The 86,955-nt window shown below is 63.6% G+C and carries 59 protein-coding genes and 2 riboswitches (1 of these 61 cut by a window edge); of the genes, 32 read left to right on the top strand and 27 right to left on the bottom strand.

What is annotated here, in order from left to right:
- The 4 genes from Q4S41_RS23115 to Q4S41_RS23100 form a co-directional block, all read right to left on the bottom strand.
- Positions 1 to 978 (bottom strand): RCC1 domain-containing protein (locus Q4S41_RS23115; protein ID WP_369811349.1); only part of this gene is annotated, 978 nt, incomplete at its 3' end.
- 210 nt (positions 979 to 1,188) lie between these two features.
- Complete coding sequence (locus Q4S41_RS23110; protein ID WP_305033510.1) at positions 1,189 to 1,605, bottom strand: hypothetical protein; 417 nt, start codon at positions 1,603 to 1,605, stop codon at positions 1,189 to 1,191.
- A 258-nt stretch (positions 1,606 to 1,863) separates the two neighbouring features.
- Positions 1,864 to 2,484, bottom strand: coding sequence for a hypothetical protein (locus Q4S41_RS23105; protein ID WP_305033509.1), 621 nt, complete (start codon positions 2,482 to 2,484; stop codon positions 1,864 to 1,866).
- Positions 2,485 to 2,787: 303 nt separating this feature from the next.
- A complete protein-coding gene (locus Q4S41_RS23100) occupies positions 2,788 to 2,943 on the bottom strand; it encodes a hypothetical protein (protein WP_305033508.1) in 156 nt (51 codons plus the stop codon).
- A 199-nt stretch (positions 2,944 to 3,142) separates the two neighbouring features.
- On the opposite strand from Q4S41_RS23100, the gene Q4S41_RS23095 reads away from it, so the two are divergent.
- A complete protein-coding gene (locus Q4S41_RS23095; protein WP_305033507.1) occupies positions 3,143 to 3,322 on the top strand; it encodes a hypothetical protein in 180 nt (59 codons plus the stop codon).
- 242 nt (positions 3,323 to 3,564) lie between these two features.
- Here Q4S41_RS23095 and Q4S41_RS23090 read toward each other — a convergent pair whose 3' ends face one another.
- Positions 3,565 to 4,473 carry a S66 peptidase family protein gene (locus Q4S41_RS23090; protein WP_305033506.1) on the bottom strand — a complete coding sequence of 303 codons (909 nt, stop codon included), beginning with the start codon at positions 4,471 to 4,473 and terminating at the stop codon, positions 3,565 to 3,567.
- A gap of 235 nt (positions 4,474 to 4,708) precedes the next feature.
- On the opposite strand from Q4S41_RS23090, the gene Q4S41_RS23085 reads away from it, so the two are divergent.
- On the top strand, positions 4,709 to 7,672 hold the full coding sequence (locus tag Q4S41_RS23085; RefSeq protein WP_305033505.1) for a carboxylesterase family protein: 2,964 nt from the start codon (positions 4,709 to 4,711) through the stop codon (positions 7,670 to 7,672).
- A gap of 144 nt (positions 7,673 to 7,816) precedes the next feature.
- Positions 7,817 to 9,049, top strand: coding sequence for an alpha/beta hydrolase (locus Q4S41_RS23080; protein ID WP_305033504.1), 1,233 nt, complete (start codon positions 7,817 to 7,819; stop codon positions 9,047 to 9,049).
- Between the two features lie 86 nt (positions 9,050 to 9,135).
- On the opposite strand, the gene Q4S41_RS23075 is transcribed toward Q4S41_RS23080, so the two are convergent.
- The 4 genes from Q4S41_RS23075 to Q4S41_RS23060 all read right to left on the bottom strand — a co-directional run bounded on the left by Q4S41_RS23075 (position 9,136) and on the right by Q4S41_RS23060 (position 14,296).
- The gene (locus Q4S41_RS23075; protein ID WP_305033503.1) at positions 9,136 to 10,392 is read right to left on the bottom strand and encodes a homoserine dehydrogenase; all 1,257 of its coding nucleotides are present in this window, start codon (positions 10,390 to 10,392) and stop codon (positions 9,136 to 9,138) included.
- Between the two features lie 210 nt (positions 10,393 to 10,602).
- Complete coding sequence (locus Q4S41_RS23070; RefSeq protein WP_305033502.1) at positions 10,603 to 11,631, bottom strand: homoserine O-acetyltransferase family protein; 1,029 nt, start codon at positions 11,629 to 11,631, stop codon at positions 10,603 to 10,605.
- Positions 11,632 to 11,825: 194 nt separating this feature from the next.
- Positions 11,826 to 13,205 carry an O-acetylhomoserine aminocarboxypropyltransferase/cysteine synthase family protein gene (locus Q4S41_RS23065; RefSeq protein ID WP_305033501.1) on the bottom strand — a complete coding sequence of 460 codons (1,380 nt, stop codon included), beginning with the start codon at positions 13,203 to 13,205 and terminating at the stop codon, positions 11,826 to 11,828.
- Positions 13,206 to 13,588: 383 nt separating this feature from the next.
- Positions 13,589 to 13,704: riboswitch (SAM riboswitch) on the bottom strand.
- Positions 13,705 to 14,005: 301 nt separating this feature from the next.
- Positions 14,006 to 14,296, bottom strand: coding sequence for a LysM peptidoglycan-binding domain-containing protein (locus Q4S41_RS23060; RefSeq protein ID WP_305033500.1), 291 nt, complete (start codon positions 14,294 to 14,296; stop codon positions 14,006 to 14,008).
- A 180-nt stretch (positions 14,297 to 14,476) separates the two neighbouring features.
- On the opposite strand from Q4S41_RS23060, the gene Q4S41_RS23055 reads away from it, so the two are divergent.
- Positions 14,477 to 14,899 carry a hypothetical protein gene (locus tag Q4S41_RS23055; protein ID WP_305033499.1) on the top strand — a complete coding sequence of 141 codons (423 nt, stop codon included), beginning with the start codon at positions 14,477 to 14,479 and terminating at the stop codon, positions 14,897 to 14,899.
- A gap of 232 nt (positions 14,900 to 15,131) precedes the next feature.
- Positions 15,132 to 17,633, top strand: coding sequence for an erythromycin esterase family protein (locus Q4S41_RS23050; RefSeq protein WP_305033498.1), 2,502 nt, complete (start codon positions 15,132 to 15,134; stop codon positions 17,631 to 17,633).
- On the opposite strand, the gene Q4S41_RS23045 is transcribed toward Q4S41_RS23050, so the two are convergent.
- Together Q4S41_RS23045 and Q4S41_RS23040 are read right to left on the bottom strand one after the other, a co-directional pair.
- Positions 17,623 to 18,714, bottom strand: coding sequence for a lysylphosphatidylglycerol synthase transmembrane domain-containing protein (locus tag Q4S41_RS23045; protein ID WP_305033497.1), 1,092 nt, complete (start codon positions 18,712 to 18,714; stop codon positions 17,623 to 17,625). The two genes, Q4S41_RS23050 and Q4S41_RS23045, sit on opposite strands and share 11 nt — an antisense overlap.
- 125 nt (positions 18,715 to 18,839) lie before the next feature.
- Complete coding sequence (locus Q4S41_RS23040) at positions 18,840 to 21,782, bottom strand: TonB-dependent receptor domain-containing protein (RefSeq protein ID WP_305033496.1); 2,943 nt, start codon at positions 21,780 to 21,782, stop codon at positions 18,840 to 18,842.
- 314 nt (positions 21,783 to 22,096) lie between these two features.
- Between Q4S41_RS23040 and dxs the strand changes: the two genes are divergently transcribed.
- The gene (gene dxs / locus Q4S41_RS23035; RefSeq protein ID WP_305033495.1) at positions 22,097 to 24,043 is read left to right on the top strand and encodes a 1-deoxy-D-xylulose-5-phosphate synthase; all 1,947 of its coding nucleotides are present in this window, start codon (positions 22,097 to 22,099) and stop codon (positions 24,041 to 24,043) included.
- A 67-nt stretch (positions 24,044 to 24,110) separates the two neighbouring features.
- Here dxs and Q4S41_RS23030 read toward each other — a convergent pair whose 3' ends face one another.
- Both Q4S41_RS23030 and Q4S41_RS23025 read right to left on the bottom strand, forming a co-directional pair.
- Complete coding sequence (locus Q4S41_RS23030; protein WP_305033494.1) at positions 24,111 to 24,545, bottom strand: hypothetical protein; 435 nt, start codon at positions 24,543 to 24,545, stop codon at positions 24,111 to 24,113.
- A 101-nt stretch (positions 24,546 to 24,646) separates the two neighbouring features.
- Positions 24,647 to 25,867 carry an AAA family ATPase gene (locus Q4S41_RS23025; RefSeq protein ID WP_305033493.1) on the bottom strand — a complete coding sequence of 407 codons (1,221 nt, stop codon included), beginning with the start codon at positions 25,865 to 25,867 and terminating at the stop codon, positions 24,647 to 24,649.
- 182 nt (positions 25,868 to 26,049) lie between these two features.
- Here Q4S41_RS23025 and Q4S41_RS23020 point away from each other — a divergent pair, with 182 nt between their 5' ends.
- From Q4S41_RS23020 to Q4S41_RS22980, 9 genes are all read left to right on the top strand, one after another.
- Positions 26,050 to 26,901 (top strand): aldo/keto reductase, encoded by an 852-nt coding sequence (locus Q4S41_RS23020; protein WP_305033492.1) that lies wholly within the window; start codon positions 26,050 to 26,052, stop codon positions 26,899 to 26,901.
- A 362-nt stretch (positions 26,902 to 27,263) separates the two neighbouring features.
- The gene (locus Q4S41_RS23015) at positions 27,264 to 29,486 is read left to right on the top strand and encodes an Ig-like domain-containing protein (protein WP_305033491.1); all 2,223 of its coding nucleotides are present in this window, start codon (positions 27,264 to 27,266) and stop codon (positions 29,484 to 29,486) included.
- 205 nt (positions 29,487 to 29,691) lie between these two features.
- Positions 29,692 to 30,894, top strand: coding sequence for an aldose epimerase family protein (locus Q4S41_RS23010; RefSeq protein ID WP_369811348.1), 1,203 nt, complete (start codon positions 29,692 to 29,694; stop codon positions 30,892 to 30,894).
- 150 nt (positions 30,895 to 31,044) lie between these two features.
- Positions 31,045 to 32,775, top strand: a complete 1,731-nt coding sequence (locus Q4S41_RS23005) for a ribulokinase (protein ID WP_305033490.1) — start codon at positions 31,045 to 31,047, stop codon at positions 32,773 to 32,775.
- The gene (locus Q4S41_RS23000; protein WP_305033489.1) at positions 32,772 to 33,473 is read left to right on the top strand and encodes an L-ribulose-5-phosphate 4-epimerase; all 702 of its coding nucleotides are present in this window, start codon (positions 32,772 to 32,774) and stop codon (positions 33,471 to 33,473) included. Before Q4S41_RS23005 ends, Q4S41_RS23000 begins: the two co-directional genes overlap by 4 nt.
- An 84-nt stretch (positions 33,474 to 33,557) precedes the next feature.
- Complete coding sequence (gene araA, locus Q4S41_RS22995) at positions 33,558 to 35,048, top strand: L-arabinose isomerase (protein ID WP_305033488.1); 1,491 nt, start codon at positions 33,558 to 33,560, stop codon at positions 35,046 to 35,048.
- A gap of 180 nt (positions 35,049 to 35,228) precedes the next feature.
- Complete coding sequence (locus Q4S41_RS22990; RefSeq protein WP_305033487.1) at positions 35,229 to 37,268, top strand: alpha-L-arabinofuranosidase C-terminal domain-containing protein; 2,040 nt, start codon at positions 35,229 to 35,231, stop codon at positions 37,266 to 37,268.
- A 129-nt stretch (positions 37,269 to 37,397) separates the two neighbouring features.
- Positions 37,398 to 39,227: an NPCBM/NEW2 domain-containing protein gene (locus Q4S41_RS22985; protein ID WP_305033486.1), complete on the top strand. Its 1,830-nt coding sequence runs from the start codon at positions 37,398 to 37,400 to the stop codon at positions 39,225 to 39,227.
- Between the two features lie 150 nt (positions 39,228 to 39,377).
- On the top strand, positions 39,378 to 41,426 hold the full coding sequence (locus Q4S41_RS22980; RefSeq protein WP_305033485.1) for a glycoside hydrolase family 127 protein: 2,049 nt from the start codon (positions 39,378 to 39,380) through the stop codon (positions 41,424 to 41,426).
- Positions 41,427 to 41,534: 108 nt separating this feature from the next.
- Here Q4S41_RS22980 and Q4S41_RS22975 read toward each other — a convergent pair whose 3' ends face one another.
- Complete coding sequence (locus Q4S41_RS22975; protein WP_305033484.1) at positions 41,535 to 42,512, bottom strand: glycoside hydrolase family 43 protein; 978 nt, start codon at positions 42,510 to 42,512, stop codon at positions 41,535 to 41,537.
- A 259-nt stretch (positions 42,513 to 42,771) separates the two neighbouring features.
- Positions 42,772 to 45,594, bottom strand: coding sequence for a bifunctional transaldolase/phosoglucose isomerase (locus tag Q4S41_RS22970; protein ID WP_305033483.1), 2,823 nt, complete (start codon positions 45,592 to 45,594; stop codon positions 42,772 to 42,774).
- A 325-nt stretch (positions 45,595 to 45,919) separates the two neighbouring features.
- Here Q4S41_RS22970 and Q4S41_RS22965 point away from each other — a divergent pair, with 325 nt between their 5' ends.
- Both Q4S41_RS22965 and Q4S41_RS22960 read left to right on the top strand, forming a co-directional pair.
- Positions 45,920 to 46,957 carry a LacI family DNA-binding transcriptional regulator gene (locus Q4S41_RS22965; RefSeq protein WP_305033482.1) on the top strand — a complete coding sequence of 346 codons (1,038 nt, stop codon included), beginning with the start codon at positions 45,920 to 45,922 and terminating at the stop codon, positions 46,955 to 46,957.
- Positions 46,958 to 46,974: 17 nt separating this feature from the next.
- Positions 46,975 to 47,742: an alpha/beta fold hydrolase gene (locus tag Q4S41_RS22960; RefSeq protein ID WP_305033481.1), complete on the top strand. Its 768-nt coding sequence runs from the start codon at positions 46,975 to 46,977 to the stop codon at positions 47,740 to 47,742.
- 2 nt (positions 47,743 to 47,744) lie between these two features.
- Here the strand turns inward: Q4S41_RS22960 and Q4S41_RS22955 are convergent, their stop codons facing one another.
- From Q4S41_RS22955 to Q4S41_RS22940, 4 genes are all read right to left on the bottom strand, one after another.
- On the bottom strand, positions 47,745 to 48,551 hold the full coding sequence (locus Q4S41_RS22955; protein ID WP_305033480.1) for an energy transducer TonB: 807 nt from the start codon (positions 48,549 to 48,551) through the stop codon (positions 47,745 to 47,747).
- A gap of 101 nt (positions 48,552 to 48,652) precedes the next feature.
- Positions 48,653 to 49,870 (bottom strand): DUF1501 domain-containing protein, encoded by a 1,218-nt coding sequence (locus tag Q4S41_RS22950; RefSeq protein ID WP_305033479.1) that lies wholly within the window; start codon positions 49,868 to 49,870, stop codon positions 48,653 to 48,655.
- 177 nt (positions 49,871 to 50,047) lie between these two features.
- On the bottom strand, positions 50,048 to 51,619 hold the full coding sequence (locus Q4S41_RS22945) for a DUF1800 domain-containing protein (RefSeq protein ID WP_305033478.1): 1,572 nt from the start codon (positions 51,617 to 51,619) through the stop codon (positions 50,048 to 50,050).
- Positions 51,620 to 51,921: 302 nt separating this feature from the next.
- Positions 51,922 to 54,531, bottom strand: coding sequence for a lamin tail domain-containing protein (locus tag Q4S41_RS22940; RefSeq protein WP_305033477.1), 2,610 nt, complete (start codon positions 54,529 to 54,531; stop codon positions 51,922 to 51,924).
- A gap of 231 nt (positions 54,532 to 54,762) precedes the next feature.
- Between Q4S41_RS22940 and Q4S41_RS22935 the strand changes: the two genes are divergently transcribed.
- On the top strand, positions 54,763 to 55,764 hold the full coding sequence (locus Q4S41_RS22935) for an aspartate-semialdehyde dehydrogenase (RefSeq protein WP_305033476.1): 1,002 nt from the start codon (positions 54,763 to 54,765) through the stop codon (positions 55,762 to 55,764).
- Positions 55,765 to 55,766: 2 nt separating this feature from the next.
- On the opposite strand, the gene Q4S41_RS22930 is transcribed toward Q4S41_RS22935, so the two are convergent.
- Positions 55,767 to 56,363 (bottom strand): hypothetical protein, encoded by a 597-nt coding sequence (locus tag Q4S41_RS22930; protein ID WP_305033475.1) that lies wholly within the window; start codon positions 56,361 to 56,363, stop codon positions 55,767 to 55,769.
- A 241-nt stretch (positions 56,364 to 56,604) separates the two neighbouring features.
- Here Q4S41_RS22930 and Q4S41_RS22925 point away from each other — a divergent pair, with 241 nt between their 5' ends.
- Together Q4S41_RS22925 and Q4S41_RS22920 are read left to right on the top strand one after the other, a co-directional pair.
- A complete protein-coding gene (locus tag Q4S41_RS22925; RefSeq protein WP_305033474.1) occupies positions 56,605 to 58,557 on the top strand; it encodes a carboxypeptidase-like regulatory domain-containing protein in 1,953 nt (650 codons plus the stop codon).
- Between the two features lie 5 nt (positions 58,558 to 58,562).
- Positions 58,563 to 59,174 carry a DNA-3-methyladenine glycosylase gene (locus Q4S41_RS22920; RefSeq protein WP_305033473.1) on the top strand — a complete coding sequence of 204 codons (612 nt, stop codon included), beginning with the start codon at positions 58,563 to 58,565 and terminating at the stop codon, positions 59,172 to 59,174.
- A gap of 35 nt (positions 59,175 to 59,209) precedes the next feature.
- Here Q4S41_RS22920 and Q4S41_RS22915 read toward each other — a convergent pair whose 3' ends face one another.
- Positions 59,210 to 60,805, bottom strand: a complete 1,596-nt coding sequence (locus tag Q4S41_RS22915; RefSeq protein WP_305033472.1) for a family 43 glycosylhydrolase — start codon at positions 60,803 to 60,805, stop codon at positions 59,210 to 59,212.
- Positions 60,806 to 60,892: 87 nt separating this feature from the next.
- Positions 60,893 to 61,345 (bottom strand): GNAT family N-acetyltransferase, encoded by a 453-nt coding sequence (locus Q4S41_RS22910; RefSeq protein WP_305033471.1) that lies wholly within the window; start codon positions 61,343 to 61,345, stop codon positions 60,893 to 60,895.
- A 127-nt stretch (positions 61,346 to 61,472) separates the two neighbouring features.
- On the opposite strand from Q4S41_RS22910, the gene Q4S41_RS22905 reads away from it, so the two are divergent.
- The gene (locus Q4S41_RS22905; RefSeq protein ID WP_305033470.1) at positions 61,473 to 62,876 is read left to right on the top strand and encodes a PQQ-dependent sugar dehydrogenase; all 1,404 of its coding nucleotides are present in this window, start codon (positions 61,473 to 61,475) and stop codon (positions 62,874 to 62,876) included.
- Between the two features lie 77 nt (positions 62,877 to 62,953).
- Here the strand turns inward: Q4S41_RS22905 and Q4S41_RS22900 are convergent, their stop codons facing one another.
- Positions 62,954 to 64,972: a CUB domain-containing protein gene (locus tag Q4S41_RS22900; RefSeq protein ID WP_305033469.1), complete on the bottom strand. Its 2,019-nt coding sequence runs from the start codon at positions 64,970 to 64,972 to the stop codon at positions 62,954 to 62,956.
- Between the two features lie 246 nt (positions 64,973 to 65,218).
- Positions 65,219 to 67,330, bottom strand: coding sequence for a T9SS type A sorting domain-containing protein (locus Q4S41_RS22895; protein ID WP_305033468.1), 2,112 nt, complete (start codon positions 67,328 to 67,330; stop codon positions 65,219 to 65,221).
- A 625-nt stretch (positions 67,331 to 67,955) separates the two neighbouring features.
- Between Q4S41_RS22895 and Q4S41_RS22890 the strand changes: the two genes are divergently transcribed.
- Positions 67,956 to 70,841: a gliding motility-associated C-terminal domain-containing protein gene (locus tag Q4S41_RS22890; protein WP_305033467.1), complete on the top strand. Its 2,886-nt coding sequence runs from the start codon at positions 67,956 to 67,958 to the stop codon at positions 70,839 to 70,841.
- A 187-nt stretch (positions 70,842 to 71,028) separates the two neighbouring features.
- On the opposite strand, the gene Q4S41_RS22885 is transcribed toward Q4S41_RS22890, so the two are convergent.
- Complete coding sequence (locus Q4S41_RS22885; protein ID WP_305033466.1) at positions 71,029 to 72,015, bottom strand: cation diffusion facilitator family transporter; 987 nt, start codon at positions 72,013 to 72,015, stop codon at positions 71,029 to 71,031.
- A gap of 249 nt (positions 72,016 to 72,264) precedes the next feature.
- Here Q4S41_RS22885 and Q4S41_RS22880 point away from each other — a divergent pair, with 249 nt between their 5' ends.
- From Q4S41_RS22880 to Q4S41_RS22860, 5 genes are all read left to right on the top strand, one after another.
- Positions 72,265 to 73,608 carry an Nramp family divalent metal transporter gene (locus Q4S41_RS22880; protein WP_305033512.1) on the top strand — a complete coding sequence of 448 codons (1,344 nt, stop codon included), beginning with the start codon at positions 72,265 to 72,267 and terminating at the stop codon, positions 73,606 to 73,608.
- A 106-nt stretch (positions 73,609 to 73,714) separates the two neighbouring features.
- On the top strand, positions 73,715 to 76,183 hold the full coding sequence (locus Q4S41_RS22875; protein ID WP_305033465.1) for a TonB-dependent receptor: 2,469 nt from the start codon (positions 73,715 to 73,717) through the stop codon (positions 76,181 to 76,183).
- A 123-nt stretch (positions 76,184 to 76,306) separates the two neighbouring features.
- Entirely contained in the window at positions 76,307 to 77,161 is an 855-nt protein-coding gene (locus Q4S41_RS22870; RefSeq protein ID WP_305033464.1) for a transporter, read from the top strand.
- Between the two features lie 102 nt (positions 77,162 to 77,263).
- A riboswitch (cobalamin riboswitch) is annotated at positions 77,264 to 77,477 on the top strand.
- Between the two features lie 177 nt (positions 77,478 to 77,654).
- Entirely contained in the window at positions 77,655 to 79,613 is a 1,959-nt protein-coding gene (locus tag Q4S41_RS22865) for a TonB-dependent receptor plug domain-containing protein (protein WP_305033463.1), read from the top strand.
- Positions 79,614 to 79,685: 72 nt separating this feature from the next.
- On the top strand, positions 79,686 to 80,759 hold the full coding sequence (locus Q4S41_RS22860; protein WP_305033462.1) for a DUF5074 domain-containing protein: 1,074 nt from the start codon (positions 79,686 to 79,688) through the stop codon (positions 80,757 to 80,759).
- A 223-nt stretch (positions 80,760 to 80,982) separates the two neighbouring features.
- On the opposite strand, the gene Q4S41_RS22855 is transcribed toward Q4S41_RS22860, so the two are convergent.
- Positions 80,983 to 81,255: a hypothetical protein gene (locus tag Q4S41_RS22855; protein ID WP_305033461.1), complete on the bottom strand. Its 273-nt coding sequence runs from the start codon at positions 81,253 to 81,255 to the stop codon at positions 80,983 to 80,985.
- Between the two features lie 168 nt (positions 81,256 to 81,423).
- On the opposite strand from Q4S41_RS22855, the gene Q4S41_RS22850 reads away from it, so the two are divergent.
- Genes Q4S41_RS22850 through Q4S41_RS22840 form a run of 3 tightly spaced genes read left to right on the top strand, consistent with a single transcriptional unit; the run spans position 81,424 to position 83,019 of the window.
- Positions 81,424 to 82,026: a thioredoxin family protein gene (locus Q4S41_RS22850; protein ID WP_305033460.1), complete on the top strand. Its 603-nt coding sequence runs from the start codon at positions 81,424 to 81,426 to the stop codon at positions 82,024 to 82,026.
- Between the two features lie 55 nt (positions 82,027 to 82,081).
- The gene (locus Q4S41_RS22845; RefSeq protein WP_305033459.1) at positions 82,082 to 82,441 is read left to right on the top strand and encodes a hypothetical protein; all 360 of its coding nucleotides are present in this window, start codon (positions 82,082 to 82,084) and stop codon (positions 82,439 to 82,441) included.
- 5 nt (positions 82,442 to 82,446) lie between these two features.
- Positions 82,447 to 83,019 carry a helix-turn-helix domain-containing protein gene (locus Q4S41_RS22840; protein WP_305033458.1) on the top strand — a complete coding sequence of 191 codons (573 nt, stop codon included), beginning with the start codon at positions 82,447 to 82,449 and terminating at the stop codon, positions 83,017 to 83,019.
- Between the two features lie 76 nt (positions 83,020 to 83,095).
- Here the strand turns inward: Q4S41_RS22840 and Q4S41_RS22835 are convergent, their stop codons facing one another.
- Positions 83,096 to 83,449 (bottom strand): four-helix bundle copper-binding protein, encoded by a 354-nt coding sequence (locus tag Q4S41_RS22835; RefSeq protein ID WP_305033457.1) that lies wholly within the window; start codon positions 83,447 to 83,449, stop codon positions 83,096 to 83,098.
- Positions 83,450 to 83,682: 233 nt separating this feature from the next.
- Here Q4S41_RS22835 and Q4S41_RS22830 point away from each other — a divergent pair, with 233 nt between their 5' ends.
- Positions 83,683 to 85,383, top strand: a complete 1,701-nt coding sequence (locus Q4S41_RS22830) for a hypothetical protein (RefSeq protein WP_305033456.1) — start codon at positions 83,683 to 83,685, stop codon at positions 85,381 to 85,383.
- Between the two features lie 67 nt (positions 85,384 to 85,450).
- Positions 85,451 to 86,955, top strand: the 5' portion of a protein-coding gene (locus Q4S41_RS22825) for a B12-binding domain-containing radical SAM protein (protein WP_305033455.1). It continues 823 nt past the right edge of the window; 1,505 of the gene's 2,328 nt are visible here — the first part of the coding sequence; the start codon lies at positions 85,451 to 85,453; the stop codon falls past the right edge of the window.

The following is an 86,955-nucleotide window of genomic DNA, read 5'->3' as shown; positions in this document are numbered from 1 at the left end:
GCCGCCCGTGCCGAGCTGGCCGCTGGCGTTGGTGCCCCAGGCCCAGAGCGTGCCGTCGGTGCGCACGGCCAGCGTGTGGGCGTTGCCCGCGCTCACGCTGGCCCAGTTGGTGGCCGTCCCTACCTGCCTCCGAATGCTGTAGGAGGCGCCGACGGTGCCGTTGCCGAGCTGGCCGTTGCTGTTGCTGCCCCAGGCCCAGAGCGCGCCGTCGGTGCCCACGGCCAGCGAGTGGTTGGAGCCCGCGCTCACGCTGGCCCAGTTGGTGTCCGCGCCCACCTGCACCGGCGTGGCGCTGCTGCCGCCAATGGCGTTGTTGCCGAGCTGGCCGCTGGCGTTGTTGCCCCAGGCCCAGAGCGTGCCGTCGGTGCGTACAGCCAGCGAGTGGTTGGCGCCCGCGCTCACGCTAGCCCAGCTCGTGGCCGCGCCCACCTGCGTTGGCGTGGGGTTGTTGCCGTTGCCGCCGCCCGTGCCGAGCTGGCCGCTGGCGTTGTTGCCCCAGGCCCAGAGCGTGCCGTCGGTGCGCACAGCCAGCGAGTGGACGCTGCCCGCGCTCACGCTGGCCCAGTTGGTGGCCGCGCCCACCTGCACCGGCGTGGCGCTGCTGCCGCCGCCCGTGCCGAGCTGGCCGTTGCTGTTGCTGCCCCAGGCCCAGAGCGTGCCGTCGGTGCGCACGGCCAGCGTGTGGACGCTGCCCGCGCTCACGCTGGCCCAGTTGGTGGCCGTGCCCACCTGCGTCGGCGTGGGGTTGATGCCGCCGATGGCGCCGTTGCCGAGCTGGCCGCTGGCGTTGTTGCCCCAGGCCCAGAGCGTGCCGTCGGGGTGGATGGAAAGCGAGTGGTTGCCGCCCGCGCTCACGCGGGTTTGGGCGCGTGCCGCCCAGGGCAGCAGCGCCAGCAACAGCATGAAGCGGAGGAATAAGGCGGGCGTGAGCCGGCCCACGCGGGCCGGCCGCCCGCAGGCGAGGTAGGGGTTTTCCATACGTTTAGAAGAGGACTAGTCGGTTGAATGCCTTGGGTTCGCTTCCTGACCAGGAAAGGCGACCGTATTAAATAATGTTGAAAAGGCAGAAAGTGCAAAGGCGGGCCCAAACGTCCGGCTTGGCTATGACACAAACGTGTTATATTTTACTTATTTAAACTTCGGGGAGGGCGCCTACTGCACGATGTGGCTCAGCACTTGCGTGAAGGGCTATTGGTCGGTGTCGCCGCCCACGGCGGCCCCCGGGTAGGGAGCCGTGCCGGTGGCGAAGCCGGTGGGCTGGCTGGCGTCGGCCGTGCGCGCCGTGGTCAGGTTCGCAACCGTGGGATACTGGTAGGTGGTGCCCAGGGGCACGGTCAGGCTCGTGGCGCTGGCGGCCATCACCGCGGCCTGCGTGGCCCCGAGCAACACCCCGTTCTGTCCGGCCACCGGGTCGAAGTCCGTGCCGCTGATGGTCTGGGCCTGGCTTAGCGCCGGCAGGGCCGCCAGCAGCAGCAGCGCCCGCAGCAGGGGGCTGCTCAGGTGCCAGAGCTGGTGGCGGGCGGCGCCGGTGGGGCGGGCCGGGGCGGTGGCCGCCGGGGCCGTGCGGGGTCCGCGGGTGGCAGCCAGGGAGTAGCGTGAACGCATACGGGTGGGAGAAACGGTAAAAGAGGAACATTCCACCACTTCACCCGAAGCGGCGGGCAGGGAATACAATCCGGTCAGATAATTCTACAAAGGTACCGCCCCCGATAAAGCCGCGATATAGCATAAACATGTCATGTGTCGAACCAAGACGACCTTGTACAATTCCTGTAAAGCGCTGGCCGGCCCCTACGCAAAGCGCCCGGCCGCCCGAGGGGCAGCCGGGCGCAGGCCGGAAGTATTAAGCTGTCGGTAAGGCGCTTACTGCGCGATGCGGCTTAGCACGTCGGCAAACGGCTGCTGGTCGGTGTCGCCGCCCACGGCGGCCACCTTGCAGTACACCTTGTCGCCGCTCTTGCACTGCGTCAGCAGGGCGTCGCCGTCGCGCACCACCACCACGTACCACTCAATGTCGGCCTCGGTGGGGTCGAGGGTGTAGAGGTACTTCAGGGCCACGGCGTGGGGCGGGCGCTTGGCCTTGGCGCAGAGCGTGCCGGGCGTGGGGCCGTCCACGAGCTGGAACCGGAGCGGGGCCTCCAGCGTGGTGTGGCGCTCGCGCTCCTTGGTGAGGGCCAGGCCGGTGGAGAGCAGGGCGGCCTCGTCGTCGGGATAGAGCAGGTTGGCCATCTGGGCCACGGCGCTGAGGGCCGCGTTCAGGGCGGTGCGCAGCTGGTTCAGCTCGGCGGTTTGGGTGGGGGTGGGGTGCAGGATGCTGGCCGCCGCCAGGTAGGGGGTGAGGGCGGCCGTCAGCGCATCGGTCTGGGGCTTGGCCTTGGGGTAACGCGTGTTGCCCACGGTGTTAGTGAGGCAGTTCTGGGCCAGCGGCCCGATTTCCATCTTGGGCACGTTGTCGAAATTAGTGAGTAATTTTCGGGAGCTCATGGGAAGAATGGTGTAGACGAAAAACCTGGAAACAGTTGGCCCACAGGCCGCGAGGCACCTGGTTTCTTCGCCACCACACGGCCCCCCGCCGCCCGGCCCCGGCCCGCCCGAGGCGGCCCACGCGGAACCCGCCGCGTGGGGGGCGCCTTCCCACGTTTAGGTAGCCGCTTCCTAAACGTCGGCATGCGTATCCTAAACGTAGGCCGCTGCTTCCTAAGCGTTGGCAGGCGTGTCCTAAACGTCGGACGGCCCTACCTAAACCTTGGAAGAACTCCCCTAAACGTCGGACGGGCCGGTCTGCCATTAGGAAGGCGCGGCCAACGCTTCGGCCGGGCCAGCCGAAACCTGGAAAACCCCGGACAAGGAGCGGGAGGGGCTGCCGCCCGCCGCGCCCGCGCCCGCCCGGGCCGGGCACGGGGCCAACCAGGGCGTCGACGGCAGCACAACGGAGCGGGGCAAACAACACGGCGCGGGTAGAGCAAGGCAGAACAGCCGGCCGGCTGCAGGCCTATGCCCCAGGGCGTTGGCCGGGCTCGCCGGAGCCGGAAACCAAATATAGACGAGCTTCGGTAATCCGCAAACGATTGGGGGCGTTTTTTGGGCGGGGCCGGACTGTAGCGCGGACTTTGTAGTCCGCGACCCCGCCCCGGCAGCGCCAGTGGCGGAAGGGCGAAGTCGCGGACTACAAAGTCCGCGCTACAGTCCGGCCGCCGCCGGCCGGGCTGCCGGGGCGGCGGCGGCCGGCTCCCAGTATCGTTACTACCTGGTGTTTGATAAGCTGGCCGTGCCCGGCGCGCAGCGCCTGGACACCTTCGGCGCGCTGCTGGCCGAGCTGTAGGCGGGGGCGGGAGCGTTCAACGAAGCGCCTTGCCCCCCGGTCCCCTCTCCCGCATCGTTCGGCGAGGCGCCTCACCCCCCGGCCCCCTCTCCTCAAGGAGAGGGGGAGCCAGCCGATTTTATAGGCGCAAAGCCGGTGCCCCCTCTCCCTGAGGAGAGGGGGGCAGGGGGTGAGGCGCCCGTCCGCGCCGCCGCGCCGGCCGCCCAAACGGCGCCGGCGGGCGCGGACTCGCAGAGTCCACGCTACAGGACCGTGAGCCGGCCCCCGGTGGCGTCCACCGTCAGCGTCGCCACCTGCCCCACCGTCAGCGCCAGGTTGTCGGCCTCGTGGCCCACCGGGAAGTTGTAGGCTACCGGAAAGTCGTACATACGTGCGTAGCGGTCGATGATTTCCCAGGCCGACGAGCCGAAGGGAATGGCGTTGTCGCGCATATCGGAGAAGTGGCCCACCACCAGGCCGGCCAGGCCCGCCAGCTGGCCGCTGCGGTGCAGGTGCAGCATCATGCGGTCGATGTGGTAGAGGTACTCGTCGAGGTCTTCCAGAAACAGGATGCGGCCCGCGAAGCCGGCCTGCGAGGCCGTGCCGGTCACCGTCTGGAGCAGGCTCAGGTTGCCGCCCACCAGCGCGCCGGTGGCGGTGCCGGGGCGGTTGAGGGCGTGGGGCGGGGCGGCAATGGGCTGAAAGGCTTCGCCGAACAAGGCCCGGCGCAGGGTTTCGAGGGCCAGCTCGCCGCCGGCCTGGTGAAAGAGCACCGGCATCACGCCGTGGATGCTGGCGTAGCCCAGGGCCAGCAGGTGGGCATTGAGCACGGTGATGTCCGAAAAGCCGGCCACCCACTTGGGCGCGGCCCGGAAGCCGGCAAAGTCCAGCCCGTCCACGATGCGGGCGGTGCCGTAGCCGCCCCGGGCGCAGAGGATGGCGCGGATGGTGGGGTCGTCGAGCTGGCGCTGGAAGTCGGCGCGGCGCAGCTCGTCGGGGCCGGCAAACTGGTGGTAGTCGCCGGCAATGCTGTCGCCGAGCACCACGTTTAGGCCCCAGCTTTCGAGGGTGGCAACGGCGGGGGCCAGCTCGGCGGCCGATATTTTGCGGGCCGGGCTCACGAGGGCCACGCGCTGGCCGGCTTGCAGGGCGGGAGGAAAGAGGATGGACATGGGGGGATGGGCTGACAGGGGGAGGGGCGGGGCCTGCCCCCGCCCGGACGGGGGCGCCGCCACCAGAGCGCGGTGCAACGACGGGCGGGGGCAACTGCGCCACGCGAGCGGCGCGACTGCAAATAACGCAGGTTGTACCTTCGAAACGCCGGTTTGCCTGGTCGCCCAACCCTACGGCCCGATTCTACGTCAGCCCATTGGCTCCATCCCTTTCACGTTTCCAACCCGCTTTTCTATGAAAGCTTCTCTACTGTTTGCGCTGCTGCTGGTGCTGGGCACCTGCCACAGTGCCCTGGCCCAGATGCCGATTGACACCACCAACGGGCGCTACTTCCAGCCCAAGTTCACCACCGTGACGACAACTTCGGGCGTGGTCTACGGCAACACGACCGACTTTCTCGGCCGCCCCCTGCCGCTGCTCATGGACGTGTACCAGCCCGCGGGCGACGCCACGGCGCAGCGGCCGGTTATCATCTTCGCCCACCAGGGCGGCTTCGTCACGGGCTCGCGCGGCGAGTCGTACATGGTGCAGGTGTGCACGCAGTTTGCCAAGCTGGGCTACGTCACGGCCAGCATCGACTACCGCCTCAACCCCTTCCTGGTATTCACCCCCACCGACACCACCGGCGTGAGCCTGGCCGCCATTCGGGGCATGCAGGACCTGCGCGCCGCCGTGCGCTTCTTCCGCGAAGACGCCGCCACCGCCAACGCCTACCGCGTCAGCCCCAGCCGCATTGTGGTGGGCGGGGCGTCGGCGGGCGCCTTCGCGGCGCTCGAAGTGGGCTACCTCGACAAGGTGAGCGAAACGACGGCCGACCTGAACCTCACCGCCGCCGACATTGAGGGCAGCAGCGGCCACCCGGGCTACAACAGCTTCCCGCTGGCGGTGCTCAACCTGAGCGGCGCCACCAATCCGGTCAGCATCATCGAAGCCGGCAACGCGCCCCTCTACAGCGCCCACGGCACTTCCGACGCCGTGGTGCCCTACCTCAAGGGCCGGGTGGGGGCGGGCCTGCCGCCCAAGTACGTGTTCGGCAGCGGCCTGCTGAACCCCTACGCCACCGGCGTGGGCGTGCCCAACGTGCTGCGCCGCTTCAGCAAGGCGCCCCACATTCCGCAGTACCCGGTGCAGAGCGCCAACACCGGCAGCGCCAGCTCGGCGGCCTACGCCGACACCACCTACCGCGACATCCGCGCCTTCCTGCGCCCGCTGCTGGCGCCCTTCGTGGTGGCCTATCCCAGCCTCGTTATTAATACGAACACCGCCGTGCCCGCCGGCTCCTACCAGGACATCACCATCAACAGCGGCACGGCCACCCTCGGCGGCAACGTGACGGTGTACGGCACGCTGGTTATTAAAGGGCTGAGCGGCCAGCCGGCCGGCGCCCTCAACACCAGCTGCTTCGTGGTGGACGGCCCGGGCAGCTTCGACCTGCAGGCCGGCGGGGCGCTGCGCATCTGCGATGCGGCGGGCATCAGCGCCAGCGGCGCCACCGGGGCCATCCGCAACACGGGCAGCCGTACGTTCAGCAACGACGCCAGCTATGCCTACACCGGCGCCGGCAGCCAGGCCACCGGCACGGGCCTGCCCGCCACCGTGCGCGAGCTGGAAATGGCCGTGCCCGACGTCAACAGCCTCACCCTGACCAGCGCGTTGAGCATCCGCCAGCGCCTGCTGCCCACCAGCGGCACCCTCGAAAACAGCAACGCCGCCCTGACGCTGCTTTCCAGCGCCAGCGGCACGGCCCTCGTGACGCCCGGTACCGGCACCACCCGCACCGCCTTCACCCTGCAACGCTACCTCGAACCCAGCGTGAACCCCGGCCTGGGCTACCGCCACCTCACCGTGCCGTTTGACTTTGCCAGCCTGGCCAACGTGAGCGCGCCCGCCTTCACGCCGGTGCTGAACGCGGCCTACAACTCCAGCACCCGGCCCGACCTGGTGACGCCCTTCCCGAACGTGTTTGCCTACAACCAGACCCGGGCCACTACCTCGCCGGCCACCAGCTACTCGGAGTTCGACAAGGGCTGGTTTGTGCCCTCACTGCCCGTCGTTGCGACGCCCATTTCTTCGTCGCGCGGGTTCGGCTACGCCATCAACATCACGGCGGGGCAGACCATCGCCCTCACCAGCCCCCTCAACGGCAACAACGCCGACTTTGCCGTGACCCTGCCCGCCGCCGCCACGGCCACCGCCGGCTGGCACCTGGTGGGCAACCCCTTCGCCTCGGCCCTGAACTGGGACCTGGTGCCGGTGCCCGCGGGCATGAGCGGCGCCATGTACATCTTCGTGAGCACGGCCCAATATGCCGGCAACTACCGCGCCTACGTGAACGGCGTGGGCGGCACGGGCGCCACCATCCCGCTGGGACAGGGCTTCTTCGTGCGCTCGCTCAGCAGCGCGCCCGTCACGCTCAACTTCCCGCTGGCCGCCCGTATCACCGACTTCGCCACCGCCAACACCGCCACCGTGCAGCGCACCACCGCCGATGCCCGGCCGCAGCTGCGCCTCACGCTGGCCGCCGCCGCCACGCCCGCGCTGGCCGACGAAGCCTACCTCTACCAGCAGGCCAGCGCCACCGCCGGGGTTGATGCCGCCTCCGACGCCGTGAAGCTGCCCAACCCCAGCGGCCTGAACCTGGCCACGGTGGCCGCCGGCGAGCCGCTGGCCATCAACGGCTTGCCCACGGTGGGGGCACCCACCACCGTGCTGCTGTCCGTGTCGGTGCCCGCGCCCGGCGCCTACGTCCTCACCGCCGCGCAGCTGGCCAACTACGCCCCCGGCGCCCTCACCCTGACCGATGCCCTGACGGGCACCCGCACCCCGCTGGCCGCCGGCACGCGCTACGCCTTCAGCGTGGCCGGCACCACCGCCCCCGGCCGCTTCGCCCTGGAGCTGAGCGCTGCCGGCGTGCTGGCCACCAGCCCGGCCCAGGCCCTGGCCGCCCAGCTGCAGGTGTATCCCAACCCGGCTTCGGAGAGCTTCCAGGTGGTGCTGCCGCTGCCCGGTGGCGCCGCTGCCGCCATGGCCGAGCTGACCAACGCCCTGGGCCAGACGGTGCGCCGCCTGGCGCTGTCGGCCCCCGCCGGCCAGCCCCTCACCGGCGAGGTGAGCGTGCGCGGCCTGGCGCCCGGCGTCTACCAGCTGCACCTGCGCGTGGCGGGCGTGCCGCTGGTGCGCCGCGTGGTGGTGCAGTAGCTCGGGCAAGAAACTGCGCCCGGACATTTCTCCTTGTAAAAGACCGCCTTCCGGGCAACCAACTGCTAAAATTCGTTGTATCATTGGGACGAAGCCGCGGCCCGTTTCGCGGCTTCTTCTTCTCCCGGCACACTTCTCGGCTATATGAAATCTTTACTCCTGCTTCTCGTCGCGCTGTTGGTGGCCGGCGCGCATTCGGCTTCGGCCCAGGCCCGCATCGATACCACCCGCGGGCGGTACTACCAGCCCCGGTTCGCGAACGTAACGGTGACGTCGGGCGTCAGCTTTGGCGCGGCCGTGAACTCGGCCGGCGCCAACCAGCAATTGCTGATGGACATCTACCAGCCCACGGGCGACACCGTGAGCCGCCGGCCGGTCATCATTTTCGCGCACCAGGGCGGCTTCATCACCGGCGCGCGCACCGATGCCTACATGGTTGACGTGTGCACGCGCTTTGCCCGGCTGGGCTACGTCACGGCCAGCATCGATTACCGGCTGCTTGATTTCGGCACCATCCTCGCGGGCGGCCTCGATTCGGTGAACATTGCCAAGTCGGCCATTCGGGGCATGCAGGACCTGCGGGCCGCCGTGCGCTTCTTCCGCAAAGACGCCGCCACCACCAAAACCTACAAGGTAAACCCCGCCTACATCACCGTGGGCGGCTCCTCGGCCGGGGCCTTCGCGGCGCTGGAGGTGGGCTACCTCGACAAAGCCACCGAAGTGCCGGCCTACGTGGGCCTGGCCGCCCTGGGCGGCATAGAAGGCGCCAGCGGCAACCCCGGCTACAGCAGCGCCCCGCTGGCCGTGCTCAACCTGAGCGGCGCCACCGAAAACCCCAGCCTCATCGAGGCCGGCAACGCCCCGCTGCTCAGCGTGCACGGCACCGCCGACGCCACCGTGCCCTACCTGCAGGGCCGGGTGGGCAGCCCGCTGCCGCCCAAGTACGTGTACGGCAGCGGCCGCCTGAACCCCCGCGCCACGCAGGTGGGCATTCGCAACACGCTGGTGCGCCTCTCCCGCGCCGGCCACATTCCCTTCGAAAGCAACGCGGCCTACGCCGACACCACCTTCCGCGCCATCCGCGACTTCCTGCGGCCCAGCCTCGGGCAGGCCGGCACGGCCCTCGCCACCAGCAAAGCCAGCGCCCTGCCCGCCGCCCAGGCCTACCCCATCCCCGCCGCCGAAGCCGTGCACCTGGTGCTGCCCAAGGAGCTGCTGCTACCGCTGCAGGCCCAGCTGCTCGACGCCGCCGGCCGCGTGGTGCGCACCGTCAGCCCCGACGCCCACGCCCTCGACGTGTTGCGCGGCACCCTCCAGCCCGGCGTGTATTGGCTGAAGCTGCCCGGCCAGCCGGCCGTGCGGCTGGAGTTCAAGTAAGCGCCACCGCCACGGCAAGGCAAATCCCCAAAAAAGGGGCCCGATTCAGCTGAATCGGGCCCCTTTCTCTTTCGCCCCCGGCTAGCTCAGACCAGCTCGGCCGTGGCCAGGGCCGCGCCGGCGGGCACCGCCACCGGCCGTACCTCGCCCTGCCGCGCCACAAACACGCCCAGGCTGCGCAGCTCCTGGCGCCAGGCCCAAAGCTGCTGCACGGGCACCGCGCCGGTGGCAAAGCTGCCGTGCGCATCGGTGTGCAGGGCCTCGGGGGGCAGCTCCAGCCAGGTCAGCACTTCGCGCAGCACGCCAGCGTCGGGGTGGCGCACGTAGGCTTCAAGTTCGAGGCCGTGGGTGAGTTGCGCGTCGGGCGCGGTGGGCCGCTTGGCGTAGGCGTAGCGCAGGCCGCGCCGCAGGGCCAGCACGTCGGCCAGCACGGCCGAGCCGGTGGGGTGGCCGCCGGCGCCGCGTCCCTGCAAGAACTGCGTGCCGGCAAACTCCGCCTCAATCACCACGCCGTTGAACTCCCGCTCCACGCCGTAGAGCGCCGACTCGGGTCCCAGCAGTTGCGGCGTCACCAGGGCCGTAAGGCCACCGCCGGGCAGGCGGTAGAGGCCAGCCACCACTTTTATTTTCTGCCCTTGCGCTGCTGCCCACGCAATGTCGGCCGCCGCAATGCCTTCAATGCCCAGATTCAGCACCTCGTCGACCGCCAGAAACACGCCGTAGGCGTGGGCCGCCAGAATCACCGCTTTCGAGCGCGGGTCGAAGGCGCCCATGTCCAGCGAAGGGTCGGTTTCGGCGAAGCCCAGCGCCTGGGCTTCCGCCAGCGCCACCGCGTAGTCAGAGCCTTCCTCGCTCATGCGCGTCAGCACGTAGTTGGAGGAGCCATTGAAGATGCCGCTCACCGCTCGCAGCGGCTCGTGGCTGAAGTATTGGTCCAGGGTGCGCACCACCGGAATGCTGCCGCACACCGCCGCCTCGTACAGCAGCGTGCCGCCGAACTCGGCCTGCAATTGCACCAGCTCGGGCAGGTGGCGGGCCAGCATGGCCTTGTTGGCCGTGGCCACGCGGCGGCCCTGGCGCAGGGCCGCGCTCACCAGCCGGAAGGCCTCGGTGGCATCGTCGATGACTTCCACCAGCAGGTCCAGGTCCGGGTCGGCCAGCAGCTCATCGGCGTGGTAGGTGAAGCATTCGGCGGGCAATGGGCGGGCCTTGCCAGGTGTCTTCACCGCAATGCGCGTGATGGCCAGATTCAGGCCCGGCTGCTGCTCCACGATGTTGTAAAATCCTTGTCCCACGCAGCCGAACCCTATCAGGCCGATGCGCAACGGGTTATTCTCTCTCATCACAATATCATTAAATTTGGCAGCCACAAATGCCGCCAGTTAAGCCGTTTGCTTGTACTTCTCCCAACATGTTTGTGCTGCCGCGCAGTCTTTTGTGCTTCCGAGCCAAGCGTTGTACCATGCGTCGCCGCCTTGTGCTTCAAAAGGCGGTTTCCGGCGTCTGAGGGCATCTCGATACTCAAGTCACTCAGCGCCCGGCAGGGCCAGTTGCTAGTGCACGAACGTGGGCGCGTAGAACCGCTCCAGAAAGTGCGTGATGGCCGCCGTTTCCAGCAGGAAGCCGTCGTGTCCGTAGCGCGAGTCCAGCTCGGCGTACATTGCTCCAGGAATGTGGGCGGCCAGCTCCCGCTGCTCGCTGAGCGGAAACAAGACATCGGACGTGATGCCCAGCACCAGGGTATGCGCGCCAATGCGCCGCAGCGCCGCCGGCACGCCGCCCCGGCCCCGGCCCAGGTTGTGCGAGTCCATGCTGTGGCTCAGGGCCACGTAGCTGTAGGCGTCGAAGCGGGCCACCAGCTTGTCGCCTTGGTAACGCTGGTAGCGGCTGGCGCGGTGTTCGCGCGGCAGTTCGTCGTCGTCAGGGTCGGTTTGGGTTTCGGCGTAGGCGGGATAGCTGCGGTAGCTGAGCAGGGCCATGGCCCGGGCGGCGCGCAGGCCGTCATCGCCCCCACCAGGCTGGCCGGCGGCGTAGGTCGGGTCTGCCTCGATGGCCAGCCGCTGGGCCTCATTAAAGGCGATGCCCCAGGCCGAATGCCGGGCGTTGGTGGCAATAACGACCAGGTGGTCGAACAAATCGGGCCGCTGCACGGCCCATTCCAGCGCCTGCTGCCCGCCCAAAGAGCCCCCAATCAATGTGTGAATATCCGTAATGCCCAGGTCCTGCCGCAGCAGTTCATGGGCCGTCACGAGGTCCCGAATGGTCAGCAGGGGGAAGTGCTGGTAGCGGGGCTGGCCGGTGGCGGGGTCCCGGTCGCGCGGGCTGGTGCTGCCGTAGCAAGAGCCCTGCACGTTGGCGCAGATGATGAACCAGTCGGCGGGGTCGTAGTAGCAGCCCGGCCCCACCAGGCCCGGCCACCAGGCCAGCACGTTGGCGTTGGCCGTGAGGGCGTGGCACACCCACACCACGTTGTCGCGGTCCTCGTTCAGCTGGCCCCAGGTGCGGTACGCCACGCGGGCGTCGGCCAGGGTTTCGCCGCTTTCGAGGGGCAGGCTGGGGATGTAAAAAAACTGGTCTGACATGATGTTCAAAAACTAAAAGCAGTGGTAGAACCGGCGCACGAAGCCCGCCCATGGTATCTCACCCCCATCCTTCCTCCAACTAAAATCAGGAAAGCAGGCGCGCCCGTGGGCCGATTCTACCGCTGCCAACTAACGATGCCACCAGCGAGGCTGGCGCCGGCCCACCAGAGGTGGCCCGCCGGCGGCAATGGGGTTTATACTTCCAGCGGCTGGGCGTGCTCCAGCTCCGGCTCGTTCACTTCTTCGCCCTCCGTGGGCTGGCTGGCCGTATTGCCAATCGCATCAAAAGCCGCCTGCAAATCGGCCTTAATGTCCTCGAAATGCTCGATGCCGACCGACAGGCGCAGCGAGGTGGGCGTGACGCCGGCGGCCAGCTGCTCGGCCTCACTCAGCTGCTGGTGCGTGGTGGCCGAGGGCTGAATGATGAGCGTTTTGGCGTCGCCCACGTTGGCCAGGTGGCTGATGAGCTTCAGGTTGTCAATGAATTGCGTAGCCGTTTCCTTGCTACCCTTGATGCGGAAACTCAGCACGCCGCCGAAGCCGCGCTTGAGGTATTTCTGCGCCAAGCCGTGGTAGGGGCTGCTGGCCAGGCCGGGGTAATTCACGCTTTCCACCTGCGGGTGCTGCTCCAGCCAGTTGGCAATTTTGAGGGCGTTTTCCACGGTGCGCTCTACGCGCAGGCTCAGGGTTTCGAGGCCGATGAGCAGTTGGAACGAGTTGAACGGGCTGATGGCGGGGCCGAAATCGCGCAGGCCTTCCACCCGGGCCCGGATGATGAAGGCAATGTTGCCAAACGGCCCGCCCTTGCCAAATATATCGTTGAAAATCAGCCCGTGGTAGCCGTCGCTGGGCTCGGTGAACTGCGGGAATTTGCCGTTGCCGAAGTCGTAAGTGCCGCCGTCCACAATCACGCCGCCCACGCTGGTGCCGTGCCCGCCAATCCACTTCGTGGCCGACTCGACCACGATGTGCGCGCCGTGCTCCAGCGGCCGGAACAGGTAGCCGCCCGCGCCAAACGTGTTGTCCACTACCAGCGGCAAGTCGTGCCGGTTAGCAATGGCCGCAATAGCCTCAAAATCCGGGATGCTGAAGCTAGGATTACCAATGGTTTCGAGGTAAATGGCCTTGGTTTTCTCGTCAATCAGCTCCTCAAACGAGGCCGGGTTGTCGCCATCGGCAAAGCGCACTTCAATGCCCAACCGCTTGAACGCCACCTTGAACTGGTTGTAGGTGCCGCCGTAGAGGAAAGCCGTGCTCACGAAGTTGTCGCCGGCCTGCAGGATGTTGTTCAGGGCAATGAACTGCGCAGCCTGGCCCGAGCCGGTGGCCAGCGCCGCCACGCCGCCTTCCAGCGCCGCCACGCGCTGCTCAAACACGTCGGTAGTCGGGTTCATCAACCGGGTGTAAATGTTGCCAAACTCCTTCAGGGCAAACAGATTGGCGCCGTGCTCGGCGCTTTTAAACACGTAGCTGGTGGTTTGGTGAATGGGCACAGCGCGCGAGCCGGTGGTGGGGTCGGGCTGCTGGCCGGCGTGGAGTTGCAGGGTTTCGAAGTGCAAGGATTGAGCAGACATGATGCGGTTGATTTGGGAGGTTGAAAAACCAGATTGTTTGATTGGATTTGCCAAAAGCCTTGCGGTGAAAGCGTTGTGGCCAAATAATCCCCCGATAAGCCCGTGTTGCAGCGGCGACCCGAACCCGCCCGCCTGGCCCCGAAAGGGCACGCGGCGGACGTGGCAAGCCACCAGAAAAATCCAGAAAGGAGGGGAGGGGGGCTAAGCCGAAATCAGCTTAGCAACAACACGGGCGGCAACAGCACATTCGCATTCGCAGCGAGCGGGGCGCCTGGTTCCGGCCGCATGGGGCCAAAACAGCAAAACCCGAAACCGCGGCACGCAAAGCAGCCGGAGCATTCGGGTCGAAAAAAGCGGATTCAGCAAGGTTTTCCATGGCACTCGAGTCATATGCCCCACAGTGGCCGAAGCCGCAGTGGGTAGGAATTGGCACCTTTCGCATGAAGGAAGGTTGCCAGCGGGTCAGGGAGCCTAGTCTCTCGCCGCTTCTGTATAAAACTTAAAAACTTCCCACCGTTAGCGGGGAGTACCTGTTTGGTATCGGCAAATGTACGGGAGAATTTTTGGGATGGGCAATGCAGAAAGTGAAAAATATTTTTTGCGAACCCCAATCGTCTGTCATCCTGAGCGCAGCGAAGGGCCTTTCCACGATTGGGGCAAATAGAATTGCTGAAAATTGTGCTAGCGTGAGAAAGTCCTTCGCTGCGCTCAGGATGACAGGCGATTAGGATTTGCTCAAACGCAAAAAAGCCACCCTGAAACAGAGTGGCTTTTCTCACCTTTTTTCTGCAAAAAAGTACCTAGAGACTAGGTATCGTCAACACCTGGCCCACTTCAATGTGGTCAGGGTCTGCGCCGATGGTGGCCTTGTTGGCCTCATATATCTGGTGCCACTTGGCGGCGTCGCCGTAGTGGTGTTTGGCAATTTTAGAGAGCGAGTCCCCGCTTACTACGGTGTACGAGTCGCCGGTAGCAGCGGGTTTGGCATCGGCGGCGTTTCCGAAAAAATCAGTGCCGCCAGCAGCCGGTTTTGCGGCGGGCTCTGCGGGTTTTTGCTCGCCTTTGTCGCTGAGAAAATCAAAGAGTCCCATGGATTAGTTCAGTAAGATGGAGAAAAAATGAGAAGTAGCTGGCCCGCGAGCCGGCTAACAGGGCCCATATACGGGCAAGCTCAAGCGGGGTTTCACGGTAAACTCTTTTGCGTGTGCACCGTAAGCCGACGAGTTTGCAACCGCAGACATCTTCATTCTTTCACCATTCTTTTTGTGCTCATGAAACCTCAGTCTCTGTTTTCGCTCCGTTATGTGGCTAGCCTGCTGCTGTTGCTGTCTTTGTTCGTAACCGCTTGCGGCAATGACAAAGGAAAAGTAGAAGGCGTGAATATGCTATATGGTACCGACAGTAAAGTCTGGAAAACGGCTAAGGAAACCAGCTCGACCGGCGACAAAGTTAAGCAAACCGATGCGCAGAAACAGCAGGAGCTGCACGTCTTCGCCAATGGCAACTACACCATGACCGATGGCGCCGCCGGAGCCGTATCGGGCAAGTACGCCTTCGACCAGGCCGCCAAAACCATCACCTTCACCCCCGAAGGCAGCGCCACTTCCAACACTTTCGCCGTGGAAACTCTCACCGACGATAAGCTCACGCTGAAGTCGGCCGACGGTGCCGCCCTGATGCTGGAGAAGGAATAAATTCCTTTTTTTCTGGCCATAAAAAAGCCCCGAACCAGTGCGGTTCGGGGCTTTTTTTATTGTCGTTTCCGTTGCCGAGACTATTCTGTAGGGCAAGGGCAAGCTGCAGAATGGCTCCGCGGACCGAAGTTTAGGCCTTTCATTTACGCTACCCGGTATGTTTTCTGGCGCAAAATTGCTTGCTGTTCTGTGTTTATGCGGCGGTGCCCTGTTGCCGGGCCGCGCTCAACCCGTGGCACCGCTGCCGGTGCACGCCGTGCGCAGCATCAGCCCGGCCGACACCGATTTTGGAGACTTGGCGTTTCTGACCCGGGAAATAGGCCCGGCGCGGGTGGTGATGCTGGGCGAGCCCAGCCACGGCGAAGGCAACGTGTTCGAGGCCAAAATCCGGCTTTTGCGCTTTTTGCAGCATGAAATGGGGTTTACCACGGTGGCGTTTGAAAGCGGGTTTTATGACTTGCACAAGGCGCAGCAGGCGCTGGAAGCTGGAGCATCGGCCGAGGAAGCGCTGGGCAACAGCGTGTTTCCGGTGTGGACCAGCACGCAGGAGTTTCAGGCGGTGCTGCCGCTGGTGGGCAAGAACGGGCTGCGCGTGGCCGGTTTCGACCCGCAACTGAGTGGCGCGTACGGCGAGGAGTTGGTAGAGGAATTGCAGGCGTTTCTGAGCATTGAAAAGGGCGGTACGGTACCCAACTACGACTACCTGGAAGAGGTAATTGGTTATATGGGTGAACATTATACTTTTCTGCCCACGGCCAAGCTGGCTGATGTTGAAAAGGAACTGGAAAAAGCCAGCCGCTTGGCCGACCGGGCCGCCAAGGGCCCGGCCACGCCCCGCCGGGCCGAGGCCGCGTTCTGGCAGCAGTGCCTGCGCAGCCTGCTGGCCCAGGCCCGCGACTACGCCCTCAACGACCCCGGCGCGAAAAATGAAGCCACCTTCAAGGCCAAAGACAGCAACCCGCGCGATGCTCAAATGGCCGACAACCTGCTGTGGTACCTGAAGCAGCACCCGCAGGAAAAGGTAATTTGCTGGGGCGCCCTGCCGCATCTGGCCAACAAAGTGGAGGCGCTGGCAGATGCCGAAATCAAGGAATACCGGCCCATGGGCCGCGCTGTGAAAGCCGCGCTGGGGCCCGACCAGGTGTATGTGCTGGGCACGGTGAGTGGGGGCGGCATCCACGGCTTCCCGGCCGCGGGCTACAAGCCGGTGCCCGTGCCAGCCGGGGGCTCGCTGGAAGCCGAACTGCTGGCCCAGCCCGCCGATTACGCCTTTGTGAGCCTGAAGCACGACGCGCCCGGCCGGGTGCTTGCGACCTATGCGTTCGATTATCAGCTGCTGAGCGGCCCGTGGAGCGAGGTGGTGGACGGCTTTCTGTTTTTGCGGAGCGTGAACCCACCCCACGGAGCCACTGCCACGGCCGGGACTGACACCGCCACGGGCGCAACGGCGGACGCAGTTCCAGCCGCGCCCAGTGCCCGGAATCCTGCCCCGCGGGCCGTGCGTGTGCAAGCCGTTGGACGCGGAGAGACGGCCGTGCGGGGCGTGGTGCTCGACCGGAAAACAGGCGAGCCGGTGCCGTATGCGTCGGTTTCGGTGCCGGGCCGGGGCGTGGGCACGGTAGCCAACGGCACCGGGAAATTTGTGCTGGTGGGCGTAGAGCCGGGCGCGGGCCGCTTGCAAATCAGCAGCGTGGGCTACGCCACCGCCACCGTAGCCGCGGCGGCGGAGGTGACGGTGCGGCTGGCACCGGCGACCTACGAGCTGCAAGGCGTGCAGGTGCGGGGCGAGAGCCTGGACCCGCGCAGGATTATGAAAAAGGTGCTGGCCGCGCTGCCCCGCAACTACGAGCAGGAAGACTATTCATCGGAGATTTATACCCACCGGCAAACCACCAATTTCGATACGCTGAGCTACGAAACCGAATACGTGAGCCAGTATTTCGAGCCGGCGGGCCACCGGCACTGGGGCGGCGGGTTTCTAATGCTGGGGCCCATTGGCCAGCACCAGGTGAAAGAAATCCACGTCACGAAGGCACTGGATAAGCGGCAGAAGTTTTTTTCGGAGCAGGCCGGGCCGGGCTTTATCACCGGTACCACCGACGCCGTTCGCATTTCGCCGCTGTTCAAAGCCAGCACCTTCCGCAAATTCAACGTGCACCTGGATAGTGTGCTGGAGCGGGCGGGGGGCACGGTTTACGTCATCGGCTTTGCGGCCAAGCACGCCAACCACCGCAGCACCGGCGTCTACCTGACGTCCGGCTATTCGGGCCGGCTTTATGTGCAGCAGCGCGACTATGCCGTGACGCGCTACGAATCGGTGTGGCTGGCCGATACCGCCTACATCAACCGGGCCGCCCGCCAGTACTTCGGGCAGCCCAACCTGCGCGCCCGGCTCTATCCCAACCTGCTCACGAACTCGCGCACCGACCACGCGGTGGATTATGTACAGGCGGCCAATGGCCGCTATTACCTGCGCCACAGCCTGGGCCAGAGCCTGGACGTAGGCCGCACCCTGGGCGGTGGCGCGTTCTACCGACAGTCGTCGTGCGAAGAATACCACGCGCTTCTGCCAGCCGGCACCCCGCCCATTCTGTCAAAAGCAGAAATGAGCTCGGTCGAAGTACACGAAGCCATGGCCAAGCTCCCGCCCGCCGAATTCCACCCCGCCTTCTGGCAAACTTACCGGCGCCCGTCGGCCCTGGTAGAAGCGGCGAGCCCGGCCACTAAGCCGTAGTGGCCGCGTTGGCCGGCCGCTTGCCGAACACCCGTGTCACCCAGCGTGGTAGGAAAATCAGGCCCAGCACGAGGTATAAATAGTACGTCACAATGCGATAGAGGAACACCAGAAAGCTCGTCATGGTGGCCGTGCCAATGAACTTGCCGAAAAATGTGGGAAACGCGCCCTCGGCAATGCCCGCGCCGCCCGGCGTGATGGCCACCAGCAGAATGACTTTGTAGGTGATGTTGCGGGCAAAAATGAACAGGAACGTACCCGTATCCATGGGCACGAAGGCGGCGATGAGGCAGCCAATAATAGCGTAGCGGGCCGTCCAGACGAAGGCCGTGCTGATGCCCGCCCGCAGCCAGTAGGCCGCGCCGGCGCCGCGCAGCTGCCCCGAGGCGCGCACCATTTCCTGGCCGTGGCGGTAGGCCGTGCGCCGCCAGCGCTGCAGCAGCCGCAGCGAAAACAGCCGCACCAACAGCCGCCGCACCGAGCGTGGGTTGACGAAAATAGCGTACAGCATCAGCCCCGCGTAGAGCGTCACGAACAGGTAGCTCACCCCAAACGCCACCCGCAGCGTGGCCACAAAGCCGGTTTGCAGGGCCTCGTGCGGGTAGAGCCCGGCGCCCGCAATGCCCACCACCAGCGGCACCATCACCACATAGTAGAGGTTGTCGAGCAGGGCCGTGACCATGATGTAGGCCAGCCCTTTGCCCAGCGGAATGCCTTCTTTTTCGAGAATGAACGGTGCCGCGCCGGTGCCGCCCTGGCCCGAGGGCAGCACGCAGGAAGCAAATTCCCAAATCATAATCACATCGAGCGCCTGCCGGTAGGTGAGCTCGGTTTCGGCAATGTGGCGGATGCGGTAGACGTAGCCCAAGTCGCGGGCGGCCAGCACCAGCACGGCCACGGCCAGCCAGCGCCAGTCGGCGTGGGCCAGCGGGGCCAGCTCGCCTGGCTTGTAGCTGCGCCAGAACAGGTAGCCCACTACCAGCAGCCCGAGCGCCACCGGCAGGATAAGCCGCGAGGGCCGCAGGCGCTGCAGGAAATGCGCGTCGTTGGCGTCGGGCGAAGTGACGGGGTGGTTAGTCATTGGCGGACGGCGTAGCTGGCAAAAGTAGGGCGCGCACAGGCAGCAGGCCGATTAAAGAAAGATTAATAAAAAACGTCATGCTGGGCACAGCATGACGTTCTCTTTGTCCGATTTTGGTAGCTGGGCTAGGGCCGGCCGCCGGGGCTGCCCGCCGGCACAGTGCCATTGGGTGTGGCAGTACCAGGCGAGGGCGCATTAATAGGGCTCGTGGGTTGGGCCGGCGTTGCCGGACGACGCGTCGAGTCGGCGGGCTGGGCCGTGGGGCGTTGCGTGTTGGGGAAGCCGCCAGGGCGCTGGCCATTGGCCGGCGCGCTGGTGCTGTCGGTAGCGGGCCGGCTGAGCGTGCTATCAGCCGGCGCCGCACTGGGCCGCTGGCCCGGGTAGCCACCCGGCCGAGCACCAGCCGGAGCACCTGCGCCGCCGGGAGCTGCACCCGGAGCGCCAGCGGGCCGCTGCCCGCCCGCGCCGCTTGGGCGACCACCGCCACCAGGCGCCCCGCCACCGCCACCCTGGCCGCCGGCGCCGCCGGCATCCATGCCGCCGCCACCGCCGCCTTCGCCTTCACTCTTCAGGTCGTCGTTGTTCACGCTCTTGCCACGGCGCGTGGGGCCAGCCGTGAGCTTGCCAACACGGTAGCTGAAGTTGACGCGGAAGCCCAACGTGGACAGCTGGTTGCGGCTGGCCTGGTCGATGAGCGGCGACACCACATTGTTGCGGATGGTGATTTTGGGCGTGAAAAAGTTATCGAACCCGAAGCCCAGGCTGCCGCGCTTCTCGGCAAAGTCGCGCTTGATGCCCAACGTATAGAAGTAGAAGCCGCTTTGGTCGCCCTGCAGTTGCACTTGGCGCCCGCGGTAAAAGGCAAAGGCCTGGATGCCCCACACCGGAGTAAGGTTGTAGGAGCCCCCGAGGCGGCCGCTGAACACAAAGCCCTCGTTGGAGGCGTTGAAGTTGCGGTCGGGCACGTTGTTGGTGAGCGTGGCATAGTAAAAATCGGTGCCCGCGTTCAGGTTGAGCTTGGCGCCGTTGAGGTTGGCGTTGAGGCTGCCGCCGTAGGCGTTTTGCTGGCCAATGTTGGCGTAGTTGGTCGACACCGTATCGGCGCCGCGCACCGTGCGCAGGGCCTCAATCGAGCCCGTGGTGTTGCGCACAAATGCGCTCATGCTCAGGTTCACCTTCTTCACCAGCGTGTTGTAGCCCAACTCGTAGTTGTTGGTGTATTCGGGCGAGAGGTAGGGGTTACCCTGGCTCACGTTCTTGGGGTTCTGCGCGTTCACGTTGGGGTTTAGGAACTGCAGCGAGGGGCGCTGGATGCGGCGGTTGTAAGCCAGCTTCACCAGGTTGCCATTGGCCAGCTTGCGCGACACGTTCACACTCGGCACCAGCACGTCGTAGTCCGGGATGTTGGCCGCTTCGGATTTGGCAAAGCTGGCGTCGATGGTGGTGTATTCGTAGCGCAGGCCCGGTTTTAGGGTGAAGCCCTTGGGGAGATTCAGGGTGTAGGCCGCGTAGCCGGCCGTCACGTTCTGGCGGTAGTTGAACACGTTGCTGGCCGAGAGCAGGCCCACGGCGGGCAGCACCTCGCCGTTGGCTCCGTACGAGGTAGTGGCGTAATCGGAGTTCACCAGGCGCAGTATATTCTTGGCGCCCAGCTCCAGCATCTGCGTTTTGCTGATGGGGTTCTGGTAGTCCAGCTGCACGGTGTATTCCTCGTTGTAGCTGGGGTTGTCGTTGACGATGCGCGACGGGCTGCGCGGGTCGCTCGACTGGAAGATGGTGTTGGTGAAGCTGTTGGTGCGGTCGTTGCGGCTGAACAAGGTCAGCAGGCTGATTTCGTGCTGCGGCTTCTCGAAGCTGTGCGTGTAGTTCAGGCTGGCGTCCACTGTGCCCGACAGGTCCTCAGAATAGGTATCGCGCAGGTCGGTGCCGATGGGCGCGCCCGTGGCGGTGGCCCCGCTGTAGGTGAGGCGCGAAAGGCCGTCTTGGTAGTTGTTGCCGCTGCGCTGGCCGTAGCTCACGGCCGCCTGCAGGGAGTTCGACTTGTTGATGTCGTAGTCCCAGCCCAGGGAGTAGCGTCCGAAAATGCCCTGCTGGCGCGAATTAGCGTTTTGCACCGTGGTGGTGGCCGCGCCGGTGCCCAGGCTACGGGTCACCTGCGTGTTGCTGAACTCGCCCGGCGTGTTGTACTGGCCCCGGCCGAAGCCGCTCAGCGAGAAGCCCATTTTACCGGTGCGCAGGCTGCCTTGCAGGCCCAGGTTGCTGTTGCGCAGGCCCGCGCTCACGTTCACGCCCAGCGTGGCGCCTTTCAGGTTGTTGGTTTTGGTGATGATGTTGATGATGCCGCCCGAGCCTTCGGCGTCGTACTTGGCCGAGGGCGAGGTAATAACCTCCACCGACTTAATCTGGTCGGCCGGAATCTGCTTCAGCGCGTCGGCGATGCTGTTGGCGGCAATGGTCGAGGGCTTGTTGTTGATGAGCACCCGGATGCTGGAGCTGCCGCGCAAGCTCACGTTGCCGTCGAGGTCCACGCTGAGCATGGGCACGCGCTTGAGCACGTCGGTGGCGTCGCCGCCGCGGGTGGTCTGGTCGTTTTCGGCGTTGTACACGGTGCGGTCTACCCGCTCCTCAATGATGGCTTTTTGGCCGGTCACCACAACTTCGCCCAGCTTCTGGGCCGAAACCGCCAGTTTCACTGTGCCCAAATCGGTGGCATTGCCGGCCGTCACCACCACGCCCGGGCGGTCCTCATTCTTGTAGCCCACAAAGCTCACCTGCACCGTGTAGGTGCCGGCCGGAATGCCGGGCAGCACAAACTTGCCGTCGTCGCCGCACACGCCGCCGTTCACGGGGCTGCCGTTGGCATCAAGCACCGCCACCGAGGCGTAGGACACGGGTTTGCCGGTGGCGGCATCGGTCACCGTGCCCGAGACACGGCCGGCGGCGGTGCGCGGCGCGGCTGCCGTGGCCGGCCGGCCGCCCGCGCCCGGGGTTTGTTGGCCCGAGGCCAGGTGGGAAGCGCCCAACAGGGCCGTAAGCAGGACGGCCGTAGCCGGTACATTTCGTTTCATACAATACATAACGGCCAAAGTGCCGTCGAGGTAGCCGGAGGTTGCATCCAGCGTCTTTATTTTTGGGTTATTGTGGTTATATCGAGGTAAACAAGCAAAGGCATGAATCGGCTTGCCGATACGCAAAGGTCCGGACGAACGCCGGGCGCCCAGCCAAAAACTAGATTATCAACGCTCAAATCCCGACCAGGGGCCCGATTCTGCCGCTCCCCAACAACCGCACTTCGTTCGGTGTCGTACCTTTGTGCCGGCCCCACAATCTTTTAGCGGGTCAGGCGGTTACACACCGTCACCATCCCACCACGCCTGCCCCGATGATAGTTGAACCCGGCCCGCTGCTCGCGGCGATTGACTCGCCCGACGACCTCAAAAAGCTCGCTCCCGAGCAATTAGTCCAGCTGAGCACTGAGCTGCGTGAGTTTATCATCGATTCGGTGAGCATCTACGGCGGGCACTTCGGCGCCTCGCTCGGCGTGGTCGAGCTGAGCGTGGCCCTGCACTACGTCTTCAACACGCCCTACGACCAGCTGGTGTGGGACGTGGGCCATCAGGCTTACGGCCACAAAATTCTGACCGGCCGGCGCGACCGTTTTCCCACCAACCGCCGCTACCACGGCATGTCGGGCTTCCCCAAGCGCAGCGAGAGCGAGTACGACGCCTTCGGCGTGGGCCACAGCAGCACCAGCATCGGGGCGGCGCTGGGCATGGCGGTGGCCTCGGACTACAAGGGCGAGAAGGACCGGCAGCACATCGCCGTCATCGGCGACGGCGCCATGACGGCCGGCATGGCTTTCGAAGCCCTGAACCACGCCGGCGTGGCCAATTCTAACCTGCTGGTCATTCTGAATGACAACTGCATGAGCATCGACCCCAACGTGGGCGCGCTCAAGGAATACCTCACCGACATCACTACCTCCCGCACCTACAACAAGGTGCGCGACGAGCTATGGAACGTGCTCGGCAAGCTCTCGAAATTTGGCCCCAACCCCCAGCAGATTGCCCGCAAAGTAGAGGCCGCCATGAAGGCCACCCTGCTCAAGCAAAGCAACCTGTTCGAGGCGCTGAAATTCCGTTATTTCGGCCCCGTGGATGGCCACGACGTGCAACACCTCGTCACCATCCTGAATGACCTGAAAACCATTCCCGGCCCCAAAATCCTGCACTGCGTGACGGTGAAGGGCAAGGGCTACGCACTGGCCGAAAAAGACCAGACGCTGTGGCACGCGCCGGGTTTGTTCGACAAAATCACGGGCGAGATTTACAAGAAAACGCCCGAGAAGCCCCAGCCGCCTAAGTACCAGGACGTGTTCGGCCACACGCTGGTGGAACTGGCCGAGGCCAACGCTAAAATCATGGGTGTGACGCCGGCCATGCCCTCGGGCTCGTCGCTGAACCTGATGATGGCCGCCATGCCCGACCGCGCTTTCGACGTGGGCATTGCCGAGCAGCACGCCGTCACGTTTTCGGCCGGCCTGGCCACGCAGGGGCTCATTCCGTTCTGCAACATCTACTCCTCGTTCATGCAGCGGGGCTACGACCAGGTGGTGCACGACGTGGCCCTGCAAAACCTGCACGTGGTGTTCTGCCTCGACCGCGCCGGCTTTGCGGGCGCCGACGGCCCCACCCACCACGGCTGCTACGACCTGGCCTACATGCGCTGCATCCCCAACATCGTGGTGTCGGCCCCGATGAACGAGCAGGAGCTGCGCAACCTGATGTACACCGCCACCCTGCCCGAAAACGCCGGCCCGTTCAGCATCCGCTACCCGCGCGGCGAGGGCGTGATGCCGCAGTGGCGCACACCGCTGCAGCGCGTGGCCATCGGCACGGGCCGCGTGGTGCGCGAAGGCGAAGAGGGCGGTGTAGCCATCCTCAGCATCGGCCACATCGGCAACTACGCCGTGAAGGCCACCGAAACGCTGGCCGCCGAAGGCCTCGACGCGGGCCACTACGACATGCGCTTCTGCAAGCCGCTGGACGAGGAAATGCTGCGCGACATCGCCCGCCGCTACCGCGCCATCGTGACCGTAGAAGACGGCTGCCTGCCCGGCGGCTTCGGCTCGGCCGTGCTCGAATTCCTCACCGACCACGGCTTCCACCTGCCGGTGCGCCGCCTCGGCATTCCCGACCGCGTGGTGGAGCACGGCACCCAGGACGAGCTCTACAAAGAGTGCGGCTTCGATGCCGCCGGCATTGCCGCCGCCGTGCGCGAGCTAAGCGCGAAGGTGGCCACGGACGCGCTGGTGACGGTGCTGCGGTAGGTTCCGCGCCGCCGCTTTAGAAACGAGAGAAGCCCCTGTAGCCAGTGCTGCGGGGGCTTCTTTGCGTTTAGATAGTTCTAGACTTGGTGACTTTGAATTTTACTTTTAAAGTCGGAAAGGCCGTTTTCAATTTATCCTTCGCGGCCTGTACGGAAATGGTGTTGAGTGGGCGGGCTAGGCGACGACTGACAAAAGCAATGGCTTCTACTTTGGTTTCATCGAGAAAAACGCCATGCTGTTCAAACCGCTTGATAGTTGGGATAAGCTGATTTAACGCTTGTTGGATGCGGTCAGGAACTTTAGTCGTTCTGCCTACTGGCTGGCCCAGCTTGAATTCGATAAAGGCAATGCTCTCGTTCCAGAACACGGCATAATCGCAGCGTTTGGGCGACTTTGAGGTTGGGTACAGGCAGCCATCAACCGCAATGGTATAGAAGTCGCGGCCGCTAGGATTCGCAATTTCAAAGTCCAGGTCCTTATCGCGCTTGCCGGTTCGGTACAAGGCTATTTTTTGGATAGGGCAATCGAAGATGCGGCGAACCGTTCGGGTATGATGCACAATGCACCGCGAGCCATGCGGATAGGCCCGTGCTATCCGGCTTTTCATTTCTTCGCCGTTTTAGCTTTGGTTGGAGCCTTTTTCTCCGGCGCCCGCAAATCCGTCAGGCGGTCAAATACGTCGGCAAACTCGCCGGATACTTCATCCAGCTGGCTTTCGCTTAGCAGGCCGGTCTTGGTATCGAAAATGCTTTTGGCATCGCCTTTCGCCACAAAATAGGCGCTGAACTCCTCAGCTTTCAGCCAGTACTTTTCGGGAATCAGCTTCGCTACTTTCTTGCGCTGATGCGGAAACAGCGTGGCTACTTTATTCGCATAAAGCGCCAGATTCAGCGCCGACAGCACATAAGGGCTGTGCGTGGTAATGGTAAGGTCGTTCTCGCCCTGCGTGCATTTTTCCAGCAGCCAGTACACCAAATCCCGTTGCGCGGTGGGGTAGAGGTTCAGCTCCGGCTCCTCGATGATGAAGCTTTGTGCCTGCTCCGTGTTGCGACTCAGATGCTCCAGCAGCACCAGCAGCGGCGTGACGGATTGAATGCCGCTGGCGGTTTCTAGCAGCATTAGTAATGACTCCCTATTAGGAATTTTGATAAAGTCTCTTCCTCCAACGTGAAAATATTTCACGTTCAAAAATGGAATATCAAGCTCTAGCACTTCGCTTCTTGATAATGAGAAATCATTCGCAAAATCCAGCAGCAGCTTAGGTAAGCCAATGTCATCACGCATTAATCCTGCCCATGAATACTCAATTGCAGGGATGAAAACGCGTTCTGTTGGTATGTAGTTAACGCTGTATAAATCAGATTTGCCGTTTGGCCTACCGTTCAGATGTGCTTCGACAAGCTGATTGATAAATGCTTTCTTGATTTCTTCGTTTGCAAGGCCCGTTATACCTGTTTCTCGTGCAAATTGGTTAGTTAGCTTATTTACTAGGTCTTCTACTACTCCTTTGCTGGTGAGTGCATTTTCGAATTCGAATTCTACTTCGATAGGCTTATCCACCATAAAGTGGTTTCCATTGCTTTTCCTCCACACAATAGAGGAATTTAATTCTTTGTAATTAGATATATTATAGTAGCGTAACGGTTGGTCAATGTTCACCTTATTATCAACGACCTTGACTTGACCACCAAGGAAAATCGCCGCCAGCTTCGCCAGCGTGCTCTTCCCGCCGCCCGTCGGGCCGATGAAAACGGTGACGCGCTTGAAGTCCACCGTGGCGTCTTTGATGGGGCCGAAATTCTTGACAATTAGCTGCTCGTTCATAACATTCTCAACAAGGGGACGGGCCCAAAAGTAACACGCGGCGGCCCCCGTGGCTGGGGCGCGGCGGGGGCGTGGGTAGCCAACCGCTTTAAAAACCATTTGCCGGCATGGGTTGTCTTTCCCAGCGCCAATGGCTGGGGATTAGCCCGGCCATGGCGCGCTTCACCCGTAACCACAAACCCATGCCTAATTACCCCACCACCTTCACTTACGGCGGCGACACCACCGTGAACCGCCTCGGCTACGGTGCCATGCGCATCACCGGCCCCGGCATCTGGGGGCCGCCGCAGGACCATGCCGAGTCCATCCGCGTGCTGCGCCGCGCCGTGGAACTTGGCGTCAACTTCATCGACACGGCCGACAGCTACGGGCCCAACGTGTCGGAAGAACTGATTGCCGAGGCGCTGCATCCGTACCCGGCCGGCCTCGTCATTGGCACCAAAGGCGGCCTGCTGCGCACCGGGCCCAACGAGTGGCCGATTGATGCCAGCCCCAAACACCTCGAAGAAGCCCTGCAGGGCAGCCTCAAGCGGTTGAAGCTGGAGCAGATTGACTTGTATCAGCTGCACCGCGTCGACCCCAAGGTGCCGTTTGAGCAGACGCTGGAGTTTCTGCAGAAAGCCCAGGCCGACGGCCTTATTAAGCATATCGGTCTGTCGGAGGTCAGTGTCGAACAGATTAAAAAAGCGCAGGAATACGTGAAAATCGTGTCGGTGCAGAACATGTACAGTGTGGACAACCGCAAGTGGGAGGCGGAACTGACTTACACCCGCGAGCAGGGCATGGCCTTCATTCCGTGGTACCCGCTGGCCGGCGGAAATCAGCAGGCCCTGGCCGCTTTGTTCCAGCTGGCCGCTAAGCACGGCGCCACGCCTCAGCAAATTGCCCTGAGCTGGCTGTTGCACCACTCGCCCAACATCCTGCTCATTCCCGGTACTTCCCAGGTGAAGCACCTGGAGGAAAACATGAAGACTGCCGACATCCACTTATCGGCCGAAGACCTGGCTACGCTAGATGCCATCAGCCCGGCCTGAAATACCGCCCCGTTGTACTGAAAAGCCAAAGGCCCCCAACTACAATTGGGGGCCTTTTCTGTGGTATTGGCAGCACAATTGTCATTCACCTTCCACCTGTACCACGGGACCTGCTAAGCAGAACGGTAGGGCCAATGATACAGACACAAAGAGCGGACGTATTTCATGAAAATATAATCAATCTAATAAAATTGCCGAATAAAACGAGCTGTTATAATTTTAAAAATTATCCGTTAAAGTCCAATAAAAACGACAAAAACAGGCTATTAAATTAAAATTGTTACATTGTTCAATTAATTTCGTAGTTTCGTAGTGTCTTCGAGTAAATTGTATTTATAACTACCCTTTAAACAACATTTACGATGAACAAACTATTTACCTTGCTGAGCAGTCTGGGGCTGCTGCTGTTACTCCTGCCGCTTATTAGTTATGCGCAACCCAGCGCTTGCTCCAACCAAATCACTGTTAGCTACTACGACAACGGGGTTCTTAAAACCACCACTGTCAACAACGGGCAGAGCGGCTCGGGAGCAGCAGTGTGCCCGGTGGCGGGGGCCCAATACACGTTTAGCGCTTCTTCCACCGCCGACGCCGTGCTCACCTGGTCGCGGGTTATCAGCCGGGGTACTACTAGTGCGAATGACGTGGTGGAGCCTGTCTCGACGGCTAACGCACCGGCAGGCACGGTCCTCGCCGCCACGGTGTCGTTCACAACCAGCACGGAGTTCCGGATTCGGTCCGACGCTAACTCTTACCCCGGCAGCAAATGCAACAAGGACGGCTTCCTCTACATGACCTTCAACCCGACGCTGACGCTGGCCGCGTCGGGCACGAGTGCTACGGCGGGCGTGTGCGCCGGGGCTAGCGTCACGCTCACCGCTGCGGGGGCAACCTCCGGCGGCTACACCTGGAAAGCCAACGGCACCACCCTTGCCGGCCAAAACAACGCGACCCTGACCGTGGCACCTACGGCCACCACCACTTACACGGTAGAAGCCACTACCTCTTGCGGCCAGAGTTCGCAGCAGATTACCATTCCGGTGAAAGACGTGACGATTGCGCCGGCCGCCCCGGCCATCTGCCCCAGTCAATCGACTACGCTTACGGCCAGCTACACCGGCATCAGCGCCACCTACCAGTGGTTCGTGAAAGGGCAATCGACGTTGCTTTCTTCTACCAATACCCTCACCGTGACGCCCGGCGGCACCACCACCTACCAGGTGGTGGCCACCACGGCCGATTGCAGCACCATTACGCGGGAAGCCACAGTGACCGTGGGCCCGCAGACACTGAGCGTATCGACCGGCCCGGCGGCGGCTATTTGCCCCGGCGGCTCGACCACGCTCACGGCCACGTCGGACAACCCGGCGGCCACGTTCACCTGGTCGCCGGGCACGGGCCTTAATGCCACGACGGGGGCCACCGTGACGGCCAGCCCCACCGCCAGCACCACCTACACCGTGACGGCCACCACGCCCTGCGGCGTCACCGCCACCAAGCAGGTAGCGGTGAGCATCGTGTCGCCTACTTTCTCGATAACGCCCAACGCTCCCAGCACCTGCGCCGGCGATGCCGTGACGCTGACGGCCAGTTCGGGCGGCCTCACGGGCACCACGTATAGGTGGTACAAGTCGACGGACCTGGGCACGGTGCTGGCCACTATGGCTGCTCTGACCGCGAAGCCCGCGGCCAATACAACTTACCGGGTCGATATTCTCACGCCCTGCAGCACCACTCCCAACACGCAGAACGCAACCGTGACGGTGAACGCCAAGCCTGCGCTGGCCATTTCGCCTACTTCGACGACCGTGGATTACGGCACTTCGACCACGCTCACAGCCAGCGGCGGCGGGCCCTATACGTGGACGGCCACCACCGGCAGTACCACCACCACGCTGGCCGCCACTACGGCCTCCATCACGGTAACGCCGGTTTATACCACCACCTACGCCGCGACGGCCAGCAACGCCGCCGGCTGCTCGGCCACGGTGCAGTCGCTGGTCACCGTCACGCGGCCGTTGCCGGTCGAACTGGTAAGCTTTGAGGCTGGTTGGGACGCCAAAACGCCCGTGCTGACCTGGGCTACGGCTTCGGAGAAAAACAGCGCGTATTTCGACATCGAGCGCAGCGCCAATGGCGAAACCTTTAAAGCTGTGGGCCGGGTGGCCGCCGCCGGCAATGCCTCGGCCCGCACCAACTACCAGTTCCGCGACCAGAACCTGGGCCAGCCGGCTGCCGGCCTGCTCTACTACCGCCTGCACCAGGTAGACCTCACGGGGGAGGACACCTACTCGCTCGTGCAGTCCCTGGAAACGGCCAAAACGGCCAGCGCTTTCGAAGCCACGGTGTATCCCAACCCGTTCGATTCGAAAGTGGCCGTGCAGCTCTTCACGCTGAAAGCCGCCGCCGCTACGCTCACCCTGCACAACCTGATGGGCCAAACCCTGCTGACCCGCTCCGTGACCCTGGCGCCCGGCACCCAGGACATTGCCTTGCCCGAGGCCGAGCAGTTGCCCGCCGGCGTGTACTACCTGACCGTGCGGCAGGGCAGCAACCAGCAGGTGCTGCGCCTGAGCCACCGCTAAGCCAGCTTTCGCCGGCCGGGCCTGCGGGCCGGAAAAGACCAGCGCCATTTCGGCGCTGGTCTTTTTGTTTGGGAGTAGTAAAATTCTGGCAGCACGGCGTTTTTGGGGTTGACGGGGCTTGCATTGCACAATCGATTGTGTAGATTTGTGCGCTTTGATTTCCCGCGGCTCATTCTTTCACGCAAACATTCCCAATCCTTCCCTCATGATTTCACTTCGCCGTTCCGGGCTGCTGGCCGTAACACTGCCTAGCCTGCTGTTGCTGGCTGCCTGCGGGTCTGACCAATCTGCCGACCAAACCACCACCACCACGGCGTCGGCCCCGGCCGATTCCGCCTCAACGAAATCAGTCGCTATGCCCACCTCCGCCTCCTTTGGCAAAACCACCGACGGCACCGAAGTGCAGCTCTTCACCCTCACCAACGCCAACGGCGTGAAGGCCTCCATCACCAATTACGGCGGCACGCTCACCAGCCTGCTCGTGCCCGACAAGGACGGCAAAATGGGCGACGTCATCCTCGGCTTCGACAACGTGAGCGGCTACCAGAGCCCCGAGTTTGTGAAAGCCGGCCCCTACTTCGGCGCGCTCATTGGCCGCTACGGCAACCGCATCAAGGGCGGTAAATTCACCCTGGAAGGCAAGGCTTACACCCTCGCCAAAAATAACGGCCCCAACAGCCTGCACGGCGGCCTCAAAGGCTTCGACAAAGTGGTGTGGCAGGCCGAGCCCGGTTCTTCGGCCGACGGCCAAAGCCTGAAGCTGACCTACGTGAGCAAGGACGGCGAGGAAGGCTACCCCGGCACCCTGACCGTGGCCGTGGTGTACACCCTCACCGCCGACAACGCCCTGAAAATCGACTACACCGCCACCACCGACAAGGCCACGGTCGTCAACCTCACCAACCACGCCTACTTCAACCTGAACCACGGCGCCGGTAAGGACGTGCTGAACCACGAAGTGACGCTGCCCGCCGACCGCTACACCGTGGTAGACGCCACGCTGATTCCGACCGGCGAGCTGAAGCCGGTGAAGGGCACCCCCTTCGACTTCACCACGCCCCACGCCATCGGGGAGCGCATCGGGCAGGTGCCCGGCGGCTACGACCACAACTGGGTGCTGAACACTGCCACCGGCGAGCATGCCGCGGCCACCGTGTACGACCCCGCCACCGGCCGCACGCTGGAAGTGACCACCGACCAGCCCGGCATCCAGTTCTACACCGGCAACTTCCTCGACGGCACGCTGAAGGGCAAGGGCGGCACCGTGTACGGCAAGCACGCCGGTTTCTGCCTCGAAACCCAGCACTTCCCCGACTCGCCCAATCAGCCCAAGTTCCCCAGCACCGAGCTGAAGCCGGGCGAGACCTACCACTCCGTGAGCACCTACAAGTTCGGGGTGCGGAAATAGGACGTTGCCAGAATCAATTACAAGAAGAACGTCATGCTGAGCGAAGTCGAAGCATCTCTACCGCGAGAGTAAACAATTGCTTCAGCGGTAGAGATGCTTCGACTTCGCTCAGCATGACGGCCAAACTTTAACGTTCAATAGCAAACACCCGTGGAAACCCAAGCCACCACCCCCGCCTACGTCATCGGCGTCGACTACGGCACCGACTCCGTGCGCGCCGTGCTCGTGGATGCCCGCACCGGGGCCGAAAAGGCCCAGGCCGTGCACCACTACACGCGCTGGAAAACCCTGCAGTACTGCAACCCGGCCAAAAACCAGTTCCGCCAGCACCCGCTCGACTACATCGAAGGGCTGGAAAACGTGGTGCACCGCGTGGCCCAGCAGGTGCCCGCCGACCAGATAAAAGGCCTGGCCGTGGACACCACCGGCTCGACGCCCGGCCCAGTCAATGAGGACGGCGTGGCCCTGGGTTTGCTGCCCGAGTTTGCCGAGAACCCCAACGCCCAGTTCGTGCTCTGGAAAGACCACACGGCCCTGGCCGAAGCGGCCGAAATCAACCACAAAGCCCGCACCTGGGGCGGCGAGGATTTCACCAAGTTCGAGGGCGGCATTTATTCCTCGGAGTGGTTTTGGGCCAAAATTGCCCACGTGGTGCGCGAGGACGCGGCCGTGGCCCAGGCCGCGCACTCCTGGATGGAGCACTGCGACTGGATTACGCTGCTGCTCACCGGCGGCGAGCTGGCCAGCTTCAAGCGCAGCCGCTGCGCCGCCGGGCACAAGGCCATGTGGCACGAGACCTGGGGCGGCTTACCCTCCGAGGAGTTTCTCACTCACCTCGAACCAAAGCTGGCCGGTTTACGCAATCGATTATTCACCGAAACCTACACCGCCGACGAAGTGGCCGGCCACCTCTCTGCCGAGTGGGCCCAGCGCCTCGGCCTAAGCACCGATACCGTAGTAGCCGTCGGCTCCTTCGATGCCCACGCGGGCGCCGTGGCGGGCGAAATTGAAGCTTATTCGATGGTGAAGGTGATGGGCACGAGTACCTGCGACATCGTGGTGGCCCCGACCTCCGAAGTGGGCGACCACCTCGTGGCCGGCATCTGCGGGCAGGTGGATGGCTCCGTGATTCCGGGCATGCTCGGGCTCGAAGCCGGCCAATCGGCTTTCGGCGACCTGCTGGCCTGGTTCCGTCAGATGCTGGAGTGGCCCCTGCAAAACGTGCTGAGCACCTCCAAAGTCCTGACGCCGGAGCTGCAGGCGGCCCTGCGTGAGGAAATGAGCGAGCAGCTGCTCCGGCAGCTCAGCGACGCCGCTGCGGCTGTGGACCCGGCCGAGTCGCAGGTTTTGGCCCTGGACTGGGTGAACGGCCGCCGCACGCCTGACGCCAATCAGGCGCTGAAAGGTGCCCTGATGAACCTAACCATGGGCACGAGCGCGCCCCAGGTGTTCCGGGCGCTGGTGGAAGCCATCTGCTACGGCTCGAAACAGATTGTGGAGCGGTTTGAGGAAGAGGGTATTGCCATTAAACAGGTGATTGGGATTGGCGGCGTGGCCAAGAAGTCGCAATTCGTGATGCAGACCCTGGCCGACGTACTCGACCGGCCCATCCGCGTTGCGGTGTCGGAGCAGGCGCCGGCGCTGGGCGCGGCCATGTACGCGGCCGTGGCCGCCGGCATCCACGCCGATGTGCTGACGGCCCAGCGCGCCATGGGCAACGGCTTTGCCGAAACCTACACGCCCAACCCCGCCCGCGTGGCCGACTACGCGGCCCGTTACGCGCAGTACCAAGCCTTCGGCAAGTACGTGGAGGCCGCCACCGTGGGCCAGCCCGCCGAACCCGTTATGGAAACCGAAACGCCCGCCATCATCACCGCATGAGCCAATACCAAGACCTGAAACAGGCGTGCTACGACGCCAACATGCAGCTGCCCAAGCTCGGGCTGGTGCTCTTCACCTTCGGCAACGCCAGCGTGGTTGACCGCGAGAAACAGGTGTTTGCCATCAAGCCCAGCGGCGTGCCCTACGAGCTGCTGAAGCCGGAGGACATTGTGATTCTCGACTTTGCCAACAACGTGCTAGAAGGGGAGAAGCGGCCTTCGTCCGACACCAAAACCCACGCCGTGCTTTACGCGCATTGGGAGCACATCGGTGGCATCGTGCACACGCACAGCACCTACGCTACCGCCTGGGCCCAGGCGCAGCGCGACATTCCCATCCTCGGCACCACCCACGCCGACCACCTCACCGTGGACATTCCCTGCGCCCCGCCCATGGAGGACGTCATGATAGCCGGCGACTACGAGCACCAGACCGGCTGGCAGATTCTTAACGAGTTTCAACGTCGCGGCCTTTCGCCCAGCGAGGTAGAAATGGTGCTGCTGGCCAACCACGCCCCCTTCACCTGGGGCAAAACCGTGGGCAAAGCCGTGTACAACAGCGCGGTGCTCGAAGAAGTGGCCCGCATGGCCTACCTCAGCTGCACGTTGCGGCCGGAAGTTCCGCGCCTTAAGGATGCCCTCATTCGCAAGCACTACGAGCGCAAGCACGGCGCCAATTCCTACTACGGCCAGTCGTAACGTAGCGCGGACTTTTAGTCCGCGGAGGCACAAAATTCAATTACAAATTATTTCACTCGCGGACTAAAAGTCCGCGCTACTTCTATGATTGACATTTCGCATTACGAAGCCTGGTTCATCACCGGCACGCAGCACCTCTACGGCCCCGAAACCCTGGAAGAAGTGGCCCGCCACTCGCAGGAAATTGCCACGGCCCTGGGCGGCAAGCTGCCTGTTAAAATCGTTTACAAACCCATTCTGAAAACGCCGCAGGAGATTTACAAGCTCATGCAGGAAGCCAACCAGGCCGAAAACTGCGTGGGCCTGATTGCCTGGATGCACACGTTTTCCCCCGCCAAAATGTGGATAAACGGGCTGAAAATCCTGCAAAAGCCGCTGGCGCACCTACACACGCAGTTCAACCGCGACATTCCGTGGGCCGACATCGACATGGACTTCATGAACACCAACCAATCGGCGCACGGCGACCGGGAGTTTGGCTTCATCGGGGCCCGCATGCGGCTGAAGCGCAAGGTGATAGTGGGTCACTGGCAGAGCGCGGCGGTGCACGAGAGCCTCAGCATCTGGAGCCGCGTGGCCTGCGCCTGGGCCGACTGGCAATCGGCCAAATTCATCCGCTTCGGCGACAACATGCGCTACGTGGCCGTGACCGAAGGCGATAAGGTGGAAGCCGAAATCAAGTTTGGCTACGAGGTGAATACCTACGGCATTGGCGACCTGGTGGCCGTGGTGAACGAGGTGAACGCCAGCCAGATTGACGAGCTGCTGGCTACTTATGAAAAAGAATACGAGCTAGCCGAGGACCTGAAAGCCGGCGGCGCCCAGCGCGATAGCCTGCGCGAAGCCGCCCGCATCGAGGCCGGCATGCGCAAGTTCCTGCAGGATAAGGGCGCCAAGGGCTTCACCGATACTTTCGAAGACCTGCACGGCATGGCCCAGCTGCCCGGCATCGCCACGCAGCGGCTGATGGCCGAGGGCTACGGCTTCGGCGGCGAGGGCGACTGGAAAACCTCGGCCCTGGTGCGCGCCATGAAGGTGATGGGCGCCGGCCTGCCCGGCGGCAACTCCTTCATGGAGGACTACACCTACCATTTTGAGCCCGACAACGAGCAAGTGTTGGGTTCGCACATGCTGGAAATCTGCCCCAGCATCGCCGAAGGCAAGGTGAAGGTGGAAGTGCACCCGCTGGGCATCGGCGGCAAGGCCGACCCCGCCCGCCTGGTGTTCAACTGCCCCGCCGGCCCCGCCCTGAACGCCACCATCGTGGACCTGGGCAACCGCTTCCGCATGATTGTGAACGAGGTGGAGGCCGTGCTGCCCGCCGCCGACCTGCCCAAGCTGCCCGTGGCCCGCGTGCTGTGGAAAGTGCAGCCCAGCCTGGCCGTCGGCGCCGCCGCCTGGATTCTGGCCGGCGGCGCACACCACACCGGCTACAGCCAGAACCTGACGGCGGAGTACCTGGAAGATTTCGCCGAAATGGCCGGCATCGAGTTCGTCATTATTGATGCCGACACCAAGTTGCGGACGTTCAAAAACGAGTTGCGCTACAATGAGGTAGCCTTCGGCGGCCGCTAAGGCTGGGCGGGCGTGGCGCCTCACTCCCTGACCCCCTCTCCTCAGGGAGAGGGGGCACCGGTTTTGCGCTATACGCAAGTCGTCCGGCTCCCCTCTCCTTTGGGAGAGGGGCCGGGGGTGAGGCGCTCATGCCTGGGCGACACCAAGCTTTCTTTTTCCAACTGCCATAAATTCCCACCCATGACCTTCTCCCCAGCCCGGCGCCTGCTGGGCGCGGCCGCCCTGGCCCTAACCAGTATCCTACCTGCCCACGCCCAAACCGCCGCGCCCGCCACCATCACGGTGCAGGTGAACAAGCCCGGCGCGGCCGTGCCCAAAAACATGTTCGGCCTGTTTTTCGAGGACATCAACTTTGCGGCCGATGGCGGGCTTTACCCCGAGCTGGTGAAAAACAAGTCGTTTGAGTACGACGACCACCTCATTGGCTGGAAGGCGATTAAAGGGGCGGCGGGCCTGGAAAGCTATGTTGTATCAAACAGCAAACCTATTAGCAACGCCAACAGCCACTTCCTGCGCCTGAGCGCCAAAACGGCTGGCCCCGACGCCGGTTTCGTGAACGAGGGCTTCCGGGGTATGGGCGTGAAGGAAGGCGCCGAGTACACGTTTTCGATTTACGCCCGCAAAGGCGCCGGCAATGTGAATGGCCTGACCGTGACGCTGGAAGAAGGCAGCCGCAGCCTGGCCCAAAGTCAGGTTATGGGCCTCACCGGCGAGTGGAAGAAGTACACGGTGCTAATGAAACCCTCGGCTACGGCGGCGAAAGCCCGCCTCAAGCTGACCATGAACGGCGTCGGCGCCGTGGACCTTGACGTGGTGTCGCTCTTCCCGAAAGATACCTGGGGGAAGCGCGAGAACGGCCTGCGACCCGACATCGTGCAGTTGCTCAAGGATATGAAACCGGGCTTCCTACGCTTCCCCGGCGGCTGCATCGTGGAGGGCATGACGCTCGACAACCGCTACCAGTGGAAGGAAACCATCGGCGACGTGGCCTCGCGCCAGCCGATGATAAACCGTTGGAACAAAGAGTTTAAGAACCGCTACACCCCCGACTATTACCAGTCGTTCGGGCTGGGCTTTTTCGAGTATTTCCAGCTTTCCGAAGATATTGGCGCTGAGCCGCTGCCCATCCTGAACGTGGGCATGGCCTGCCAGTACAACTCGGCCGAACTGGCTCCGGTGAGCAGCACCGCCAAGGGCCCGAACGCGCCCGCCCCGGCCGACGAGCCCACGCTGGATACCTTCATTCAGGATGCCCTGGACTTGGTGGAATTTGCCAACGGCCCGGCCACTTCCACCTGGGGCGCCAAGCGCGTGGCCATGGGCCACCCCGCACCCTTCAACCTGAAAATGATTGGCATCGGCAACGAGCAGTGGGGGCCGCAGTACCTGGAGCGCTACGAGCCGTTTGCGAAAGCCATCAAAGCAAAATACCCGAACATTCAGCTGGTGAGCAGCGCCGGCCCCAGCCCCGACGGCGCCAATTTCGACCTGGCCACCAAGCGCATGCGTGAGCTGAACGCCGAGTACATCGACGAGCACTATTACGCCAAGCCCGAGTGGTTCCGCCAGAACGTGGGCCGCTACGACAGCTACCCCCGCACCGGTTCCAAAATCTTCGCCGGCGAGTACGCGGCCCAGAGCGCGGGCATCGCCAACACCGAAAACAAGAACAACTGGGACTGCGCCCTCTCCGAAGCCGCCTTCATGACCGGCCTGGAGCGCAACGCCGACGTGGTGGCCATGGCTTCTTACGCCCCCATGCTGGCCCATGTGGACGCTTGGCAATGGACGCCCAACCTGATTTGGTTCGACAACCTGAGCGCCTACGGCACGGTGAACTACTACGTGCAGCAGCTTTTCAGCCAGAACAAGGGCACTACCATGCTGCCCGTGCAGCTGCCCGGCGGCGCCAAAAACGGCACCGACAATCTCTTCGCCAGCGCCGTGGCCGACGACGCGGCCGGCGACCTCGTGGTGAAGCTGGTGAACTACTCCAGCGCCCCACGCGCTGTGACGGTGAGCCTGGCCGGCGCCAAAAAGCTGGGCAAGGCCGGCCGCGCCCTGGTGATGGCCGCTGACGATTTAAACACCCAAAACAGCCTAAAAGAACCCCGCAAATTGGTGCCGCAGGAGGCCAACTTTGTAGTGAAAGGCAGCACGGTGAGCTACACCCTGGCGCCTAATTCCTTCACGGTGCTACGGGTGCCGGGCCGGCGGTAGGCGAACGGCCTGCGCTCACTGGCCGTCCCAAACCGTCTGGCTCCCCCTCTCCTTTGAGAGAGGGGGTCGGGGGGAGACGCCTGCCTGAACGGCTAACTGCCCGCCCCAAACGCAGCCACAATCCCACCCATGAAAAACCTGAAACCGCTGTTGGCGGCCGGCTTGCTGGCGGCCACCCTTCCCGGCTACGCCCAAAAAGCAGTGCCCAAACCCGACTTCCACCAGTGGGCGCCCACGCCGCCGATGGGCTGGAACAGTTGGGACTGCTACGGCCCCACCGTGACCGAAGCCGAAGTGAAAGCCAACGCCGACTACATGGCCAAAAACCTCAAAAGCAGCGGCTGGGAATACGTGGTGGTGGACATTCGCTGGTACGTGGGCAACGACACGGCCCACGGCTACAACGAGAAAAATCCCGAGTGGAACATCGACGAGTACGGCCGCTTCGTGCCCGCCCCAAACCGGTTTCCCTCGGCGGCCGGCGGCAAAGGGTTTCGGCCGCTGGCTGATTACCTGCACGCGAAGGGGCTGAAATTCGGCATTCACATCATGCGCGGCGTTCCGGTGGTGGCGGTGCAGCGCCGGCTGCCCATCCTCGGCACCAAGCTCACGGCGGCCGACATCTACAGCAAGGAGGACCAGGCGCGCTGGCTGCGCGACATGTACACCGTGAAGGAGGGCCCCGGCGCGCAGGAATACTACGATTCACTCTTTAAGCTCTACGCCTCGTGGGGGCTGGACTTCGTGAAGGTGGACGACCTTTCCGAGCCCTACCACAAGCCGGAAGTGGAGATGATTCGGCGGGCCATCGACAAGACCGGGCGCAAAATTGTGTTCAGTACCTCGCCCGGCGAAACCCCGATTGCTGAGGCCGGGCATGTGGCCGCGAATGCCAACATGTGGCGCACCGTGGGCGACTTTTGGGACAGCTGGGAGCAGCTCAAGGAACATTTTGAGGTGTGCGAGCGGTGGGCGCCGCACATCCAGCCCGGCGCTTTTCCGGATGCGGATATGCTGCCGCTGGGTCGCTTGGGCATTCGGGCCGAGCGGGGCAACGACCGGATGACCCGCTTCACCCGCGACGAGCAAACCACGCTGATGACGCTGTGGAGCATCTTCCGTTCGCCGCTGATGTTCGGCGGCGACCTGCCCAGCAACGACGCGGCCACGCTGGCCTTGCTCACCAACCCGCGTGTGCTGGCCGTGAACCGCAGCAGCACCCACAACCGCCAACTCTTCCGCCGCGGCGACCTGGTGGCCTGGACCGCCGACGACCCCGCCACCGGCGACAAGTTCCTGGCCCTCTTCAACGCCCAGGACCAAGAGCTGGCCCCCGCCAGCGCCGCCGCCTGGAACAGCGGCTCCCTCAACCGCCAAGCACCGAGCAAAGCCGCCGACATCGACATCACCGGCGCCACCAAGCTCTACCTCAACGTGCGCGACGGCGGCGACGGTACCGCCTGGGACCACGCCGACTGGCTAAACCCCACGCTGAGCACCACCGACGGCAAAACCGTGGCCCTCGCTTCGCTGCCTTGGCGCAGTGCCACGGCCGGCTGGGGCCAGGCCACGGTGGGCAAAAGCGTATCGGGCGCGCCGCTGCTAGTGGCGGGCCAAACGGCCGAAACCGGCATCGGCACGCACGCTAACTCCATCATCGAGTACGACCTGCCGGCTGGCTACACGCGCTTCCGCACCACGCTGGGACTCGACCAGGCCGCCGCCCGGCAAAACACCGGCGGCACACTCGATGGCCTCATCTTCACCACCAGCCCCTACCGGCCCACGCCCGCCGATTCGGTGCAGGTGCCGATAGTGCTGAAAGAACTGGGCCTGACCGGGGGCTATGTGCAGGACCTGTGGACCGGCCAGCAACTGGGGCACTTCGCGGGCGAGTTTGCGCCCTACGTCCGGCGGCACGGCGCGCGGCTGTACCGCATTTCAACCCGCAAAAAGTAAGTCAGCACGATGTAGAGACGCGACACTTCGCGTCTCGGCGTTGAACGACCAGAACCGCCCGGATTAAATTAAACAACATCAGAAAATGAGGCCCGAACGGCGCAGACGCGGAGACGCGAAGTGTCGCGTCTCTACAGATAACCAATCAATATGCTCACTCCTAAGTCTTTCCTGTTCATCCTCGGCCTCAGCGCCGCCCTGCCCCTCGCGGCTCAGCAGCGGGCCGACTATCCCATTCAGGCCGTGCCCTTCACCAAAGTGAAGTTGACGGATAACTTCTGGCAGCCCCGCCTCCAGACCAACACCACCGTCACCATCCCGGCCTCGTTTCAGCGCTGCGAGGCCACCAATCGGGTGAAGAACTTTGAGATGGCGGCGGCGCATTCGGGCAAATTCGCCACGACTTTTCCCTTCGACGACACCGACATTTACAAGACGCTGGAGGGGGCCTCGTACTCGCTCAGTCTGGAGCCCGACAAGAAGCTGGAAGCCTACCTGGACGTGCTGATTGCCAAGGTGGGCGCGGCCCAGGAGCCCGACGGCTACCTCTACACGGCCCGCACCATCGACCCGGCCCACCCGCACGCCTGGGCCGGCAACACGCGGTGGGAAAAGGAGCGCGAGCTCAGCCACGAGCTGTATAACTCCGGCCACCTCTACGAGGCGGCTGTGGCCCACTACCAGGCCACGGGCAAGAAAAACCTGCTCAACATCGCGCTGAAAAATGCCGACCTGGTGTGCGCCACCTTCGGCCCCGGCAAGCGCCTGATTGCTCCTGGCCACGAAATCGTGGAAATGGGCTTGGTGAAGCTCTACCGCGTGACCGGCAAGCCGGAATACCTGAGCACGGCGAAATTTTTCATCGAGCAGCGCGGGCACTACAAGGGCTACGACCCCAAGAGCAGCGACGTATGGAAAAACGGCCAGTACTGGCAGGACGACAAGCCCGTGGTGGCCCAGACCGAGGCCGAAGGCCACGCCGTGCGCGCCGAATACCTGTACTCGGCCATGGCCGACGTGGCCGCCCTCACCGGCGACAAGCAGCTGCTGGCGGCCGTGGATACCATCTGGCAGAACATGGTGAGCAAGAAGTTCTACGTGACCGGCGGCACCGGCGCGGTGCCCGGCGGCGAGCGGTTCGGGCGCAACTATGAATTGCCCAACACCACGGCCTACAACGAAACCTGCGCCTCGGTGGCCGACATCTACTGGAACCAGCGCATGTTCCAGTTGCACGGCGACGCCAAGTACGCCGACATCATGGAAAAGGTGCTTTACAACGGCCTGCTCTCGGGCGTGGGGCTGGATGGTAAGTCGTTCTTCTACAGCAATGCCATGCAGATTAAGAACTCGGCCAGCTTCCCGGAATCGGAGCCGGCGCGGGCGGGCTGGTTTGAGTGCTCGTGCTGCCCGACGAACCTGGCGCGGCTGTTTCCCTCGCTGCCCGGCTACGTGTATGGGCAGAAAGGCCGCGACATTTACGTGAACCTCTTCGTGAGCGGCAGCACCGATTTGGCGGTGCAGAACAAGGCGGTGCGCCTCACCCAGCAGAATAACTACCCCTGGCAGGGCGACCTGAAATTCACCGTGAACCAGGCCGCAACCTCAGATTTCAACCTGCTGGTGCGCATTCCCGGCTGGGCTCGCAACGAGGCCATGCCTTCCAATCTGTACACCTTTGCCTCGCCATCGGCGGAGAAAGTCGTCATCAAAGTGAACGGCAAGCCGGTTGATTATCAGTTGCGGAACGGCTACGCCGTGCTGGCCCGCAAGTGGAAAAAGAATGACGTGGTGGAAGTGACCCTGCCGATGGAAGTCCGCACTGTGGTGGCCCACCCCAAGGTGCTCGATGACGCCGGCAAAGTGGCCCTACAGCGCGGCCCGGTGATGTACTGCGCCGAGTGGAAGGACAACGACGGCCGCGCCAGCAACATCATCGTGCCCGCCGGCACCACTTTCACCGCCACCCCCAAGCCCGACGTGCTCAACGGCATCACGGAGCTGACGGCCACAGTGCCGGTGGTGAAAATCGACGCTGCCAATAACAGCATCAGCACCGTGCGCCAGACCCTGACGGCCATCCCGTACTACGCCTGGGCCAACCGCGGCAAGGGCGAGATGACCGTGTGGTTTCCGCAGCAGGTGACGGATGTGGACTTGCTGACGCGCCCGGCCAAGGACGTGTCGCAGGGAAAGTAAGAACGTCATGCAGAGCGCAGCGAAGCATCTCTACCGCAACAGTAAATAATTGCGTTGTGCGGTAAAGATGCTTCGCTGCGCTCTGCATGACGTTCTGATGCGGCTATTCTACTTCGCCGCCTTCACGCCTTCCGTCGTCATCACCACGCGCTTCATGGTGCCGTCCTTGTTATAATACAGGTAGTCGATGCAGACGGAGCGGCGGAAGCTGCCGCCGTCGGTGTTGATGGCGCCGTTGTGGTAGATAAAGTAGGACTGGCCCTTGAAGTCGATGATGGCCTGGTGGTTGGTGTTGGAGTTGCCGCCTATCTCGTTCAGAATGCCTTTGTATTGCCACGGGCCTTCGAGGCTGCGGCTCATGGCGTACACAATTTTTTCGGGAAATTCCGAAGCGTAGCTTAGGTAGTACCAGCCGTTGTGTTCGTGCACCCACGGCGCCTCGGTGTAGCGCGGCAGCCCGGCCACGGTTTGGATGGGGCCATCGAGCTCCGTCATGTTGGCCTTTAGCTTGGCGTAGTAGCAGGTGGTATTGCCCCAGAACAGGTAGGCCTGGCCCTTGCTGTCGATGAACACCGTGGGGTCGATGTCGGCCCAGCTGATTTTGTCGGTGGTCATGTCGGGCGCAATCAGGGCCGAGCCGCGGGCGTCTTTGAAGGGGCCGGTGGGGCTGTCGGCCACCGCCACGCCAATGGCCTTGCCGTGAATGCTGCCGTGCTCCACGGCCGCGTACCAGTAGAACTTGCCGTTGCGCGCCACCACCTGCGAGGCCCAGGCATCGTCCTTGGCCCAGGCAAAATCCGACACCTTGAGCGGCACCGGGTGCTCGGTCCAATTCACCATGTCGGTCGAGGAGAAGCAAAGCCATTCGTGCATCACGTAGCGTTCCTGGCGGGCGGGCGCTTCGTCGTGGCCGGTGTAGAGGTACACGGTGCCTTTTTGCACCATCGCGCTGGGGTCGGCCGTGTATTTATTCCGAATGATGGGGTTGCCGGACGGTGCGAGCGTGGGCGCCGTCTGGGCTAGTGCTGCTGAAGAAGCACTGAAACCGAGTAACAGGCTGCACAATCGATTGTGTAAAGTGGGCATAAAAAAGGGCTGGGTGGGGTTGAATGCCGTTAAATGAGGTTGAGTGCTGGTAAAAGTAGACAGAAAAAAAGAACGTCATGCTGAGCGCAGTCGAAGCATCTCTACCGCTTCATTCTGGCGGGCGCCTCACCCCCTGACCCCCTCTCCCAAAGGAGAGGGGGTACCGGTTTTGCTCCAATGCGCAAACCGTCTGGCTCCCCTCTCCCTTGGGAGAGGGGCTGGGGGTGAGGCGCCACGTTAGAACGGAGATATTCAGCTGCTACTTCAAGTCCAGCGCCGCCAGCATGGTCTTCAAACCCGTTTCCGCGTCGTTGCCGAGGTTCACGCGCAAGGTGCGGCGGCCGTTGTCGAGCAGGGCTTGCAGGTCGCCCAGAGCCTGGGCATTCTTGAAGGTGCCGAAGGTATAGGAGCGGCCGGGCAGGGCCAGGTCCTGCGGGTTGTTGTCGGTGAACTGGATGAACAGGCCGGTGTTGGGGCCGCCCTTGTGGTACTGGCCGGTGCTGTGCAGGAAGCGCGGGCCGTAGCCCGAGGTGGTAGCGATGTGCAGCGCGTTCTGCACGCGCTGGCGCAGCTCCAATAGGCTGGCGCTCACGGCGGGCGTTTCAGTCAGGTAGGCTTGCAGGCACATGAAGTCGCCGGGCTTGGCCTGCGCGAAGAATGCTTTCAGCACGCCGGCGGCGCCTTCGCCGTGGGCGGCGGTGTAGTAGTCCACGCCGTTTTCGCTGGCGGCGGGCTTCTCGCCTTCGGGCAGCTTGCCGTCGGCCTCCACGGCCTTCATTAGCTTGTCGGTGGCGGTTTTGGCGGCCTGCACGTTGGGCTGGTCGAAGGGATTAATGCGGAACACGGCGCTGGCCACGGCCGTGGCCACTTCCCAGCGGTAGAACTCCTGGCCGAGGTCGAAGGCGTCCTTCATCAGCAGGGTGATGACGGGGTGGCCGGCGGCGGCCAGGGCTTGCAGCTTGCTGGTGTTGGCCTCGTCGGCCTGGCCCTTGTAGCCCACGTACACGAATACGCGGTCGGTGCCGTAGATGCCCGGGTCGCCCAGCGGCTCGCCGGCCACGGGCAGAATGCCCTTGCCTTCCTTGCCGGTGCTTTCGGCTAGCAGCTGCTCCAGCCACAGGCCCAGGTCGTGCAAGGAGTCGGGCACTACCAGCGTGAGCTTGTCGCGGCCCTGCTCGGCCAGCACGCCGAGGGCGGCGCCCAACTCCAGGCCGGGGTTTTTGTCGGTCGGGCCGTAGGCGCCGCAGGCGCGCATCATCAGAATGGCGCGCTCCAGAATCTCGCCGATGGGCAGGCCGTAGAGGGCGGCCGGCACCAGACCGAAGTAGGTGAGGGCCGAGAAGCGGCCGCCCACCTCGGGGAAGTTGAGGAAGATGTGGCGGTAGTTGGCGGCCGTGGCGTCGGTCACGAACTTGGAGCCCGGGTCGGTAATGGCCACGAAGTTCTCGCCGGCCTTGTCGCCCTTGATTTCTTTGACTTTGGCGTAGAAATAGTCGCCGAATGCCAGCGGCTCGGCCGTGGTCCCGGATTTGCTGGCCACGATGAACAGCGTTTCAGCCAACGGCACCGAGGCTTCAATTTCGCGCACCGTACCGGGGTCAGTGGTGTCGAGCACCGAGATGGGCAGGCCGTTTTCGCCCTGCGGGAACGACGACTTGAACACAATCGGGGCCATGGTGCTGCCGCCCATGCCCATCACCACCACGTGCTTGAAGCCGGCGGCCTTCACCGAGGCCACGAACTGCTCGATTTCGGTCACGCGGCCCACCATGGTTTCGGCCACGCGCAGCCAGCCCATGAAGCTGCGGATGCTGTGCTGCCCGGCTTCGTCGTTGGTCCAGAGGTCAGCCTTCTTGTCCCAGAAGCCGTGCACGAAGTTGTCGGCCTTGAATTTCTCAATCTGCGCATCCACGTCGGCTTGGTATTTCCCCAGCTCCATCTTGGCCTCGTCTATCTGGTCTTCCAGGGCTAGGGCGCGCTTCTTTTCAATGGACTGCAGCAGCTTGCCGAAGGGCTCCTTGAATTTCTGGGCGCCATCTTCTTCGAGGTGCTGAGTCAGCTCTTCCAAGTTCAGGCCAAGCTCGGGCAGGCGGGCCAGCACGTCTTTGCTATGCTCCAGGTTGTCTTCGATGGTGACGGCCACCTTGCCGCTTTTGCCGAACAGGTCCAGCGTTTCCACCGGTACGGTGTTCACTGTATTGGGGCCGATGAGGCCGTCCACATAGCGCAGATTGTCGTATTTGGGGTTTTTGTTGCCGGTGCTGGCCCACAGCAGGCGCTGGGTTTCGGCACCTTTGGCGGCCAGGGCTTCCCAGCGCGGGCCGGCAAAAACTTCCTTGTAAATCTGGTAGGCCTGCTTGGCGCTGGCAATGGCCACTTCGCCCACGAGGCTTTCAGCCAGTTTGGCTTTCTCACCACCTTCGGCCGCGATTTTTTCCAGTTGCGGGTCAATCAGCACGTCGATGCGGCTCAGGAAGAAGCTGGCCACCGAATCGATGCGGGACAGCGGCTCGCCTTTGGCGGCGCGGTCTTCGAGGCCGGCGATGAAGGCTTCGGCCACCAGGCGGTAGCGCTCCAGGCCGAAAATCAGGGTCACGTTCACGTTCACGCCTTCTGAGATGAGGCGGCGGATGGCGGGCAGGCCTTCGAGGGTGGCCGGCACTTTTATCATCACGTTGGGACGGTCTACGGCTTTCCAGAGGGCCAGGGCTTCAGCGATGGTGCCTTCGGTGTCGTTCACGAGCTCGGGCGATACTTCGAGGCTCACGTAGCCGTCGGAGCCGTGGCCGGCACCGTCGTAGAGCGGGCGGAATAGGTCGCAGGCGGCCTGCACGTCGGCCACGGCCAGGTTGGTGTAGATTTCGTCGGTGGTTTTGCCCTGCAAAGCCAGCGCCTTGATGGCCGAATCATAGTCGGCCGTGTCGCCGATGGACTTGGCGAAAATGGCCGGGTTCGAGGTTACGCCGCGCAGGGCTTCATTCTGAATGCGGTGTTGCAGCTTGCCGTCGATGATGATAGGGCGGCTGATGAAGTCCAGCCACAGGCTTTGGTCGAACTGACGGATGTCAACAAGAGGGTTCATAGAGGTGCGGTTGAGTTAGTGCGCCAAAGGTCCGGAAAGAATGGCGTTGATTTCAAGCTATACGGGATAATGTGCGAGGAGAAAGGAAAAAGGTAGAACGTCATGCAGAGCGTAGCGAAGCATCTCGCTTGCGGTAGTGACTCAATTGGATTGATTAGTGGTGGCGGGCAAGATGCTTCGCTGCGCTCTGCATGACGTTCATAATACCTGCTTAACACCGCGTCCGCAGTAGCTTTACGGGCAACTGTTTCCGTTGCGCCGCATTCCCATGGCTGCCCGTCGCCCCCGTCCAGATGCTTCTTCGGAAGCTGTTCGCCCCGTTTCCATGGCCGATTTGGCCCGGGAGCTGGGTGTGTCCATGACCACCATCTCGCGGGCCCTGAGCGACCACCACAGCATCGGGCCGGCCACCAAGCAGGCCGTGCTCAAGCTGGCCAAAAAGCTCAACTACCAGCCCAACCACCTGGCCGCGGCCCTGCGCAAGGGCCGCAGTAAGCTGCTGGGCGTGATGGTGCCCTACATCGAAGGCCGTTTTTTTGCCTCGGTGGTGCACGGCATCGAAACCGCCGCCAGCCGGGCGGGCTACAGCGTGATTATGTGCCAGTCGAACGAAGACGTGGCCCAGGAGCGGCGCAACATCGAAACGCTGCTCAGCGCCCAGGTGGCGGGCATTCTGGTGTCGGTGTCGCGCACCACGCGCGACTTCCGCCACTTCGAAAAAGTACGCAAGCAGGGTGTGCCGCTGGTGTTTTTCGACCGCGTGCTGGAAGGCGACCACATCAACTCCGTGGTGCTGAACGACCAGCAGGGCGCGTTTCTGGCCACACGCCACTTGCTGGAGCAGGGTTGCCGCCGCATCGCGCACCTGGCCGGCCCGCAGCATCTCAATATCTACAAAAACCGCCGCCAGGGCTACCTCGACGCCCTGAGCAGCAGCGACACCACGCCCGACGAAAGCCTCATCGTGGAATGCGACATGAGCGTGGAGGGCGGCCAAGCCGCCATGGCCCAGCTGCTGGCCCTGCCCAACCCGCCCGACGCCGTGTTCTCGGCCGGCGACTCGGCCGCGCTGGGCGCCCTGCAGCTGCTCAAAAGCCGGGGCGTGCGTGTGCCGCAGGATGTGGCCCTCGTGGGCTTCAGCAACGAGGCCCTGACGCTGGTGGCAGAGCCCAACATCACGTCCGTCGACCAGCGCTGCGAGGAGATGGGCCAGGCCGCCTTCCGCCTGTTCACGGAACTGGTAGAGGCGGGTAGCGCGCCGTTTTCGCAACGGCAGGTGGTGCTGCAGCCGCAGCTGTTTGAGCGGGCTTCATCGATGCACGGCGGGCAGGAGCCGCCGCCCGGCGCGCAGCCCGGCGCCTAACGCTACTTTTGTCACTTATGACGCCTGCCTCCAACCTGCCCACCATCGTCTTCCTCCACGGTTTTGCCGAAAGCCGCGAGGTGTGGACCGATTTCACCCGCTCCTTCCCCGACGATTACCGGCTGCTGATGCCCAACCTGCCCGGCCACGGCACCAACCTGGCGCCCGTGCCCGACTTCTCGATGGAAGCCCAGGCCCGCCACGTCATCGACTACCTCAACCAGAAAGACTGCCCGCACCCGGTGCTGCTTGTCTGCCACAGCATGGGCGGCTACGTGGCCCTGGCCCTGGCCGAGCGCTGGCCCCAGCGCGTGGCCGGCCTGGCGTTCATCAACTCCACCGCCCTGGCCGATACCGACGAGAAGCGCCAGAACCGCGAAAAGAACATCGGCTTCGTGGAGAAATACGGCGTGGCCAAGTTCATGGAATCGTTCGTGCGCCCGCTGTTCGCGCCCACCAACCGCGACCGCCTGACCGACGCCCGCGGCCTGCTCGAAGAAATCGGCAAAGCCACGCCGGCCAGCACCATCATCGGCGCTCTGCGCGGCATGGCCGCGCGGCCCGACCGCACCGCCGTGCTCAGCAAAGCCGCTTTCCCGGTGCTGATGGTGGCCGGCAAGCACGACGTGGCCGTGCATTTTGAAGATGCCGTGCGCCAGGCCGCGCTGCCGCCCGTGGGCTCGGCCCTGTTTCTGGAAGGCAGCGGCCACCTCTCGTACCTGGAGCAGCCCGAGCCCACGCGCCGGGCGGTGCTGGCACTAGCCAGCGCGGTGTTTGGTAAGTAGGGCTACTGAATTTTGAAGGTCATCGGCAGTACGTAGAAAATGCGCACGGGCTGGCCCCGCAGCATGGCCGGCACGGTGGCTGCGGGCAGCGTCTTCACCACGCGCAGCACTTCGGCGTCGAGGGTCTCGCCGGCCGAACTGATAATCTGGGCGTGTTCGATGGCGCCGCTGGGAGCCACCTCAAAATACACGTAAACTGCGCCCTGCTGGTGCGCGCGCAGCGCCTCCGCTGGGTATTTCGTCTGCATCTGCATGTAGGTCGACAGGCCTTTTTTGGGCGAAGTCAGATTGGCGAGGATGGAAGGCATGGCCAGGGCGCGCTCGAGATAGACGTTGCGCTGCGCCCGCAAGAGCGCGGCAAAATCCGGGAAACCCGGGTCAGTGTCGGCATAGGCATAGGGTTGCGCAGCCAGCGGGAGCGAAAAATCAAGCGCGACAAAGGTGCGCGGCACACGGCCGGGCTTGGCATCCGGGTCGGGGGTGCCGGGCTCCCAGGGCAGCATGCGGGTTTGCAGGTAGCTCAGAGCGCCTTGGGTAGCTTTATTCTGCATGAGCTCGGGTGGGTTGGTGCCCCACACCTTGAGGTTCATGGGTTCGCGGCCGTCTTTCAGCTCCACGCGCACCACGGCCAGGCCGGTTTGCCCGGCGCCGAACAGCCGGGCGCTCCGGTACATCAATGCCCGCAGCGAATCGGGGCCGCCGGGGTAGCGCGGACCGGTGTAGGCGGCCGGGGTGGTTTGGGCCTGGCTGAGAGCCGGCGAAATGACCAGGCCTGCCAGCAGGCCGACAACGCGGAAAAATCGATTCATGGGTAGCTAAAACGATGAGCGCGCAAGCTACTCCACCGCATACAAAACCGCCCGGCTTCCTGTCAGAAAACCGGGCGGTTAAGTTGGAAAGATGAAGCCGACTATACCAGTCCCGGCATGCGCTCGAAGCCGGTGCCGAGGATGGCCGCATCATCGGCCCCCAGCCAGTCCTTGAGCACGCTGGCGTAGATGCTGCGGAAATCGACCTGGTGGCGCAGGTCGCCCTGGTCGAGGTTGGCGAGGTCGGGAGCGTCGTTGAGGACGCCTTTTTTCTGGAGGGCGCCGCCAGCCAGAAACAGGTTGTTGGCCGTGCCGTGGTCGGTGCCGTTGCTGGCGTTCTGGCCCACGCGCCGGCCAAACTCGCTGAACACCAGCACTAGCGTATTGTCCCACTGGTCGTGCTGGCGCAGGTCGTCGGCTAGGGCGGCCAGGCCGTTGCCGAGGTCGGTGAAGAGGCGCTGCTGCTGCTCCTGCTGCCGCACGTGGGTGTCGAAACCCGATAAGGCCAGGTAGTACACCCGCGACTCCACGCCAGAGTTAATCAGCTCGGCGGTAGTCTTCAGGTTTTTGCCGAAGTCGGAGTTTGGGTAAGCTACCGTCGACTTGTAAATCTTCGACTTGTCGTACAGGTAATCGGCCGACGACGCGGTTTCGGCCAGCGTCTTGTAGAGGTAGTCCACCTGGTCGTGGTGTTCGGGCGCGGCCTCCTTGCTCACCTTCGAGAGGAAGCGGTTCTGGGTGATTTGGTGGAATTTATCAGCGTTTTTCAGGGCCAGGCCCTTGCGCTGGGCGCCCTTCATGGCCAGGCTCAGCGTGTCGTCTATTTCGAGGCCGTTGTAGGGCCGCTGGCAGTCGGCGCAGTTCGAGTCGAGGTAGCGGCCCAGCCAGCCGGTGCTCACCACCTGGTCGGAGCCCGAGCCCGACTGCCAGATGTCCATTGAGCGGAAGTGCGAGCGGTCGGGGTTGGGGTAGCCCACGGCGTTTAGCACGGCCAGCTGGCCCTGGTCGTAGAGCCCTTTCAGCCCTTTCAAAGCCGGGTGCAAACCCATATCCTTGTCCAGCGCCAGAATGCCGTCGGCTTCCTTGATGCCCAGCGTGGGCCGGGCTTTGTAGTAAAGGTCGTTTTTATAAGGAATGACGGTGTTCAGCCCATCATTGCCGCCGCCGAGCTGCACCACAATGAGGCGCCGGGCGCCGGCCGCGTCGCGCAATTGAGCGAGACCCGGCCCCCGGTCCAGGGCGTGCAGAAACTTGGGCACCAGCAGCAGCGTGCTGGCCAGGGCAGAGTTGCGGAGGAATTCGCGGCGGGTGGTAGCCATAAGTTTGTTTTCGAAAGGAGTGGAAAGGGAGGTAGCTAAAATATCAGCACGTCATGCAGAGCGTAGCGAAGCATCTCGCGTGGGGCAGCAATTCAATCGTTAATAAAGATTAGTAGTGGCGAGCGAAATGCTTAACTGCGCTCTGCATGACGTTCATAAAATCCATCATCAGCTAGCTTACGCCAGCTGGTACTCCGGCAAGCTCAGCAAGCTCACCAGCGTGGCGCGCAAGGCTTCGGCGGGCTCTTTCTGAGCGGCGGCCTGCTGCACCAACTGCAGATTCTCGGGCCGGATGTTGGCTTGCAGCAGAAAGGAACTCAGCTTCTCGGGCTGCTGGGTAGCGGGCGTGGCGCCCAGCAGCTGTTGCAGTGGTGCCAGCGGCAGGTGGGCGCCCGCGCCGGGCCGCACGGTGCGCTCAGCCTTTGTCATGTTGGGCGCGATGTCGTTTTCGTCCTGCTTGAGCGCTACCGCAAACTCAGCGTTTTTGAAGAGAATGGCCGGCAGCTGCAGGCGCAGCAGCAGCGACGACGAATCTATCCAGTTGCGGCCGCCGGGCCAGCCCGCCACGTTCGGCGGCTGAAACAGGTTCTGGCCCAGCGCGCGCTGGTAGCCCAGCAGTGGCTGGCTGTTGTCAATCTTCACATTCAGCGTGCGCCGGATGCCGGCCAGCAGTTCCACCGGGCTCTTGATGTGCGTGCCCACATTAGCCGGCTCATAAAACCAATCGGCCGAAAACAGGCGCTCCATCAAATCGGCCAGGTCGTAGCCGCTCTTGCGGAAGTCCCGCGCCAATGGCTCGATGTGCGCCGGGTTGGGCACGTCGTTCACGAAGAAGCGGTAGATTTTTGTGACCAAGAATGTGGCCGCCGCCGGCTGCGCCATGATGTGCGTCAGCACATCCTCGCCCGTCAGGTTGCCGGTTTTGCCGAGGAAGGTTTTGGGGCCCGCGTCGTGCTCCCGCTCCCGGAACTTGAAGCGGCTTTGGTAGTCGTAGCCCCAGCCGGTGAAGGCCCGGGCGGCTTCCTTCACGTCGTTTTCGGTGTAATTGCCGCGGCCCAGTGTGAAGAGCTCCATCACCTCGCGGGCGAAGTTTTCGTTGGGGTGCTCCTTGCGGTTTTGCTGGTTGTTGAGGAACTGTAGCATGGCCGGCTCCTGGCTCACGGCCAGCAGCAAATCCGGGAATTTGCCCAGGGCGTGCTGGCGCATGGCGTTGTGCAGGCTCAGGGCGGCATCGGGCTGGCGCACGCGGCAGGCGAAGTGGCCGTGCCAGAACAGTACCATTTTTTCGCGCAGCTGAGCGGGCGAGGTAGCCATGCGGTCCATCCAGGCCGTGCTCATGTTGTTGAAGGCGTCGCGGATGCCCTCGTTCTGCATCTTGCGCTGCTCGGGCGTGAGGTCGGCGCGGCGCAGGCGCGGCACGCCGGCCGCAATGGTGCCGCCCCGGAAAGCCGCCCGCGGGCGCATGGGCGCCACCGGCGGCACGGGCGCGCCGGGAGGCGCCGGCTGGTCGGGCGTGGTCACCATGCCGTTCGGCACGGGGTTGCCTTTGATGGAAGCCGGGTCGGTCATGGCCATGCCCTGCGGGTCGGCGTAGCTGAGGGCCGGGCCGACCAAGGGCTCGTATTTCTCCGAATCGTGCAGGAGTTGGCGCAGGGCCTTGCGCGGGCTGAGGCCGGCGGCCACGTCTTGGGGGCGCGGGCCGAAGCCGGCGCGCCAGTACAGGTGCTGGAGTTGCTGGGCGCTGTTCATGTCTTTAAGACGCGAACCAGTGGGCGGGGTTTAATGGGACTGGCAAAGACCCCGCCTGTCATTGCGAGCGCAGCGAAGCAATCCGTCCTGTTCGCAGCGACCAACTCTGATAAGTGATAAAGCCCTTTTTAAGTGTTTTAAGGCCCTTTTTTAAACAACCAGAAAGCCCCGACACTGTGCAGTGTCGGGGCTTTCTGGTAAAAGGAAGTGTCTGGTTTTGATAGGAAGGATTAGCTACGCTGACCTTCGGTTGCCACGGGCTGCGCCCTCGCAATGACCGGCGCGGCCTGCTAGGCGTCGCGTCAAAACCGGGCGCCCAGCACTACGGTCTTCTTGAATTCGCGCTTTTCGCCGCCGCTGGGGCGGAATAATTCAACCAGCAGGATGTAGTAGCCCACGGCCGCCTTGTGGCCCCGGTCATCGATGCCGTCCCACTGCACGAAGCCGGTGGTGGGCAGGGTTTCGTTGCGCACGAGGCGGCGCGTGAGGCGGCCCAGGGCGTCGTATACCGTCACGGTGGCGGCGTAGCCGGGCTGGTCGAGGTGGTAGTTGAGGGTGGCAAAGTCCTGCTGGCCGTCATCGTCGGGGGTGAAAACTTCGGGCGCCACGGCCCACTCCTGGTCGCCGCCCACCGCATCCTGGGCCTGCGAGTTGGGCCGGCCGGGCGTGGCGTAGCCCACGGCGCTGGCCGCCGAGTGGAAGTTGCTGCCGTTGCTGAGTCCCGCCGCCCGAATGCGTTCCAGCGACACGCCTTCCTGCGAAGCCAGCAAGCTCAGGTGCATGGTTTTGCTGTAGGCAAAGCGGTCAATTTCAATGCCCGTGGCGTTGAACAGCAAAGCCGTGCTGGCGTCCGGAAAGGTCGGAAAACCACCCGTTTGCACCAAATTGGCCTCGTCGCTGCTGGTCGGGTATTGCGAAACGATGGTGCTCGTACTCGTGCTGAAGGCCAGCAGCTGGCCCGGCGCCAGCACCAGCGGCGCGGTGCTCAGCACGTCGGCATCCACGCTGGTATCGGGCTTGAGGTTGCCGATTTGCCAGCCCTGCAGGTCGATGAACTTGGTGCTGCGGTTCAGCAGCTCCACGAAGCGCACGCCGCCGGTGCGCGGGTTAAACAACAGCTCGTTTATCACCACGTCGCCGCTCACGGCCGCTTCGGGCAGCGCCAGCGTGGCCGATTGCAAGGGGCCGCTGGCATTGCCCACACAGTCGGTGGCCGTTTGCACGGTGAGGGTGGTGGGGCGGCTGGGCGTCAGGGCGGCGGCCAGCGTCAGGTCCACCTGCCGGAAATCAGGCGCCACAGGCGCGGCACGAGCTACGGCCGGGCCGGGGGCGGCCAGGGCGTAGCGGGCGGCACTGGCAGCAGTGGCGCTGTCGAGCTTTTCAGAGAAGTAGACGCGGACGGTGGTGGCATTCAGGGCCACGGCGCGCAGCAGGGTGGGGGCCGTGGCATCGGCGTTGGCAGCGCGCACCGAATTCACTTTGCCCGGCGTGCCGCCCAGCGGGTCGGTGCTAGCCGTCCAGTTGTTGGCGCCGGCGCAGTAGTTGTTGGCGTCAATCATTTCCAGGCTCCAGCCGCCGTCCTTTTTCTTGGCGTCGCGGTACCAGGTGTCGGAGTATGTCACCTCAAATAGGGTACGACCGTCGCGTCCGCGCAGCACCAGTTGGTCGCCGCCGTTGCTGAGCGAGGGAAAATTGGTGGGCCCATACACCTTGATGCCGGGTTGCACAAACTGGCTAATGCGCGTGCTGCCGCACACCACCGCGTACTGGCCCGGCAGCAGTTTGGCCGTGTCGGCAAACACGGCAAACGTGGTGGTGCTCGTGGGCTTGCCCAGCTTCACGCCCGCCAGGCTAAGGACTTTGGTGACGCTGCGGTTGTAAATCTCTACGTATTCCGACAGTGGCAAACCCACCTGCGGCGTTTCATCAGCAAATATTTCGCTGATAATCAAGTCGCCTACCTGCGGCGCTACCGGCGGCCCGGCGAAGGCAGCCGTGAGCGGCCCGGTGGCCACGTTGCCGTAGAGGTCGGCCACGTTGCGCACTTCCAGCACGTTGCTGGTCGCAAAATCGGTTCCAAAAGTGAGGCGCACCGTCTGGGTGTTGGCGCTGGAAAAGAAGCGCGCGGCCGTGGGCACGGCGCCGCTCTGCAGGCGATAGTTGGCGGGGTTGGTGGCCGTGGCCGGGTCCATGGCCTCGTTGAAAACAACGTCGACTAAACGGGAGTCGATGGGCTGGGCGCGCAGCAGCGTGGGCGCGGTGGCGTCGGTTACGGCAAAGTCGTCGAAGGCAAAGTTGCGCGAGTTGGCCGAGGAGTAGAGCAGCGACACGCCGAAGTAGGCGCTGCGCTGGTAGGTGCCATCGATGGGCTGGGCGGCTTCGGCCACGAAGTTGCGGCCGCCGGTGAGGTCGCGCTCCAGCGTCCAGCGGTTGGCGGTGGTGCGCGTCACGCGCACGCGCACCAGGTTGTTGGTGGTGCTGGCCAGGGTGCCGTTCAGGCCGTCGATGACGAGCACGGCGGCGCGGGTCGAGTCTTTGCGGAACAGGCTCACTTCGTCGTCGGTACCGCCCAGACGTATAAAGTAGCCGGTATTGCTGGTGTTTTTCAGGTCGCTCTGGGTGGCCATCAGCCACACGTCGGCCAGGTTGCCGGAGCTGGTGGCCAGCTTCAGGTTGGCCCAGAATTCCCACACAGTGCCCGTGCTGGCCTGGCAGGGCGTGCTCAGGGCAATGGTGGTGGGCGTTACGGCCGGCCCGTTGCTTTGCAGTTGCTGCGTGAGCACCTGGAAGCTGGCCGCGTCGCCGGCCCAGGCCGGGTTGGCGGTAAAGTTGCCGTCGGTGAAATCGTCGCGCAGCTGGGCGTGGGCGAAAACAGGCAGCAGCAATAGGAGCAGCAGGTAAAGGTGTTTCATCGAAGCCAATGAGGAGTGAAGGACAAACGCCTGTCATCCTGAGCGTAGCGAAGGACCTTATCACACTAGCACAATGGTTCTAACGTGATAAGGTCCTTCGCTACGCTTAGGATGACAAACGACTCAAAAGCGCAGTGCTGGCCTACGCGACGTCTAAAGTAGTCCATTTGTGGCGACATTTGCAGTTGCTTCCCCCGCCAGGGGGCAGCTTTTTATATTTCTGCTTTATCCATGAAAATTGCTGTTGTGGGTGCCACCGGTTTGGTGGGCACCGAGATGCTGAAAGTGCTGGCCGAGCGTCAGTTTCCGCTCACCGAGCTGCTGCCCGTGGCCTCGGCCCGGTCGGTGGGCCAAGTGGTGGAGTTTCTGGGCAAAAAATACCCCGTGGTGAGCATGGACGACGCCATTGCGGCCCGGCCCGACATTGCCATTTTCTCGGCCGGCGGCTCGGTGAGCAAAGAGCACGCGCCGCGCTTTGCTGCCGTGGGCACCACCGTCATCGACAATTCCTCGGCTTGGCGCATGGACCCCACCAAAAAGCTGGTGGTGCCCGAACTGAACGCCGACACCCTCACGCCGGAAGATAAAATCATTGCCAATCCCAACTGCTCCACCATTCAGATGGTGGTGGCCCTGAATGATTTGCACAAGGCCTACAAAGTGCAGCGCATTGTGGTGAGCACCTACCAGAGCGTGACTGGCACCGGCAAAAAAGCCGTGGACCAGCTGCTGGAAGAGCGCGCTGGCCAGCCCGCCACCAACCCCGCCTACCCGCATGCCATCGACCTGAACGTGTTGCCGCACATCGACGTGTTCGAGCCCAACGGCTACACCAAGGAAGAGCTGAAGATGGTGAACGAGACCAAAAAAATCATGGGCGACGACAGCATCCGTGTCACGGCCACCTGCGTGCGGATTCCGGTGATGGGCGGCCACTCGGAATCCATCAACGTGGAGTTTGAGAAGGAATTCGACTTGGCCGAAGTGCGCGAAATCCTGGCCAACACGCCCGGCGTGGAGCTGGTGGACGACCCCAGCACCAACCGCTACCCCATGCCCAAAGATAGCCACGGCAAGGACGCCGTGCTGGTGGGCCGCCTGCGCCGCGACGAAACCCAGCCCCGCACCCTCAATATGTGGGTGGTGGCCGACAACCTGCGCAAAGGCGCCGCCACCAACGCCGTGCAGATTGCCGAGTACCTGGTGGGCAAGTGGGCGGTGGCCGGTAGCTAGCCTTACGGCGCCAGCTCCTCCCGAAGGTGGGGGATTTCGGGCTGGAGCTGCGTCATAATCTGCGCCAGCCCTTGCCGGACGCACTGCACGTAGAGCACCCGCTCGGGCTGGGCGTAGTTGGCGTGGCTGTAGGGGCCGGCCGTGGCCTTGGCTTGCCCTTGCGCATAGTAAGTGCCTATCAATTCGCGGCGCTGGTTGCGCACGTCGAGCTGCACGTCGACGGCGCACCGGTAGCGGGCCATCGGCAACCCCAACAGGGCGAGCCCGCCAAACGCCAGGCCCGAGATGTACGAATAAACCGGCCCTGTGCCGTAGCGGACGCGGCGGGCGGTGAGCACCGCGAAGCCCCGGGGCGCGCCGGAAGAGTCGGCCAGTACCTCGCGCACTTCGCGCCCAAACAGGGTGCGAACATCCGTGGCCACGGCCTGAGAATCACGGCTGACGGAAAAATGCGGCAGCCGGACCTCGGCCACCAGGGGCGGCAGTTGGACGGGCAAAGGGTCGGAGGTGGGCGCGAGCAGCGCGGGGTCGAACGCCCGGCATCCCGCCAGGCCCAGCACTCCCAGCGCGGCGGTTATTTTCCTAGTGCGGTAAAGCAATTGCGTAGTAGATTGTTACGGCGAAAAAGCGGTGGTTGTTGAAAAGCGTAAAAATCTACAGCCCGAATACTGCCCCTGGTATTCGCGTCGTTGAGAAGCCGGTGGTTGTTGAATAATTTGCCAAACCGTAAGTAGTCCGAGTCCGGCCGTTTCTTCGCGACGCGAGTACCGGATGAAGGCCGCCCACCCCAGCTAATCCGCTTTCTTAAGCCATTTTATGGTGAAACTGCTAACGCTTTCAATGCTCCGCCTATTGCACTTGGTTTGGCTGGTTTTGCTAGCCGGGCCCGCGCTGGCGCAGGGGCCAGTTTTGCTGCGCGGCCAAGTGCTTGATGCCGAAACCCACCAGCCCATCCCGAACGCGCAGGTGGGCGTGGCCGACAACCGCATCGGCACGAGCACCAACGACGAAGGGCGCTTTGCCCTGAGCATTCCGGCGGCGCTGCTGGGCGAGCGGCTGGAAGTGGCCCTGCTGGGCTACCGCAAATACACCCGCGCCCTGCCGCCGCTGCCGGGGCCGGAGCTGCGCATTGAGCTGAAAATCAGCCCGGCCGCGCTGGGCGAGGTGCAGGTGACGGGTTCGGTGCTGGGCATCGTACGGGAGGCCGTGGCGCGCATTCCGCGCAATTACCCGGTGCGACCCACCCAGCTCACGGGCTTCTACCGCGAGTCGGACAACGACCCGGCCGGGCAGCCGCGCTACCTGGCCGAGGGGCTGGTGCTGGCCTTCAAGGAGTCGTACAGAAAGCGCACGGCGGAGGGCGAAATCCAGATAAAGCAGTCGCGCAAGGTCGATTTGCGGCGCGACCGTACGCCCATTCGCATCGACTGGGCGGGCGGGCCGTTCATCGCGCACATGGGCGATTTTGTGCACCGCCGCTCAGATTTCATCGACCCAGCCCATTTCAAAGATTATGATTACCGCCTAGCGCCCGGCAGCACGTTTCAGGACCGGCCGGTCTACGTCATCACCTTCGGGCCGAAGGCGGGCAACCACCGCGCTACTTTGGAGGGCCGCATGTACATCGAGCAGGACAGCTACGCCTTTCTGGGAGCCGAGTGGCACTACACGCCCGCCGGCCTCAACCGGGGCGCGCGCGACGTGGCCGACTCGCGCGCCCTGCGCGTGGCGTACCAGTTCTATGCCGGCCGCTGGCACCTGAAAACTGTGTGGTGGCAAACGACGGCCAAACTGCCCGTCGGCCCACCGCTGAAATACTTTGGCGAATTTCTCACCACGGCCATCGACACGGCCCAGACGCCCCGGCCCGGCTACGTGGAGCGGGCGCAGCTCTACGACGTGTTTCTGCGCAACACCGTGGCCTACGACTCGGCCTTTTGGAAGGGCCACACCACACTGCTGCCCCCGGCGGCGGTGCAAAAAATCCTGTTCGACCAAAAGCGCCAGCTGCAGGCCGACTCCCTGTTCAGGCCCGCGGCCGAGGCCGGCACCGACCCGCAGCAGAAGCAGCTGAGCGCTTTCGACCGCTTCCTGAAGCGCTTCAGCTACGGCTGGCACCTGGGCGCCTGGCCGCTGGCCGTGCCCGGCGCTGGCTTGGCGGTGGCGTACGCGCCGGCCGGCTACGGCCTGCAGGTGCAGCGCACGGCCCAAGTGAATGCGCAGGATTTGACCGTCTTTACCCAGTTTGAATACCAGTATGCCCTGACGAAGAAGCTGGCGGTGCGCCTAGCCACGCAGCGTCTCTACCGGCAGTTCAAGGGCGACGGCTGGGAGGCCGGCCTAGCTTATGAGCACAACTTCAACCCCGGCCACCGCCCGCTCTACGGCCGGGCCGGCCTGGGCTACCTCCGCCAGACGGTGGGCCTGCCGCTGGGCTCCTTCGACAACCCCGACGGCGGCCTGCGCGTGGCCGGCACCCACCTCGGCGCCGATGAGCTGAGCGCCCGCATTCAAACCGTGAGCGATGCCCTGCGCCCCAGCATCGGCCTCGGCCTGGAATTAAGCCACCGGTACGAACTGGTGGCCGATGCCAGCTACCTGGTGCCGCTGCGCCGCAAAACGCAGCTGCAAGTGGACGAGGAAAGCGGGTTTTTCCTGTTCCGCAGCACCGCCACCGTCGATTTGCCCGCCGCCGACGTAGACCTGCGCGTGAACGAGCAGCCCACCACGCGCCTGCCGTGGCAGCAGCAGAACTGGCTGCTGAGCATTGGGCTGCGCTACCGCGTCCGCTGAAACTTATGCCGCATTCCAAGCTGCCCGCCGCCTTTTTCCAGCGCCCCGACGTGCTTAGCATTGCCCGCGACCTGCTCGGCAAGCACCTCTACACCAACCTCAACGGCGTCGTCACCGCCGGGCGCGTCGTCGAAACCGAGGCGTATCGGCACGAAGGCGACAACTCCCTCACGCTGCATCTGCAGCGCAAGCGCCACCAGGCGCAGGGCCTGCACGTGCCCGGCGGCGCGGCCTACATCTACACCGTCTACAACCGCTACGCGCTGTTCAACATCGCCACCCACGACGCCGCCCATCCCGACGCCGTCCTCATCCGGGCCATCGAGCCCACCCTGGGCATCGAAGAAATGCTGCGCCGCCGCGGCCTGGCTGCTCCCAAGCGCGGCTTCACCGCCGGCCCGGGCCTGCTGAGTCAGGCGCTGGGCATCACGCCCGCTCTCACCGGCCTGCCCGTGACGGGCGAGGTGCTTTGGTTTGAAGACCACCGCGAGGACGTGGCAGAAGTTGATGTGGTGGTTAGCGCCCGCGTCGGGCTGGAGTACGCCGGGGCCGAGGCAGCGGGGCTGCCGTGGCGCTTTCGCCTGCGGGATAGCAAGTGGACGAGCCCGGCGAAGTAGAACGGTTCAGGAAGCGCGTTGACAGCTGAACGCCGTCACTTCTCTCTCACCAACGACACATCGTCTACCTGGCACGAGGCTTTGGCGGCGCCAGAGGCCCGGAAACCAATTTCAACTTTGCCCTCTCTAACGGGCACGTGTTGGAGCACAATGGTGGTCCAGTATGGGTTGGCCCGCTTCACTTTGTGAGCGAAGTGCTTGCCAGCGGTTTCGGCATACATTTCCAAGGTGGAAAAGCCCGGCGTATTCTTAATATTGGCGGTGAGCGTGTAGAAGCCGTCGGGTAGCTTCACGTAAGGCGACGAGCGGACGACCTGCGACACCCGGCGCTCGAACGGAACTTTGTCGCTGATATGGAGGCTTTTCTCGCCGACAACCCTTTTTCGTTCCTCTTCGGTGTTGTTGTAGTTGAGCACGGGCGAGGTGGCGGTGTCGAGCGAAACCGCGTTGCCTTTGAGCACGGTGGTTTCCCAGCCCAGCAGGTAGGTTTGCACCGGCTTCACCGGGCTCGGCATTTGTTTGCGGTCGGCTTCAAAGCTCCCGTTCTTCGCGTAGTTGTTGTCGGCTGCCACTTCCCACTCGCCGGTTTTGGCATCCAGATTCCACGACCCCAGCGAGTTGAAATACGGCGTGGCCCCGGCAAAGGATAGGGGTACCCACTGGTTGTAGCCCAAGCCATTGCCGGCAAAATCGGCCCATCGGTCGCCGCAATACAGCACCGTTTCTTGCCGGCTGCCTTTCACATTCACAAAAAAACCGGTTTGCGTGACGTGGGCGTAATCGTCGGTGCCTCCCTCCAGCACCCGCATATTATTGGCCGGCTCGTAGGGTCCCCTGATGTTGTCGGAAACCAGGTAATAAGCCAGCGAAGCATCCCAGCCGTACAGGTTAGAGGCGGCCATGTAGTACTTGCCCTGGTACTTAAACATGCAGTTGCCCTCGCGGCCGGCACCCTCAAAAACCTTGGTGCAATCAAGCAAATCCACCTGGCCATTGCGTAGGCCAATTTCGGAAACGTAGATTTTGCTGCGGCCCCGCCCGTACGAATACACCAGGTACGACGTGCCGGTGTCGGCATCGGTGAAGACGGTTTGGTCGCCGGTGTTGGTCGTGCCGATGCGTTCCAGCATGCTGATTTTCCGGTGCCACCTGAAGGGGCCGGCCGGCTGGTTGGCCACGGCAATGAGCACCTCCGCGCCGTGCTGCACCAGCATGGCGTACTGGCCGGTTTCCTTCAAATAAGCCACGCCCAGGCGGCCCACCCAGGTGGGGCGGCCGTCGGGCAGGGCCTCGGCCTTGGTCAGCGCATCGCCTTCCGACGTCCAATGCACCAGGTCGGTCGACGTGTAGCACGTCACCGATTCATAGCTCGCCTGGGGCAGGGGTTTGTTGGGGGCGTTGCGGTAGGTTTCGGCCTCTTGGTAGTGCACGCCGTACCAGTAATATTTCCCCTGCCCGGACTTAGGGTCTTTGAAGGGAAAAATTCCGCCGCCCTGGCTGTAAATGGGCTGGCCGTCAGTGGTGCTCCAGAAGGCATCGTTCCGGATGTTCAGCTTCTGGGCGTCAGCACCGGAAGTCAGGAAAATATTCAGGAAAAATACCAGCAACCAGCGTGGCCGTTGCTTTGCCAAAGGCAAGGTAGAAGCGCGAAACAAGTACATGGGGGCAGGAGCAACTAATATTGATAGCTCTTTCAATCAGGAAAGCCGGCACGGGACTTACCCATACGGCTTGTCCTTCTTTATCTCCAGCCAGCGGTCGGGCCGGTCCAGGGGCTCGTAGCCGAAGCGCTGGTAGAGGGTGTGCGCGTCGAAGGTGGCGAGCAGGTGGCGGCGCAGGTTCTGCAGGTCGGGGTGGGCCAGCATCTGGCGCACCAGCCACTTCGAGAGGCCGTGGTCACGGTGCGCGGGCAGCACAAACACGTCGCAGAGCCAGGCAAACGTGGCCCGGTCCGTCACCACGCGGCAGAAGCCGGCCTGGGCACCGTCGGGGGCGTAGAGGCCGAAGTTGAGGGAGTTGGCAATGGCCCGCTCCACGGTAGCGCGCGGAATATTTTTGGCCCAATACGATTCCTCGCTCAGCCAGCGGTGAATGGCGGTGATGTCGAGCCGGGCCGGGTCGGTGCTGAGGGTGTAGCCGCTGGGGTGGGTTTCGGTAAGAAAATCAGACATGAGAAGGCGGGGAAGGAATGCGCCCGCAAGCTACAAAAGTGCCGGGTGCGGCATCCGCCCGGGCGCGGGTTTCGTTAGCGGTTGGAGGGGCTTTCTGTTTCATTCTTATCATCATAGGCCTATTTCCATGAACTACTTACGTAATGCCGCGCTGGCCTTTTGGGCGGCGGCGCTGCCCTTAGTGGCCTGCTCGCAGGCGCCAGCTCTCAGCACGTTTCCGGTGGGCGCTACCACCGTCACGGTTTCGGCCCTGGCCACCAACCTCAACACGGTATGGGAACTGGTGTGGGGCCCCGACAATTTCATCTGGATGACCGAGCGCTACGGCCGCATCAGCCGCGTCGACCCGGCCACGGGCCAGGTGCAAGCCCTGCTCACGCTGCCCGACGTGACGCCCACCGGCGAAAGCGGCCTGCTGGGGCTGGCCCTGCACCCGCAGTTTGCCACTTCGCCCTACGTGTACGTGGTATACAACTACACCGGCGCCGGCAGCCTCAAGGAAAAGCTGGTGCGCTACACCTACTCGGCTGCGGCGGGCACGCTCACGGCGCCATTGGTGCTGCTGGGCGGCATCGATGCCACCACGTCGCACAGCGGCTCGCGCCTGCTCGTGCTGGCCGATGGCACCCTGCTCATGACCACCGGCGACGCCCAGCAGCAGCCCCAGGCACAAAACACCGCTTCGCTCAATGGCAAAATCCTGCGTTTGAATCTCGACGGCAGCATTCCGGCCAGCAACCCCATTGCCAACAGCCCGGTCTACACCTTCGGCCACCGCAACCCACAGGGCCTCGTGCAGCTGCCCGATGGCCGCCTCTACAGCTCAGAGCACGGCCCCAACAACGACGATGAAATCAACAAAATTGAAGCCGGCCGCAACTACGGCTGGCCCAACGTGGAAGGCTACTGCAACCTGCCCGCCGAAGCCACGTTCTGCGCCGCCAATAACGTGCGCGAGCCCCTCACCACCTGGACGCCTACCATTGCCCCGGCCGGCCTGGCCTACTACAACCATCCGGCCATTCCGGCCTGGCAGGGCAGCCTGCTGCTGGCCGTGCTGAAAGACAGCAAGCTCAACCAGCTTACCCTCGACGCCACCGGCGCGGCCATCACTAGCCGCGTCGACTTTCTGACCACCTTCGGCCGTTTGCGCGCCATTTGCGTGTCGCCGCAGGGCAAGGTCTACATCGGCACCAGCAACCGCGACGGCCGCGGCGCCCCCGCCGCCACCGACGACCGCATTCTGGTGCTCGAAAACCGCGCCTACGTGGCCACCGCCACCCGCCCGGCTGGGGCTTTTGCCTTCAATATTTTTCCCAATCCGGCCCGCCGCCAGGCCACCGTGCAATTGCCCGCCGCCACTGCTGGCCTCACGGTCCGCGACTTGGCCGGCCGCGCTGTGCGGGAGCTGCAGCCCGTCGGCACCGCCACCACCGCCACGCTGGATTTGAGCGGGCTGCGTGCCGGCACCTACCTCGTGCAGGCCGAGGGCGCAGCCGGCCGCGCCACCCGCAAGCTGGTGGTAGAATAGCCGAAAACCAACGGGCACAAAAAAAGAGCCGGCAGATTGCCGGCTCTTTTTTTGTGCCAATTAAGAAAGGCGATGGGCTATTCCAGCACCACTTTCCGGGTCAGCACCTGCTCGCCTACCGTCACCCGCAGGGTGTAGAGGCCGGCGGCGAGGGCTTGCGTGGAGAGGGTTTGCTCGGCGGCACCGGTCAGGCCCTGGGCGCGCACGGCCTGGCCGAGCGAGTTGAACAGCGTGACCTGGCCCGCACCGCGCAACTCGTTGAGCTTGATGGTGAGTTGGCCGGTGTTGCTCGGGTTGGGGTACACCACCAGGGCATCGGTGTTGGCCTGCGTTTTTGTGGCGTTGAGCACGTTGGTGGCCGAAATGGTGAAGATGCCCGCCGCATCGGAGCTGCCGGCGCCATTCACGGCCACGTAGTAGCGCTGGCCCGCCGTCAGGCCCGGTACCGATACCGTGCCCAGGGCGGTGTTGTTGGTGGCACTGCCGCGGCAGAAGATTTCATTAAACAAGCCCGTCGAGCAGTTCGGCGTGGTGAACACGCGCACCGAGCCGGCGGCGTTGCCCGTCAGCGTCAGCGTGGAGGACGTGGCGTTGGCCACGAAAGTGAACCACACATCCTTGGGCAGCGGCCCGCCCGCGCAGCTCGGCGTGTTGATGCCGTTCTGCACGCTGGTGGTGGCGCTTACGTTCGAAGCCGAAATAGGCGTGGCACTCAGGTTGAGGGCGCCGCAGGGTTCGTCGTTGGGCAGCAGCGTCGTGAAGCTGGAGGCCGTGGTGAGGATGGTGGAGCCCGTGGTGCAAAGCGACTGGATGCTCACCGTGTAAGCCGTGGCCGATACCAGACCCGTTAGCACAATGGGCGACGCCGTAGCAGTACGGGTCTGGGCCGCGCCGCCGGCCGGGGTGTAGGTCACCGTGTAGCTGGTGTTGCCCGTGCCGGGCGTGAAGTTCAGCGAGGCCGAGCTGGCCGTCACGTTCGTCACGGTCAGGTTGGTTACCGGGGTGCAGGTAGGCGGCGTCGAGCAGGAAATGTTGGCTGCGAAGCCCGGGTTCGTCACCGAGCCGTCGGAGTGAAACACCAGCGTGAGCTTGCCGGTGGGGTTGTTGTTCGAAGCCTGCACGGTGCCCGGGCCGGTGGTGCCGCGGTATTCGCCAATCAGCGTGGATGCGGACGACGGCCCGTCGTAGATGCGCAGGTAGTCGCAGCAGCTCTCCGTGTTGAACGCCGTGAAGGTGAGAATCACTTTCGAGCCGTTGGCGGGCGTGAGCACACTGGTCAGGTCCTCGCTGTTGGCGTAGCTGCCGTTGGCTCCGCCCGAATCGTAGATGGTGCCCGAGCAGGTCGTTTGGTCGGTGCCGATGAGGTAGACCAGGTTGCCCGTGTTGAACGAGGCACTGGAGCAGGCAGTGCCGGCCGGTGATGTCACGCAAATCGGGCCGGTGATGGCATTGGCCGGCAGCGTCAGCGTCAATTGAGTGTCCGAGTTCACGGTGTAAACCGGCACCGCGGTGCCGCCTACCGTCACGCTCGTCGCCCCGGTGAAGCCCGTGCCCGTGAGCACCACCGTGGCGCCCGTGGTGCCGCTGGTAGGCGTAAAGCTGGTGATGGAAGTAACGTTGGTAACGCAGGCAATAGTGGCCGCGAAACCGGCATACGTCACCGAGCCGTCGGAGGTAAACACCAGCGTGAGCTGGCCCGTGGCATTGGTGGCCACCACCGTGCCTGGGCTGGTGGTGCCCGTGTAGGCGCCTATCAGCGGCGACGAGGCCGTGGGACCGTTGTAGATGCGCAGGTAATCGTAGGTGCTTTCCGTTGTGAACGACGTGAAAGTGAGTGACACCTTGGACCCAGCCGTGCCCGGCGTGAGCACCGTGGTCAGGTTTTCGTTACTGGCGTAGTCACCGCTGGCTCCGCCCGAGTCATAGATGGTGCCGGCGCAGGTGGTTTGGTTGGTGCCAATGATATACGTCTGGGCCCAGGCCTTGGGCGCCATCAGCAACAGCACCAGCAGCATAGAAAGGTGCCACCAGCGCAAAGCCGGCGTGCTGGCGGCTTGCGCACCAGTCAGATGGTTTGTGGGTACGGTGTATTTCATGACTTGAAAGAATAAGAACAGAAAATTTTGAAAGCTTTGGGCAATGTGCCCGGCGCTGCGGCTGCGGTCCGGTTGTCGGGGCGATGGCCGCAGCCGCAGCGCGGTGGTGCACACAAGCACCCACGTTTGTACCAAAGCGAATTAGCTTAGCCGGTGCCCACTGGCCCGGTCTGGAGCGTCGGGAAGTAGTAAAGGAGCCAGCTGTTGCCAGCCCCTTCACCTTTCGTCAAGCAATGGCTCAGCAGCTTATTCCAGCACCACTTTGCGGGTGAGCACCTGCGTGCCCACCGTCACCCGCAGGGTGTAGAGGCCGGCCGCCAGGGCCCGGGTTGAGAACGTTTGCTCGGCTGCGCCGCTCAGCTGCTGGCGGCGCACCGTCTGGCCCATCGCGTTGAGCAGGGTGGCCTGGCCGGGGCCGGTCGGGCCGGCCAAGCGCAGCGTGAGCTGGCCGGTGCTGCTCGGGTTCGGGAACACCAGCAGGGCTTCGGTGTCGGCCTGCGCACGGGCAGCCGTGGGGCGGCCCGAAGCGCAGATGTAGAACGTGCTGGCGGCGGAAGTCGGCGGCGGCGTGGCAGTCGACGGATACACCCGTACATAATACGTCTGGCCGCTGGTCAGGCCGTTGACGGTACTGACAATCGTGGTGGAAGCCGCCGGTGCACAGAAAACGCTGGTGGACGTAGCGCAAGGACCTGAGCGCACGTTCAGAATGGCATTAAACTGCGGCGCCAGGGTGAGAACCTGGGAAGTGCCCGTGGCCACGAACGAATACCACACGTCGAAAGCATTGGTGCCCGCGCAGCCCGCCGTGGGGGCCAGGCTCTGGGTGGCGTTTTGCACCGTGCCAGTCAGAATGGACGCGCAGGTAACGCCCACGCTCAGGGGCACGGCGTTGGCGCATTCGTCGTTGGCCGGGCCCACCGGGCCCGTCGCCACGCACAGCTGAAACGTGCTGCTGGCCGCTACCGGCGCCGTGCTGCCCGAAGCATACACGCGGATGTAGTACGTCTGGCCGCTGGTCAGGCCCCCGATGTTGCTGGTGGAGTTGCTACCCGCCGTGGCCGAGGTGCAGAAGATACTGTTCGAAGTGGTGCAATTGCCCGAGCGCACATCCAGCACGCCGGCAAACTGCGGCGTGAACGAAATGCTCTGCGTCGCACCGTTGGCCACAAACGAGTACCATACGTCGTTGGCCGACGTGCTGGTGCAGCCCGTGGTGGGCGGCAGGCTTTGCGTGGCCCCAAACACGGCGCCCGTGGTGGGCGTGGTGCAGGCGGCGCCCACCGGCAGGGCCACGGCCGTGGTGCATTCGTTGTTAGCGGCCGGGTTGGGGTTGGTGGTGAAGGTGCCAACGCTGGAGTAGTTGCTGTTGCCCGTGCTGCCGCCACAGTTCTGCATCACGTAGAACTGGTAAGTGGTGCCCGCCGCGAGGCCCGTGAGAATAGCCGTCGTAATGGTCGACGTGGTGGTCGCGTAAGAGTTCGTGCCCGAATTGGGCAGGTTGGGGTTGAAGCCTGCCGGCCCGTACACAATGGTAAAGGGGCCGGGCGCCGAAGTGTTGGTCACGGTAAATGTCACCGCAACCGACGAGCCGCTCTGTACCGAGTTCAGGTTGCGCGGCGTGGGGCAGGCCGTCACCACGGGCGGCGTGAACGTGTAGATTTGGCCCGTGGCCGGAAACGTCGAGATGTTGTCCGTTTCAACGGCCGAGTTGACCGACGGCGAGTTGCTGGTGTTGTTCAACGACAAAAACGAGCTGGTGCCCGATAGGCCGATGGACGCCGAAGCCCCGGACACGGGGTTGGTTTCCTGGCGGTATGCAAAGCGCACCACGTTGGTGCCTTCTACCAGCTGCACCTGCATCGAAAACGAGGGCGGCGTGTTCTGGTAGCGGGCCCAACCAGCCCACTCAAACGTGAACACCCGGTTGGGGGCCGTGCCGGTGGTGGCGTAGCGTGCCACGCCGGTGGTACCACCGTTGAGGTCGTCCCAGTAAGGCGCCACACGAGGCCGCTCACTCGCGGTGCCGGTCGCCAAATCGTTGCCCAGGGAGCTGCCCGAGGCGGCCGAGTTAAACGTCAGCCACCCGTTCGTAGAAGCCTTGCAGGAAGTGTAGGTGTTGCCGTCGAACACGAACGAGAACGGCAGCGGGATAGACGCCGACAGGGCGTCGTCGCTCGAAGAAAAAGCAACAGTGGTGCCGCCTGTTACAGGGGTGTAGGTGCCGGTGCTGGCCGCAAAATTATACGTGTCGGCTGTTTGAGCCCGAAGAGAACCGCTGTTGAACAGCAGAGCCGCCAACAGCAACAAGCTCCAATTCAAGGGCCCGCGCTGTCGCGCGTGTAAAGATTTATGCATGGGGTGAAGAGGGAAAAGGTTGAACAATACGGGTGGAAAAGGGGGTGGGAAAGCGTTGGGTTGTGCTTTCAAGCAGCGCCGCGGAACATGCTTTTGGCAATGTAATGTAGAAAGAAAGCTCAAGCAGATACAAAAAAGCAAATGTATTTCAAGCCGGGCAGAAGAAGGGTGTTGGGCCAAAAAACTAGTTGGCAGCCCGTTCAGGCAACTTTTGGGTCAGAAAAAAGACCGGAATATTTCCGACCGGCTTCCGACAATTCTGGCCTTAAAGAAAGCAAATCAGGGGCCCGCAGGCTCCATACGGTTGGCCTTGCTTATACGAATGCGTTGCCCAAGAGGCGTCGCTACCACCGGGAGCTGGCGAGGGGCGCCTACTGCGCCCGCCCACAGACCCGATTATCAAAACAGCGCCCTCATAGTAGGTGGGTATCGGGAACTAAATAAAAATCACAAATAAGTTCCATTTCATCAAAATTTTGTTAAGTGTGGCCCGTAATTTGCTGCGTTGCAATTCGCCTTTTTAGGTAGTTTTTGGCCCTCCGTATTTCTACCTGTATCTTGGTCCGCTGATTAGTCAGTAACCACCCGGTTTGCGTTTTTTTACTCCATTTACCCCTTTTCACCCATGAGAAAAATCTTACATTCTTTCACCTTGCTGCTCTTTGCGTGTGGCCTGCTTATGGGCAGCGCACAAGAAGCACGCGCTTCCCACTTGCTGGGCGGTGATATGACCTACGTGTCGCTGGGCAACAACCAGTATCGCGTCAAATTCCGCCTCTATCGCGACTGTTCGGGCATCACGCCCAGCCAGTTCGACCTGAGCTGCAAAAACGGGGGCTGCAGCGCCACCGCTTCCGTGACCACTCCTTTTGTACAGCAAGGCGCTGTTGAAGCCGGTAACCCGTTCTGCGCCGCCGTATCGGCGGGCCCCTGCCAGGGCCCGGCCGGCCTGCCGAACTACGACGTGTATAACTACTTGGCTACCGTGACCCTGCCCCCCGGGCAATGGATTCTGAGCACTTTCCAGAATGCCCGCCCGGCGCTGGCCAACATCAATGCCGGCGACCTGTACGTAGAAGCCACCCTCGATAACCGCAACCAGGGCACCACGGCCGTGGCCAACAACTCGCCCCAGTTCGACCCCCAGGACATTCCGATTCAGTACGTGTGCTGGAAGCAGCGCACCACCATCACTTTCTCCTCCACGGAGGCCGACGGTGACTCGCTGGTTTACTCGCTGGCCGCCCCGTTGCAGGCTTGCGGCACGCCCGCTACCTACCTGCCCTATCCCGGCAGCGCGCCCATTATCACGCCCATCACCTGCCCCGGCGGTGGCAACGGCTTCTTCAGCTTTGGGGGCATCCCGGGCGGTACCTACAGCCCCACCAACCCCATTCAACTCGGCCTCGATACCGTAGGCAGCTGCCCGCTGAGAACCGGCGTGGCGCGCACGTTCAACTTCAACCAGCAGTCCCGTACCATCACCTTCACGCCCGGCATCTATACGCCTGCGGCCGTTGGCAGCGGAACCAACAAGTACCAGATTGCGGTGCTCATCACCGAGTACCGCCGCATCAACGGCGTGCGCCGCGTCATCGGCACGGTGCGCCGCGAGGCCAACCTGATTGTGATTGACTGCGGTGGCAACAGCACGCCCAACCCCGTGCAGGCCAACCCCGTGACCACCAACGCCGGCACCGGCGTGGTAAACACCGCCGATACGACGCGGATTGACGTGCGCAGCTGCAACTACTCGCGCGTAGAGCTCAACTTCACCGACCCCGACAACCTGCGCACGCCCAGCGCCGGCCAGCTGCTGACCGTGACGACGCCGGTTAATATCAACACCGACCCCCGTTACCTGGACTCGGGCGATGTGGGTACCTTCAGCCTGACGGGCAACGGCACCACCAACCCCAAAGGCGTATTCTTCTTCCAGCCTTCGCCCGCTACGGTGGGCCGCACCATCCTGCTGAGCTTCAAGGTTGAAGACAATGCCTGCCCCATTAAAGGCGTGCAAAACCGCGTAGTGGTTCTGCGCATCGTCCGCGGCAACGTGGCCCAGGCCGTTACGACGGTGGGTGCGCCCGGCATTGGTGGCCAGGTGCCGCCCTCCATCTGCCTGGGCGGCTCGCTCACGCTCCAGGGCAACGTGCTGCGTCCGGACTCCATCCGCCGCATCGCTACCAACACCACGCAGGCCCAGGTGTACACATTCCAGTGGACCACGAATGTGGGCGGCAACGGCCTGCCGGCCGTAACCAACACGCGCAACATCGTGGTGAACCCCACCGTGACGACCCGCTACCTGTTGCGCATTGCGCCCACCATCGGCTTTGCCCAAGGCGTGTGCGGCGATACGACCTCGGTGCTGGTGCGCGTAGTGCCTCAGCCCATCGTGTCCATTAGGAGCTCGGTACCGACCATCTGCTCCGGAACACAGGTGGTGCTGACGGCTACTACCACCCGCCCCGCCGGCGTGGGCAGCAACCTGAACGATGTGTATACCTACCGCTGGTCGGGCCCCGGCGTGACGGCTAGCACCCCAGGTGTGAATACCTCGACCCTGACGGTGAGCCCCACCACTACGACCACCTATACGGTAGCGGTGACCGGTGCTTCGCCCTACGGCTGCGCCAATACCACCACCTCGCAGATTACCATTGTGCCCCGTCCGGCGGTGAGCCTGCGCACCAGCAGTGCATACGTGTGCTCCGGCAGCCCGGCTACTCTCACGGCTTCGGCCACGCCGCCCACAGGCTTCCCCGATACCTACACCTACCGCTTTGCCCCGGCCAATGGCCTGGCAACGGCCGACCTGACCAAAGCCAACCCCACCGTAACCCCCACGGTAACGACCCGCTACTTCGTGACGATTTCGGGCAACCCGCTGAGCGGCTGCGCCGACACGACGTCGGTAGTGGTGCGCGTACTGCCGACGGTTACCGCGGCCTTCACCTCGAGCGGCGCACTCGACGCGCCGGTGAATGGCAAGGCCACGTCGCGTCCGCCCGTGTATTTCAACTTCACCAACACCACGAATTCGCCAGCGGGCATATCGGTGGCTTCCGTTTGGACGTACCAGCGCGTGCGCGACATTCTGGGTGACGCGGTGAGCGAATCGCCGGTGACCTTCAGCAGTGCCAATACGCCCACGCCGCTGCAACTCACGCAGGCTGGCTACTACACCATTACGCTCACCACTACGCCATCGGGCTTCGGCCAGACCTGCGCTCCCACTACCGCCAAGCTGGAAGTGTTTGTGCCGGACTTGCAGATTCCGAACATCATTACGCCCAACGGCGACCAGCAGAACGACGTGTTCAAGGTTTCGACCGCCAATACGAACAGCAAGCTGGAAATTTACAACCGTTGGGGCCGCAAGGTGTACGAGACGACCAACTACGCCAACAACTGGGGCGGCGACAACCAGCCCGCTGGCGTGTACTACTACTTGCTGACCAACAGCAAAGGTGCTCAGACCAAAGGCTGGCTGGAAGTAGTGCGCTAAGCACCTGGCCCAGCCTCATCCACCAAAAAAAGGGTGCCGCGATTATCGCGGCACCCTTTTTTTGTGTTTAGTCTATAATGAAAACAGCGTTGGGCGCGTCGCGGATGCTGGTTGAATCAGCGGAGCTTCAGGGTACGTCCACTAAGCCAACCATCCTTCCTATCGGCCGCCGACGGCCGGGAGCCGCTTACGCCAGGTGGTGGCGCTCGTTTTTCACGGCGTTGTGGATGTCCCAAACCACCTCGTGGCGGAACGGGTGGAGGCGCACCGGGCAGTCGGCCATGAGGCACAAGGAGCAGGCCGCGAAAGTGCAAGGGTCGGCGTGCACAAACATCTCTACATCCACCGCAAAACGCTCTTTGATAAGCTCTTCTATATCAAATAGCTGAGAGTGAACTTCTTCCAGGGTGAAGTAGTAAGGCATTTGCATGTGGCAGTCGATGTGCAAATTGGCGCCGTAGCGCTGCACGCGCAGGTTGTGCACGTCAATCCAGGGCTGGCGGCGCTGAGCCTGCAGCTCGGCAATGACGGCGGCCACGGTGGCGGTGTCGGCTTCGTCCATCAGGCCCGAGACGGCGCGGCGCAGCATGCGCCAGCCGTTCACCAGAATGAAGCCCCCCAGCAACAGAGCCGCGCCCGTGTCGAAGCGCACCACGCCCGTGACGGCCACCAGAACCAGCGCCAACGACGACACGATGGACGTGAGGGCATCGATGTAGAGGTGTTGCCCATCGCCCACCAGGGCCACCGATTTCAGCCGTTTGCCGGCGCGCACCAGCACGAAGCCCACCCCGAGGTTCACGAACGCCGTGCTGGCCAGCAGCAGCACGCCCCAGTCGGGCCGGGCCACGGCGTGCGGGTGCAGCAGGCCCCGCGAGGCGTGGTAGAGAATGAAGGCACCGGCCATAAATATCAGCCCGCCTTCGAAACCGAGGGACAGATTTTCGATTTTGCCGTGGCCGTAGGGGTGGTTTTCGTCCTTCGGCAGGCCGGCTAGGTAGAGGCTGTAGAGCGCAAACCCGCTGGTGAAAACGTTGATGATGCTTTCCAGCGCATCGGTGAGCACCGCCTGCGAGCGGGTGAGGTGGTAGGCGTAGAACTTGATGGCCACCAGCCCCACGCTCACCACAAGGGAGAGCAGGCCGAAGCGGTGTTTGGTTTGAGAAGGCGTCATGCAAAGGAATTTTCAAGGCAAAGGTCGGGCTCGCGGCGGCAACCAATGGCCGCCCGGCGTGCGGCCAATGCCACCACGGTAATTAACGCACGCTGTTTCAGCGCCGGCCTAATTCCAAATGAAGCTTGGCCAGCCGTGAAACCTTTTCGGCTGGATTCTGTATTTAAGGCAGTCGAAATCAATTTTTAGACAAGCCTAAAATTCTGTATATTTGTGTTGAAACAATTATTCAACGTGCCGCCTGCTACCATCACCGAACCTGCTGCCCCGGTCGAAACCGGCTGGCGGCATCCCCGCCGGGCCAATTCGCTGAGCGAGGTGTACGCCAGCATCAAGGTGCCGGCTGCCAATGCCTCGTTCTGGCGCAAGCTCATGGCCTTCTGGGGCCCGGGCCTGATGGTGGCCGTGGGCTACATGGACCCCGGCAACTGGGCCACCGACCTGGCCGGCGGCTCCAGATACGGTTACACGCTGCTGTCGGTGGTGCTGATTTCCAACTTGTTTGCCATGCTGCTCCAGCACCTGGCGGCCAAGCTGGGCATTGTGACGGGCCGCGACCTGGCCCAGGCCTGCCGCGACCACTACTCCCGGCCCGTCAGCCTGATGCTGTGGTTTCTGTGCGAAGTCGCCATCGCGGCCTGCGATTTGGCTGAGGTCATCGGTTCAGCCATTGCCCTGAACCTGCTGTTTGGTCTGCCGCTGGCCTGGGGCGTGGTGCTCACCACACTGGACGTGCTGGTAGTACTGTTTTTCCAGAACAAGGGCTTTCGCATCATCGAAAGCATTGTGGCGGGGCTGATGGTGCTGATTTTCGGCTGTTTTCTGTATGAACTCATCGTGTCGCGGCCCGATTGGGTGGCGCTGGCCCACGGGCTGGTGCCGCAGCGGCAGGTGGTCACCACCCCGGGCATGCTCTACATCGCCATCGGCATCCTGGGCGCCACCGTGATGCCGCACAACTTGTACCTGCACTCCAGCATCGTGCAGACACGGCAGATTGAGCAGACCGAGACTGGCAAGCGCATGGCCATCAAGTTCGCCACCATCGATTCGACGGTGGCGCTGTTTCTGGCTTTTTTCATTAATGCGGCCATTCTGGTGCTGGCGGCGGCGGCCTTTCACCACCACGGCATGTTTGAGGTGGCCAAAATTCAGGATGCCTACAAACTGCTGGCGCCGGTGCTGGGCGCGGGCGCGGCCAGCGTGCTGTTTGCGGTGGCGCTGCTGGCTTCCGGCCAGAATTCGACCCTGACCGGCACGCTGGCGGGCCAGATTGTGATGGAAGGCTTTCTCGACATCAAGCTCCGGCCCTGGGTGCGGCGGCTCATCACACGGCTGGTGGCGGTGGTGCCGGCGCTGGTGGTGGCCATTATCTACGGCGAAACTGGGGCCGAGAAGCTGCTGGTTTTCAGCCAGGTAATTTTGTCGATGCAGCTCAGCTTTGCGGTGGTGCCGCTGGTGCTCTTCACCAGCAGCCGGGCCAAGATGGGCGTGTTTGTGAACCGGCCGGTGGTGCGCGTGCTGGCCTGGTCGGTGTCGGCCATCATCATTGCCCTGAACGGCTACCTGCTCTGGCAAACGGCGGTAGACTAGGGGATTTGAGTTAAAAGCAAGAGTTAAAGCCGAGAAATCAGATGCCGGGCATTCTGACCTGTGGTTTTGTGCTCGTTAATATCCATTAATATTTATCATTCTAGGTATGAAGCTGCTGCTACTTGCATTGCTATTGCTCCTGTCATTGCCCAAGTGCCTGCTGGCCCAGACGGGCACGCTCGCTGGCACCGTGCGCGACGAGCAGCAGCGGCCGGTGCCCTTCGCCAGCGTGGCGCTGCCCGCCGCCGGCCTCGGGGCCACAGCCGATGCGGAAGGGGCTTTCATCATCGCCAACGTGCCTGCCGGGCCGGTGCGGGTGCTGGCCAGCGCCGTGGGCTACACCGCCGTTAGCCGGGCCGTATCCGTGGCGGCGGGCCAAACGCTGCGCCTGACCTTTACCCTGGCCGCCGCACCCGCTGCCCTGGCCGACGTGGTGGTGACGGGCGTGAGCCGGGCCACTGAAATCCGGCGCAGCCCCGTGCCCATTGCCACCCTGAGCCGCCGCGAAATCAGCCTCAACGCCAACACCAACGTCATCGATGCGGCCGTGCGCGGCATTCCGGGCCTGAGCGCCGTGACGACGGGCCCAAACGTGTCGAAACCCTTCATTCGGGGGCTGGGCTACAACCGCGTGCTCACGCTATACAATGGACTACGGCAGGAGGGCCAGCAATGGGGCGACGAGCACGGCGTGGAAGTGGATGGCTATGATATAGAGCGCGTGGAGGTGGTGAAAGGCCCCGCCAGCCTGCTATACGGCTCCGATGCTGTGGCCGGCGTGGTGAACCTGCTACCCGCCTTGCCCAGCGGCCCCGACGGCCAACTGCGCGGTGATGCCCTGGCCGAATACCAGTCGAACAATGGCTTGGTGGGCAATTCGCTGGGGCTGAATTATCAGAAAAACGGCTTCCAGACCAGCTTACGGGTCAGCCACCGCCTGGCGCGCGACTACCGCAATAGCGTGGATGGCCTAGTGTACAACACCGGTTTTCGGGAGCTGACGCTGACGGGCATGGCCGGCGTGCGCAAGGCCTGGGGCAGCTCGCACTGGTACCTCACCTTGTATGACAACCAGCAGGAGATACCCGATGGTAGCCGCGACTCGCTCAGCCGCCGTTTCACCCGGCAGGTGGCGGAAAGCGGGTTGGATGACGTGAAAAACCGGCCGCTGGTGGCTGATGACGAGCTGCGCAGCTACGCCATCGGTCCGCTGCACCAGCGCATACGGCACTACCGGGTGTTCACCAAAACCCAGGTGGCGCTGGGCGGCGGCGAGCTGCACCTGCTGCTGGGCGCCCAGCAAAATCAGCGGGAGGAGTACAACCACCCCACGGCACCCGCGCAGCCCGGCCTGGCCCTGCGCCTCAGCACCTTCACCTACGATGTGCGCTACCACCTGCCCGCCTGGCAGGGCCTGGAAATGAGCGTGGGCAGCAACGGCATGGGCCAGCTCAACCGCCACCTGAACGCCACCGATTTCCCCATTCCCAACTACAACCTACTGGACGCCGGCGGCTTCGTGCTGCTGAAAAAGCCGCTGGGCAAGCTGGAAATCAGCGGCGGCGCGCGCTACGATACCCGGCTGGTGAGCTGGCAGGATTTCTACGTGGCGCCGAACCCGGCCACGGGGTTCGACCAGGCGGCCGGGCCGGCGCAGGGCGGCGCGATGCTGCAGTTTCCGGCGTTTCGGCGGCGCTACCAAGGCTGGTCGGCCAGCCTGGGAGCGAGCTACGTGGCTACGGAGCAACTCACGCTGCGCGCCAACCTGGCCCGCGGCTATCGTGCCCCCAACATCCCCGAAATCGGCTCCAACGGCCTCGACCCCGGCGCCCACATCGTGTACCTCGGCAATCGTGGCTTCGAACCAGAGTTCAGCTGGCAGCAGGACGTGGGCGTGCTCTGGCACCAAGCCGAAGTGGACGCCTCGGTGGAGGTTTTCCACAACTACGTGCAGAACTTCATCTACCAGGCCCGCCTGCAGGACGCCAGCGGCCAGCCGGTCGTCATCGTGCCCGGCAACGTCACCTACCAGTTTCAGCAGGCCGCCGCCCGCCTCTACGGCCTCGAAGCCAGCCTGAGCTGGCGGCCCGCGGCGCTGCCCTGGCTGGCTTGGACCAGCAGCGCGGCCTTCGTGACCGGCGAGAGTGCGCAAACCAACCTGCCCGACCACCAGCAGGAAGCCGCCCGCTACCTGCCGCTCATTCCGCCCCTGCGCGGCCGCACCGAGCTGCGCGCCACCGCGCCTGCCCGCGCCGGTCGCTTCACCGCCACCTACTTCCGCGCCACCGCCGATGGCAGCGCCCGCCAAAGCCGCTTCTATGCCCTCGACAACACCGAAACCGCCACACTGGGTTACGCGCTGCTGGGCCTGGGCGCCGGCACCACTTACACCACCCGCGCCGGCCGGACCGTGGCCCAGCTCATCGTGCAAGTCGATAACGTGCTCGATACCGCCTACCAGGCCCACCTCAACCGGCTGAAGTATTTCGAATACTACGCCAGCTCACCCACCGGCCGCACCGGTATTTTCAACCCCGGCCGCAATGTGGGCGTGAAGGTGCTGGTACCGTTCTAAAACTCCGAATAAATATATAGTAACCCATAGGGCCATTGAGTGTTAGCTGCCGCACTCGGCGGAGTTACTGAAAACTTGCCTTTCAACCTTCGGCAACGGGTAGGTTTCCTGCGTAGAGCGCGCATGAAACAACTGTTCTATCTATTTCTTCTGCTGCCAACCCTGAGCCGGGCGCAGGCGCCACCCAAATCTTCGCCCTACGACTCGGCCCATTTCAGCTGGCGCAAGCCGGTGCCGCGCAACCGCCTGCGCGAGTTGCAGCCCGACCGCCCCGGCGTCACCGAAAGCCCTTTCACGGTTGATGCCGGCCATTTTCAGCTCGAAATGGACGCCCTGCGCCTCATCAACAGCGGCTCGGATACCGACGACCACAACCGCGAGCTGCACCTGGCCTACTCCATGCTGAAGCTCGGCCTGAGCCGCCGCACCGACCTACAGCTCGAAGTGCCGTTCTACAGCGTAGCGAAGCAACGGCCATCGGATGCCGACGACTGGCAGGAGCGCCACGCCGGCTTCGGCGACGTGACGGTGCGCGTGAAGCATAATTTCGTGGGCGATGACCAGCAGGGCACGTTTGCTATGTCCGTTATCGGCTACGTGCGCCTGCCCAGCGGTGGCGCCGTGGGCGACGGGGGCGCCGCCTACGGCGTCACCCTGCCCGTCGACATCGAGCTGAGCGACCAAGCCAACCTCGAAGCGCAGGTAGAAACCGACCTCAATTATGACCGGGAATCGGGCCAGCGCTACATGAGGTTTGTGCCTTCTACTGCGCTGGAATACGATTTTACCGAAAAAGTGGGCCTCGTGACGGAAGTGGTGGCGTTGTGGAACACCGAGCAGCGCCGCTGGCTGGCCTCCACCAACATCGCCCCCATTTTCAAGCTCACTCCCAACCTGCAGCTCGACCTCGGCACCCACTTGGCCCTGAACCGCCTGACCGACCACGAATACTTCGTCGGCGTCACCTTCCGCCGGTAGCCCGTAGCGTGGACTCTGTGAGTCCGCGCATCGCACGAGCCGTTCGTGCACTCTACAGGCAGTTCGCCCGGGCGCGGACTCGCAGAGTCCACGCTACATGCCGTACCTTTGCCCTGTCAAGGTGCCAACCCCCAAGCGCGGGGCGCGGCTGAAAAGGGAATCCGGTTCAATGCCGGAGCTGTCCCCGCAACTGTACGCTTCACATCGGAGCGGGCCACAATGCCACTGTTTATTGGTTGATTATCAGCCAAAAAAATGGGAAGGCGGCCTGTTCGGCGGAGCAAGCCAGGAGACCTGCCCGGACATTCACAGGTTCAGCATTCGCGGAGGACGAATGGAGAAAGAGAACAGCGGCCGCCCCCGGGCGGCCAGATTACCCCCTGTTTTTCGGCCTCAGTCTGACGGTAGCCAGCGGCGCATTGCTGCTGGTTGGCGGTAGATTTTGAATCGAATTTTCTTAACTGAGAATTTGATTCGGATGCGTTTTTTTTCATTGAAACCGGCTCCGCTGCGGCGCGTGGCGCTGCTGTGCCTGCTGGCCGGCACCGCCCAGGCCCAAACCATGCTGCCCGATTCGGCCCGGCTCAGCCAGCGGCGGCACCGGCTGGGCGAGGTGCAGGTGCGCGCCGTGGGCCCCGAGCGCTTTGCCGTGGGCAGCACCCGCCTGGAGCTCGATTCGGCGACGCTGGCACAGTACCGCGGCGGCAACCTGGCCGACGTGCTCCAGGCCCGCACCCCGCTGGCCCTCAAGTACTACGGCCCCGGCCAGCTGGCCACCATCGCCCTGCGCGGCACCTCAGCCCAGCACACGGCCGTGCTCTGGAACGGCCTGAACATCATGCTGCCCACGCTGGGCCAGAATGATTTTTCCTTGCTGACCGTGGGCGCCAGCACCAGCGTAGCCATTCAGCCGGGCCCGGCGGCGGCCCTCTACGGCAGCGGAGCCGTGGGCGGCGCTGTGCTCCTCAACTCGGCCCCCGACTGGCGGCCCGGCCTGCGCGGCAGCGTGCAGGCCGATGCCGGCAGCTTCGGTCTGGCCGGCGGCAGCGCGGAAGCCCGTACCGCCACGCCCACCGTGGCCGTGCGCGTGGCCGCCAGCTACCGCGAAGCCCAGAATAACTACACCTACACCTTGCAGGAGGCCCGTGGCCCCGTGCGCTACACCCTGCAAAACGCCGCCCTGCGCCACCAATGGAGCCTAAGCCCCGATGTGGCCTGGCGCGTGGGCCAGGCCGCCGAGCTAACCGCCGCCGCCTGGCTGACCGATGTGGACCGCGAAATTCAGTCGGGCGTGAACATTGCGGGCAGCCAGGCCCGCGAGCGTGACCAGAGCCGCCGCCTCGTACTGGGCTACCGGCACGTGGGCGCGCGCCAGCAGTGGGCCGTGCGCGGCGCGTGGTTTGAGGACATTCTTAATTACCAAGACGGCGGCGCGCCCAGCAACTCCCGCGTACGCACTACCCAGGCCCAGGCCGAGCACACCACCGCCCTGAGCACGCGCGGCAGTTTGCGCCTGGGGGGCGAGGCGCAGCACTTCGCCGCTCAGGTGGATGGCTACGGCACCACCGAAATCAGCGAAAACCGCGCTGCTGCTTTTGCCCTGTTGCGCTACGACCCGCGCCCGGCCCTGCGTCTCTCGGCCAACCTGCGCCAGGCGGCGCTGCCGACTGGGCTGGCCCCGCTCACGCCCACCCTGGGGCTGGAATGGGACCTGCTGGCTGCTCCCGATTCGGCCGCTGCGCAGGCTCTGACCTTTAAAGCCAGCGCCGCCCGCAGCTACCGTGCCCCCACCCTGAACGAGCGATACTGGCGGCCCGGCGGCAACCCCGAGCTGCGCCCGGAATCGGGCATTGGCTACGAGGGCGGCCTGCACCACCGCCGCGCCTGGAGCCGCCGCCTGGCCCTCGAAAGCGAGTTGACGGCCTTCCGGCAAGATGTGGACGACTGGGTGCAGTGGCTGCCCAGCGCCAGCACCGGCATCTGGAGCCCGCGCAATTTGCGCCGGGTGCGCAGCCAGGGCGTGGAGGCCAGCACTGCCCTGCGCTTGCGCCAGGGCCGCTACGACGGCCGCGTGCAAGCGGCTTACCACTACACCGACACGCGCAAAACCCAAGGCTCGGCCGCCGACTCCGACCCCGTGGGCGTGCAACTGGCCTACGTGCCGCTGCACCAGGCCAGCCTCAGCACCGACCAGCGCTGGCGCGCCTGGCTGCTGAGCACCACGCTGGCTTTCACCAGCTTTCGCTACATCAACGCCTCGGGAACTGATTTTTTGCCCGGCACTGGCCTGCTGGGCGCCACGCTGGGGCGCACCGTGCAGGGGCCGGCCCGCACCAGCGTGCTGCTGCTACTGCAAGCCACCAACCTGCTCAACCAAACTTATTTCAGCTACCCCGGCCGGCCGGCGCCGCCCCGCGCCATTAGTGCCAGCGTGCGCCTGAGCTGGCGCTAGCGGCGGGCATGCTGCTCCTTTTCCTGAACTCACTTACCAATTTCTGGCCGGCGGTAGCCGGTGCGTTTTCCCATGAAAAAACAGTTAATTCCCTTCTTCGCCGGCCTGGCCATGCTGGCCGCGTGTGACCCGAAAACCGAAGAGGCGCCGGCCCCCACGCCGCCGCCCACATCTGGCGTGTACATTCTCAGCGAAGGCCAGTTTGGGGTGGGCGATGGCGCCGTGAGCGTGTTCAACAAGTCTAATAAAGCCCTAACGGTGGATGCCTTCGGCAGCGCCAATAACGGCGCCCGGCTCGGCGATGTGGTGCAGAGCATGGGCGTGCAGAGTGGCCGCGGCTACATCGTGGTCAATGCTTCCAACAAAATTGAGGTGGTGAACATGACCGATTTCAAGTCGGTGGCCACCATCAGCGGGCTCACGCAGCCGCGCTATTTTACCTCGACCTCGGGCACGCGCGGCTACGTCACGGAATGGCGCGGGCCCTACACCGGCTACCTGCCCGGCGTGCTCAGCATTCTGAATTTGACCACCAACACCGTGACCAGCCGCGTGACGGTGGGCCGCAACCCCGAGCAACTGCTGGCGCTGGGTGGCAAAATCTACGTGCCCAATAGCTACGACAACACCATTTCCGTCATCGACGAAGCCACGGGTACCCTGGCGTCCACCATCACCGTGGCCGACGGGCCCGGCAGCCTCGCAGCCGACAAGGACGGCAACGTGTGGGTGCTCTGCAGCGGCTTCGTATCGTACCTGAGTGTGCCGCCCTACACCCTCACCCGCGTATCGAACGGTACCCTCGTGCGCTTCAATCCCGGCAGCCCCACTACGCAGTTGAAGCTCGCCTTCCCCGGTACGGCCAGCCCCAGCAAGCTGCGCATCAACACGGCCAAAGACCAACTATACTACAGCTTTGGCGGGGCCGAATACCAGATTAGCACCGCGGCCACGGCCTTGCCCACCGCGCCCTTTATCCGGCGCAGCCTGTCGGGTTTTGACATTGACCCGCGCGACAATTCTATTTTCGGCGCCGTAGCGCCCAGCTACAACAGCAACGGCCGCTTCATCCGCTACCAAGCCACAGGCGCGCCCATCGACTCGTTTGAAGTGAAAGTGGGGCCCAACGGTTTCATTTTTTACTAAGGGGTTGTCAATAAAACGCGCAGTCAATTAGAACGTCATGCTGAGCGCAGCCGAAGCATCTCTACCGCTTCATTACTAACGGCATTGATTAGTACTGCGGTAGAGATGCTTCGGCTGCGCTCAGCATGACTTTGTATTAAATATCCACCTTCCCTCTGCAAAAAAGGAAAAGGCCCATACCGGAAGGTGTGGGCCTTTTTGCATCTAAGCCATCACGCAGAAATTAGTCGGCAATGCCGTCGTGGTTGCGGTCTTTGGCATTTTCGGCGGCTTTGTAGAGGTCTTTGCCGGTCACTTTGCGGGCAGTGTCGCGGGCGAGGCCGGCGGTGGCCGAGTCGCCATTGGCGGTGCCGTCGGTGCCGGCGGCGGGGCCTTTTTTGGTGTAGCCGCGCTCGACGTTGGTGTCGCCGTCTTTGGTGCCCGAGCTGCAGGCGCTAAACGTGGCGGTGAGGGCGCAGGCCACGGCGAAGGGGCGGAGGAGGGATTTCAGGAGCATGAAAGCGTGAAGGTGAAGGAGTAAGAAATGAGCGACGCTGCAAGGTAAAGAAATAACCCAGCGCGGCGCAACCTGAACCCTGGCGGGCGGGTACGGTTGTAGCGGTGGCAGTGGCCCTGGGGTTGCGCCCGGCGTGGCCTGCGCCTTCATTCTCACAGTTTGCTCCTGATGTCCAGCCCAATTGTTTCGCCCACTGCGGTACCTACGCCCGCCTACACCTACCCCGAGTTCCGCGCCCTGGTGGCCCGGCTGGCCGCCGAGCACCGCACCACCGGCCCCGACCAGACGCCCGGCCTCATCCGCTACACCGACCAGAACCAGGCCCACCTCGACCGCGCCTACGCCGAGCCACTGCTGCCCGAGCTGGTTTCCGCCCTCGCCAACCTGCCCCGCCCCGAGCAGTGGCTGCTGCTGGCCGAAGCCTGGTGCGGCGACACCGCCCACACGCTGCCCGTGTTGGCGCATCTGGCCGAAATGAGCGCCGGCCGGGTGAGCCTGCACATCGTGTTGCGCTCCGACCACCCCGCCCTGATGGCCGCCCACCAAACCAACGGCGGCAACAGCATTCCGAAGCTCATTCGGCGTGATGCGGCCACTGGCGCCGACCTCGGCGACTGGGGCCCGCGCCCGGCCGCCGCGCAGGTATTGGCCCATCAGCTGCACGCCGATAAATCGTTGCACGTCAATCAGATAATTAAGGAGATGAATGCCTGGTACGAAGCCGATAACGGGGAGGCCTTGCAGCGCGAACTGCTGGCCTTGCTGGGCTAAGTAGTTGGCTTCAATAAATTTTCACCTATTTTCACCTCCTCGTTTCCCGAAAATTATGCTGCTCCCGTTGCGCCGTCGCTTGGAAAAACACGTTGCCGCCTGGCCCTGGCGGCGGGTGGGCGTGCTGGCTGGCGTGAGTCTGGTGCTGGCACTAATGCTGGTCGGTTATTTGTTCGGGACGAGTGACCACTTTTTCAGTCGACTTTTTTTCGCCTTTCTCGTATTCGTCTGGCTGCTGGCCGTCACGTTCCTGGCCGTGGTGCCATTCGTGAACTGGGCCACCGGGCACTGGTTCGGGCGCGGGTGGGCGGAAGTTTCTACTCCGGCGCCGCGTACGCGCCGGACTCCGGCCGGTTCTGCAGCGGCGCGTTCTCATTCCTCATCGGCGGCCTCGCGGCGGCCAGAAACACGTTAAAGCTTGTGAAAACCAACCTACTGCATATCAAAAATATGGTGTGCCCCCGGTGCGTGGAGGCCGTACAAAACCTGTTGGAGCGCGCCGGCTACCGGCCCAAAGCCGTGAGCCTGGGCGTGGCCGAGCTGGACGAAACAACGCCTGTTGACCCCGAGTCGCTAGCGCCGCTGCTGCAAGCCGCCGGCTTCGAACTGCTGCGCGGCCGGGCCGAACAACTCACCGAGCAAATCAAAGGCACCCTGGCTGAATACCTGGAGCACCTGCGCACGGCGCGCTCGCCCCTCACTACTTCCGCCTTCCTGACGGACCGGTTTGCGGCCACGTATTCGCACCTGAGCAAGGTATTTTCGCGCACCGCCCACCTCACCATCGAGAAATACCTCATTCGCCTTAAAATTGAGCGCGTGAAGGAGCTGCTCAGCTACGGCGAGCTGACCCTGAATCAGATAGCTGACCAGATGCGCTACAGCTCCGGCCAGCACCTGAGCAACCAGTTCCGCCAGGTCACGGGCTATTCCGTGAGCGAATTCCGCCGCCTGATGCTACCCGAGCGCCTGTCGCTCGATGCGCTGGCGTAGGGGAATTACATCCGAAATCAAAAAGGCGGCCCTGCAAAGGGCCGCCTTTTTTTATGCCATAAGCTTGTGCTGCAAGCTAGGCCGCGTAGCTCTTGCAGGCCTCCACGCAGGCCTGGCAGGCTTCGGCGCATTTTTTACAATGGTCGTGTTGGTGCTGGGCGCATTCGTCGTGGCATTTCTGACAAATTTCGATGCATTCTTTGAGCACGTGTTGGGCATGGGCCGAGCCGCGGGCAATGAAGGCGGCGGTGAGGCGGCAGATGTCGGCGCAGTCGCGGTCGAGGCGGATGCAGGGCGCCATCATCTTGGGGTCGTCCTCGTCGAGGCAGGCATCGGCGCAGAGCTCGCAGGCCGCAATGCAACGGCTGAGGGCATCGAGGACGGCTTGGTTGTTTTGGCGGGCGCGGGGCGCGGCGGTGGGCATTTGCATGGTGAGTGGCTGAATTGGTGGAAAGGATTGAAAAGCTGTGGGTTGGGTGTACGCAGCCGGCCGGGGAGTGAGGGGTATAGAATTTTGGTTTCAACCCTGCACAATTCGGCTGGGCCCGGGATGCTGTACACTTTCAGCCAAATAATGGCTTAACTATAGGAGGCGGTTGCGGGTATAGAGAAGATGAACATCTTGCCATTAGCCCATTCAATATGCTATTCTTAAACCGAATATTGACTGTTGGATTATTGGCCGCCGCGCCCCTGCTGCCGGCCTTGGCCCAGACGCACGAGCACATGGACATGGCGATGCCCATGCCGGCCAAGCCCAAACCCCAGCCCAAGCCGGCCAAAGCTCGCCCGGCCGTTCCCAAGGCCGCGCCTGCCCTGAAAAAAGCTGCCCCCGCCACTGCCAGGCCCGCTCCCAGGCCTACTCCCGTTGCGCCAGCCGCTGCTGATACCAGCCACCACGCAGGCCACGAGCATTCAATGGAAGGAATGGATATGCCGACGACCTCGCCCGCTCCCGCCGTGCCGATGAACCACACCGGGCACACCGAGGGCATGGATATGTCGGGCGGCAGCCACAACATGGGCGGCATGACCATGGCCCACGACAGCAGCATGCAAATGGGCGGCATGAGCCACGCCCTCTCGCGCAATCTGCCCATGAACCGCAACGGCTCGGGCACCAGCTGGCACCCCGACGAGACGCCCATGTACATGTGGATGCAGCACAAAGGGCCCTGGATGCTGATGTACCACGCCGGCGCCTACGCCCGCTACACCAGCCAGAACTTCAACAACGACGGCAAGCGCGGCCACGCCAATGCCATCGACGGGCCCAACTGGGGCATGGCCATGGCCCAGCGCAACATCGGCGCGCGCGGCCTACTGAACCTGAGCTTGATGGTGAGCCTCGACCCGCTCACGGAAACGCGCGGCGGCTACCCACTGCTGTTCCAGACCGGCGAGAGCTACCGGGGCCAGCCGCTCATCGACAAGCAGCACCCGCACGACTTGATTTCGGGCCTGAGCGCGAGCTACACCCACGCCGTGAACGAGGACATGGACCTGAGCCTCTACGTGGGCTACCCCGGCGAGCCGGCCATCGGGCCGGTGGCGTTTATGCACCGCATTTCGGCCATGCCCAACCCCGATGCGCCCCTCTCGCACCACTGGACCGATGCCACGCACATCACCTTCGGGGTGGCCACGCTGGGCGTGCGCTACAAACAGTTCAAGCTGGAAGGCAGCAACTTCACCGGCCGCGAGCCCGACCAGTACCGCTTCGATTTTGACCGGCCCCGCGCCGACTCCTGGGCCGGCCGCCTCAACTGGAACCCCAGCCGCAGCCTGGCCTTGCAGGTGAGCCGCGCCTTCATCAAAAGCCCCGAAGACCTGCACCCCGACGACAACGTGACCCGCACCACGGCCTCGGTGCTGCACAGCCGCACCTGGGGCGAGCGCCGTTACCTGGCCTCGGCCCTGGTGTGGGGGCTGAACGAAGCCCACGGCGGCAAGGAGCATGCCGTGCTGGCCGAAACCAACCTCACGCTGGGCCGCCCCACGTTCTACGGCCGCTACGAATTTGTGCAGAAGGACAGCGAGGAACTGAATTTTTACGCCACCGCGGCCTATGGCGTACCATTGGATGAGGTGTTTAACATCCACGCCATCACGCTGGGTACGAGCTACCGGCTGGCTACCCTGGGCGGGGCGCGGGGCCCGGAGCTGAGCCTGGGTGGCCAGCTGACGGGCTACTTCATCCCCAGGAACTTGCAATATGACCGGATTGGTGACTTCGGCACCCTCGGCCCCGGCTACGGCAAGCTGCCGCTATCGGCCTCGGTGTACCTGCGCCTCACCGCGCCGTGGATGAGCATGAAAGGCATGGGCCCGAAGGCCGGCAGTATGGGCGGCATGAAAATGTAAGCCGGCCGTCGTGCCGACCTTTGCCGGGAAATGAACCCTAGCCACCCCGGCCGGGTTAGTCCCCACTGTGCCTACTGCCTCGCCCCGCATCCTGCTGCTCACCCCGCCGCTCACGCAGCTCAATACGCCATATCCGGCCACGGCCTACATTAAGGGCTTTCTGGGTGGGCGCGGCTACGCCGTAACGCAGGCCGACATGGGCTTGCAGTTGGTGCTGCGCCTGTTTTCGGAAGCGGGGCTGAAGCGGGTTTTTCAGGAAATTGAAGCCGGTGATTTCGACCTGAGCGACAACGCCCGGCGCATGCTGCGGCTCCAAAACCGCTACCTGGCCACCATTGGCCCGGTCATTCGGTTTTTGCAGAACAAGGACCTGACGCTGGCCCCGCGCATCTGCCACGGCCGCTTCCTGCCCGAAGCCAGCCGCTTCGACAACGTGGCCGACCTCGAAACCGCCTTCGGCACCATGGGCCTGACGGACCAGGCCCGCCACCTGGCCACCCTCTACCTCGAAGACCTCGCCGACCTCATCAAGGAAACCGTGGGCCCGCACTTCGGCTTCTCGCGCTACGCCGAGAAGCTGGCCCTCTCCGCCACCAGCTTCGAACCCCTGCACCAGGAGCTGGAAGCCGCTCCCAACCTGCTGGACAGAATGCTGCTGGAGGAGCTGGAGCCGCTGCTAGCGCGCGTGCAGCCCGATGTGGTGGGCTTCACGGTGCCCTTCCCCGGCAACCTCTACGGCGCCCTGCGGCTGGCGAAACACATCAAAGAAATCAGCCCAGAAACCCTGACCATTATGGGCGGCGGCTACCCCAATACGGAACTGCGTACCATTCAGGAGCCGCGCTTTTTCAATTACATCGATTACCTCACGCTGGACGATGGCGAAGGCCCCTGGCTGCGGCTGCTGGAATATTTGGGCGGCTTGAACGAACAAAAAGCCCGTCATGCTGAGCGCAGCCGAAGCATCTCTACCGCGCAAGTAATCAGTACCGGTGGGAACGAAGCGGTAGAGATGCTTCGACAAGCTCAGCATGACGTTCTACATAATGACGTTCTGCCTGACCGTTCCAAACTCCAGCGCACGTTCCTGCGCGACGAAACCGGCCAGATTCAGTACATCAACCACCCGTACCCCGACGTGCCGCACCACGAAGTAGGCACGCCCGATTACTCCGACCTGCCCCTCACCGAGTATCTCTCGGTGCTGGAAGTGCTCAACCCCATGCACCGCCTCTGGAGCGACGGCCGCTGGAACAAACTCACCGTGGCCCACGGCTGCTACTGGAAGCGCTGCTCCTTCTGCGACGTGACCCTGGACTACATCAGCCGCTACGAAACTGCCCCCAGCACCCTGCTGGTGGACCGCATCGAGCAAATTATCCGGCAAACCGGCCAGACTGGTTTTCACTTCGTGGACGAAGCCGCGCCGCCCCTGGCCCTGCGCGACCTGGCCGTGGAGCTGCTCAAGCGCCGCGTGCCCATCACCTGGTGGGGTAACATTCGCTTCGAGAAAACCTTCTCGGCCGACCTCTGCCGGCTGCTGGCCGCCTCGGGCTGCATTGCCGTTTCGGG

The sequence above is a fragment of the Hymenobacter convexus genome (assembly GCF_030580955.1).
Taxonomy (GTDB): domain Bacteria; phylum Bacteroidota; class Bacteroidia; order Cytophagales; family Hymenobacteraceae; genus Hymenobacter.
The sequence above is the reverse complement of the archived record's forward strand: the minus strand, read 5'-3'. Positions and strand labels throughout refer to the sequence as shown.

Bases quoted from the DNA above. Each gene is read 5' to 3' on its own strand.
- Q4S41_RS23110 (WP_305033510.1), bottom strand. From the start codon at position 1,605: ATGCGTTCACGCTACTCCCTGGCTGCCACCCGCGGACCCCGCACGGCC.
- Q4S41_RS23105 (WP_305033509.1), bottom strand. From the start codon at position 2,484: ATGAGCTCCCGAAAATTACTCACTAATTTCGACAACGTGCCCAAGATG.
- Q4S41_RS23090 (WP_305033506.1), bottom strand. From the start codon at position 4,473: ATGTCCATCCTCTTTCCTCCCGCCCTGCAAGCCGGCCAGCGCGTGGCC.
- Q4S41_RS23085 (WP_305033505.1), top strand. From the start codon at position 4,709: ATGAAAGCTTCTCTACTGTTTGCGCTGCTGCTGGTGCTGGGCACCTGC.
- Q4S41_RS23080 (WP_305033504.1), top strand. From the start codon at position 7,817: ATGAAATCTTTACTCCTGCTTCTCGTCGCGCTGTTGGTGGCCGGCGCG.
- Q4S41_RS23075 (WP_305033503.1), bottom strand. From the start codon at position 10,392: ATGAGAGAGAATAACCCGTTGCGCATCGGCCTGATAGGGTTCGGCTGC.
- Q4S41_RS23070 (WP_305033502.1), bottom strand. From the start codon at position 11,631: ATGTCAGACCAGTTTTTTTACATCCCCAGCCTGCCCCTCGAAAGCGGC.
- Q4S41_RS23065 (WP_305033501.1), bottom strand. From the start codon at position 13,205: ATGTCTGCTCAATCCTTGCACTTCGAAACCCTGCAACTCCACGCCGGC.
- Q4S41_RS23060 (WP_305033500.1), bottom strand. From the start codon at position 14,296: ATGGGACTCTTTGATTTTCTCAGCGACAAAGGCGAGCAAAAACCCGCA.
- Q4S41_RS23055 (WP_305033499.1), top strand. From the start codon at position 14,477: ATGAAACCTCAGTCTCTGTTTTCGCTCCGTTATGTGGCTAGCCTGCTG.
- Q4S41_RS23045 (WP_305033497.1), bottom strand. From the start codon at position 18,714: ATGACTAACCACCCCGTCACTTCGCCCGACGCCAACGACGCGCATTTC.
- Q4S41_RS23040 (WP_305033496.1), bottom strand. From the start codon at position 21,782: ATGAAACGAAATGTACCGGCTACGGCCGTCCTGCTTACGGCCCTGTTG.
- dxs (WP_305033495.1), top strand. From the start codon at position 22,097: ATGATAGTTGAACCCGGCCCGCTGCTCGCGGCGATTGACTCGCCCGAC.
- Q4S41_RS23025 (WP_305033493.1), bottom strand. From the start codon at position 25,867: ATGAACGAGCAGCTAATTGTCAAGAATTTCGGCCCCATCAAAGACGCC.
- Q4S41_RS23020 (WP_305033492.1), top strand. From the start codon at position 26,050: ATGCCTAATTACCCCACCACCTTCACTTACGGCGGCGACACCACCGTG.
- Q4S41_RS23015 (WP_305033491.1), top strand. From the start codon at position 27,264: ATGAACAAACTATTTACCTTGCTGAGCAGTCTGGGGCTGCTGCTGTTA.
- Q4S41_RS23010 (WP_369811348.1), top strand. From the start codon at position 29,692: ATGATTTCACTTCGCCGTTCCGGGCTGCTGGCCGTAACACTGCCTAGC.
- Q4S41_RS23000 (WP_305033489.1), top strand. From the start codon at position 32,772: ATGAGCCAATACCAAGACCTGAAACAGGCGTGCTACGACGCCAACATG.
- araA (WP_305033488.1), top strand. From the start codon at position 33,558: ATGATTGACATTTCGCATTACGAAGCCTGGTTCATCACCGGCACGCAG.
- Q4S41_RS22990 (WP_305033487.1), top strand. From the start codon at position 35,229: ATGACCTTCTCCCCAGCCCGGCGCCTGCTGGGCGCGGCCGCCCTGGCC.
- Q4S41_RS22985 (WP_305033486.1), top strand. From the start codon at position 37,398: ATGAAAAACCTGAAACCGCTGTTGGCGGCCGGCTTGCTGGCGGCCACC.
- Q4S41_RS22980 (WP_305033485.1), top strand. From the start codon at position 39,378: ATGCTCACTCCTAAGTCTTTCCTGTTCATCCTCGGCCTCAGCGCCGCC.
- Q4S41_RS22975 (WP_305033484.1), bottom strand. From the start codon at position 42,512: ATGCCCACTTTACACAATCGATTGTGCAGCCTGTTACTCGGTTTCAGT.
- Q4S41_RS22970 (WP_305033483.1), bottom strand. From the start codon at position 45,594: ATGAACCCTCTTGTTGACATCCGTCAGTTCGACCAAAGCCTGTGGCTG.
- Q4S41_RS22965 (WP_305033482.1), top strand. From the start codon at position 45,920: ATGGCCGATTTGGCCCGGGAGCTGGGTGTGTCCATGACCACCATCTCG.
- Q4S41_RS22960 (WP_305033481.1), top strand. From the start codon at position 46,975: ATGACGCCTGCCTCCAACCTGCCCACCATCGTCTTCCTCCACGGTTTT.
- Q4S41_RS22955 (WP_305033480.1), bottom strand. From the start codon at position 48,551: ATGAATCGATTTTTCCGCGTTGTCGGCCTGCTGGCAGGCCTGGTCATT.
- Q4S41_RS22950 (WP_305033479.1), bottom strand. From the start codon at position 49,870: ATGGCTACCACCCGCCGCGAATTCCTCCGCAACTCTGCCCTGGCCAGC.
- Q4S41_RS22945 (WP_305033478.1), bottom strand. From the start codon at position 51,619: ATGAACAGCGCCCAGCAACTCCAGCACCTGTACTGGCGCGCCGGCTTC.
- Q4S41_RS22940 (WP_305033477.1), bottom strand. From the start codon at position 54,531: ATGAAACACCTTTACCTGCTGCTCCTATTGCTGCTGCCTGTTTTCGCC.
- Q4S41_RS22935 (WP_305033476.1), top strand. From the start codon at position 54,763: ATGAAAATTGCTGTTGTGGGTGCCACCGGTTTGGTGGGCACCGAGATG.
- Q4S41_RS22925 (WP_305033474.1), top strand. From the start codon at position 56,605: ATGCTCCGCCTATTGCACTTGGTTTGGCTGGTTTTGCTAGCCGGGCCC.
- Q4S41_RS22920 (WP_305033473.1), top strand. From the start codon at position 58,563: ATGCCGCATTCCAAGCTGCCCGCCGCCTTTTTCCAGCGCCCCGACGTG.
- Q4S41_RS22910 (WP_305033471.1), bottom strand. From the start codon at position 61,345: ATGTCTGATTTTCTTACCGAAACCCACCCCAGCGGCTACACCCTCAGC.
- Q4S41_RS22905 (WP_305033470.1), top strand. From the start codon at position 61,473: ATGAACTACTTACGTAATGCCGCGCTGGCCTTTTGGGCGGCGGCGCTG.
- Q4S41_RS22900 (WP_305033469.1), bottom strand. From the start codon at position 64,972: ATGAAATACACCGTACCCACAAACCATCTGACTGGTGCGCAAGCCGCC.
- Q4S41_RS22895 (WP_305033468.1), bottom strand. From the start codon at position 67,330: ATGCATAAATCTTTACACGCGCGACAGCGCGGGCCCTTGAATTGGAGC.
- Q4S41_RS22890 (WP_305033467.1), top strand. From the start codon at position 67,956: ATGAGAAAAATCTTACATTCTTTCACCTTGCTGCTCTTTGCGTGTGGC.
- Q4S41_RS22885 (WP_305033466.1), bottom strand. From the start codon at position 72,015: ATGACGCCTTCTCAAACCAAACACCGCTTCGGCCTGCTCTCCCTTGTG.
- Q4S41_RS22875 (WP_305033465.1), top strand. From the start codon at position 73,715: ATGAAGCTGCTGCTACTTGCATTGCTATTGCTCCTGTCATTGCCCAAG.
- Q4S41_RS22870 (WP_305033464.1), top strand. From the start codon at position 76,307: ATGAAACAACTGTTCTATCTATTTCTTCTGCTGCCAACCCTGAGCCGG.
- Q4S41_RS22860 (WP_305033462.1), top strand. From the start codon at position 79,686: ATGAAAAAACAGTTAATTCCCTTCTTCGCCGGCCTGGCCATGCTGGCC.
- Q4S41_RS22855 (WP_305033461.1), bottom strand. From the start codon at position 81,255: ATGCTCCTGAAATCCCTCCTCCGCCCCTTCGCCGTGGCCTGCGCCCTC.
- Q4S41_RS22850 (WP_305033460.1), top strand. From the start codon at position 81,424: ATGTCCAGCCCAATTGTTTCGCCCACTGCGGTACCTACGCCCGCCTAC.
- Q4S41_RS22845 (WP_305033459.1), top strand. From the start codon at position 82,082: ATGCTGCTCCCGTTGCGCCGTCGCTTGGAAAAACACGTTGCCGCCTGG.
- Q4S41_RS22835 (WP_305033457.1), bottom strand. From the start codon at position 83,449: ATGCAAATGCCCACCGCCGCGCCCCGCGCCCGCCAAAACAACCAAGCC.